Source organism: Streptomyces sp. NPDC014727 (assembly GCF_043083485.1).
Taxonomy (GTDB): domain Bacteria; phylum Actinomycetota; class Actinomycetes; order Streptomycetales; family Streptomycetaceae; genus Streptomyces.
The window spans coordinates 1-82,376 of the sequence record NZ_JBIBYR010000030.1 but is presented as its reverse complement, the minus strand read 5'-3'; the positions used below and the strand labels follow the sequence as shown (position 1 = coordinate 82,376).

Annotated in this window: 69 protein-coding genes and 15 pseudogenes; 50 read left to right on the top strand and 34 right to left on the bottom strand. The window is 68.8% G+C overall.

What is annotated here, in order from left to right:
- Positions 1–214 (top strand): annotated as a pseudogene (locus ACF1B9_RS32110) (IS630 family transposase); the annotation flags it as partial.
- A gap of 608 nt (positions 215–822) precedes the next feature.
- Entirely contained in the window at positions 823–1,872 is a 1,050-nt protein-coding gene (locus ACF1B9_RS32105) for an RNA ligase family protein (protein WP_391746363.1), read from the top strand.
- 344 nt (positions 1,873–2,216) lie between these two features.
- On the opposite strand, the gene ACF1B9_RS32100 is transcribed toward ACF1B9_RS32105, so the two are convergent.
- The 4 genes from ACF1B9_RS32100 to ACF1B9_RS32085 form a co-directional block, all read right to left on the bottom strand.
- Positions 2,217–3,518 (bottom strand): BNR-4 repeat-containing protein, encoded by a 1,302-nt coding sequence (locus tag ACF1B9_RS32100; protein ID WP_391746364.1) that lies wholly within the window; start codon positions 3,516–3,518, stop codon positions 2,217–2,219.
- Between the two features lie 223 nt (positions 3,519–3,741).
- Entirely contained in the window at positions 3,742–5,043 is a 1,302-nt protein-coding gene (locus ACF1B9_RS32095; RefSeq protein ID WP_391746365.1) for an extracellular solute-binding protein, read from the bottom strand.
- Between the two features lie 70 nt (positions 5,044–5,113).
- Positions 5,114–6,034 (bottom strand): carbohydrate ABC transporter permease, encoded by a 921-nt coding sequence (locus ACF1B9_RS32090; protein ID WP_391746366.1) that lies wholly within the window; start codon positions 6,032–6,034, stop codon positions 5,114–5,116.
- Positions 6,031–6,960, bottom strand: coding sequence for a carbohydrate ABC transporter permease (locus ACF1B9_RS32085; RefSeq protein ID WP_391746367.1), 930 nt, complete (start codon positions 6,958–6,960; stop codon positions 6,031–6,033). Before ACF1B9_RS32085 ends, ACF1B9_RS32090 begins: the two co-directional genes overlap by 4 nt.
- Positions 6,961–7,394: 434 nt before the next feature.
- Here ACF1B9_RS32085 and ACF1B9_RS32080 point away from each other — a divergent pair, with 434 nt between their 5' ends.
- Positions 7,395–9,695, top strand: a complete 2,301-nt coding sequence (locus ACF1B9_RS32080) for an FAD-dependent oxidoreductase (protein WP_391746368.1) — start codon at positions 7,395–7,397, stop codon at positions 9,693–9,695.
- Between the two features lie 62 nt (positions 9,696–9,757).
- On the opposite strand, the gene ACF1B9_RS32075 is transcribed toward ACF1B9_RS32080, so the two are convergent.
- A complete protein-coding gene (locus ACF1B9_RS32075) occupies positions 9,758–10,546 on the bottom strand; it encodes an IclR family transcriptional regulator (RefSeq protein WP_391746369.1) in 789 nt (262 codons plus the stop codon).
- Positions 10,547–11,131: 585 nt separating this feature from the next.
- Here ACF1B9_RS32075 and ACF1B9_RS32070 point away from each other — a divergent pair.
- On the top strand, positions 11,132–11,608 hold the full coding sequence (locus ACF1B9_RS32070) for a nuclear transport factor 2 family protein (protein WP_391746370.1): 477 nt from the start codon (positions 11,132–11,134) through the stop codon (positions 11,606–11,608).
- 490 nt (positions 11,609–12,098) lie between these two features.
- Here the strand turns inward: ACF1B9_RS32070 and ACF1B9_RS32065 are convergent, their stop codons facing one another.
- Positions 12,099–12,935: an aminoglycoside phosphotransferase family protein gene (locus ACF1B9_RS32065; protein WP_391795957.1), complete on the bottom strand. Its 837-nt coding sequence runs from the start codon at positions 12,933–12,935 to the stop codon at positions 12,099–12,101.
- Between the two features lie 398 nt (positions 12,936–13,333).
- Between ACF1B9_RS32065 and map the strand changes: the two genes are divergently transcribed.
- Positions 13,334–14,116 carry a type I methionyl aminopeptidase gene (map, locus tag ACF1B9_RS32060; RefSeq protein WP_391746372.1) on the top strand — a complete coding sequence of 261 codons (783 nt, stop codon included), beginning with the start codon at positions 13,334–13,336 and terminating at the stop codon, positions 14,114–14,116.
- Between the two features lie 159 nt (positions 14,117–14,275).
- Positions 14,276–14,518, top strand: coding sequence for a hypothetical protein (locus tag ACF1B9_RS32055; RefSeq protein WP_391746373.1), 243 nt, complete (start codon positions 14,276–14,278; stop codon positions 14,516–14,518).
- A gap of 558 nt (positions 14,519–15,076) precedes the next feature.
- Here the strand turns inward: ACF1B9_RS32055 and ACF1B9_RS32050 are convergent.
- Complete coding sequence (locus tag ACF1B9_RS32050; RefSeq protein WP_391746374.1) at positions 15,077–15,316, bottom strand: hypothetical protein; 240 nt, start codon at positions 15,314–15,316, stop codon at positions 15,077–15,079.
- Positions 15,317–15,469: 153 nt separating this feature from the next.
- Here ACF1B9_RS32050 and ACF1B9_RS32045 point away from each other — a divergent pair.
- The 6 genes and pseudogenes from ACF1B9_RS32045 to ACF1B9_RS32020 all read left to right on the top strand — a co-directional run.
- A pseudogene (locus ACF1B9_RS32045) lies at positions 15,470–15,952 on the top strand (SpoIIE family protein phosphatase); the annotation flags it as partial.
- A 425-nt stretch (positions 15,953–16,377) separates the two neighbouring features.
- Positions 16,378–16,920: a hypothetical protein gene (locus ACF1B9_RS32040; protein WP_391746375.1), complete on the top strand. Its 543-nt coding sequence runs from the start codon at positions 16,378–16,380 to the stop codon at positions 16,918–16,920.
- 99 nt (positions 16,921–17,019) lie between these two features.
- On the top strand, positions 17,020–17,223 hold the full coding sequence (locus ACF1B9_RS32035; protein WP_391746422.1) for a hypothetical protein: 204 nt from the start codon (positions 17,020–17,022) through the stop codon (positions 17,221–17,223).
- Positions 17,224–17,875: 652 nt separating this feature from the next.
- Complete coding sequence (amcB, locus tag ACF1B9_RS32030) at positions 17,876–19,030, top strand: cyclophane-forming radical SAM peptide maturase AmcB (protein ID WP_391746376.1); 1,155 nt, start codon at positions 17,876–17,878, stop codon at positions 19,028–19,030.
- Positions 19,021–19,623: a transposase gene (locus tag ACF1B9_RS32025; RefSeq protein WP_391746377.1), complete on the top strand. Its 603-nt coding sequence runs from the start codon at positions 19,021–19,023 to the stop codon at positions 19,621–19,623. Before amcB ends, ACF1B9_RS32025 begins: the two co-directional genes overlap by 10 nt.
- Before the next feature lie 126 nt (positions 19,624–19,749).
- The gene (locus ACF1B9_RS32020) at positions 19,750–20,097 is read left to right on the top strand and encodes a VOC family protein (protein WP_391746378.1); all 348 of its coding nucleotides are present in this window, start codon (positions 19,750–19,752) and stop codon (positions 20,095–20,097) included.
- Positions 20,098–20,558: 461 nt separating this feature from the next.
- Here the strand turns inward: ACF1B9_RS32020 and ACF1B9_RS32015 are convergent, their stop codons facing one another.
- The 3 genes from ACF1B9_RS32015 to ACF1B9_RS32005 all read right to left on the bottom strand — a co-directional run bounded on the left by ACF1B9_RS32015 (position 20,559) and on the right by ACF1B9_RS32005 (position 22,430).
- Positions 20,559–21,215: an HAD family hydrolase gene (locus tag ACF1B9_RS32015; RefSeq protein WP_391746379.1), complete on the bottom strand. Its 657-nt coding sequence runs from the start codon at positions 21,213–21,215 to the stop codon at positions 20,559–20,561.
- The gene (locus ACF1B9_RS32010; RefSeq protein ID WP_391746380.1) at positions 21,212–21,442 is read right to left on the bottom strand and encodes a hypothetical protein; all 231 of its coding nucleotides are present in this window, start codon (positions 21,440–21,442) and stop codon (positions 21,212–21,214) included. The genes ACF1B9_RS32015 and ACF1B9_RS32010 overlap by 4 nt, the downstream gene beginning before the upstream one ends.
- 226 nt (positions 21,443–21,668) lie before the next feature.
- Positions 21,669–22,430: a DeoR/GlpR family DNA-binding transcription regulator gene (locus tag ACF1B9_RS32005; RefSeq protein ID WP_391746381.1), complete on the bottom strand. Its 762-nt coding sequence runs from the start codon at positions 22,428–22,430 to the stop codon at positions 21,669–21,671.
- A gap of 409 nt (positions 22,431–22,839) precedes the next feature.
- Between ACF1B9_RS32005 and ACF1B9_RS32000 the strand changes: the two genes are divergently transcribed.
- The 4 genes from ACF1B9_RS32000 to ACF1B9_RS31985 are packed head-to-tail and all read left to right on the top strand — an operon-like array spanning position 22,840 to position 28,482.
- Complete coding sequence (locus ACF1B9_RS32000) at positions 22,840–24,372, top strand: APC family permease (RefSeq protein ID WP_391746382.1); 1,533 nt, start codon at positions 22,840–22,842, stop codon at positions 24,370–24,372.
- Complete coding sequence (locus ACF1B9_RS31995) at positions 24,369–25,802, top strand: FGGY family carbohydrate kinase (protein WP_391746383.1); 1,434 nt, start codon at positions 24,369–24,371, stop codon at positions 25,800–25,802. The genes ACF1B9_RS32000 and ACF1B9_RS31995 overlap by 4 nt, the downstream gene beginning before the upstream one ends.
- On the top strand, positions 25,799–27,235 hold the full coding sequence (locus ACF1B9_RS31990; RefSeq protein ID WP_391746384.1) for an NAD(P)/FAD-dependent oxidoreductase: 1,437 nt from the start codon (positions 25,799–25,801) through the stop codon (positions 27,233–27,235). The genes ACF1B9_RS31995 and ACF1B9_RS31990 overlap by 4 nt, the downstream gene beginning before the upstream one ends.
- On the top strand, positions 27,232–28,482 hold the full coding sequence (locus ACF1B9_RS31985; protein ID WP_391746385.1) for an NAD(P)/FAD-dependent oxidoreductase: 1,251 nt from the start codon (positions 27,232–27,234) through the stop codon (positions 28,480–28,482). The genes ACF1B9_RS31990 and ACF1B9_RS31985 overlap by 4 nt, the downstream gene beginning before the upstream one ends.
- Before the next feature lie 399 nt (positions 28,483–28,881).
- Here ACF1B9_RS31985 and ACF1B9_RS31980 read toward each other — a convergent pair whose 3' ends face one another.
- Both ACF1B9_RS31980 and ACF1B9_RS31975 read right to left on the bottom strand, forming a co-directional pair.
- Positions 28,882–29,655 carry a hypothetical protein gene (locus ACF1B9_RS31980; protein ID WP_391746386.1) on the bottom strand — a complete coding sequence of 258 codons (774 nt, stop codon included), beginning with the start codon at positions 29,653–29,655 and terminating at the stop codon, positions 28,882–28,884.
- Between the two features lie 146 nt (positions 29,656–29,801).
- Positions 29,802–30,047: a hypothetical protein gene (locus ACF1B9_RS31975; protein ID WP_391746387.1), complete on the bottom strand. Its 246-nt coding sequence runs from the start codon at positions 30,045–30,047 to the stop codon at positions 29,802–29,804.
- Between the two features lie 67 nt (positions 30,048–30,114).
- On the opposite strand from ACF1B9_RS31975, the gene ACF1B9_RS31970 reads away from it, so the two are divergent.
- The 3 genes from ACF1B9_RS31970 (at position 30,115) to ACF1B9_RS31960 (ending at position 33,600) form a co-directional block, all read left to right on the top strand.
- Positions 30,115–31,875, top strand: coding sequence for a hypothetical protein (locus ACF1B9_RS31970; RefSeq protein ID WP_391746388.1), 1,761 nt, complete (start codon positions 30,115–30,117; stop codon positions 31,873–31,875).
- A 100-nt stretch (positions 31,876–31,975) separates the two neighbouring features.
- Entirely contained in the window at positions 31,976–32,944 is a 969-nt protein-coding gene (locus ACF1B9_RS31965) for a CHAT domain-containing protein (protein WP_391746389.1), read from the top strand.
- Between the two features lie 446 nt (positions 32,945–33,390).
- A complete protein-coding gene (locus ACF1B9_RS31960; protein ID WP_391746390.1) occupies positions 33,391–33,600 on the top strand; it encodes a hypothetical protein in 210 nt (69 codons plus the stop codon).
- Positions 33,601–33,604: 4 nt separating this feature from the next.
- On the opposite strand, the gene ACF1B9_RS31955 is transcribed toward ACF1B9_RS31960, so the two are convergent.
- Positions 33,605–33,850: a hypothetical protein gene (locus ACF1B9_RS31955; RefSeq protein ID WP_391746391.1), complete on the bottom strand. Its 246-nt coding sequence runs from the start codon at positions 33,848–33,850 to the stop codon at positions 33,605–33,607.
- A 296-nt stretch (positions 33,851–34,146) separates the two neighbouring features.
- Entirely contained in the window at positions 34,147–34,809 is a 663-nt protein-coding gene (locus ACF1B9_RS31950; RefSeq protein ID WP_391746392.1) for a hypothetical protein, read from the bottom strand.
- A 1,009-nt stretch (positions 34,810–35,818) separates the two neighbouring features.
- On the opposite strand from ACF1B9_RS31950, the gene ACF1B9_RS31945 reads away from it, so the two are divergent.
- The 4 genes from ACF1B9_RS31945 (at position 35,819) to ACF1B9_RS31930 (ending at position 39,782) form a co-directional block, all read left to right on the top strand.
- On the top strand, positions 35,819–36,568 hold the full coding sequence (locus ACF1B9_RS31945) for a carbohydrate ABC transporter permease (RefSeq protein ID WP_391746420.1): 750 nt from the start codon (positions 35,819–35,821) through the stop codon (positions 36,566–36,568).
- Between the two features lie 144 nt (positions 36,569–36,712).
- The gene (locus tag ACF1B9_RS31940) at positions 36,713–37,816 is read left to right on the top strand and encodes a hypothetical protein (protein WP_391746393.1); all 1,104 of its coding nucleotides are present in this window, start codon (positions 36,713–36,715) and stop codon (positions 37,814–37,816) included.
- A 55-nt stretch (positions 37,817–37,871) separates the two neighbouring features.
- The gene (locus tag ACF1B9_RS31935; protein ID WP_391746394.1) at positions 37,872–38,732 is read left to right on the top strand and encodes a DUF3592 domain-containing protein; all 861 of its coding nucleotides are present in this window, start codon (positions 37,872–37,874) and stop codon (positions 38,730–38,732) included.
- Positions 38,733–39,005: 273 nt separating this feature from the next.
- The gene (locus ACF1B9_RS31930; RefSeq protein ID WP_391746395.1) at positions 39,006–39,782 is read left to right on the top strand and encodes a class I SAM-dependent methyltransferase; all 777 of its coding nucleotides are present in this window, start codon (positions 39,006–39,008) and stop codon (positions 39,780–39,782) included.
- Between the two features lie 36 nt (positions 39,783–39,818).
- Here ACF1B9_RS31930 and ACF1B9_RS31925 read toward each other — a convergent pair.
- Positions 39,819–39,929 (bottom strand): annotated as a pseudogene (locus ACF1B9_RS31925) (AAA family ATPase); the annotation flags it as partial.
- Between the two features lie 38 nt (positions 39,930–39,967).
- Here ACF1B9_RS31925 and ACF1B9_RS31920 point away from each other — a divergent pair.
- Positions 39,968–40,099 (top strand): annotated as a pseudogene (locus ACF1B9_RS31920) (hypothetical protein); the annotation flags it as partial.
- A gap of 104 nt (positions 40,100–40,203) precedes the next feature.
- Here ACF1B9_RS31920 and ACF1B9_RS31915 read toward each other — a convergent pair.
- Entirely contained in the window at positions 40,204–40,743 is a 540-nt protein-coding gene (locus tag ACF1B9_RS31915; protein ID WP_391746396.1) for a hypothetical protein, read from the bottom strand.
- 255 nt (positions 40,744–40,998) lie between these two features.
- Between ACF1B9_RS31915 and ACF1B9_RS31910 the strand changes: the two genes are divergently transcribed.
- Entirely contained in the window at positions 40,999–41,388 is a 390-nt protein-coding gene (locus tag ACF1B9_RS31910) for an FAD-binding protein (protein ID WP_391795956.1), read from the top strand.
- 37 nt (positions 41,389–41,425) lie between these two features.
- A complete protein-coding gene (locus tag ACF1B9_RS31905; RefSeq protein ID WP_391746398.1) occupies positions 41,426–41,791 on the top strand; it encodes a class I SAM-dependent methyltransferase in 366 nt (121 codons plus the stop codon).
- Positions 41,792–41,894: 103 nt separating this feature from the next.
- On the opposite strand, the pseudogene ACF1B9_RS31900 reads toward ACF1B9_RS31905, so the two are convergent.
- The 6 genes and pseudogenes from ACF1B9_RS31900 to ACF1B9_RS31875 form a co-directional block, all read right to left on the bottom strand.
- Positions 41,895–42,143 (bottom strand): annotated as a pseudogene (locus ACF1B9_RS31900) (hypothetical protein); the annotation flags it as partial.
- A gap of 125 nt (positions 42,144–42,268) precedes the next feature.
- Positions 42,269–44,206: a glycoside hydrolase family 5 protein gene (locus ACF1B9_RS31895; RefSeq protein WP_391746399.1), complete on the bottom strand. Its 1,938-nt coding sequence runs from the start codon at positions 44,204–44,206 to the stop codon at positions 42,269–42,271.
- Between the two features lie 72 nt (positions 44,207–44,278).
- Positions 44,279–44,770 (bottom strand): ABC transporter permease subunit, encoded by a 492-nt coding sequence (locus ACF1B9_RS31890; protein ID WP_391746400.1) that lies wholly within the window; start codon positions 44,768–44,770, stop codon positions 44,279–44,281.
- 13 nt (positions 44,771–44,783) lie between these two features.
- Positions 44,784–45,008 carry a hypothetical protein gene (locus ACF1B9_RS31885; protein ID WP_391746401.1) on the bottom strand — a complete coding sequence of 75 codons (225 nt, stop codon included), beginning with the start codon at positions 45,006–45,008 and terminating at the stop codon, positions 44,784–44,786.
- 144 nt (positions 45,009–45,152) lie between these two features.
- Entirely contained in the window at positions 45,153–45,383 is a 231-nt protein-coding gene (locus ACF1B9_RS31880; protein ID WP_391746402.1) for a hypothetical protein, read from the bottom strand.
- Positions 45,384–45,463: 80 nt separating this feature from the next.
- Positions 45,464–47,521, bottom strand: a complete 2,058-nt coding sequence (locus ACF1B9_RS31875) for a phosphocholine-specific phospholipase C (RefSeq protein WP_391746403.1) — start codon at positions 47,519–47,521, stop codon at positions 45,464–45,466.
- A gap of 322 nt (positions 47,522–47,843) precedes the next feature.
- On the opposite strand from ACF1B9_RS31875, the pseudogene ACF1B9_RS31870 reads away from it, so the two are divergent.
- Positions 47,844–48,488 (top strand): annotated as a pseudogene (locus ACF1B9_RS31870) (helix-turn-helix transcriptional regulator); the annotation flags it as partial.
- Between the two features lie 163 nt (positions 48,489–48,651).
- Here ACF1B9_RS31870 and ACF1B9_RS31865 read toward each other — a convergent pair.
- Positions 48,652–49,156 (bottom strand): annotated as a pseudogene (locus tag ACF1B9_RS31865) (IS5/IS1182 family transposase); the annotation flags it as partial.
- Positions 49,157–49,754: 598 nt separating this feature from the next.
- Between ACF1B9_RS31865 and ACF1B9_RS31860 the strand changes: the two are divergent.
- Positions 49,755–50,357 (top strand): type II CAAX prenyl endopeptidase Rce1 family protein, encoded by a 603-nt coding sequence (locus ACF1B9_RS31860; RefSeq protein ID WP_391746404.1) that lies wholly within the window; start codon positions 49,755–49,757, stop codon positions 50,355–50,357.
- Between the two features lie 383 nt (positions 50,358–50,740).
- Here ACF1B9_RS31860 and ACF1B9_RS31855 read toward each other — a convergent pair whose 3' ends face one another.
- On the bottom strand, positions 50,741–51,715 hold the full coding sequence (locus ACF1B9_RS31855; protein WP_391746405.1) for a zinc-binding alcohol dehydrogenase family protein: 975 nt from the start codon (positions 51,713–51,715) through the stop codon (positions 50,741–50,743).
- A gap of 113 nt (positions 51,716–51,828) precedes the next feature.
- Between ACF1B9_RS31855 and ACF1B9_RS31850 the strand changes: the two genes are divergently transcribed.
- The 4 genes and pseudogenes from ACF1B9_RS31850 to ACF1B9_RS31835 all read left to right on the top strand — a co-directional run bounded on the left by ACF1B9_RS31850 (position 51,829) and on the right by ACF1B9_RS31835 (position 54,524).
- A complete protein-coding gene (locus ACF1B9_RS31850; RefSeq protein WP_391746406.1) occupies positions 51,829–52,419 on the top strand; it encodes a TetR/AcrR family transcriptional regulator in 591 nt (196 codons plus the stop codon).
- Positions 52,420–52,543: 124 nt separating this feature from the next.
- Positions 52,544–53,389: pseudogene (gene mobF / locus ACF1B9_RS31845) on the top strand (MobF family relaxase); the annotation flags it as partial.
- Positions 53,390–53,456: 67 nt separating this feature from the next.
- On the top strand, positions 53,457–54,185 hold the full coding sequence (locus ACF1B9_RS31840; protein ID WP_391746423.1) for a hypothetical protein: 729 nt from the start codon (positions 53,457–53,459) through the stop codon (positions 54,183–54,185).
- A pseudogene (locus ACF1B9_RS31835) lies at positions 54,182–54,524 on the top strand (hypothetical protein). Before ACF1B9_RS31840 ends, ACF1B9_RS31835 begins: the two are co-directional and overlap by 4 nt.
- Positions 54,525–54,912: 388 nt before the next feature.
- Here ACF1B9_RS31835 and ACF1B9_RS31830 read toward each other — a convergent pair.
- Positions 54,913–55,296 (bottom strand): annotated as a pseudogene (locus ACF1B9_RS31830) (AAA family ATPase); the annotation flags it as partial.
- Positions 55,297–55,424: 128 nt separating this feature from the next.
- On the opposite strand from ACF1B9_RS31830, the gene ACF1B9_RS31825 reads away from it, so the two are divergent.
- The 4 genes from ACF1B9_RS31825 (at position 55,425) to ACF1B9_RS31810 (ending at position 62,771) form a co-directional block, all read left to right on the top strand.
- A complete protein-coding gene (locus ACF1B9_RS31825) occupies positions 55,425–56,312 on the top strand; it encodes a hypothetical protein (protein WP_391746407.1) in 888 nt (295 codons plus the stop codon).
- Positions 56,313–57,302: 990 nt separating this feature from the next.
- Positions 57,303–58,793, top strand: coding sequence for a Dyp-type peroxidase (locus tag ACF1B9_RS31820; protein ID WP_391746408.1), 1,491 nt, complete (start codon positions 57,303–57,305; stop codon positions 58,791–58,793).
- 16 nt (positions 58,794–58,809) lie between these two features.
- A complete protein-coding gene (locus ACF1B9_RS31815) occupies positions 58,810–60,930 on the top strand; it encodes a flavin monoamine oxidase family protein (RefSeq protein WP_391746409.1) in 2,121 nt (706 codons plus the stop codon).
- The gene (locus ACF1B9_RS31810) at positions 60,927–62,771 is read left to right on the top strand and encodes an alpha-keto acid decarboxylase family protein (RefSeq protein ID WP_391746410.1); all 1,845 of its coding nucleotides are present in this window, start codon (positions 60,927–60,929) and stop codon (positions 62,769–62,771) included. Before ACF1B9_RS31815 ends, ACF1B9_RS31810 begins: the two co-directional genes overlap by 4 nt.
- A 430-nt stretch (positions 62,772–63,201) precedes the next feature.
- Here the strand turns inward: ACF1B9_RS31810 and ACF1B9_RS31805 are convergent, their stop codons facing one another.
- Entirely contained in the window at positions 63,202–63,501 is a 300-nt protein-coding gene (locus tag ACF1B9_RS31805) for a hypothetical protein (protein WP_391746411.1), read from the bottom strand.
- Here ACF1B9_RS31805 and tpg point away from each other — a divergent pair.
- From tpg to ACF1B9_RS31775, 6 genes and pseudogenes are all read left to right on the top strand, one after another.
- A pseudogene (gene tpg, locus ACF1B9_RS31800) lies at positions 63,461–63,766 on the top strand (telomere-protecting terminal protein Tpg); the annotation flags it as partial. The gene ACF1B9_RS31805 and the pseudogene tpg sit on opposite strands and share 41 nt — an antisense overlap.
- Positions 63,767–64,224: 458 nt before the next feature.
- On the top strand, positions 64,225–64,545 hold the full coding sequence (locus tag ACF1B9_RS31795; RefSeq protein ID WP_391746412.1) for a hypothetical protein: 321 nt from the start codon (positions 64,225–64,227) through the stop codon (positions 64,543–64,545).
- 266 nt (positions 64,546–64,811) lie between these two features.
- Positions 64,812–65,075: a hypothetical protein gene (locus ACF1B9_RS31790; protein ID WP_391746413.1), complete on the top strand. Its 264-nt coding sequence runs from the start codon at positions 64,812–64,814 to the stop codon at positions 65,073–65,075.
- A gap of 243 nt (positions 65,076–65,318) precedes the next feature.
- On the top strand, positions 65,319–65,954 hold the full coding sequence (locus tag ACF1B9_RS31785; protein ID WP_391746414.1) for an RNA polymerase sigma factor: 636 nt from the start codon (positions 65,319–65,321) through the stop codon (positions 65,952–65,954).
- On the top strand, positions 65,951–67,006 hold the full coding sequence (locus ACF1B9_RS31780; protein ID WP_391746415.1) for a CU044_5270 family protein: 1,056 nt from the start codon (positions 65,951–65,953) through the stop codon (positions 67,004–67,006). The genes ACF1B9_RS31785 and ACF1B9_RS31780 overlap by 4 nt, the downstream gene beginning before the upstream one ends.
- Before the next feature lie 240 nt (positions 67,007–67,246).
- On the top strand, positions 67,247–67,372 hold the full coding sequence (locus tag ACF1B9_RS31775; RefSeq protein WP_391746416.1) for a hypothetical protein: 126 nt from the start codon (positions 67,247–67,249) through the stop codon (positions 67,370–67,372).
- A gap of 106 nt (positions 67,373–67,478) precedes the next feature.
- Here the strand turns inward: ACF1B9_RS31775 and ACF1B9_RS31770 are convergent, their stop codons facing one another.
- A complete protein-coding gene (locus ACF1B9_RS31770) occupies positions 67,479–68,546 on the bottom strand; it encodes a hypothetical protein (protein WP_391746421.1) in 1,068 nt (355 codons plus the stop codon).
- A 394-nt stretch (positions 68,547–68,940) separates the two neighbouring features.
- On the opposite strand from ACF1B9_RS31770, the gene ACF1B9_RS31765 reads away from it, so the two are divergent.
- Positions 68,941–69,516, top strand: coding sequence for a hypothetical protein (locus ACF1B9_RS31765; RefSeq protein WP_391746417.1), 576 nt, complete (start codon positions 68,941–68,943; stop codon positions 69,514–69,516).
- 533 nt (positions 69,517–70,049) lie between these two features.
- On the opposite strand, the gene ACF1B9_RS31760 is transcribed toward ACF1B9_RS31765, so the two are convergent.
- Positions 70,050–70,616 carry a DUF4277 domain-containing protein gene (locus tag ACF1B9_RS31760; protein ID WP_391746418.1) on the bottom strand — a complete coding sequence of 189 codons (567 nt, stop codon included), beginning with the start codon at positions 70,614–70,616 and terminating at the stop codon, positions 70,050–70,052.
- Positions 70,617–70,971: 355 nt separating this feature from the next.
- Between ACF1B9_RS31760 and ACF1B9_RS31755 the strand changes: the two genes are divergently transcribed.
- Positions 70,972–75,378 (top strand): S8 family serine peptidase, encoded by a 4,407-nt coding sequence (locus ACF1B9_RS31755; RefSeq protein ID WP_391795955.1) that lies wholly within the window; start codon positions 70,972–70,974, stop codon positions 75,376–75,378.
- Positions 75,379–75,697: 319 nt separating this feature from the next.
- Here the strand turns inward: ACF1B9_RS31755 and ACF1B9_RS31750 are convergent, their stop codons facing one another.
- Entirely contained in the window at positions 75,698–75,916 is a 219-nt protein-coding gene (locus tag ACF1B9_RS31750; RefSeq protein ID WP_391746935.1) for a hypothetical protein, read from the bottom strand.
- Positions 75,917–76,164: 248 nt separating this feature from the next.
- On the opposite strand from ACF1B9_RS31750, the pseudogene ACF1B9_RS31745 reads away from it, so the two are divergent.
- A pseudogene (locus ACF1B9_RS31745) lies at positions 76,165–76,574 on the top strand (LuxR C-terminal-related transcriptional regulator); the annotation flags it as partial.
- A gap of 156 nt (positions 76,575–76,730) precedes the next feature.
- On the opposite strand, the pseudogene ACF1B9_RS31740 reads toward ACF1B9_RS31745, so the two are convergent.
- Positions 76,731–76,996, bottom strand: a pseudogene (locus ACF1B9_RS31740) (IS481 family transposase); the annotation flags it as partial.
- Positions 76,997–77,123: 127 nt separating this feature from the next.
- Between ACF1B9_RS31740 and ACF1B9_RS31735 the strand changes: the two are divergent.
- The 5 genes from ACF1B9_RS31735 (at position 77,124) to ACF1B9_RS31715 (ending at position 80,504) form a co-directional block, all read left to right on the top strand.
- Positions 77,124–77,333: a hypothetical protein gene (locus ACF1B9_RS31735; protein ID WP_391746938.1), complete on the top strand. Its 210-nt coding sequence runs from the start codon at positions 77,124–77,126 to the stop codon at positions 77,331–77,333.
- A 650-nt stretch (positions 77,334–77,983) separates the two neighbouring features.
- Positions 77,984–78,985: an alpha/beta hydrolase family protein gene (locus ACF1B9_RS31730; protein WP_391746934.1), complete on the top strand. Its 1,002-nt coding sequence runs from the start codon at positions 77,984–77,986 to the stop codon at positions 78,983–78,985.
- Positions 78,986–79,030: 45 nt separating this feature from the next.
- Positions 79,031–79,321 (top strand): transporter suffix domain-containing protein, encoded by a 291-nt coding sequence (locus ACF1B9_RS31725; RefSeq protein WP_391746933.1) that lies wholly within the window; start codon positions 79,031–79,033, stop codon positions 79,319–79,321.
- Positions 79,322–79,329: 8 nt separating this feature from the next.
- Entirely contained in the window at positions 79,330–79,608 is a 279-nt protein-coding gene (locus tag ACF1B9_RS31720) for a hypothetical protein (protein ID WP_391746932.1), read from the top strand.
- Positions 79,609–80,126: 518 nt separating this feature from the next.
- Complete coding sequence (locus tag ACF1B9_RS31715; protein WP_391795954.1) at positions 80,127–80,504, top strand: ASCH domain-containing protein; 378 nt, start codon at positions 80,127–80,129, stop codon at positions 80,502–80,504.
- 441 nt (positions 80,505–80,945) lie between these two features.
- Here ACF1B9_RS31715 and ACF1B9_RS31710 read toward each other — a convergent pair whose 3' ends face one another.
- From ACF1B9_RS31710 to ACF1B9_RS31695, 4 genes and pseudogenes are all read right to left on the bottom strand, one after another.
- Positions 80,946–81,515: an ATP/GTP-binding protein gene (locus tag ACF1B9_RS31710; protein WP_391746930.1), complete on the bottom strand. Its 570-nt coding sequence runs from the start codon at positions 81,513–81,515 to the stop codon at positions 80,946–80,948.
- Between the two features lie 142 nt (positions 81,516–81,657).
- Positions 81,658–81,927 (bottom strand): annotated as a pseudogene (locus ACF1B9_RS31705) (response regulator transcription factor); the annotation flags it as partial.
- Positions 81,924–82,070, bottom strand: coding sequence for a hypothetical protein (locus tag ACF1B9_RS31700; protein WP_391746929.1), 147 nt, complete (start codon positions 82,068–82,070; stop codon positions 81,924–81,926). The gene ACF1B9_RS31700 and the pseudogene ACF1B9_RS31705, both read right to left, overlap by 4 nt.
- Before the next feature lie 53 nt (positions 82,071–82,123).
- A pseudogene (locus tag ACF1B9_RS31695) lies at positions 82,124–82,376 on the bottom strand (IS3 family transposase); the annotation flags it as partial.

Here is an 82,376-nt window from a genome sequence, read left to right as displayed (position 1 = left end):
CGAGATCTGGTTCGGGATCATCACCCGCCAGTCCATCCGCCGCGGCACGTTCGCAAGCGTCAACGTCCTGGTCAAACAGATCCGCGACTACATCAACTCCTGGAACGAGAACGCGAAACCATTCACCTGGACCGCCACCGCCGACGAGATCCTCGTCAAGGTCCGACTCGTCCAGACCAGCGTGAAGAAACTCGTCAATAACAACGCGAAGTAACGCAATCAGGATCACGAGACAGTAGAGGCGGGCCTTTGCGACCGGGATCCCGGATTCCGCGTTGAGCTGTTCTGACCGGACCACCGTCCATGGGTTCGGGTTCCGGGCTTCTGCGCGCCGGTCGAGACCCGGGTGTTTCCGGTCTTGGTCCCGGTACGGGCGAGCGGCTCGGCGACGAGGAGGCGCGGTCCGTCGGCCGGGCGAGGTGGTGAACGTCGGCGGCAGGTACCGTCAGGCGCAACCACTGGTCAGCACGTACACCACCGCCGTGTACACGTTCCGATCCGCCACCCTGCTGTCTGGACCGGAACGGGGGCGTCAGCGGCGCGGCTGTCCTCAACAGCCCATCGGGGACCGGGCCCCGCTTCCTCTCCTCGCGGGTCGAGGACTTCCGGGGCTGGGAAGAAGCGCGTGTTTGCGCTCTCTGGAACGCGACCTGACGATCTCGGCAGGACACCGTCCGGACGGCTACGTCCCCCTGACGTGGGGCTTTCACGACCGGCCTCCGTCCGAGGAGTGGCACTTCTGTCTTGCGCGTGTTGGCCCTCCGGAGTTGCCACGGTGAATCCTGGTTGCCCGGGGCGCGACAGACAGCGATGATCCTCCTCATGTCTGACGCTGCGTCTGCGGGTTCCTCGCTACGGCCGTATCCCAAGATCCCTGCCAGGGGGCGGCTCGGCGTGTCCGGGGTCCGGGAGTGGGTCGCGGTGGAAAAGGTGCACGGAGCGCACTTCGCGGTGGTGTGCGACGACGCGGGGGTTCATCCGGCAAAGCGGCGTGAGTTGTTGGGCGACGATGCGCTGGATGGTTTCTTCGGCGTGAGCAGGGTCTGGCCGGTGCTGTCGGTGGCGGCGGCCCGATTTGCCTCGGCACTGCGCAGTGTGCGGGGTGGCGCTGGGGTGGTGACGATCTACGGTGAGCTGGCCGGCGGCTGCTACCCGCACCCGGATGTTCCTGCTGTTGCCGGGGTCGAGCCGGTGCAGACGGGCGTGTGGTACGCGCCGGGCCTGCACTGGCTGCCGTTCGACGCATCGGTCGAGAAGGCTGAGGGACGCTGTTGGATCTCTGACCGCGCTCTGCGTGGAGCCGCGGCGGCTGCGGGGCTCCTGTGCCCTCCCGCTGTCGGGTACGGCGCGCTGAACAAGCTCCAGGAGCTGCCGTGCGCCTTCTCCACAGGAGTCCCAGCTCTTTTCGGGCTGCCTGAACTGGCGGGCAATCTCGCCGAAGGCTATGTCCTCAAGCCGGCCGGCGAATGGACGGAGGCGGATTCCGCGGGCGCGGGCATGCGTCCTGTGGTCAAGGTGAAGCAGAAGGCTTTCGCCGAGGACGAGCGGTTCGACGGCGCACGTCCCTATCTGCCACCGCCGCAGGGGGCGGCCGGAGTTCCCGCCTGGCTTCTGTCCCAGGCGTCGGCACTTCTCACGCCCGCTCGCGCGGCCGCCGTGGTCAGTAAGCTGGGCCCCCGCACTCCGGTGGACGCTGTGGCGGAGGAGATCACCCGGGACGTTTCGGAAGAGCTTGCCGAAGCGCTGGGAGGCCTGGAGGACACACTCCTACGCCCTTTGGAACGAGCGCTTCTGCCTGGAGCACGCTCTCTGGCGGTGTTCGATGCAAAGGACCGTCAACCCGCCCGGAGAGGCAGAGAGGGCACACGGTGACGACAGCGCTCAGTCGCCTCGGTGAAAGACGCGGCGGGCAAACGACATCAGTCAGGTGTGGCTGGTCGGCGCCGGCTGGATGACGCGCCTGTTTGTCGGCGCCGTCGGGGGCATCCGGGTCACGCAGCAGTCGCAGGCCCGCGTTGGGGCCGTCGGCCTGCGCCGACGAGGGTGTCTCCTCCTTTGTCGATGTCATGGCCCGTCGGCGACTCGGCGACATGGCCGGGCGCTGTGTTGTGTTTCGGGATTGTCGGTTTCGGGGTCGTGTGCCACCGGTCACCGCCGGCACCGAGTGTGCCCGTTGCCCGTTGCCCCGTTGCCGGGAGTGCTGGTGGTGCGGGGGGTCAGCGGCGTGCGTAGTAGAGCGAGTTGTGCGCGGTGTCCGGCAGGTACAGCACGTCGTCCCCGTCCGAGTCCCGCCGCACCGCGAGCCGGTCCGCGCTCACGCCTGGCGCGGCGGACTCCGAGGTCCAGGTGCCGCCCGACTCGGTTGCGGCGAACACGCGGTCGGTGCCGGAGCCGGTCACGTAGTAGACCCGCTTGGCGTCCGTCTCGTCCCAGGTGATGCCGAGGGCCGCGGCGGTCTGGCCGCCGGCGTACACGGTCTGGCGGGCCCAGTCGCCGCCGCTCGGATACGCGTAGTACACGCGGAAGTTGCCGCCGCTGTCGGCCGAGCGGTAGCGGTAGGCGACCTTCGGGGTGGAGCCGTCGAGGGTGAGCTTGGCGCTCTGCACCGCCGGACCCGTGTAGGCGTTGTCGATGCTCCACTCCTCACCCGTAGTGAGTTCCTGTATCACGTCGGACGTGCCGGGCGTGACCGGCGTGGTGACGGCCGCGCCTGCGCTGTCCGTGAAGGCGCCGGTCGCCGGGTCGTAGCACAGGTAGGACAGTTGGTGCCGAAACGCGGTCGCCGGGGCCTTGGCCCACTCGTACAGAAGGTGCACGCGCCCGGCGGCGTCCACCGTCAGGTCATCGGGGTACACGGAGCGGTTCAGCGCGCCGGCGAAGGTGGCGACCACGCTCCAGCGTGCGGCGGCGTTGTCCCAGCGGTACAGCTTGCCGGGACGCTGGTCGGAGCCGGCGCCGGTGCGGGCGGCCAGGTACAGATCGCCGTTGGGCGCGGTGGTCACGACCGGGTAGGTGATGGCCTCGCCCTGGTCGGGCAGTTCGGCCGCGTGGTCCGTGACGTTCCCGCCGGGAGCTTCGGTGCGGAAGTAGCGCCAGGCGTTGGCGTGCATGGAAGTGAACACGTGCAGGCGGCCGCTGCCGTCGCGTGCGACGGACGGCTGGCTGTGACCGTTGTCGTCGGGGAACTCGGCCTGCTGTCCGCTCTTGTCGAGCAGCGGCAGGCGGCTCCAGACTCCGTCCGGGTCGCGCCGCGCGATGGCCGGGCGGTGCGTGGCGGCCGTCGAGCCGGGCTCGTTGAAGGCGAAGTACGTGTACTGGCCGCGGCCCTTGTACGTGGCGACGGGCGTCCACCAGGCGGCCTGGTTCGACGAGTCCATCGCGTAGGGGACCTTCTCGATCACCGTCGTCGCGGCTGCCGTGAGGTCCGTGCTGTCGGCCTGGGCGGCCGGGACGAGCGTGAGCAGGGCGGCCAGGGCCGCGGCCGAGGCGGCGTACGCGCGTGCCGTGGGACGTCGCAAGGTGAACTCCTTCGCGGGCGTGATGGTGAGGCGAACGGGAGCGGCTCCGTGGGTCGGTCCACCCCTGCGCTGCGCCGGAAACTTACAGCAGATCCCGGATCATGAATAGAGATTGCGCAATATGGATTCGAGATACGTCTTGGGGAAGACATGTGCGGCATGGCGAAGGGTCCGGTGAAGGCCGTTCGGTCTTCACCGGACCCTTGAGCTGCCGCGTGCGGGCTCAGCGCTTGATGAGGGCGGTGATGTCCTCGCCGGCCTTCTTCATCGCGTCCTTCGGCTTCGACTTGCCGACCAGGACGGCCTGGACCTGCTTGGCCACGGCCTCCTCGATCTGGGCGTTCTGTGCGAACTGCCAGAACGGGCTGCCGGTCGCCGTCTTGGTGATCTTGTCGGTCCACTCGGTGGTGAAGGTGTCCTTCGCGACCTTCGGGTCGGCCAGTCCCGCTGTGGTGGACGGTGGCAGGGAGCGGGAGGCGAAGTACTCGGTGACGGTGGCGCGGTCGGAGGTGGCGTGCAGCGCGAACTGTGTCGCGGCGTCCTGTCCCTTGCCCTTGACGATTGCGATCACGCCGCCCCACAGCAGCGCCTGCGGCGTGTCGCCGGAGCGCAGCACCGGGCGCTGCATCGGCTGCATCGCGTCGGCCAGTGTCTTGTCCTTGGACTGGGCCGCGGTCACGCCCTTGCCGATGATGGCGTCGTCGTAGAACGCGGCCTTGCCCTGCCCGAACAGGGCCCGTGCGTCGAAGCGGTCCACGTCCGCGGCGATCAGTTTCGCGTCGTGCAGTTTCTTGTACCAGGTGACCGCGTCGACGGAGGCGTCATCGCCGACGGTCACCTTGTCGTCCTCCAGGAGCGTGCAGCCGAAGGTCTGCATCCACGGGAAGATGTCCTTGAGCTGCGCGACCTTGGTGGCCGCGGCGTAGGGCACGATGCCGCCGCCGAGCCCCCTCAGCTCCCGCAGCGCGTCCTCGAACTCCTCGACGGTGGTGGGGTGCTTCTTGATGCCGGCCTTGTCCAGGAGCTTGGAGTTGGCGATCACGCCGATCGAGCCGGTGTTCCACGGCAGGCCGTACTGCTTGCCGTCGTACATGCCGCTGTCCAGCGCCACGTTCGTGTAGCCGCCCTTCAGGGCCACGGAACCGAGGTCGGCGAGCTTGCCCATCTGCGCGACCGCGGCGAGCCAGGCAATGTCGAGGTGCACCGCGCCGGTCGTCTCCCCGCCGCCGAGCTTGAGGGTGAGCTGGCTCAGGTACTCGTTGTACGGGTACGAGACCGCGCGGATCTTGGAGTTCTCGGCCTTCTCCCACGCCGTGATGATCTTCTCGATCGCGGGCTTGGCGGCCTCCTCGTTGAGCGACCAGGAGGTGAAGTCGAAGTTCTTGGACTTCGTGTCGCCTCCGTTGGAGGAGGTGCCGGCGCCCGACGGTGCGCAGGCGCCCAGCACGCCGGCGCCGGCCGCGCCGAGCGCGCCGATGCCGAACATGCGCAGCGCGCCGCGCCGACTGATGCCAGAGGTGGTCATGGTGTCTCCATGGGGGAGTGGGCGGAAAGGGGGAAGTGCGTGGGCGAGGGTGCGGGCGGAGCCCGCGGGCTCAGCTCTTGACCGAGCCGGCGGTCATGCCGCCGACGAGGTAGCGCTGCAGGAACATGAAGGCGACGACCACCGGGACGGACACCACCAGCGAGGCGGCCATCAAGTCGGGCCAGGCGGTCTGGAACTCGCCGATGTACGTGGAGACGAGGCCGGGCGGCAGGGTCTGCTTCTCCTTGTCGGCCAGCGTCACCGCGAAGATGAAGTCGTTCCAGCCGCGGACGAAGGCGAACAGGCCGGCGGCGATCATTCCGGGCGCGGCCAGCGGCGCCACGATGGAGTGCAGCGTCCGCCATCGGGACGCGCCGTCGATGGAAGCCGCCTCCAGCAGGGCGTCCGGGATGGTGTCGAAGATGCCCTTCAGCATCCAGACGCACAGCGGCATCGTGAACGTGGTGAAGGACAGCACCAGGGCGGTGTACGTGTTCAGCAAGCCGAAGCTGGAGAACACGGCGTACAGCGTCACCAGCAGGAGCGCCTGCGGGAACATCTGGGATGCCAGCACCAGGTGCATCAGAGAGCGCCGCCCGCGATAGCGGAACTTGGAGAACGAGTAGCCCATGTACGTGGCGACGACCACGCTCAGCACTGCGGTGATCGAGGCGACGATGAGGGAGTTGACCAGGTACGTGATCAGCTGGTCGTTCTCGGCCAGGGCCGTGAAGTTGCTGAAGGTGATGTCGGTGGGTATGAGCTTCGGCGGGAACTGGAAGGTCTGCTCGGGGCTGCTCAGGGCGGTGGCCAGCAGCCAGTAGACCGGCAGCATGCCGAAGGCGCCGATCACCAGGACCGCCGTCCAGGCGGCGATCCGTGAGCGCAGCAGGTCCTTGCGCATTCTGCGCCGCGAGGTGTGTCCGGCGGATGTGGCGGACGGTGCCGGCCGGGCGGTGCCGGTCAGCGGGGTGGAGGTTGTGGAGGTCATCGGGCGTCGCCCTTCCGCTCGGTGATCCTGAGGTAGACGGCGACCAGGATGAGCAGGAGCAGCATCCACAGCCCGCCCAGCGCGGTCGCTCGGCCGATGTCGAAGCCCTTGAAGGCGGTCTGGTACACGGCGGTCGCGAAGGTCTCGGTGGTGCCGGCCGGGCCGCCGCCGGTGAGCACGTAGATGGTGTCGAAATGCTGGAAGTTCCAGATGAACTCCAGGAGCAGCACGATCGAGGCGACACCGCGGACCTGCGGCCAGGTGACGGCGAAGAAGCGCCGGATCGAGCCCGCCCCGTCCATCGAGGCCGCCTCGTGCAGTTCCTTGGGCACGGTCTGCAGGCCGGCCAGGAGCATCACCATCATCCAGGGGAAGCTCGCCCAGCTCTTGGTGACGATGACGGCGAGCATGGCGGTGCCGGGCTGACCGAGCCAGGAGACGGACTCCTCGATGATTCCGGCTTTCATGAGGATGCCGTTCAGCACACCGTAGTTCGCGTTGAAGATCCACATCCACAGGAAGGAGACCACCACGCCGGGGATCACCCACGGGAACAGGAACAGGCCGCGCAGGAAGCCGCTGCCCTTCAGGCCCGAGTTCAGCGCGAGCGCGAGCGCGAAGCCGACCACGAACGGGACGAGCGTCGCACCGACGGTGAAGACGACCGTCTGCTTGAGGATCGTGAGGAATTCGCCGTCCAGCCAGTAGGTGAAGTTGTCCAGGCCGACGAACTCCCGGCCCGGAAGCCGCAGATCCTGCTTGAAGAAGCCGGTGAACAGCGCCGACACCAGCGGGTAGATGATGATCGTCGCGAACAGGGCGAGCCCCGGTGCGGTCAGCAGCAGTGCGAACGCGCCGTTGGAGAGCCGTCCGCCGGACCGCTCACGGCGTGGAGCGGCCTTGTGTGGAGGTGCGGCCGTACTCATGGGTGTGTCCTCTCGAACGGGGCGGGAGCGTTGGTGCGGGGCATGGCACGGGGCGCCGTGCGCCCGCAGACGGATGCGACGCGGCCGGGCGTGAGCGGTGAGCCGTTCCGTCCCCTGCTTCGACCGAGGCCCTGTGTGAATGCCATGCATGCTCCATTGAACGCAAGTTGCAGCATGCGGGATCGTTCTCCATATCGTGCGACGGCGTCAACCCTTTTGGTCGGTGAATCGCCGGTTCTGTGCAGGGTCGGTGACATCGCCGAGCAGGCCGGACTCGGCCGCCGGCCCAGGATGGCGGTGTCATCGGCTGCGCCGGAAATTTACAACACATCCCACTGGATGAACAGTGGTTGCACAATGTGGATGTGATGTACGTTCATGGCGGCTCCGCTGCGGCGGAGAGTATCCGAGCTTCACACCAAGGAGGCCGCACCGTGCGGGAAGAAGAGGTCCATTACGACATCGCCGTCATCGGCGGTGGCCTGGCGGGGACCTGTGCGGCCATTGCCGCGGCCCGGCTCGGCCGACGCGTCGCCCTGGTCAACAACCGGCCCGTCCTGGGCGGGAACGCCAGCAGCGAGATCCGCGTCTGGGTCTGCGGCGCCACCGCCCACGGCGTGCACCGCTGGGCCCGGGAGACCGGCATCATGGGCGAGCTGTACACCGAGAACCAGTACCGCAACCCCGAGGGCAACCCGTACTACTGGGACCAGGTGGTCCTCGACGCCGTCCGGGCCGAGCCGGGCATCGACCTGTACCTCAACACCGACGTACGGGAGGTCGACGCGAGCGGCCCGGACGACGCACGCGAGGTGCATTCCTGCACCGGCTGGATGATGGGCTCCGAGCGGCGCATCACCTTCCACGCGGAACAGTTCCTCGACTGCACCGGCGACGGCCTGCTCGGCCACCTCGCCGGCGCCCGCTACCGCATCGGCCGCGAGTCCCACTCGGAGTTCGGCGAACCCTGGGCGCCCGAGGAACAGGACGAGGCGCTGCTCGGATCGACGATCCTGTTCCACACCAAGGACACGGGCCGACCGGTGAAGTTCGTACCACCCGCCTCCGCCCTGGACCTCACCACCACGCCCATCCTGCGCAACCGCGTGCTGCGCACCGGCGACAACGGCTGCGACTACTGGTGGATCGAGTGGGGCGGTGAGCTCGACACCGTCCACGACAACGAGCGCATCCGCGACGAACTCCAGGCCGTGATCATGGGCATCTGGGACCACATCAAGAACTCCGGCGAGTTCCCGGACGCCGAGAACCTGACGCTGGAGTGGGTCGGCAGCCTCCCCGGGAAGCGGGAGTACCGCCGCTTCCTCGGCGACCACATGCTGACCCAGCAGGACATCCTGGAGCAGCGGCAGTTCGACGACCGCGTCGCATTCGGCGGCTGGTCCGTCGACCTCCACCCGGTGCAGGGCATGTACGCCGACGAGCCCGGCGCCCGCCAGCGCTACGCGGACGGCATCTTCCACATCCCGCTGCGCTCCCTGTACTCGGCGAACGTCACGAACCTCCTGTTCGCCGGGCGCAACATCTCCGCCACCCACATCGCCTTCGGCGCCACCCGGGTCATGGCCACCTGCGCAACGCTCGGCGAGGCCGCGGGCACGGCCGCCGCGCTGTGCGTCGCCGAGGGCATCGGCCCGCGCGAACTCGCCGCCAAGCGTCCCGAGCTGGTGCGCCGCACCCTGCTGCGCCAGGACGCCTCGGTGATCGGCCTCGCCGACGACGACCCCGAAAACCTGGCGCGCACGGCCCGCGTCAGTGCCTCCTCACACCTGAGCCGCCTGGCCGCCGAGCCGACGGAGGCCGCGCCCGGCGAGCCGTACCCGCTCACCCGCGACCTCGCACTGCTACTGCCGGTGGACCCCGCACTCGACACGGTCGACCTGCTCGTCCACGGCGCCCCGGGCGAGCGGCCGAGCGAACTCACCGTGGAACTGTGGAGCACCGGCCGCCCCGAGAACGCCGTTCCCGTCGACCACCTGCTCACCACCACGGTGACCGTTCCGGCCGCCGGCCCCCACTGGGTCACGGCCCGCCTCGACCACCACCCGGACACCCCTCAGAACGTCGTCCTGATCGTGCGCGCCTGCCCGGGCGCCGCGCTCGTCCTCGTCCCCGAGCGCACCGACGGCGTCCTCGCCCTGCGCAGCAGGGCCGAGGGAGACGCGGCGGTCGACCACGACATCCCGGAGGAGGACGGCCAGCTGGTCCTGGAATGGCAGGCCCGGGGCCTGCGCCGCCGGACCTTCGGTTTCCGCGCGACCCCGGACACCGCCGCGTTCCTGCCCGAACGGGCCGTCGGAGGATTCCAACGCGCCTACGGGGGTCCGCAGATGTGGTCGTCCGAGCTGCTGCCCGACCCGGACCGGGCCACGCAGTGGCTGCGCCTCGACTGGGACGAGGGGCAGCAGCTCAGCGAAACGCGTGTGGTGTTCGACGACGACGTCGACGAGTACCTCAACAACCTGCACCGCCACCGCACCCCGTTCGAGGTCATGCCGGAACTGGTCCGCGACTACCGCATCCAGAGCCGCGAACCCGACGGCACCTGGCGCACGCTGCTGACGGTGACGGGCAACCGCCGCCGCCACCGTGTGCACGCGCTCAACGGTGCGGACGGCGGACCCGTGCGCACCGACGCGCTGCGGCTCGTGGTGGACGCGACGCACGGCGCGCGGCACGCGCACGTGATCGCGTTCAAGGCGTACGGCGCATAGCCACGCAGCGATGGGGCCGGGGAAAGACCGAACGGCCTTCCCCGGCCCCATCGCTGCGTGATTCAGAGGGCGCCGAGTGCTTGGCTGACGACGTCGGCGGCTTCGATGACCTCGCGGATGAGGGTGAGGCGCTGCCCTTCGGCTTCGGTGCGGTTGCCGAGGAGGGAGGCGGGGCCCCACAGAGAGATGGCGGCGACGACGTCACCCGACGCGTCGCGGACGGGCGCGGCGAGGGAAGCGCGGCCCAGGGCGCGTTCTTCGGCTTCGATGGCGTAACCGGTGCGGCGGACGGTGTCGATCTCGGTGTCGAGGAGGTCGTGACTGGTGGTCGTGTAGTCGGTGTGTGCCGCGAGCGGCTCGGGAAGCAGCTTGCGGCGCTCTTTGGGCGTGAGGCCGGTGAGGAGGCACTTGCCGATGCTCGTGGCGTGCAGCGGGGCGGTGTGTCCGGCCTGCGTGTAGGACTTCGGGGTGCGGGTTCCCTCGAAATTGCACAGGAACATCAGCTCGGCCCCGCGGCGGATGGCGACGTTGGCTCCCAGCCCGGTGCGGGTGGCGAGGTCCTGGAGGACCATGCGGGCGGCGCGGTGGACGGGGTGGCGATTGGTGGCGGTGGCGGCGAGCGGGAGGATGCCGAGGCTGAGCCGGTAGAGGTTGCTGACGGGGTCGCGTTCGACCATGTCGAGGCGCTCGAGGGTGGACAGGAGGCGGGAGGTGGTGGAGGAGCCCAGCCCGGTGAGCTCGGCGACGTCGGATACGCGCAGTTCGGCGCGGCCGGAGTCGAGTGCGCGCAGCACCGAGACCGCTCGTTCGACGCTCTGGTTCGTCCCGGCGTCGCTCGCCCGAGTAGCCATGACCCTCCTCATTTTGCAAACCGCTTGCACAATCTGCATCAGCATATCGCGTCGGCCCGAGGGCTGTTCCTGAAATCCGCCGGCTCGCGGCCGGAACGGAACGGATACGGGTCGTTCACCGTATGAACGACAGCGGGCTGGAACGGCACTCACAAGACACGCCGCTCGCTGGAGGACGTGTGGACTGCCTTTCGCGGAGTGAGCCCCGGTCCCTGTCACGGCAGTTGGGCGACCTGAAAGAACCACGGCGTCACGGTACGGCGGTCCGGCGCGCCGAGGGCACCGAGCCGCCGCTCGGTCCGTCAGCGCCTTCCCGGCCGGCAGCAGCAGGACCGCAGGCTCCGTCTCCCCCTTGCCGTGGATAGCAGGGTCGCTACACGCAGCGTGTGGAAGACGTCCCCGCAGTGGCGCTCAGTATGCTGGTAGGGGAGATATTCGACAGAGATGAGCAGGTGCGCGTCTGTCAGAACATGACACGAACGGGCAACGCGCCGGCGCGTCCGTAGGGGAGAGTCGGTGATCATGCGGTCGCGTGGCGTCGAAAAGCGGTCGTGATGTCTTCTGCGGCGCTGGTAAGAAGTCGCAATGGTTACTGAAACTCTTGATCCCACAGACCGCCTGATTGCTGAGCGAGCCTGCGAGCGCTTGATCATGGAGTTCGTCCACAAGCTTGATCTCGGTGACCCGGGTGAGGTGGCTGAGCTCTTCACAGAGGACGGGGTCTGGGAGTGGGCTGCTGACGACCGCAGGTTCCAGGGCCGTGAGGCACTTCGGGCCTACTTCGATGCTCGACCCGCAGACCGACTCTCGCGCCGATTGTGCACGAACATTCTGGTGACCCTGACATCTGTCTCGACAGCGACTGCGATCACCTACTTCACGACGTACCGCGTCGATGGATATGCCGGCGGTGGCTACATGCCCCCTCAGATCCCTACGCAAGTGGGGCACTACGAGGACACGTTCCGCAAAGTCGATGGACGTTGGCTACTCAGCTGCCGTTCCCTGTTTCTTGCCTTCGCCGGTCCGACTGAGCGTCTTGGACCAGCTGACAAGTCGTAAGAGGAACGCCCCAATGCCCCGGTCAGAGATCGTCAGCGCCTGGTGGCCGACGTAGTGACACGTGGGCGAGGCAGTCGGTTCCGGCGCGCTCGGCATAGTGCATCGCTGCCTCGGGGCTGGTGCCGAGTGCTCGGCGAGGACGGGGGGAGGGGCCTGGCGAATCAGCTGAATCCCTGCTCGGGAGCGTGTGGCCATCGCGGGATGCCGCTTTCGCGGAGGATCGTCGCGACGGAGTAGACGTGCATCGTTCGGCCGGGCATCCGGCCGGGGAACGCCAAGGGGGAGTCCGGATTTGCCACCATGCTGAGGCAGGGACGCGAGGCGAGATGGAATCGGATCAACCAGAACTCACCCTAGCTCTTCCCCGGCCGCCGCGCGAGCCAGCCCATGAATCCCGGCACCCTGCGCGGCGCACTGCGGGTTCTCGGCATCCCTGCCGAGAAAGGCCGCACCTCGGCCTGAGCGGATCCGGCCACAGCCACCGGGCGGATCAGCCGCCGGCCAGGGCCATGAGGAACTGAGTCTCCGCGTCGTCCCGCCCCGCACACATTCTGGGAACCGCGATGAGGGCGACCAGGGCCCGGCACCAACCCAGCACGCGATGAGGAGACAGGCCAGGAACCAGCGCCGCCAGCTCCTCGACCCTCTGCTCCAGCATGGCTGGATCTGTAACTCCTTCAAGCACCCAGTCCACAGCGTCGAAGTCCGGGTCGCCCCACGTCGGCCTCGGATCGATCGCCACCATGCGGGCGCCCGGCCCAGACAGCACGTTGGCCGGATGGAGATCACCATGCACGAGTCCCACAGGCCCACTGGCTGCAAGTTCCAGGGCCGCCGCTCGGGCCTGACCCAGCACCTTCGCGGCAACCAGGCCGTTCACGCGGGCCGCCGCCAGCCTGCGGTCAGTCAAGTCGAACAGGAAGTCGATCCGGTGTGAGAGAGGATGCAGTACCGAGTGCTCCCCTGGCACGGGAGGCGAGACCCGCAGGTCTCGCAGCAGGGCCGCGACCTCGGGCAAACTCCAAGCGAGCTGCCGCACCGGCACTCCCGGTTCCACGTTCTCCAGTAGCAGGGCCCCGGCGGCGAGGTCCACTGCCAGCAGAGGGACAACCGACGGCGCATCTGCCCAGGCTTGCAGGGCTTCGGCCTCTTCGCGGGCGATCAAGGGCTCCGGCGTGAGCTTCAGCCACATCGAGGCACCAGTGTCACGCTGCAAACAGCGGAACACCCGCGAGGTGCCTCCGCCACCCGCCGCAACAAGATCCAGATTCCAACGAGCAGCGAGTTCGTGGACGAGAGCCGGCAACTCGTCACACCAACCGAGCACCTCAGCGCCGAACCGAACGACGAGACGATCCCGGACCTCGGGAGCAACGCAGGCCAACTCTCCCAACACGTCCCCCGCAGGTGGTCGATGCAGTTCCTGCGCATCCTATGAGCACAGTCCGTGCACACCCCACCACATTTCACCTCACGGAACGTGAAGAGCAATCGCATCGAACTGCCCAATACAGTGCTCAGGATCATCGACGCTTACCAATCCCCAGGCCGGCTACCGCCGCTGGTCCGATGGCGGTGGCGGTTTCAGCCTCGGGCTCGTTTCGGGGCCGGGCGCCGGGACGGCAGTTGGTACGCCGACCCGGGCTTCGTCCGGTCGACGGCGCCAATTCTAATACCGGTATAGTAAGGCCGGTATAGTTATTGTTTGCGCGAGAAGGGCGTCGCATGATCGAGATCCTTAACCCCACCCTGCTGGTCCGGGCTAAAACCACCGGCGCGGTGGTCGGTGACATCCTGCAGACGCTGAAGAGCCGTACCACGATCGGCACGAACCTTCTGGACATCGACCGGTGGGCCGAGAAAATGATCGTGGGGTCGGGAGCGTCGTCCTGCTATGTCGACTATGAGCCCTCCTTCGGACGCGGCCCGTTCGGCCACTACATCTGCACGGCCGTCAACGACGCCGTGCTCCACGGACGGCCGTACGACTACACGCTTGCCGACGGCGATCTGCTGACACTCGACCTCGCTGTCTCCAAAGGCGGAGTCGCTGCAGACGCCGCCATCAGCTTCATCGTGGGCGACGCACAGCCCCCGGAGAGCGTCGCGATGATCAGTGCAACCGAACGCGCGCTGGCCGCTGGGATCGCCGCTGCCGGGCCCGGGGCCCGCATCGGCGACATCTCCCATGCCATCGGCACGATCCTCAGCGAGGCGGGGTACCCGATCAACACCGAGTTCGGAGGGCATGGCATCGGATCAACGATGCACCAGGACCCACATGTTGCGAACACCGGACGGCCTGGCCGTGGATACAAACTGCGCCCTGGGCTGCTGCTGGCGCTGGAGCCGTGGGTCATGGCGGACACCGCTGAACTGGTCACTGATGCCGACGGGTGGACGCTCCGAAGTGCGACAGGCTGCCGGACAGCGCACAGCGAGCACACGATCGCTATCACCGACGGCGGAGCGGAAATCCTCACCTTGCCGGAGCAGGCGCAGCGATGAGAATCGATCCCACAGGCCCGCAGGCACCCGGCGAGGTTCTTGCACACATTCCGTGAAAGATCTTGCTGGCTCTCGTCGGCAGCAGGCGCGCGTCGTGTGAGCTGCGCGGGCCACGGGTCACCGGGATCCGGTCAGGCCGGACTCGAGGTCGCTCACGGAATGTGTGACAGAACCGACTCGCAGCAGCGGTTGTTCACGAGGTCGGGAGGCGCCCCGGTATCCGACTGGGTGCTGTTCGCGAGTCTTGACCGCCACCGGCTGTGCCACCGCTGCATCGGCATGCTCTTCTTCAAAGAGGCTGGTCATCCCGCGCTCATGCGGAGTTGCTTCAGTTCCTCGTGTTCGGCGGTGGTCATCCGGTCGGTCGACCTGGTCGACCGACTGATCGAGTATCTGCGTTGACGAACGGCGGGCGCTTTCCGTCCGACCACGTCACAGTGCCATCATCGATATACGCTGTTGCTGAAAGTGAACGAAGCCAACAGGCGAAGGCCAGCACGAAGGTTTGGGAGAGCGTGCGTGCGCCGCGGCGCACGGCGAGGAGGAGCGGCTACGCCAACGACTCGACACTGATCGCTCCGAGGAGCCGTTGAAGCCGGTACGAGCCGCGACGACGGCGGCGGCCCGGGTACCACCTGCCGATGTGGTCGTCGGCAGGACTCAGGCACCGACCGGTTCGTACGTCGGCAGTGGTCGGGTGGCCCGTCCGTCCCGGGGGTCCTGCGACGAGCGGAGCGAGGGGCAACTCCGGTCCTTCGCGGATCTGTTGGCCACCTCGGTGAATGGAAGTGAGCGCGCGTGAACGCCCTTGTGGACGCGGGGACCGAGGTGTAGCCGACCGCGCGTGCCGCCGTCTCGGCCGAGTCGCCGGTCCCGTGGGGCCGCTGCGAGGTGAGGTCCATGCGCACTGGTGGAGGTAGCCGGTGCGCGCCATGCCGACGACGTCGGAGAAGCGGCGGATCAGGTCGCCCGCGACACCGCGACGGAGCTGACGAGCGATTGCGCGGTCCAGGCCCGGGGCGGTTCGGTGAGGGCCATGGTGTCTTGGACCACGGGGTCGGTCAGGGCGCCGAGCAGGGAGTCGGGCTCACGGCCGGGATCGTCGATCCACACGTGCAGGAAGTGCGAGAGCATCACCTCGATGAGCCGGTTGAGCACGAAGCCGGCCCCCAACGGTGATTCGTTGGACTCCCGGGCCATCAGCCGAAGCGTCTCGCCGCACCACGCCGTCCCCCGAGCCGCTGTGGAGGGGGACCGACCCCCCGCAGCATCGACACCACTTGTGCCGTGACGTCCGCGTCGCAGCTGTAGCGGGCCGCCATCACCGTTGTCGTACGATGTTCGGTGCCCGGGCGCTCCACCGCCGCAACGATGCAGCGCCACATCCTGCGCCTTCTCCCGCTGCTCACCGACGACGTCCTGGTCGACGGCGTGTACGAGCCCGTGCAGGAGGACCAGCTCGTCGGCGGCGACATCTACGACGTCGTCGTCTCTCCATGGGGGTCCCGGGTTCTGATCGGCGATGTCCAGGGCAAGGCCCGCGCCGCGTTCGCCGTCATCGGCGCCTTCCGTGAGGCGGCCCAGCGGGGCCCACCCTGACTGCGCTCGTCGATGCTCTCGATGCCTCTGTCGTACGGCACAACTCCTACGCCGCACAGTTGGGCGACGACGAACGGGCACAGCGCTCATCGTCAACGTCGACGTGCACGACGAGGTACAAGTCATCAACTGCGGGCACATTCACCGCTGCAGAACGCCACCGTCATCACACCGGCTCTCGACTCCGACGTCCCCCTCGGTCTCTGCGCGATTGTCTGCCACCCACATCCCACCGGGCCGCGGCACGAGTATCTGCCTCGCCGTTTGCTTCACACCGTTGGAAAGGCCTCACTCGATTGGAGCGTTTGAGTCGCCACCTTGAATGATGTGGGCTTTTCATTGAGCTGCACCGCAACGGCGTTCGTGGGAGGTGGCGGGTGTACAACATGTGCGCCGAACACGTAGCGACGGAGAACGGCACCGGATCGCGTGGCATGGCGTCGACCGCGAGGGCAACGACCAGTGTGCTCGGGTCTTCAGCGACAAAACAGCGTCGACACCAGACGGCGTGTGCGACCGTGATGACTACTGCCGCAGCTGCATGAACTTCGTTGCCCAGGCAGTTCGGCCTTTTCCCGTCACGGCGGATTCATCCACTCCGGTCGGCGATGCCACGTAGCAGAACGCGGACCTCGTTGCGCCGAACCCGGGAGGTCACCCTCATGGTCACTGACACGTCCCAAGAGCTGAACCGGTCCCGGCCAGCGCTCATCGCACGCTGGCGCGAGTCGGCAAGCCAGCACCTCACCCCCACGAAAAGATCACTGATCGTGACGTGGATCGCCTTCGGCGTCACGTGGGGAACCGTGCGGACCATTACCCACGGTATTCGCGGCGGATGGCTGCCCTGGGGGAACATCTCCGCCGGCGGTCAGCACCTGCACCACTACAACTTTGGCATCGGCATCCTTGCTGGCATAGGCCTCATCGCCGTACGCGGCGACGAACGCGCCGTCGGCCACCCGGCCGTTGCCGCTGCCTACGGCGCAGGAACCGCCCTCATCGCCGACGAATTCGCCCTGCTCCTCGATCTGCAAGACGTCTACTGGGCCAAGCAAGGACGCCTCAGTGTGGATGTCTCCCTCGGCATCCTTTCCGCACTCGGCGCGTACCTGACCGCCAAACCGTTCTGGCACGAGTGCGCTCGGGCCACCCATCACCATGTCGTCTCCGCCGCCAAGCATCACCTGACCCCCGCCAGGTAGGCCGCCCTGGGAATCCACCGCCGTGCCATGGGTGGGCGTCGGCGAGGCTGCCACGGGGCGGGATGTGGTCGTGCGTAACTCAGGGGAGGCCGAGTAGGGGTGGGCAAGCGGCCGACCTGGCGCCCCGACATCCGGGCCGCCGTCATCAGCAAGGCCGGGGTCAACATGCACCGCAAGCTCAACACCATGGCGAAGATCACGGGCCCGTACCCGCTGGCCGTGCTGTCCGACTGCGTCGTCTGTCCCTCGCCGGAGGGCTCAAGCCCCTCATCAGCGGTCCGTCGATGCCTCCGGACCCGGTGACACCCCCCTGATCATCAACAATCGTCAACAACAAGGGGGAAGTCATGCCGAGCCCGAAGGCCGGAGGCCTCATTGCGGAGCCACGAAAAAGGTAACGAGGGGGGCGCGGTCGGTGATCTTGCCGTTGGCGACGACCTTCGCTGTCGGGCTTGATTCGGGGCGGGCCCGGCTCACTCTTCGGAACGCGGATCTTCTCCAGCACGAGCTTGAACTGTGTGCAGTCCGCCCGCTGCCCTGGTGTGACGATCAGAGAGAGCGGGCGGCAGCGGCCGTCTGAGCTCAGGTGGATCTTGCTGGTGAACCCGCCCCGCGAGCGGCCGAGGCCCCCACCTCCTGCACCACCTCGACCAGACGGGCGTGGAGTCCAGGCGCTGGCGCTGTCTGTCCAACGGCCCGGCCCACACGGGGCGCTGACGCTGCTTCTGAAGCCACTGGCCGATGTCCATGCCGTGGACCATCACGCCGGGCAGGATCTCGGCATCGTCCTCGTCACGCACCGGCTCGCGCACAGTGTGCCCTGGATCACCACCCGCGCTGTCGCCGGGGCCGTGTGGGTCGTGCGTGGCGCGCGCTGCCCGAGTGCGCTCGCTCGAACGAGTGGATCGAAGGGAGATCGGGCCTGGTATCGGGGACCCGGACCTACGCTCAACGAGTGAGTGCTGCCCAAGCCGGATCCGCTGACGGGAAATCCCTACGAACGGGCGCTGCGCAGCTGGCCGAAGCGCCCTCGGTGATGCTGATGCAGCCGACGACGCTGTGCAATCTCGATTGCACTTATTGCTATCTGCCGGACCGGAAGGTCTCGCGGCGCATGAGTCTTGAGGTCGCGCAGGCAGTGGCGGCAGGCGTCCGGGAGTGGTCCAGGCAACGCCCGGTGGCGGTGGTGTGGCACGGCGGCGAACCCCTCGTGGTCGGCCCGGCCTGCTTCCGGTCCCTCATGGAACCGTTCGGGCCAGGTGAGGCACATCCGGTGGTTCAGGCCGTACAGACCAACGCCACACTCATCGACGAAGCGTGGTGCGAGGTGTTCGCCACCGTTCCCGTCCGCGTCACCGTCAGTCTCGACGGCCCAGGCGAAGCGAACGCCTCCCGGGTGGACTGGGTGGGAGGCCCAAGCACTCAGCGGGCCCTGAGCGGCATCGATGCCCTGCGCCAGGCCGGCATCCGCTTCGGCCTGATCGCGGTGGTGGCCGACGCGTCCCCGGGAGCCGCCACCGGCCTGTACCGGTTCGCCTGTGAGCTGGGCTGCGACAATCTCGGAGTAAACCTTGCCGAGAAGAAGGGGGTGTATGCAGGCGGACAGGAGCCCAGGCACTCAGTCGTGGCGTTCTGGGAGGAACTGGCGGCCTGCTGGCAGGCTGATCCGCGCATCCAGGTCAGAGAGCTCGACCACGCGTACACCTACATCCGCGAGGAACTGTCCGGTGCAGCGGCACTACGTGCCGACCGCCCCGTCATGCCGCTGCCCCTGGTGACCTGGGACGGTGACTTCCTTCCGATCGGGGCTGAGCTGGCGGGCTTCCGCTCCGCACAGCATGGCCCCTTCACCGCGGGAAACGTCCTCGACACCCCTCTGACTGTTCTGGCGGCCCGCGCCGCAGAGGTGCCCTGGGTCGCTGAGGCCCTGGCAGGTGTGACCAACTGCCGCAAGTACTGCGATTACTTCACTTACTGCCGTGGCGGCCAGGTAGCCAACAAGTACTTCGAAACCGGCCGTCTGGACAGCACCGAGACCACTTATTGCCAAACCAGCAAGATCAGTCTCATGGAAGGAATCCTGCGCCATGCCGAACGTGCATGTCCCTGAAGAGTCCACACCGGCCACGACCCCGCTCGCCCACCGGATCACGGCCTGCCGGGACCAGCTCACGCGGCCAGTCACACAGGCCGACGAACTCCACGACACCGCCAGCATCTTCGGATGGGCCTATCTGTCGCGGCGATCCTGACCTCGTCGCCCCCGAGACACGGATTACGAGCTTCAGCACCGATTCCACCCACGTCCTTGCCGCGGTGCGGGACCTGACCCGGCTCACCAGTTCCCGCGAGGGTGCCTGGAACGTGGGCTTTCCCCCACGAGAGCTCCGCGACCTTCAAGTCTGTGTCCGCACAGAGCAGCAGACGCCCGACTGGAAGGCCCGCTACGCCGTCCGCTCAGGAGTGGAGGGCACCATCAACGAGTTCGCCCACCGACACGGCATGCGCCACTGCCGCTACCGAGGACAGCCGAAAGCCCACCTGCAACACGTACTCACGGCCATCGCCGTGAACATCGAGCGACTCCGCGGCCGGTCAGATACCGAGCAAACCCCTTCACAGAGGCCGCCGACCGCCTTCCAGACCTTCCTGGACCAGCACGACATCCCCCGGTCGAAGTCCTGGCGAACCCTCGGAAGCTGACCTCGACCGTCACGATCCCCGACAGAGCCAAGCTAGGGCCTGTTGCGAAAGTGTGTGCGGCGGTGGGCGTGACGTAGTACTTGTGGAGGGTCTCGGAGGCATGTCTGTTCTCATCTGGAGTCGTCGATGGCAGTTCGCCGTGTCGTGCCCAACATTCAGTCAGAGGCTGCGCAGGAGAGCCGGGAGTTCTACGGCCTGCTGGGCTTCGAGGAAGTCATGAACCACGGCTGGATCATGACGCTCGCCTCCCCGTCCAGTCCGGCGGCGCAGGTCAGCTTCATGACCAGCGACAAGGCTGCCTCGGTCACCCCCGACTTGAGTGTCGAAGTGGACGACGTGGACGCGGCCTATGCGGCCATGCAGAGCAGGGGCGCGGAGATCGTCCACCCCTTGCAGGACGAGGAGTGGGGCGTGCGGCGGTTCTTCGTCCGAGACCCCAACGGCCGTGTGGTCAACGTGCTGGGCCACCGCTGACGCCGCTCCGGTACGAGTGGGAAGACGCTGGTCACGGCCACTCGTTGATGGCTGCGACCAGCGCGGTCGCTTCGTAGAGGACCGCGAGCTTGTCGTACCGCGTGGCCACAGCCCTGCGGCGCTTGAGGCGACCCCCTGTCACCACAGACGTTTCGACCCGTGGGCCGTCGACCTGTGCCGTGTGGCCGCCCTGCCCGACACTGCCTGCAAGCCCACCGGCCTGGTCACCGAGGCCGCCCTGGGGACCTGGCGAACCGGCCACCTCCGCTCCTACGCGGACACCGCTCTGGAAGCCTTGGGCCCGCAGAGACTGCCTGAATCGGGGCACGTGCCGGTGCCGGTCCGACGGTGTTCCCTGCAGCCACCGGCCTGTACGACGGCGGACATCGGCTCGGCGTCTCACTGCGTGATGCGGCAGTGATGGTCATGGAAAGGGACACCTGGGACAGTTTGTGCCCGCCTCAGCGCCAGCGCTCGTGACGGATGTCTGCCGAGGCGTCGGTGAGCTTCGCGATCGAGCGGCGGGCGGCGTTGACAGTGACGGTCCGGCGGGCGATACGGGCGAGCGGGAGGTCGCTGGCCGAGTCGGTGTACAGGAGTGCGTCCTCCGGGGCGAACCCCAGCGCCCGGACGGCGTCGACCTTTGCTTCGCCCACGTTGTGGGCGATGAGTCGGGGCCCTCGCGGGGTGAAGTCGAGCCGGGAAGCGGCCAGAGGGATGCCGAGCAATCCGACGCCGTCCAGAAATGCACGCGCGAGATTCTCCTCCGAGGCTGTCGCCACGACGGTCGGACCACGACCGCGGGCGCATCGGCACCGTGCCACGGCCTGTCTGACCGCTGTCCGGCCTGCCATGATCCGGCCCGTCACGGCTGCCAGTTCCTCGTACTGGCTGCGGGTCATTCCGCGCAGCGCCAAGGCCACGATCGCCCGGTTCATCGCGGGCTTCAGCGCGCTGTCGGGCGGTGCTGCCGAGGCGAGCAAGAACGGTGGGATTGCAGCGGCGAACCGGAGAGGACGGGCTGCCAGACGAGCTCTGACCAGTGAGGACATCGTGTCCTCGCTGGTCAGGACGCCATCGAGGTCGAAGATCGAGGTGATTTCGTTGGCCGGGTTCACTGTGGGACGGCGTCGGCTTTCGTCTCGACGAGAAGGTCTGCGGCAGCGAGCGCGCTCACCTCGACGACCATCGTGACAGGGGAACTCTCGCCGTGGACCGCGCTCACCGAGGCGAGGCCGACGTCGATACGGCCGAAGACCTCGCGCGCCTGCGCTGCTGCACCGGCGCCTCCGGCTGCGGAAGGCCGGTTGGGCGGCGTCTCGATCCTGCCATGATGCGCTGCCACTCCGATTGCCCGAACATGTGGAAAGTTGACCGTTTCAGTCTGTGATTGTGGACGTGGTGGCCGGAGGGAGTCAAGAGGGTTCCATGCGGGGCGCGGACGGATCGTCTGCATGACCGCGGCAAAACGGCCGGATTCCTCGCGACGCTCCTCGGAGGGGCAGGACCCCTGCCGTGCCGGAGGCGAGGAGGACTGCCGGCGCCGAAGGAGGCGGTTGGCCGTACCGCCTTCAGGCCACGACGATGTTGTCGCCCGCGGCGTCGAGGGCGTCTCTCAGGCCGTCCGGGCAAGGAATGTCGGTGATGAGGGTGTCGAAGCCGTCGAGTTCGCAGACGCGGTGGGCGGCCGTGCGTCCGAACTTGCTGGAATCAGCGAGCACGTAGCGGTGGGACGCGTTGGCGAGCATGGTGCGCTTCGTCGCGACTTCGTCGAGGTGGAAATCGGTCAGTCCGTAGGAGGCGATACCTCCGGAGCCCAGGAAGACCGCGTCCGCGCGCAGATTGTCGAAGAACTCGACGGCCTGGGCGTTGGAGCAGGCCAGGTCGCCACCGCGCAGCCTCCCGCCGCTGACCAGGACCTCGACCTGCGGACGGGAGCTGACTTCGGCGGCCACGAGCAGGGAAGGGGTGGCGATGACGCCGGCGTGATCGGCGGGCAGAGCACGGGCCACCTCCAGGGCCGTGGTACCGACATCGATGACGACCGTCTGGTTGGGTTCGATCAGGGCTGCTGCGGCTCGGCCGATGGCCTGCTTCTCGGCGAGGAAAGCGCCCCTGCGTTCGTTGAAGGACGCCTCCTCCCCGACGGGTGACCGGACGGCGGTGGCCCCTCCGTGGACACGCGCCAGCTCGCCGCGGCGTTCGAGGAGGGCGAGGTCTCTGCGGATCGTCTCGTGCGAGACGCCCAGCAGGCTGGTCAGGTCGTCCGTCGTGATGAATTTGAGCCGAGCGATCTCGGCGACGATCCTGCGGTGACGCTCGGCTGCTAGCACGTGCGGCCCTCTCTGATTGACTGTTTCTGTGGAGCCCTGACTGCATTCTAGGGCTCATGTGGCGTCCGGAACGCATCGCCGACGGCCTCAAAACTCTGTTCTTCTCCGCAGCTCAAAGCGCTTTCCGCCAGGTGATCAGCGATCGTTCACCAGGTCGGGAGTGCGAAGCCTTGACGGCAAACGGGCAAGGGTCCACACTCTCAGCAGTCAATAGTCCACACAAACGGTCACGAGTGGGCTGTCGACCGGCGTCGAGGCGGCGCGGACTGCGCGTCCTCGCGGCCAACCCCACGGACAGGCTCCAGCGCATCCCTGTGAGGCGGGCCTTGATGCCGACCGCATTCGGTTCTTCGATCACCCACTGGCTTCCGCGGCGACGGCGGGGCACTCTGAAGCAGGGAACGAGGTCATGGCCAAATCAGAAGCAGATGCTCAGGCGCCAAGAACGGCTGAGGGACAGCAGGGCGGGGCGAACCAGGTGATGGCGCGGGAGCTGGGCTGGTACGCCTCGTTCTCCGTGGCGTTCGGGTTCGTCTCGATCGCGACAGGGATCTTCACGGCCTACGGCTCGGTGCTCGCCACCTCGGGCCCGCGCGGCATCTGGGCCTGGCCGATCTCCGTGATCGGCCAGCTCTGCGTCGCCCTCGTCTTCGGAGCGCTGGCCGCGCGCATCCCGATCAGCGGCTACTCCTACCAGTGGGTGTCGCGGATCGTCGGGCCCGTGTGGGGCTGGATCATGGGCTGGATCTCGTTCGCCTTCCTCGGGGTCGTCGTGGTCGCAGTGGACTACACGATCGCCTCCACGATTCTCCCCGAGCTGTTCCAGTACGTTGGCACGACACAGAACGCCTGGGTCATCACGGCCGGCGTGGTGTTGCTGCAGGCCCTGCTGGTCGCCGCGTCCACGCGTATCACGCACAAGGTCAACAGCGCGGCGGTGACAGCGCAGCTCATCGGCATGATCACGCTGACGGTGCTGCTGTTCGCGGTGGGCTACTTCACCGGCAAGCTCGACTTCGCCCACTTGTTCGACACCGCGACGATCCCGGAGAGCGGCTACTACGGTCTGGGCGGCGGAACCCACGCCGGCCCCTTCGCCCTGGCGTTCCTGCTCGGCGCGTTCACGATCGTCGGATTCGAGTCGGCGGCAAACCTGGCGGAGGAGACCAAGAACCCCGCCCGCGTCATCCCCAAGGCGATGGTCCAGGCCGTCCTCTCCCTGGGTGTTCTCGGCTTTCTCTTCCTGGTCGCCGTGACCGCCGCCGTCGGCCGGGTCGACGGCGCCGCCGAGTCGGCCACCCCGGTGGCCACCGTGATCACCGCCGTGCTCGGGTCCGTGGTGGGGAAGATCCTCCTGGTCCTCGTCGTGGTCTCGATCTTCTCCTGCGGGCTGGTGATCACCCTCAGCGGAACCCGCCTGGTCTACGCGATGTCCAGGGACGAGCGCTTCCCCGGATGGCGCCTGCTCAAGCGCATCCACCCCCGGACGGCGACGCCGCTGAACGCCACGGTGTTCATGATGCTCATCGCGCAGATCGTCCTCGCGGTCTTCTCCCGTTCCACCGACGCACTGTTCCAGCTGTTCTCCGCCGCCACTCTGCTGCCCGCCGTCATCTACGCCGGTACGGTCGCCATGTACGCGGCCAAGCGCTCCTCCCTGCCGCCGTCGCAAGGCTTCTCCCTGGGGCGGTGGGAGGTCCCGGTCCTGCTTCTGGCCGCGGTCTGGCTGGTGTACGAGCTGCTCATCTTCCGGGACGCTTCCTTCCGCGGCCCCTGGGCCTACGTCCTGGTGTTGTGCGGGCTCGGCGCCGTCTACCTGGCGGCGCTCCTCGTCCGGCGCGGCCGCGCCGCCCTGACCATGCCGGACATGGCCGACGTCGACCGCGCCCTGGACAACGGCACCGCACCCTCCGCGGCCGACATGGAAGGGGCCCCGCGATGACCACGATCCTCGCCATCGACCAGGGCACCTCGGGCACCAAAGCCATCGTTGTCGACGCCGAGGACGGAACGATCGCCATAGCCGAGGAGACCATCCGCCCCACCTACCTGCCCGGGGGAGGTGTCGAACAGAATCCCCACGAACTGCTCGATTCCGTCCTCGCCGCCGGCCGCCGGGCCGTGAGCATGGCCGGCCGGCCCATTGACGGCGTGGCCCTGGCCAACCAGGGAGAGACCGTCCTGGCCTGGGACGAAGCCACGGGAACGCCGCTGTCCCCGGCGATCGTCTGGCAGGACAGCCGTGCGGAGAGCATCTGTGCCGAGCTGGCCGAGCACCGCGAGGCGATCGCGCAGCGTACCGGTCTCGTTCTCGACCCCTACTTCTCCGCGCCCAAGATGGCGTGGCTGCGCCGCAACCTCACCCGTGACGGGGTGGTGACCACTACCGACACCTGGCTCGTGCACCACCTGACAGGCGAGTTCGTCACCGACGCCTCCACCGCCAGTCGTTCTCTGATCTTCGACCTGGACGGTGCTGCGTGGGACGGGCGTCTCGCTGATCTGTTCTCCCTCGGCGACGAGCGGCTGCCCCGCATCGTCGGCAGCGACGAGGTGGTCGGCACCACGCGCGCCTTCGGGCAGGAGACGCCCGTGGCCGGCCTGATCGTCGACCAGCAGGCCGCTCTGGTCGCCGAGGCATGCCTGGAGCAGGGTACGGCCAAGTGCACCTATGGCACAGGCGCGTTCCTGCTGGCGAACACAGGATCGGACCCCGTGCGCTCCAGCGCGGGCCTGACGACGTCGGTGGCCTGGCAGGCCGCGGGGCAGACCCTGTATTGCGTGGACGGCCAGGTCTACACCGTGGCCTCGGCCGTGCGCTGGCTGCAGGACCTCGGTCTTCTTCGGTCCGCCACCGAAATCGACGCGGTGGTCGCGGAGGACAGCGACGGCGTCATGTGCGTCCCGGCATTCGCCGGACTCGCCGCTCCGTGGTGGGCTTCCGAGGCCACGGCCTCCCTCACCGGCATCACGCTGGCCACCCGCCGCGAGCACCTCGTCCTGGCCGTGCTCCAGGGCATAGCCGCCCAGGTCACCGAGCTGACGGCCCTTGTCGGCCGAGACCTCGGCCGGCCCCTGAACCGGCTGCGCGTCGACGGCGGATTGACCAACTCCGCCGCCCTCATGCAGGCCCAGGCCGACATCGCCCAGCTCCCCGTCGACATCTACCCCAACGCGCACGCCACCCCCCTCGGCGCTGCCGCGCTCGCCCGCTGCGCCCTCGACCCCGCCATCAGCCTCGAAGAGGCCGTCGGCGACTGGCAGCCGGCGACCGTCTACGAACCCCGCTGGTCCGAAGACCGGGCCCAGGAGTTCCGCACCACATGGGCACAGGCCGCCGAGGCGTGTGCCACCAAGGGAGACCACTCATGACCCCCACCCCCCACCGTCCTCACCCCGAGGTCTTCGACATCGTGGTGATCGGAGGAGGCATTGTCGGCTCGGCCATCGCACGCGAACTGTCCGGCTACGACGTCTCCGTGGCGCTGCTCGAAGCCCGCGACGACGTCGGAGACGGAACCAGCAAGGCCAACACCGCCATCCTGCACACGGGCTTCGACGCGAAACCGGGCACCCTGGAGTCCCGGCTCGTGGCTCGCGGCTACCACCTGCTGAGCGACTACGCCAAAGCCACCGGCATCCCTGTCGAGCACACCGGCGCCGTGCTGGTGGCCTGGAACCAGGAAGAGCTCGACGCCCTGCCTGGCCTGAAGGAAAAGGCCGAGGCCAACGGGTACGAGCACTGCCGCATCGTGGACGCGGACGAGGTGTACCGGGTCCTGCCCGATCTGGGCGAGGGCGTGCTCGGCGGCCTGACCGTTCCCGACGAGTCCATCATCTGCACATGGACCACCAACCTCGCCCTGGCCACGGACGCCAGGCAACGCGGGACGACGATCCTGCTCGAACATGCCGTGACCGGCATCGACGTGGGCGACGACGCGACGACGTTGCACACCGCCCAGGGCGACGTGCGAGCCCGCTGGGTCGTCAACGCGGCAGGCCTCGGCGCCGACACGATCGACCGGCTCTTCGGCCACGACCGCTTCACGGTCACCCCCCGCCGCGGCGAGCTGTTCGTGTTCGACAAGCTGGCACGGCCCAAGGCCGACAAGATCGTCCTGCCGGTGCCCTCCTCCCGCGGCAAGGGCGTGCTCATCTCCCCGACGATCTACGGCAACGTCATGCTCGGCCCCACCGCGGAGGACCTCACCGACCGCACCGACACCGCCACGTCCGAGGACGGCTACGACTTCCTCCTCAGCAAGGGCGCGCGGCTCATGCCGAGCCTGCTCACCGAGGAGGTCACCGCCAGCTACGCCGGACTGCGCGCCGCGATCGACCGCGACGACTACCTCATCGAAGCCGCCCCCGAGCAGCGGTACCTCCTCGTGGGCGGCATTCGCTCCACCGGACTGACAGCGGGCATCGCCATCGCCGAGCACGTCGCCGGGCTCCTGTCGGAAGCCGGTCCCGGGCTCCGCAGCCGCAGCAACCTGCCTGCTCCGCCACGGATGCCGAACATCGGCGAAGCCACCACACGCCCCTACCAGGACGTCGACCTCATTGCCGAGGACACCGCCTACGGCACCATCGTCTGCTTCTGCGAACGGGTCACCGAGGGCGAGATCCGCGACGCCTGCCACGCCCCGGTGCCCGCGCGCAGTCTGGAAGGGCTGCGCCGACGCACCCGGGCCATGAACGGCCGCTGCCAGGGCTTCTTCTGCGGCGCGGCCGTCGCGGCCCTGCGCACCCGGCACCAGACCAACGACGGCTGCTGCAGCCAGCACAAGGACAACCGATGACCCACCAGCTGCCCCTCATCGAGCCCGATGTCCTCATCATCGGAGGCGGCCCCGCAGGGCTCACCGCAGCCGCTGAACTCGCCGACCGCGGCGCCGGGCGGATCCTGGTCGTCGACCGGGAGAAGCAGGCCGGCGGCATTCCCCGGCACAGCGACCACACCGGATACGGCCTGCGAGACCTGCACCGTGTGATGACCGGCCCCGCCTACGCCCGCCACTTGGCAGACCGGGCCGCACGGTCCGGAGCGGAGATCCGCACCAGCACCATGGTCACCGACTGGTCCGACCAGCACACCGTTGACGTCACCAGCCCCGAGGGCCGCTATCAGATCCGTGCCCGGGCCATCGTCCTGGCGACCGGCGCCCGCGAAAGGCCCCGCACCGCACGCCGCATCCCCGGAGATCGCCCCCACGGGGTCTATACCACCGGACAACTCCAAAACCTTGTCCACCTTCACCATCAGCCCGTCGGCAAGCGGGCCGTCATCGTCGGTGGCGAACTGGTCAGTTGGTCCGCGGCCATGACCCTCCGCGAAGCCGGCTGCTCCACCGCGCTCATGATCAGCAAGTACCCGAAGGCAGAGTCCTACGGCGCCTTCAACGCCGCCGGCCGCACCATCCTCCGCGTTCCGGTCGCCACCCGCAGTCGTGTCACCCAGATCATGGGCAAGGGCCGCTGCGAGGCCGTCGAGATCGAGCACCTCGACACGGGCAAGCGCCGGACCGTCGCATGCGACACCGTCGTCTTCACCGGCGACTGGATCCCCGACCACGAACTCGTGCGCTCCGCGGGAATCACCCTCGACGAACGCACCCTCGGCCCCCTCACGGACACCGCGCTGCGGACCAGCCGACCCGGAGTCTTCGCCGTCGGCAACATGCTCCATCCCGTCGACACCGCCGACGTGGCAGCCCTCGACGGCAAGCACGTCGCCCAGCAGGTCATCAACCACCTGGACGGCAGGCGCAAGCCGACCGAGGGGGTCCGCCTGATCGCCGACGCCCCGTTCCGCTGGATCGCACCGCAGATCCTCCGCCCCGGCGATCCGGCTCCGGCCCGCGACCGACTCCTGCTCTGGACGGACGAGTTCGTCCGCTTCCCCAAGGTGACGGTCCGCCAGGACGGCCGTGTCGTCGCCCGCCGGACCCTCGCCTGGCCTGCGGCCCCCGGCCGGGTCTTCCGTATCCCGTCCTCGGTCCTCGACGGGATCTCCCACACCGGAGGCCCCGTCCACATCACCACTTAGTCCATCGCGCTACGCGTCCGCGGTGGCGGCCAGTGGATGCCGGCCGCCACCCCCGCAGCCGCGTAGCGCCTTCAGGAGTGTGCAACCTTTCCTGCGTTCTGCAGGAACATTCCCCCGGTCGGTCAGGGAGAGTTGCCGAGTCGGCTGGTCAGACGTCCGGCGGCCTGAAAGCGGTGGTCAGGCATGGGCCGAACGGGACAGACCGTCTCGGCGGCCGGCGGCCCGGCGTTGGCTGTCAGCCGTGTCGAAAGTCGGCGCGGCGTTTGCGGAGTTCTCGGTACAGCGTGGGGCGGCCGATGCCGAGTTCGGCGGCGACCTGCTCGGTGAGTACCGGGATGAAAAAGACGCCGAGAAGCCGTGCACATGGGCGGCGTCGCTGTCGGACCGCCACTGTCCAGATCATGGCTGCGCGCTCGGCTGCTCCGTCTCGCGCAGCGTGAACGCCGCCTCCGTCGTACGGCACAGCGTCTGCACCGCATGACGCAGCGAGCGCCAGGAGGCCAGGCCGAGGAGGATGCCGAAGGGGGCCGCGGGCCACCACCAGGCGCCGAGAACCGTGAACGCCGCGCTCCAGGCGAGGGCCTCGCAGGCCGCGTCATAGGCGTCGCGGGTCTCGGCCAGCGCGGCGCGGGGCCGGTCGGCCGCACCGAGCAGGAGGGTGGTCCAGCCGCTGACGACGTTGCCGCCGGTCTCCCGTCCGACGTTCTCCTCGGTGAGGCGGAGCCGGTCGCGGGACCAGGTCGGTGACTGCGGCCGCCCGCTCGTTCTGGCCCGGGCGGCCCGCGCGTCGAGCCGGTCGGCGCGCAGCGCGTGGCCGTCGGCGCGGGCCCGCACGGACCGCCGGGCCAGCACGTCCGGTTCGACCCAGCGCCGTACCCGCCACCTGGTCAGCCGTCGGCCCACCGGCATCAGCCGCCACGGCCAGGCCCCGGACGCAAGAGAGCCGATCGCGGCCGCGGCGTAGGGGACCGCGAACGCGGCCCCACCACCGGCACCGCGACGAGCACGAGCGAGGCGACGGCGTTCGCGCGCGAGGGAGATGTCGTTCCAGTGGGCATGGCCCAACTCCCCACCGCCGACGACCGCGACGACGACGAACAGCGTGGCGGGCAGCAGCCGCCGCAGGAACCAGCCCTCGGGGATGCGCTTCTGCAGCTCGATGAGCAGGCCCACCGCGGTCAGCCGTCCACCAAGCGCATCGGCCCTCCGGCCAGCTCACAGGCCGGTGCGGCGGTCGCCGCCCCCTCGCGCAGTTCGACCCGGGCGCAGCGGCTCGTGGGGCAGACCCAGCCCACCGACTGCGGGGTGGGGGAGCTGGGTCAGTCGCCGACGCCCATGGTGGCGGGCAGACCGAGCCCGTTCGGAACGCCGGCCGACTCGACCGCGTTGTGCAGCGCGCGCATGGCGTCCCGCCACTCGGCACCTGCCGGATCGGCATCCCGTACGACCGGGAAGGCCGACTCCCAGACGGCGGAGGAGACGAGCGGGCGCAGCTCCTCGATGTTGCGGCACAGGTATTCCACGGCGTCCTCGTACACACCGCGCGCCTTCGCCCCGTCTCCCACCTCGGCCTCCCTCGAAGTCCTGATATCCACTGTTTCCTGACAGCCGATCAGCCTGCTGTAGGCGGCGATGTCCGAGCTTCGGGAACGAGGGGTCGAACGCCTGACCGCGGCGCACCGCTCCGGCGATGCAGCGCCTCTGCGCGATCAGGAGGCGGTGGCCGACGCGCCGGCTTTGTCGGGTGAGGTGGCACCGTCGCCCGAGGGTTCGATCGATCTCGAAGCGGTGGCCGCCGTGTTCTGGACGTTCCGGGGCCGTCACCAGGGCGCCGAGGACCCGGAGGCCGCACAGAACGCGGGGGTCGGGGTCGCCGCCTTCGGCTTCCTGTGTCCGCGCCTCCCCGAGGAGGCCGGACTCCCCGAATCCTTGAAGGAGAACTTCGACCCCGCCGACCCGTCCCACGAGGCCCGGTTCGCGCACCTGGTGTGCTCGGTGCATGCCGACGTCGCCGTGAACGGAGCACCTCAGGAGCGGGCGGCGGCGCTCGACCGCGCGCTCGCCTGGTCGGACGCCGCTCTCGATTCCGTACACGCCGACGACCACGTGGGTTTCGTCGAACTGGCCATCTACGCACATGACTTGTGGATGAGTCGATTCCAGACGAAGGCCGACCCGGACGGGCTGGTCGCCGCCGCCCGCTACGGACGGGAGGTGTGCACGCGGCTGGCCGTCGAGCCGCGCGGGCGTCGCCGAGCAGGACGCGGGCCGTGTCGCGTGCGGCGTACGTCGGCTGCGGGCGGCCCTCTGCTCGCCTCGGCGCCCGGCCCCGCCCCGCTGACTCCCGAAGAGGCGGCCCTCCACGACGGCGCGGCGGTGACCCGGACCGACCGGGAGGTGCTGGCAGCACGCATGGAGTTCCACAACGCCCTGCAGAACTACCTGTTCGGCCATGAGCCCGCGCAGTTGGAGCGGGCCCGGCGGATCGCCCACCGGTTACGGGAGATCACTCGTGCCGGGGCGACCGACGGGGAGGACCCGCCCTGGTACGACCTGATGGGCGACGCCTACGTCGACCTCGTCGAAACCGTGGGGCCGGGCGGCCCGCGGCCCGACCTCGACGACACGGTCGTCGAACAATGTCGTAGGACGTTCGAGACATGCCCCGCCGGACATCCGATGCGGTCCATGGTGACGATGACGCTCGCCAGGGTCCTGATGCAGCGCGCCGCCACCCTACGCACCAGCGAGCCGGAGCGGTCGCAGGCGCTGCTCGCCGAGGCGCAGGGCCTGGAGGGCGTCCTGAGAGAGGCAAGGCCGGACGGCTCGCCGATCGACATGGCCGGCATGATCAGCCCGGTCGTCGACCTCATCGGCCGGGATCGGCTCCCGGAAGTGTCCACCACGGACGCCCCCGCTCCCGCACGCCGCCCGGAGGTCTCCGGGACGGACGGCGCCCCCGAACCGGCACCGGCGGACAGCGGCCCGTTCGGTCCGTTCTCAGCCGTCTTCGACCACCTCCGTTCCCGCCTCGCCGGCCACGCGGCCCCCGAGGGCTGGGACAACCCCGCCCTTCCCGTGTGGATGCGCGCCCACGGCGAGATCGCCGCGGCGGCCGACGCGCTCGGCCGTAGGGAGCCGCGGACCGATCTGGCACTGGCGCATCTCGAAGCGGCCGTCGAGGCGATGGCCGGGATCACCGACCGCGGCAGCGACCAGACGTCCGCCGAGCATCCGCACGCAGCCGGGCTTCGAGGGCTTCCTGCGGCCGCTGACCGCAGAGGAGTCCAAGGCGCTCGCGGCCGAAGGCCCCGTCGTCGTCCTCAACCACGGCAAGCGCTACTGCCACGCCCTCGTCATCACCCAGCGGTCGGTCACCGCCCTGCGCCTTGATCCCGAGGCCGACGAGATCACCGACGCGGCGCGCCGACTGCGTGACGCCGTCGACGCCATCAACGCGCAGGGCACGTCCCGCCCCTCCCCGCTGCAACTCGTGGCCGCGGGCAAGGAGGTCCGAGAGACGCTGGCGTGGACCTGGCACAGGATCGTGCGCCCGGTCCTGGAGTCCGTCGGGGCGGTGGAACCCGTCCCGCGCCACGAGGCGCGGCCCTGCATCTGGTGGGTGCCGACCGGCTCATTCAGCGCCCTGCCGCTGCATGCGGCCGAGTGCACGGCGCTCGACTGTGTCGAGGACGGCTGCGGTGCCGCCCTCGACGCTGTGGTGTCGTCGTACGCCCCCGGCCTGCAGACCCTTGCGTACGCGCCAGCACGCGCCCGGCAGCGCGACACGGCCGACCACGGCAGTACCCTGCTGGTCGCCGCGTCCGAGGACGATCTCCCCGGTATGGCGGCAGCAGCGGCCCACGCGGCCGAACTCCTCGGCGCACAGGCGCCGTTGATCGGCCCGGCCGCCACTCGCGAGGCCGTGCTCGCCGCCCTGCATGACGCCTCGTGGGCCCATTTCGGCTGCCACGCGGCGACGAACCCGGCGGAGCCCTCCGGCGCCCTGCTGTATCTGCCCAGCGGCGAGCCGGTCTCGGTCCTGGAGATCTGCCGGGTCCGCCCGCGTTCGGCACGGCTCGCCTTTCTCGCAGCCTGCGGCACCGCACGCACCGCACGCACCGCACGCACCGCCGAACGCCTCGTGGACGAGGCCATTCACATCACGAGTTCGTTCCTGCTGGCGGGCTTCCCGACGGCGGTCGGCACGCTGTGGAAGATCGACAGCACGCACGCGGACCACATGACGCGGGACTTCTATCGCCGTACGACTGCTCCCGACAGCCCCGGTGTCGCGCGCACCCTGCACGACACCGTCCGCCAGTTGCGGCGCCGTATCCCGGAGAGGCCGCACATCTGCGGCGTACGTCCACGCGGGGGCGTAGGCACGCCTGGCAGGAACACGGTCAGGGCAGGGGAGTGCGGTGCGGGTTCACCAGCAGGCGCCAAACCCGCAGCGTGACCTCGTCGGGAGTGGGCTTGATCAGGCCCAGCCCAGGTACTGTGCGACATCCCGCGAGTTCCCCTGAGCCCTGCTGGGTCCTTGCCCACCGTGGCCAGGGTGTTCTGTCTCCTTGGGGGTGTTCTTCGAGCTGGTGACGTAACTTCAGGATTCTTGGGGCGTTCGGACTTGGTCCGGTCGATCTGCGATCCGAGTGAAGGCGAGGAGGCTCGGGACGGCGCTGGCAGCCGTGCTTGTGTGGCCGTTACTACGGCGACGCATGCCTGCCTGCGTGCGGTGGTGGCCGTGCTCGGCCCGGATGCCGGATCTACGAGCGGGTTCACCTGGCCGGACCGGTACGTGACCGACCCGGAAGTGGCGCTCTGCATCGGCCTGAGCAGCACACACGTGCTCTTCTGGAACCCGTTCGCCGGAGGGTGGTTCTGCGACCGGGCCGACTGGACCGCATGGTCAACCAGGCCCACCAGCTCATCGAAGGGGCGGTAGTTCCCTGGCCCGACGGCGTGATGGCCGCGGCCCGGCTCCAGTACCTGGGACGGGTCGACGAGCTGCCGCTGCGCGCGGCGGAGACCGTGGTGCCGGGGCCCGGCTCACGCCTGCCCAGCAGGTCGCGGTCGGCCGCGGGGCCCTTACCGAGGACGTCGCGCTATGCCTGACCGTCTACGCGGCGGAGGCAGCGACGCTCGCCCGTACGTGACCGGCACGGGCTGGTACTGCGATACGGCCGTTGGCACTGAGAACGCTCGCTCCCCGGCTGGGGTGAGGGCCGCGGTCGAGGGCGGCGCGCTCCGCGGGCTCCAGCTCGGCGGTGCGGAGGAAGTCGGCGGCCTTGCCCGGCACGTCGAGGGTGGCCGGCAGCTCCGGGGCCGGGGCATCCTCGCGGTCGGCGGCGGTGTGCTCGGGCATGAGGTCGGCGACGGCGGTACGAATGGCGCCCCGGCTGACCTCGTGCTCACGGGTCAGGGCGGCGATGGACCGGCCCTCGTTCGTCGGAGCCCCTGCTATCAGGTGCTGACGTTGTCGAGGATGGTGGGTTTGGGTTTGTTGGGGTGTTGTCTGTGGCTTGGTTATGGGTTGTGTGCGTTTCTGTGATCCTGGGCTGGATGTTCGGGGAGGGGATATTGTTGGGTGGTCAGGCGGGAATCCCGGCCCGATTACGGCGGGCCGGGATTCTGCCGGTGTGTGTGGGGTGGTTGGTGGTTTTAGTAGTCGCCGCCCTCGCCGAATTCGCCGCCTTCGCCGAATTCGCCGCCCTCGCCGTGGTGGCGCTTGATGACGCGGAAGCTGGCGACGACTCCGTGCTTGACCTTGACGCCGTCGTCCATCTTCTCGTGGTGCTTCTTGTCGTGGTGCTTGTTGTCGTGGTGCTCGCCCTTGTCGAAGTCCTCGTCCTCGTCCTTGCCGGGGCGGATGTTGTTGGCGGAGCTGAAGCGGCCGACGGTGGCGATGGGGGCGCCGTTGTCGCACACGGCTCCGCGGAAGACCTCGACTTCGTTGCGGCTGTCGTTGCGGATGTTGAAGCTCTTGGCGCCCAGGCCGCTGATGACGGTGATGCAGCCGTCGGGGCGGCCGGAGTATTCGCGCTCGTTGATGTGGATGCGGCCCTCCTCGTGGTGGCGCTTGCCGCCGCGCTCGTTGCCGCGGCGCTCGTTGCCGCGGCGCTCGTTGCCTTCGTTGCCCTTGCCCTCGTTGCCCTTGCCGGTGTTGCCGCCTTCCCCGCCCATGAGGGCCTGGGCGGGGACGGCGGCCGGGGCCGGCTGGGCCTGGGGGGCGGGGACGGCGGAGGCGTAGGTGATGCCGGTCGCGGTCAGTGCCGCGGCGGCCGCGACGGCCGTGGCGATCGCGTGGGAACGGGTCATGATCATGTCGCTTGTTCTCCTTCTCGGACTCAGAGACAGTCCCGCTGTGAGAGCCGGTGCGTGATTGAACGTACTAACAGCCCCTATTGCTGTCATATCGAGCAAATCGGGACCCCTGGTTTTGGTGGGCCGATCGAGTGTGCAGGGCTCCTTCACGACGTTCCGGCAGTAGTTGGGTGCCCGTCAAAGCAACTGTGATTCTGGGGAGTTGAAAGGCAGTTAGTCCTTGCAGGTGAACTTCTGACGTCTACTCACCCGCGGTGGTGGTGGGGTGCCGGAAAGTGTCGGCAAGTCGCTGCTTGACATGTGGTCCGTCGTGGGTTCCGAGGGGGCCGGGTGAGCGGTGGCCGTCCGTGCCGGAACGTGGCCTCCAGCGATGGGGTGTGGTCAGGTCTTGTTGGTGAACAGCCGGCCGAGGTGCTGGTCGACGGCGGTCAGGGCCTCAGGCCACAGCTACGCGGCACGCCGCTCAGGCGGCCTGAGGCCCAGCGACAATGTGACCGCCCGGTTCTCAACCGCGTGCCTCACCGTCGGGCCGGTCGTTGGGCTGGTGAGGAAGCCGGTTCATCTGTCCCGCGAGGCATGCGTCCATGGATGAGAGCCCCACCGTGTCCTCGTGCCTATGGTGCTGCGGTCCACTGAGCGAGTACGACGGCGATCCTGGTGCCCGCTCCCGCGTTGCCCTCGACCCTGACGTCCGGATCTGGCGTTGACGAGGCGGTGCGGGACGCGGCAGGGCTGGCACTGGTGCCGCCCGGAGAATGGCCGGTACTCGAAGAACACCTGACATGGAACGACGTGATGAGAACCGGCAGACGAGGGCAGCCCGGTGGGTGGAGATCGCCGTGCTGTCGGACGGCGTCTCGGTGTGGCCCTTGCCGCCGGCGTTGGTCAGCGTCGGCACGCCCTGGGCGGCGGCGCGGGGAGGAGTAAGTCGCGTGCCGTCCTGCGGCGGGCGTCCCTGGTGACGGTGCTCGGCGTCCTGGCGGTCACGTTCGTGGTGCCGACCGTCTGGATGGTGGCGGCCTCGGTGAAGCCGCTGCCCGAGATCTTCAAGTCCCCGCCGTCACTGTGGACCGCCGACCCCACGCTGTCCGCGTACACCGAGGCGTTCAGCTTCCAGCCGTTCGCCCGGCAGTACGCGAACAGCGTCTATATCGCCGTCCTGGTCACCCTGATCACCCTGCTGGTCACCAGCATCGCCGGGTACGCGTTCGCCCGGATCCGCTTCCCTGGCTCGAACACCCTCTTCCTGGTGGTGCTGGTCGGACTCCTGGTGCCCAGCGAGGTGACGATCGTGCCGCTGTTCCAGATGTTCAAACAAGCCGGGGTGATCAACACACACTGGCCGCTGATCCTGGTCACCGCGCTGGCCGGACCGTGCGTCCTGGCCACCTTCATCATGCGGCAGTTCTTCATCGCCCTTCCGGCCGGGTTGGAGGAGGCGGGCCGGCTGGACGGCCTCGGCCGTCCAGCGATCTGGTGGCGGATCTTCCTGCCGCTGGCCAAACCGGCGTTGTCCGCAGTCGGGATCCTGACGTTCCTCACCTCGTGGAATCTGTACCTGGAACCCACCGTCTACCTCACCTCGCCGGAGCTGTTCACGCTGCCGCAGGCCCTCACCCGGTTCACTGACTCCTACGGGGCCGAGATGTGGAACACCCAACTGGCGGCCGCCACCATGATCGTCCTGCCGGTCCTGGTCGTTTTCGTCATCGCCCAGCGCCAGTTCGTCGAGGGCCTGGCTCACTCGGGCCTCAAATGAGGCCGGGCCGGCCCCTGCCGACGCGCCGGGCTCGGATACCGGCGCCGGGTCCGCCCACTCCCCGCGTGGGTCGTTCCCAGCAGCCCCGGAGGAAGACACTTGGAGATCTACCGGCCGTCACCCGAGCCCGACACAATCACCCATATGACGATCACCACGGGCTCTGCGCCCCTCGCACGGAACACGCCCCTCGCCCTCGCCCGGGGACTCCTGACAGGTGGTGTGATCGGGGCGTCGCTGGCCGCTCTCGTCGTCGGCGGCATCATCGAGAGCGTGCCGCTGTTCGTCACCGGGCTGGGTCTTCCCGCGGTCTACGGCCTGGTCTTCTACCTTGCCGGTGTGCCGAGGCGTGCCCGGGAGGCGGCGATCGCGCCCTGCATGGCGCTCGCGGTGGTCGAGAGTGTGGAGGCCGTCGGGGGCGAGGCGACCAGCGACGTGGCGGTGCGGTTCGATCTGACAATCGCGCCGGACGATGGTCCGGCGTACCGCGTCGCGTTCACGCAGGACATCAATCTCGCGGACCTGCCCGACTACCGGCCGGGCGCCGTCGTGGTGGTCGAGTACCCGCCTGAACGACCGTGGCGGGTGAGGATCGTGAAGCGGCCGACGCCTCAGTGGGAGGAGCGAGTGGCCGGCGCCCGCCTCGACTCGGCGCCGGGACCGGTCCTGGTGAGCGAGCCGGCCGAGGGCTGTGCCGTCGGCTTCGCCACGCTGCTGGCCCTGCTGCTTGCCGCGGCCGGTGTGGTCCTGCTGTTCCGCGCCGACCTGTTCGACGAGGGCGCCTCCGCACGGCCGCCGTCCTCCGCGCAGCCGTCGGCCTCCGTCTCTTCCTCCTCGTCGACCACGGTGGTGTCGTCGGCCTCCGGCACGGTCACCCTCGGCCCGAACCAGTCGTTCCTCGACAAGGGCGAGCTGCGCAAGGCCGTCGGCTCGCTCACCAAGGGCACGGACGCGCGCGCGGCACTCACCGTCGTCGTACAGGATCGGCTGCTGTCGGTGGTGTACGCGCCCACAGGCTCGCAGGCCCCGACGTTCGACCCGGACTCCCTGCCGTACGACCGCTTCCCCGCCCTCGTCGAGGAAGCGAAGAGCAGCCTGGGCGTCGGTTCCCCGCAGACCTGGCAGCTCACCGTCGAACGCCTCACCGGTTCCCTCACCATCCGGGTCGGTGCGACGGGAACCGAGGGAACGGCCTCGCTGGAGGCGGACGGGGACGGCAAGGTGGTTCGGCGCGCCCCGGCACGCTGACGGACGCCGCGCCGGCTGCATCTCACTGAGGAAAAGGAAGAAAAGGGGAAGCCGCATGGGTCTGCAGGGATATCTGGCGCTGTGGTGCGTGGTGTTCGGCACCGTCGCGCTGGTCGGGTACGTCCGGTCGCTGGCCGGGATGACCTCCGCGCAGCGGGCGGTCCGGGTCCTGGGGCGGATCGAGCAGGTCCGGGAGCCCAGGCACGGAAGCTCCCAGCGCGACGGGATACCCGTGGTCGTCTCCTTCCAGGACCCCTCCAGCGGTGAGGAGTTCACCGTGACGAACGACCGTGACCACGGGGAGAGGATCACGGCGGCCTGGACAGGCCGGGAAGTCGGTGTCCGCTACCCGCGCGGGAGACCGCACGCCTACAGGTTCCTCGGCGACCTCCAGGCAGGCCGACGCGGCCTCGGGTGGCCGAACTTCGCGCTCTTCCTGATCTACGTCGGACTGGTGGTCTTCGCTGCGATCGACCGGGGCTGGCCATGGGCCCTGATCGGCTTCGGCGTGCCCTGGACTCTGTCCGGCGCGTGGTACATGCCCCAGAACGCACGCGCGGTGAACCGCCGTACCGACGCGCTGACCTCGCAACCTCCTGTTCCCGGCCGCGTCATCGCCGTGCTCACGGACACCGGCACCGACAGCGAGGGCGGCACCTGGACCAGCCACACGCCGGTCATCGCCTTCACCACCCACGAGGGCACGACCGTCACCGCCTACTGCACCGACCAGCTGCCCGACCTCACGAACTCCTACGGCCGCAACGTCACGATCCACTACGACCCCGACGACCCCGCCGTCTTCACCCCGAACCTCGCGGCCGACGACCGTTCCGGCGCACTCGACATCACCTGCGGCATCGTGGCGCTGCTCCTCGGCGTGGCGGCGGTCGTCGTCGGGGCGGTGCTGCTGTGACGCCCGACGAGCGGTGTGCACTGGGGTACTGCCACGGCCAGCGGGCGTCGGCGGTGGGGTAGGGGCAGACGAGGTGGTGGGCGACAGGGCATACGGCCCCGTGGCTTCGTTCACGTTCAGCAGCGGCGTTTGTCGATGAGCTTCAACAGGAGTTGTCGATCTGCACGCTCGACGAGGTTCCCGGGAAATGACGGCGCTGTCGTCAACGAGAGCGTTCGCGCCGATCACAGGGATGACCGACCTCCGGAGAATCAGGCACGATAATCTCGGGCCATGCCCGAGACATCAGTGGCGCACTTCTACGACGAACTGGCCGACGACTACCACCTGATCTATTCAGACTGGGACGCGAGCATCCGTCGGCAGGGGGACGCCCTGGACGCCCTGATCGGCCAGGATCGTGCGGCGGTGCTCGACTGTTCCTGCGGCATTGGCACGCAGGCCATCGGCTTGGCGCTGCGCGGGCACCGCGTCACCGGGACCGACATCAGCCCCCGCGCCGCCGCCCGCGCTGCCCGTGAGGCCGCCCGCCGGAGCCTGAGCCTGCGCACGGCCGCCGCCGATATGCGACGCCTCCCGTTTCCCGATAGTCGGTTCGACACCGTCGTCTGCGCTGACAACTCGCTGCCTCATCTGTTGACTGAGCAGGATGTGCACGCCGCTCTGGCCGAGATGCGTCGCGTGCTGCGACCCGCCGGCCTCCTGCTGGTCAGCACGCGTCCCTACGACGACCTACTGCACGAGCGCCCGGGGTCGACGCCTCTACAAGTCCACCGGATCGCCGACTGCACCGACGGCGAGGAACGAACCGTCACCTTCCAGCTCTGGCACTGGCATGACGACGGCGAGCACTACGACTTGGAGCACTTCCAACTCCTTCCGGCAGGCGGAGAATGGCGCGTCCAGGTCCGCCGGACCACCTACTGGGCAATCGGCCGGGACCGGCTGGCCGGCCTCGCAGCCGAGGCCGGGCTTGTCGACCCCGGATGGCGGATGCCGCAGGAGACCGGCTTCTTCCAGCCGCTACTCGTGGCCCGCGCTGGTGAGTAGGTGATGGTTCCACCGCCCAGTGTGAGACGGCAGGTGTCAGCCCGCCTTGGCGGGTTCTTCAGCTCGGGCTCGGGTGCTGGCGAGGCGGTATGAGTCGGTGCCGGTCTCGATGATGGTGCCGTTGAAAGTGAGCCGGTCGACGATGGCCACCCGACTGCCCGGACTGTGAACTCTCACAGGAACGGTACCCCACCCTGCACGAGGGCCACTGGGTACTCCTCGAGCCCGATGAGGCGGGTCGTCCAGCCGATGGCGGCGTACCCGGCGAGCGTGCCGAGGCAGCCGGCGACGTGGGTAGACGTTGGCGCCAGTGGTGAGGGGCGGCGTACCTGGCCGCGCTGAACAGCTGAATGCGACCACCTGTGTTCGCGCCGCCCGCCCCGGACGCTTCGCCCTTGATCCGACGCAGGCATGAATGGTGTCACAGCCAGCCCGCCTTGCTGGTCACCTCGGCGGCGACCTGACCGACCGGGCGCGTGGCGGCATCGACGGTGAAGTCATCGACTGCCGCTTGTTCGAGGATCGCGGTCAATTCGCCGGCCCTGGCCAGGTGCCATCGCAACGCTTCGGGCTCGTTCTCGTGGCGCCGCATGAGTCGCTGATGGATGACGGGCAAATCGGCATGGAGTCGGCACACCGAAAGGTCGACACCGATCGCATCGCTGCACAGCTTCCGGTCCTCCGGGTCCTCGATCACACCGGCGAGGACCAGCCGAACTGCCCCCGCAGCGAGGTAGTTAACGGCGATGCTGCGCAGATTCCGCAGCATCATGCCGAAGTTGAAGCGGTCTCCTGATGGCGTTGGCCAAGACTGCCTCAGCCAGTCGAGGTCGATGACGGCGTTGGGTATCTCAGCGGCGGCGAGAAGGTCGCCCACGCCTTCGGCCACTGATGTCTTGCCAACGCCGACAGTGCCGTTGATCAGGAGGGCGCTGGGCTCGGGAGGACGTTCTGCATGCATGCGTGAGACTCTACGGTCCACTGGCCACGAACTCCTCCACGCGGTCTCGGCCAGGGCGGGCAAGGCAAAGCCACACGACGTCGCGTACGGATCCGGCGGCGTCGCGCGCCGGTCTGGGCGAGCGTGGCGGCGACGGGGGACTGCTCGTCCACGAGCCCCCTCTGATCCGGCCGTCCCGGAAATGGCAACTGAAGTTGCTCGTGGTGCGGCGCTGGACGTTGGGGGCCGGAGGTGATCGCAGTGATCAAGACGACGATGAATACACGCGACGGCGGCGCGGCGCCGACTGGCGACGAGGTCCATGACGTGGCGGTGGTCGGTGCCGGAGCATCCGGACTGAGTGCCGCGCTTCTGCTGGGGCGGGCCCGTCGCAGGGTGGTGGTGATCGATGCGGGCGAGCCGCGTAACGCGCCCGCCGCGTACATGCACGGGTTCCTGTCCCGTGACGGCCTGTCCCCGGCGACCCTGCTCGACCTGGGGCGGGCCGAGATCGACCGCTACGGAGTCGACGTCGTCCGGGGCCGGGTGGAACATGTCGAGCCCGGCTACGACGTGCGGCTGGAAGGCGGCCCCGTGATCAGGCCGACTTGCTGGGCGGCGTTGCCGCGAGGCGCGTACTCGACATCGGCAGCGCGCCGGGCGTGATGGCCGGTTTGCTGCCGATGCCTTCCCGGACGCCGAGGTGGTCGCCGTCGACCAGTCGCCTGCCCTGCTGGAACGCGCCCGTACGTGCTCGCCCGGCCGCATCACCGCCCAACTGGCCCACCTCTCTGACGAGTTCGGCGGGCTCGGCACAGCCGATCTGATCGGGTCCGCCAACGCCGTCCATCATCTCGGCGACCAACAGGCGGCATTGACCTCCCTCGTCGCCTCCCTGCGCCCCGGCGGGCTGCTCACCGTGGCCGAACGCGGCCTGCCCGTGCGCTTCCTTCCCCGTGACATCGGCCTGGGCCGCCCCGGACTCCAGGCCCGCCTGGACGCCGGTAGCGAGGACGGTCGCCGGCTTGTGCCGGGTCGGCGACCGGCATACAGATGTTGCGGGGGTTGAGCGCCTTGAGCACGGTTCCGTCGGGCCGGTGGATCAGGCCCTCGGTGGAGAAGTCGGCGCCGGTGACGTCGAAGCCGAGGTCGAGGACGGCTTCGACACGTTGGCCGGCCCATTCCTCGGGAACCCGGCCGGTGATTCTGAACCAGCTGGTCGACCAGGCCGGTCCCCAGCGGTGTCCGACCCGGACCGGCCGGTACGGTGCGGCCAGGCCGGTGGCGGCAGGTACTGGCTCGCCGGGGGAGTCCCAGATCCCGGCCCGGAGCGGGACGGTCCGGGCATGCACGGACGGCCGAATCCGCTCTTCGAGTACCCGTTTCAGGCGTTGTTCGGTCAGGCGTTGTCTGCTGTGCATGGGTTTCTCCGGGCGGGCGTCGGTCCTGGACGGGGCCGTCGAGACCTCCATCCCGCCGGAACTCACCGGGCCGGGTGGGGTTCCGGGGGACGGAGGTCTCGGGCTCCTGGGCGCGGATGGCAGGGTCAGGCGAGCGGGCGGCAGAGCAGGGCGTCGGGGACGCCTCCGTGGTTCCACTTCCAGGTGTCGGCGACGCCGGCGAGGTACTCGTTGTCGGCGCACTGGCCCTTGTAGTAGCCGGGTGCCCAGTCGCTGGCGGTCGAGCCTCCCGTGGCGGGCCGGTTGTCACCGTGATCGAACCAGAGCACGCGGCCCGTGGTGGGCAGGGCCGCGTTCGCGGGGGCGCACAGCAGTGCCGTCATGGCGTTACTGCGTACGCTGTAGCCGACCGCGAAGCCGTTGTCGGGGCACTGGAGTTTGTCGTAGCCGCTCGCCCAGTCGCCCCCGGTGACGTACCGGTCGTCGGTGACGACGGTCCAGGAGCTGTTCGCCTTCGCGGGCTGACCGGAGTCGGTGCACAGGCCGCGGCTGTCGCTGCGGCCGAGGCCGACGAGACGCTGGCTGTCCGGGCAGTTGCCCTTGCGGTTGCCCGGGGACCAGTCCGGCTTCGCCAGCATGGTGGCGGAGACGTTGTAGTCGGCATAGTCCAGGTTGAGCATGTTCCAGCGGGGTGCGGGGGCGATCCGGCCGGTCTTGCCGGGGGCGTTGACGAGCTTGTTCCAGTCGGTGGCGCGCCAGTCGCCGGCGTCCATGACACCGAGCCGTGCGCCGTCCGCGCTGTAGTTGACCATGGCCCAGTTGTCCTGCGGTGTGCCGTTCGTGTCGGCCCAGCCGACCAGGGGCCAGATGGCGAAGTCGGTGTCGTTCTTCACCAGGATGTCGGTGAAGTTGGCGAACCAGGCACGTTCCTTGGCGTAGATGCCGCCGCGGCCGGCGGCGCCGAACTCGCTGATCCACACGGGTGCGGTGAAGTGCTGGCCGGACCGGGTCACGAACAGGGCCTGGTCGTCGACGACCTGGGCGAGCTGTGCGGGGGTGAATTCCTCGTAGCGCGGGTCGTGCGTCTCGCCCGTTCCGGTGGCACCGGTGTGGTTCGGGCCGGTGTAGCCGTAGAAGTGGGCCGCGTAGACGAGTTTGTCGGAGCGGATCAAGGTATTGGACAGGGTGGCGACCGGGGCGAGTGTCGGGTGGCCGTGGGGGGTCAAGTCGGTCGGTATGCCCTGCCAGTTGATGCCCTCCATGATGACGAGCATGTCCGGGTTGGCTCGCAGGATTTTGTTGCCGGCTTCTTCCAGGGCCTTGTTGAGGTCGTGGTCGTTGCCCCAGCCCCAGTTGGGGTCGTTCCAGGTGTCGCGGCGGACCTCGTTGCGCAGATCGGCTCCGACGACCCGCTTGTTGCTCTGGTAGCGCTTCGCCAGGAACACCCAGTCGTCGATCCACTGTTGGGTCGACTGGCCGCTGTTCCACCGCTCGTTGCCGTCCAGGCCGCAGCAGAAGCGGTAGCTGGTGGTGTGGTTGTTGAGGATGACGGCGAAGCCGTCCGCGCTCAGGGCGCCGACGACGGCGTCGAGCACCTGCAACGGGGTCTTACCCTTGAGCTGCGGGTTGGCGGCGACAGCCGAGTCCGGGACGGCGCTCGTGTCGTGGATGAGTGCGTTGGCGAACGGCAGCCGGATGCTGTTCAGGCCCAGGGCGTGGAAGTCGGCCAGGATCTGGGCCATCGGCTTCCGGTCGAGGCCGAGCGGGATGTTGTGCGACATCTGCCGCGCCTGGTGGTTCGCCACGTCGTTGACGTCGCCGCTGCCCTGCCAGGTGCCCTGGGCGCCGGCCCAGTTGCCGGACTTGAGCTTGAACCGGTCGCCGTCGGCGTCGACGACGTAGCGGTCCCGGGTGGACAGTGGGCCGGTCCATGAGGCGGCGAGCCGTGCGCCGGTGAGGGCCGGGGGCGGCGGTGCCGTCCCCGTGTCCGCGGCGGCGGTGGGGACGAGGGTGCAGAGCAGGAGCGCGGACGACGTGGCGAGGGCCGCGGTCGCGCGTCGGAGCAGGGTGATGCGAGGTGTCACGGAGAGGCTCCTTGCGGGTGGGGGAGGTGTGCCTGCCTTGTGCGTGGTGTGGGACGGTGAGGTGCAGTGGGTTCAGCCCTTGAGGCCGCTGGTGGGGATGCCTTCGACGATGTGGCGCTGGGCGACGAGGAACATGACGATCAGGGGGGTGATGGTGACGACGGCGCCGGCGAAGAGTCCGGGCAGGTTGATGGTCTGGGAGGTCAGGAAGGTGGACAGGGCGATCTGCGCGGTCCAGGCGGAGGGGTCCTGGCCGATGACCAGCGGCCACAGGAAGGAGTTCCAGCTCTCGATGAAGGACATCGCGCCGAGCGAGGCGAGCATCGCTCCGGAGCTCGGCAGCGCGACCCGGCGGTAGAGGCCGAGCCATCCGAAGCCGTCGAGTCGTCCGGCGTGACGCCGTAGAGCTTGCCGCCGACGGTGACGGACTCGATGGCGGGGGTGTTGAAGTCGCTCCTGGTGCTGTCGTACACGTCGTCCAGCGCGGCGATCTGGCCTCGGTGGGCGAGGCTCTCGCTCAGCAGGGTCGCGTTCAGCTTGCCCGCGTAGTCGCCGGGAACCCATGTCACCTTGACGGCTATGTCCGGGTTGGCTTGGTGAGCGCCTTGGCGTAGCGGAGCGCGGCCTGCTGGGTGCCGGCCTCGCCGTAGGCGTGGCACCAGACGTTGAGGGTGGTCTTCGCGCCGGAGGCGGAGTCGCCGGTCGGGTCGGTGCTGCAGGCCGTCGTCAGGACGGCTCCGGCGGCCACGAGCAAGTATCCGGTGAGGAAGCCCCGTCTAAGCTCGGCTCTGCGTGCGCTCATGTCGCATTTCCTTAAATGAGGGTGCGTGTGGAGCGGATGTGCTCCCTGGTCGGCGCCTTCGTCAGTGCTTGCCAGCAGAAGAGGGCGGCGGCCAGGGAGCCGTACACGGTGGTTGTGTGCGGGTACGGCGATATGCCCGGCCGGTCAGCCGGTGCTAGTCGCGGTGGTGCCCGCGGGTTGCGGGAAGAGGGCCTGGATGGCTACTGAGGCGCCACCGCGGGCCCACTCCTCCCAGGGCAGTGGGCGCAGCGAGAGCGGGCAACGGGCTGCCGCTCCGAAGGCGTGTGCGGCGTAGGCGTCCTGGATGTGGCTGCTGAGCAGGTCGTATATGGAACCGGCCGCCCGGATCCAGTTCCGCAGCATCTCCGCATTCATCCCCGGGTCCGCGGCAACCTGACGGTCCGGCCGGGCAGTCTCCCACAACGGGTGGCCCGCCCGGCTGGTGGGGGCGGATCTCACACGGTCGCGATGCCCGGGTCGCTCACGCCGGTCCGGCCGTTCTCGACGTGTCCGGCCAGGCGCCGCAGGTATCCGGCGCTACCCTCGACGACGATCGTCAGGTCGTACCAGCGCTTGGTGGCGCGCAGGTCGATACTCTGCTCCACCGTGGCACCGGCACGGACTGTGTAGGTTTGGGGCCCGCCGCCGTAGGCGTTGATCACGGTGAGATGTGCGTCGGCGGCCGACGGGTTGGCCAGGGTGAGCTTCAGGTTGCCGGTGCCGGCGTCGTGGCGAGCCATCACCTCCGGCTCGGCAACCTTGTTGTTGCCCTTGAAGGTACGCAGGAAGCCGTTCGGGCCATGGACCGTGAGGTCGTAACTGCCACCGGAGTAAATCGAGTTCCAGCTGTCGGAGACCGGCTGTCCGGCTGCCGCCGTGTATGTCCACGGGCCGTCGGTGCGCTTCTGTGAGCGTACCTGGAAGGCGGCACCAGTCCGGTCTCCTGCGCTGAACGTCAGCTTGTACTTGCCGGTTGTGAGGTCCGCGGCCCCGTCGACGTAGGGCACGTACGCGAGCGGGCGACTCGGCCGCGCCCCGGCCTCTTGCCGGGGCAGGGCGCCCTGCACGGGCGGCTTCGGCACGTAACTGCTGTGGCGGTCACGGTCCGGTGGGACGTAGCCTGCGGTGTCCGGCAGGCCCGCCGGGTCCGTGACCTTGAGGGAGAAGTCGAAGGCGGACGTCAGGTCGCCGCAGATAGCACGCCGCCACGGCGAGATATTGGTCTCCTTCACCCCGAACCGCCGCTCCATGAACCGCAGGATCGAGGTGTGATCGAAGGTCTCCGAGCAGACGTACCCGCCGGTGGACCACGGCGAGACGACAATCATCGGGACGCGCTGCCCGAGTCCGTAGGGGCCTGCGGCATATCCGATGCTGCCCTTGTAGTGGTCCAGCGTGGTGTCGACGGTGGACAGGCCCTGGCTCGCGGAGGCCGGCGGATAGGGCGGCACGATGTGGTCGAAGTAGCCGTCGTTCTCGTCATATGTGATGAACAGAGCGGTCTTGCTCCATACATCGGGGTTCGACGTGAGCGCTTCGAGAACTTGCGAGATATACCAAGCACCGTAGTTGGCAGGCCAGTTGGGGTGTTCGGAGAATGCTTCGGGGGCGGCGATCCAGGAGATCTGCGGCAGCTGTCCGGCCTTGACATCGGCTCTGAGAATGTCGAAGTATCCTTCTCCTGCCTTGGCGTTGGTGCCGGTGCGGGCTTTTTCGTACAGGGGGTCGCCGGGCTTGGCGCTGCGGTAGTTGTTGAAGTACAGCAGGGAGTTGTCGCCGTAGTTGCCACGGTACGCATCGTTGATCCAGCCCCATCCGCCGGCCGCGTCGAGGCCGTCGCCGATGTCCTGGTACACCTTCCAGGAGACGCCCGCCTTCTCCAGGCGCTCGGCATACGTCGTCCAGCCGTAGCCCGCCTCCTGGTTGCCAAGGACCGGGCCGCCGCCGGTGCCGTCGTTGCCGACGTGGCCGGAGAGCATGTAGTAACGGTTCGGGTCGGTCGCGCCCATGAATGAGCAGTGGTAGTCGTCGCAGATCGTGAATCTGTCGGCGAGAGCGTAGTGGAACGGGATGTCGTCCCGCGTCAGATACGCCATGGTGCCGGTGCCTTTGGCTGGGATCCAGTTGTCGTACCTGCCGTTGTTGAACGCGCTGTGGCCGCCGGCCCAGTCGTGGTCGAGACCCGCGATGAATTGCATGCCCAGGTTGTCGGCGTCCGGGTGGTAGGGCAGCGTCTCCTTGCCGCCGCTCGCCTGGTGCCATACCGGTTTGCCGTTGGGGAGTGTCACCGGGCGGGGGTCTCCGAAGCCCCGGATCCCCTTCATCGACCCGAAGTAATGGTCGAAGGAACGGTTTTCCTGCATGAGGACGACGATGTGCTCGATGTCCTGGACGGTTCCGCTGCGGCGCGCCGCGGGGATAGCGGCGGCGTGGTCGATGGAGCCGGAGAGGGCGGCGAACCCCGCGGTAGCCCCGGCGATTTGGAGGAATCGGCGCCGATTGATTTCGGTCATGGGTGTGGGGTCCTCCTGTTGCTTCGGTGATGTCCGTCCACGTAGAGGGGCAACGGGAGTATTCAAGAGGACCCGGGCTAAAGGAAAGTGGGCTGAGGTGACGGTCGCGCAAAATATCGGCGACTGGTACGCGAGTCGTCAGCGTGTCACCGAGCGGGGTGCGCCGACGGATCGACGCTCTTGGAGCGGGCCATCGCCTCCAGGAACTCCTGGCCGTCGAGGTCGGTGGTGACCCCGAGGTCGGCCATCCGCGATGTAGGCGTCGCGCAGCCGCTTGTACCAGCCGTCCAGGTAGCGGCCGTTCTCGTAGCGGACGTGCCTGTTGCGCATCACAGCCGTCGAACCGCCCGCGGCCCGCGGCACCCCTCAGGTCGACACTCAGGTCCTGGTGGACCTGAGCCGTGCCATCCACGCCCGCGAGGAACTGCGCTTCGACTACACCCCGGACCCGGGCCCGGGCACCTCAGCCGATACGCTCCGCCGCGTACAACCCCACCATCTGGTCACCTGGCGTCATTGCTGGTACCTCGTGTCCTGGGACCTCAACCGCGAGGACTGGCGCACCTTCCGCGTCGACCGCATCCGGCCCCGCACACCCACCCGCCCCCGCTTCGCCCCACGCGAACTCCCCGGCGGCAACGTCTCCACCTTCATCACCAGCCGATTCCGCAGCAACGACGGCACCACCACCGACTGGCCCTGCCAAGGCGAAGTCGTCCTCCACCTCCCAACCGCCAACGTTGCAACCTTCGCCCAGGACGGAATCGTCGAGGAAATCAGCCCCCACCACTGCCGACTCACCCTCGGCTCCTGGTCATGGACCGGACTCGCCGCCACCATCGGCCGCTTCGACACCGATATCGAAGTCATCGGCCCACCCCAACTGGCCGCCGCATTCGCAGACCTCGCCGCCCGCTATGCTCGGGCCGCAGGTACCACAGGACCAGAGATCGGTCCGGCGCCGTGAGAACAGAACGCGCCGCGCCGCTCAAGCCCTCTGAACCTCCCAGACCGCCCCAGCGCTCAGCCAGACGTGACCCGAGAACGGGGAAGAGGCTCGCATAAACGATCCTTTGCCGAAGCAAGATCGACAACAGGCCACCAGCCTCCTGCCGATCCTGGATTGGCTCTCAGAGGGCGGTTCGTGAGTTGATGTCGGTTTCCAGGTGAGGTGGTCGTGCCGTGAGTCGGCGGGTCATGGTGTGGGTCATCGCCCAGTAGACGCGGGAGACGGAGGGGGCCGGGTGGTGTCCGTAGTCGCGGACCAGGCACCGGTGGCGACCTGTTCCAGCAGGGCGATGCCCGCGGCGTTGTCGTGCGTGCTGGCGACGAGGCCGATGACGGCGATGACCGGACCCAGAACGTCCACGGCCAGTGCCCGATTCCGGCCGGGCACCCGATTCACCGGGTCCCGGCCGGTCGTGGAGGCGGGGACCCCGGCAGCCGCGTGGACACTCTGGGTGTCCAGGACCGCCAGGGTCGGTCCTCTGATCGGCGGGCCTTCTCACGGACCTGGCAGCGCAGGAGTTCATGGATGATCTGGTCGGTCCCGTCGTCGCGCCACGCGGCGTAGTAGTACGTAGCGCTCTTCGGCGGCAGGTCGTGCGGGAGGTAGGCCCACTGGCAGCCGTCACGCTCCCCGCCCTCACGTACGAGTTGCCGGTTCCGTGGTTGAAGAGCGTGCACCATCCTCCGAGCCGCATTGCCCCGTCGATCGCCCAGGCGGTGAAGCGGCAGTCGTACGAACGCGGGCGCTCAGCCTCTGGGTGACCCGGAGCCGGAGCCGGTGGCCAACAACCAGTCGACCCCTATCGTCCACTGCGCCGAAGGATGTATAGGGGGTCGTCCGTGCGCACGACGCCCCTGACTGGTGGTCGGGCGAGCCTGGAAAGCACACGGGGTTGTCGACAGGAGTCGGCCCTACCGTCACCAGGAGCGCTATGACCGAGCTACACATACGACAACCCGCACCCTCACCCGCGCCCACGGCCGCCGGGGCCATGGGCCGCGCGTTGGCTGGCGGCCTGATCATGGCGGTGGCGCTCGGTGTTGGCAACGGCCTCGGACCGGTACTGGCGGACGCCACCGGAGCCAGTGGCTTGGCCGCCCGGCTGATCGCTGCTGCACTCGTCACCGTTGTGGCCGTGCCGTTCGTTCTGCGCCTGTCACAACCCGGACGGTCGGCTTCGGCAGTCCGGGCGCGAGCCTGCAGGCGCTCCTCACCGGGGTTGGGGTGACGGCCGCGGCAGCGGCGCTGGTCCTGTGCGCGGGCACGGCCGCGGGGCTACTCGTCTGGCAGCACCTGGACTTCGTCACCCTGGTCGGCTTTCTCGTCAGCAACGCCGTCGTTGCGTTCCTGCTTGAAGCCCTGCCCGAGGAGACGACGCTGCGCGGCTACACGTGGACATCGCTGCGCAGACGGTTCGGGCCCGCACCGGCGGCGCTCGGCACCACGGCGGTCTTCCTGCTCGTACCGGGCACCTCGACGCTGGTGACGGTTGGCATCGCCCGGCTGGCCGGTGACGAGCCGGGCCACATGGGCATCGCCCCGGAGGGGCAGCACCCGGTCGACTACCTCATCCTCCTGACGGTCTTCAGCCTGACTCTGATCGCCGCCCGTGCGACCGTGGGTCACGCCCCGCTGTGGGCGGCGATCGGCACGCACCTGACCGTCCTGACCGTGAACCGCATCATGTTGCAGGGCGAGGACCGCGACGCGGGCGTGACGGTGGAGCAGGCGTCCGGTGACGCAGTGCTGCTCGGATGGACGTGTGTCTGGTCTTGCTCGTCGGTTTCTGCGTCACTGCCGGGGGATCACCGCCCGTGGCTTCGTTGATCTACAGGACAGCGTTTATCGACAGGTTTCGGAGCCACTTGATACTCGATGAGCCCGTGAATGTCGCTGAGACATGACGGCGCTGACTTGGCCGCGAACGCGGGAACGTCCAGCCGCCCGTCAGGGCGGCTGGACGTCGGTGGCAGGTAGCAGGCAGGGGTCAGAGCCTGGGTCTGAACCCCTGGTCCGTCACTTGCTGTGGCCGATAGGCCGGTTCCTGCGCGAGCGGGTCTGCGTGGGGCGTGTTCGAGCGCCGGGGAATTTGGTTCCGACGGTACGCGGGAGCACTCGGACTCCACTGATACACGTCGGCGTATAGCCGAGGTTGGCTCTACGCCGGCGGGTCAGCCGTAACAACGAGCGTTCGGACCGGCCCTGCCGCCCTACGGGACGACCAGTATGCGGCCCAGCTGTGCACGGCTCTCCAACAGCCGGTGCACCGCGCTGGTCTCGGTCAGCGGCAACCGGGCGTGGACCGCTGTGCGTAGCAACCCCTGGGCCGCGTACTCGGTAAGTTCAGCCAGCTCCTTCACGGCACGCTCGGCGTCGGCCGCATGCGCGGCTATGAGGGAAAACCCCGTGACGGACCTCAGGGCGAAAAGGCCGGTGACGGGGATGCTGCCTAGCTCGCCGCTCGCGGCTCCGTACGTCACCAGACGTCCGTACGGGGCCAGTACGTCCAGGCTGCGGCGCAGGACCTCGCCGCCGGCCGCGTCGAGGACGACGTCCACGCCGCCGGGCGCGGCCGTGCGGACCTGCTCCGGCCAGTCCTCGTCGGTGTAGTCGATGCCGAGGTCGGCGCCCTGGGCGCGGGCGAAGTCCAGCTTGACAGCCGTACTGGCCGTGGCGATGACCGTACCGGCGCCGAGAATCTTCGCGAGCTGCACGGCGAGGTGGCCGATGGCGCCCGCAGCGGAGTGCACCAGTACGGTCTCGCCCTGCGCCAGCCGCCCGGCGCGCAGCACGCCCAGGGCTACCGGTGCCGCCATGGGGAGCGCGCTGGCGGTACCCGCGTCGAGCCCCTCGGGTACCGGGACGAGGTACTGCGCGTCTGCGAGGACGAGGTCGCAGAACGCGTCCTCGGAGGCCGTCGCGATCCGCTGCCCGATCAGGGCCGGATCCGTGTCCGGCCCGACCGCCTCGACCGTGCCCACCACGTCGCCGGTGAGGGACCTGGGTAAGGGCCGCGAGTAGAGCTTCGTCTGGGCCATGCCGCGCCGGAGCTGGGTATCCACGAAGTTTGCGCCGATCGCCTCGGCCCGGATGAGCACCTGCCCCGCCTCCGGGACGGGAACGGGAGCTTCCTCCAGGGTGAGGACCTCGGGGCCTCCGTAGGAGTGGTAGCGGATTCGTCGCATGGCAGATCTCCTTGCACAGGATGGTGTTCTAAACTGGACTGGCGGTCCAATTCAACCGTACTGGACCGCTGGTCCAGTTGGCTACGGGTCATGGCCCTGGACAAGGAGAGCTGATGGCGGAAGGCCGCCGCGAACGCGCCGACGCGAAACGCAACCGGCGCGCGATCCTGAAGGCCACCGAGAGCCTCCTCGCAGAACACCCGCCGGAGCAGGTCTCGATGGAGCGCATCGCCGCCGCGGCCGGGGTCGGGAAGGGCACGGTGTTCCACCGTTTCGGCAGCCGCGCGGGCCTGATGCGAGAGCTGATGTTGGAACGCGCCCACGCCCTGCGCGAATCGATCACGGACGGCCCACCGCCGCTGGGCCCGGGCGCCCCTCCCGGGCAGCGGCTACTGGCCTTCCTCGACGCGGTCGTGGACGTGGTCGGCCGCAACAAGGGTCTGCTGGCCGCTCTCGGCCAGGCTGCGACAGCCCCCCGCGAAGCCCAGGAGGACGGCGAACAGCACTCCGTCTACGGGTACTGGCACAGCCACATCAGTGCGCTGATCACCGAGGAACGCCCCGATCTGGATGCCGAGTTGCTGGCCCATGTCCTGCTCGGCTCGCTGCAGAACGGACCGATCGTGCACCTGCTGGGGCAGGGGGAGACTCGACGGCTGGCAATGTCGCTGCGGCTGCTGGTCACCGGCATGCTGAAGGAATGACGGCCCGCCAGGAGCTCCCCGCCTGACGGACTCTGCGCTAAAGACGTGGTGATGGCCTCCCGCCCGGAGGGAAGTACCCCGGATCGCGCTTTTCGACAGGTCAAAGGCGGGGTTCCACGGCCCGATGCTCAGCAAAGCAGAGGTCCGCCCGGGAGGCGGATGGCGGTACTGCTTCCGCAGCGTGATGGTCGGCGACGGCCACCGCCCTGCGGGCAAGCCGCTGCGCGCCGCCCAGGACGAAGCGGGAGTCCCGCCCGGGTTCTGGACAGGCGGGGGCCTGGCCGCGGTCGGCCTCACGGCTCGGGACGTGGTGACCGAGCGACAGGCCGAACTCCTTCTGGGGGAAGGCCGGCACCCCGACGCCGACCGGATCGAGCGCGAGCTCCTGGAGGAGGGCAGGACCCCGACTCAGGCACGGCGGGCGACCGTGCTGGGCAGGCCCATCGAGCACAACAAGTCACCCAAGACTGAGAAGGCCAAGGAGCGGACGCCCTGGCTGGCGATGGACCTGACGTTCCGGGCGCCGTCCACGGCGCAGATCGCGTGGGCGCTGGGTGATGACGACCACCGCCTGGTGCTGGAGCTGCGCCAGGACATCGCCCGGGACAAGGCTCTGGGGTGGCTGGAGGAGTCGGTCGCACAGATCCGGTGGGGGAGCGGCGGCAAGTACCGCAAGCCGATCCGGGACGGGCTGATCGTCGCGGTGTTCCGGCACTGCGAGTCGAGAGCTGTCGAGTCGAAGCCGCCCTTCCACGATCACGCGGTGGTGTCGATCCGCGCCCGGCGGCCTGATGCGAAGGGGACGTGGGGGAACCTGTCGGCGGACTCGATGCTGGAGCACATCGTCGCGGCCGGCACCCTCTACACCCCGTACTTCATGGAGGAGGTGTCCGCCCGGCTCGGGTGGGCGTGGGAGCCGCGTGAGGTGACGTCCGGCAGAAGGCCCGTCATGGAAATCGCGGGCATCGACCAGCGCCTCATCGGCTGGCAGTCCACCCGCCGTCAGCAGATCACCGACGCGATGGCTCCCCCGGCGAGTGCCCCTGCCGTTGGCGGAGCGGGCGCGGGCGGCGGCAGCGGCGGTGTGGGCGCGGGTCCGGCCAGCCGTCGACGTCGCCCTGTCGGCCGTCGACGTCGTCGCCGTGGTGTACGTGATGCGCGGCGCGTTCAAGCGCCGGCACCTGCTCGCCGAAGCCCGACGTCGCCTCTCCTACGTCCTGCGCGGCAGACCTCACCAGCCCGGCCTGGACGAACAGATCGTGCAGAGCGTCGTCGACGACTACACCCGCCCGGCCGGACACCGGATGATGACCGCCGACCTGCGGGCCCTGTACCCGCGCGACACCGAGGACCAGGCCGTGCTGCGCCCGCTGCCCCGCAACCGGACCGCCTCCCCCTACGAGCGGGCCCGTCTTGCCGCCGACGCGCTGACCGCCCGGGTCCGTGCGGTGCGCCGCGCGGATCACGTGGGCTCGCCGCACCCGGCCGCACACCGTCGCCGTGCCCGCCGCCCCGAGGTCCCGCTCGCAGCCGTTCCGCCCGGACCGGCTGGCTGCGTTCCGGAGCAGAGGACCGACGTCGCCACGGTGGAGCAGACCCGCCGGACGCTCGAGGCCGCCGTCGCCAAGCTCCAGGACGGCACGCGGGAGCGCGGCGTCGCCCACGGCCCCCGACCTCAGCCCGCCCCGGCGACGGCCCCGCCGCCACACACCCAGCAGCGTGGCACTCAGCACACACCGGACCGGACCACAGGAGGAGTCGCGTGAGCACCCCGGAAGAACAACCCAGCCTTGAGGCCGCTCTCGCCCGCGCCCGCACAGCCTCCAAGAAGATGGCCGCCGCGCTCGGTGAGGGCCCGGCGCTCGATGAGCCCCTGGCGTGGGAGCCGATCTGGAAGCGGCCCCGGAAGCCAAAGAGCGACCGGGATAAGAGGGGCGGAGCTGCGCAAGCAGCGGCGGCGGCTCCAGGACGCCGGACGACGCCGGTTCGCCGCCGGGCAGTCGCGCCGGCCTCGGTCCCGGCGGAACCGGATCGGCAACGCGGCCGCGCGCCGTGATGCCCGCGCCCTGTCCCGGGTGCGGCACTCCAATGCGTGGCTGTGGTGACGATGCCGGGCATAGTCACCCAGTGGAGCGCACGATGTTCTGCATCCGGTGGCGATGCACGACATCGGGTGGAGCCCATCGAGTGGAGTCCACCCGATGGGCTCCACCGAGGTGGACTCCACCCTGGTGCGCACCGGATGACGATGGACGCCACTCTGGTGCGCACCGCGATGTCCGGCACCGCACCCGGTGCGCCCCACCCGACGATGTCCAGCACTCTCGCGTGTACCCGGGACGCCGCACGCGATGTTCCGCGCAGCCCCGGTGGGCGCGCTGCCCGCCGCCCTCTTGACCAGGTTCGGCCGGCGCACGCTTCCCCTTGATCCGGTGCGCACCCGTCGCTTTTCTCCTGCGGGTCGGTGAGGCGGGCGCACGCGTCGATCAGGTGCTCGCAGTTGTCCAGAACCAACAGGGCGCGGCGCTCGCGCAGCCGGGCGGCGAGGGCGGCCGTCGCATCGGCGCCGGGGCGCCCCGGGTTCGCCACGTCGAGGGTGCCGAGGACGCTCGGTGCGAGCAACTCGGGGTCCCGCAGGCCGGCGAGTTCGGTGATGTACACGCTGTTGGGGAAGGCGGAGCGCGCCGCGTCCGCCGCCACGCGCAGCGCCAGCCAGGTCTTGCCCACGCCGCCGACCCCGCTGAGCGTGACCAGACGCGCGCCGGAGAGCAGCCGTGCGATCCGGTCCGTCTCCGCCCGCCGCCCGATCAGCGACGTCAGTTCGCCGCCGAGGCCGACGAACGCCCCGCGGCTACCCCCGTTTCCATGAGCGGCCATCTTACGGACGCACGGCGACGGCACCGGCACCGCAGCCGCACAGGAATTGAGTAGTTCTCCCGTTTCCCCGCGCGCGCACCTGCCCGAGACTCGACGACGTGGTATCGGGCGATCATGCGAGGTGTGCGTTGGCGGCAGGCGCGGCGGCGGGGCACGAGCGGCCCGGGCGGCTGGGGGAGTGGGTGTGGACCTACCAGGGGGCCCTGCCGCGGCGGCCCCTCACCGCGTTCGTTTCGCTCGTCATCGTGTTCATCGTGATGTGCACCATCGCCGGTGACTACTACGACACGGAGTCCTCGTTCCGCCTCGCCTTCTGGACGATCCCCGGGGCGGCCGTGTGCGTTGCACTCAGCGCCCGGCACACCCGGATCCGGATCCACGAGTACGAGCACGGCTTCGAACTGCGCCGTCCCGTGCGCCGCACGCTGCGCTACGCCTGGTACGAGATCGCCTCCGTCGAGGCCACCGAGGTGTCCGTCCACATCAACCCGGGCCACTCGCACGACGTGCTCAAGATCGTCATCCGTCCGTACACGGGCGGCGCGATCCGCCTCAGGGGCCTGGACTACATCAAGGTCCGCCAGGCGACCGGCTTCTGGCGCCTGGCCGCGGCGGCGCCCCTCGGCACCGCCCAAGCGTTCTACACGCGCGCCTCGCAGGGCGTCGCCGAGGCCCTCGCACGGCGGCACCTGGACGAGCTGGACGCGGGCGGCGAACTGCGCTGGGGCGCCTTGACGTTCACCCGCGAAGGGCTGACGCTCGCGCCCTTCCCCGGGCTGCTGGACTGGTCCCGGATCACCTACGTGTCCGGGAACCCGAGCCGCGGCATCCGCCTCGACGTACGGGGACTGTCCGCGCACGTCGGCAGCCCGGCCCTGTCGGCGCGCGCCACCAAGGCGGGCTACCGCACTGAAGGCGACCGGCTGGACGTGTTCATGCCCGTCTGCCGCCCCGGATGGGACTACGCGGCGCTGAGCATCCTGCTCGCCCGCGGCCCCGCCCTGTGCGGCGAGTGACACGCAGGACGCGAGCGATGACGAAACGTAGGACGCGACGGCAGGCCGGGCAGGCCAGGGGTCGAACTGCCTAACTCCGAGACGGCCGAAAGGGAGGAGCGGCAGCCGGGAAGGTCGTGGACCTGATGGCCCGTCCAGGTCGGTGGCCTTGAGAGTGAGGGATCCGGGGCTTCGGACCTCGTCCGGCCACCGCATCGGGTGGAGCACGATCGCCCCGCTACCTGATGTTCCCGTCGAGGAGGTCCAGAGCTGAGCAGAGGGAGATGGAAAGGGTCATCCATACCACGAACGCCCCACCGCCGTAGAGCACTGCGCGTGGCACGCTTCCGTCTGCTGCCCAAGACAGCACGCCAGCGACGACGGCCACCAGCAGCGAGAGGCTGGTTGCCAGGGCAAGGAGCAAGATCCGCGTCGAAAGTCCGGAGCGCAAAGCCGACATCCTTCTGCGAAGGGTGGCCGCTCCAAGACACGCGTCTCAGCCCGACCACCGAAAACGGTAGTTGGCTGAGACGGTGTGTCCCCGGGATGTGGTCCGGACCGTGAAAGGGCCGGGCCCCCCCGGGGAGACGCCCTCAATCAGTCCTCTGATGGTAGAAGGCCCCGACAGATCACACCAGACAGAGCCCGCCACACATCGAGACAATCTCAGCGGTGAGCACTACGGGTGACTGGGGCGCCCCCTCCGGATCGGCCTACGCGACACATGAGCATGCGATCTCACCAGTCCCAGGCCGCAGCAGCGGCGGCTCGCGACGGCCCCGCAGGCCGCGGCCTCGGCCCGAATGCCGGTCCCCGTCCGCGCCTGTGCGGGGACGCTCCGCCCGGCGACGCCATGTGACGCGGCGAGGGGCCGACCTCCGTTTGACAGAGCTCACGGCGACGGCATAGTTACTTAAAGTGTCTGATTCGTCACTTTTTGTGATCGATGGTGATCGTGCCATCGCTATACGAATCTGCCGCCGCCCTCCACTCCACGCGAGGAGCCCCACCGTGACCACGACCCCCACCCGTCCCACCGCCGTCCCGTCCATCGAGCAGCTGCCCCAGCCGGAGCTGCGTGGGTCCACCGACATCCAGGGCAACATCCTGGCCGCGTTCAACAAGGACTTCATGGACTTCCGCTACCTGCGCTTCCCGGACGCCGCCAAGGGCCGCGGCTGGCTCTCCGCGATCCTCAACACCGTCGCGACAACCAACGAGACGGAAGACTTCAATGAGCAGTTCTCGCTGGCCCGCCGGGCCTTCGGCCGCGACCCGTCGATCACCACCGTCCGCTGCGGGGTCTCCCTCACCTTCGAGGGCCTCGTGACGATCGCCAACAAGCCCGATCAGATCAAGAAGGACCTCAGCGCCTTCACGTCGTTCTGCGCGGGCGCGGCCGCACGGGCCAAGGACCTCGGGGACACCGGCGAGAGCGACCCCAAGAGCTGGTTGTTCGGGACCGGTACCGGCGACAAGGTTGTGCACGCGGTCCTCATCGTCGCCGCAGACACCGAGGCGCTGCTGAAGGAGAAGCTGAAGAACCTCGACACGGTCGAGCAGACCCACCAGATCACGCGCGTCCACGTGGACGAGGGCCGCACCCTGAAGGGCGATCTGAAGGGTCACGAGCACTTCGGCTACAAGGACGGCATCTCCCAGCCCGGCGTCAAGGACTTCCACCGCGAGGACGCCGACCGCAAGGGCTTCCGCGACAACCACGCCGGGACCGAGCTGATCGAACCCGGCGAGTTCGTCTTCGGCTACAAGAGCGAACAGGGCGACCGGAAGGCGCCGGTGTGGATGAAGAACGGCTCCCTCCAAGTGGTGCGCCGCCTTCGCCAGGACGTCGCCGGCTGGAACAAGGCCGTGGTGGACGGCATCGAGAACTTCACCGGGAACATGGACGCCAACCGGCTCGGTGCCTGTCTGGTCGGCCGGGCCAAGGACGGCACACCGCTTGCCCCGCCGTGCAGCGCCGTGACCGGCCTCGGCTCGGACCGGAACGATTTCGACTACGCGAACGACCCCATCGGCCAGGACACCCCCTGGGCCGCGCACATCCGCCGCACCCATCCGCGCGTCTTCGCCGGCATCGTCGACAAGAAGCCGAAGAGCCACCGTCTGATGCGCCGCGGCATCCCGTACGGTCCTGAGTTCAAGGGCGGCCCGGACGACGGCAAGGACCGCGGGCTGATGTTCGTCTGTTACGGCACCTCGCTGGAAGAGCAGTTCGAACTGGTCCAGCAGCACTGGTCCAACGACGACACGTTCCCCCCTGGGGAAAGCCGGCCCGATCAGGTGGTCGCCAACGGCTTCGACAAGGTCACCGGCCTCGCCGGCAAGGCCTCGATCGAGCTCGCGGACGGGACCTCCGGCACGGTCGACATGAAGCGCTTCGTCCGCACCACGGGCGCGCTCTACACCTTCACCCCCTCGATCAGCACGCTGCGGCTGCTCGCCGAGGGCAAGGACCTCTCCAACAAGTCGGTCGGCTCCTGAGCGGCGAGGAGAAGCCATGAACGAGAGCCCCACCGTCGAGGGCGCGGCCAACGACCGAGCCCGCCGGCAGACCTGCTGGCAGCTGGCCCGCGAACTGCTGCTGGTCGGTCCGGACGACAAAGACCTGAAGCTGCGCTACCTCGACCTCCTGATCAAGGAGGGCATCCCGGAGACCGACGAGCCCAAGGACGTGCTGATCGTCGGCGCCGGGATCGCCGGTCTGGTTGCCGGGAAGCTGCTCAAGGACGCCGGGCACAACGTCACCATCCTGGAGGCCAACGCCAACCGGGTCGGCGGGCGGATCAAGACCTTCCGCCCCACCGACGACGAGCAGGACGGACCGTTCTACGACCCGGAGCAGTACGGGGAGGCCGGAGCGATGCGGCTGCCCAGCTTCCACCCGCTCACCCTGGCCCTGGTCGACAGCCTCGGCCTGAAACGGCAGCTGTTCTACAACGTCGACGTCGATCCCGACACCGGCAACCAGAACACGCCCGTCCCGCCGGTGGTCTACGAGTCCTTCGAGGACGGCAAGGTCTGGAAGTACGGCGAGGACAGCCCGGACTTCCGCGAGCCGGTCAAGCGCTTCCACAGCTGGATCCGCACCAACCGGATCCAGGCCCGCCGCAGCGAGTACGCCGCCGACCCGAGCAGCGTCAACGAGGGCTTCCACCTCACCGGCGACGAGGTGCGGATCACCGCCGGCGAGATGGTCAACCAGGCGCTGGAGCCGGTCCGCGACTACTACTCGTACATCGAGAACGGCAAGCGGGTGCGCAAGCCGTTCGCCGAGTGGCTGGACGGCTGGGCCCGGGTGATCCGCGACTTCGACGGCTACTCGATGGGCCGCTTCCTGCGCGAGTACGCGGGCTTCAGCGACGAGGCCATCGAGGCGATCGGCACGATCGAGAACATGACCTCGCGGCTGCACCTGTCCTTCTTCCACACCTTCCTGGGCCGCAGCGACATCAACCCGGACGCCACTTACTGGGAGATCCAGGGCGGCAGTTGGCAGCTGCCCTATGCCCTCGCCGAGGAGCTCCGGGACGAGCTCGAAATGGGCGAGCGGATGATCCGGATGGAGTACTGGGACCCGCGCCGCGACGGCGGGGCCGGCCAGGACGTCGGACCGAACGGGCCCCAGGTCGCCGTCCACACCGTGCCCGAGGGCGACCCAGAGGCCGAACCCACGGTCTGGAGGGGTGACTTCGCGATCGTCACCGTGCCGTTCTCCGCGCTGCGGTTCGTCCAGGTCTCGCCCCCGTACTCGTACAAGAAGCGCCGGGCGATCACCGAGACACACTACGACCAGGCCACCAAAGTGCTGCTGGAGTTCTCCCGCCGGTGGTGGGAGTTCACCGAGGCGGACTGGAAGGACGAGCTCGACTCCATCGAACCCGGCCTGTACGAGTACTACCAGCAGGCCGGCGAGGAGGACGCCGAGGCGGCCGCGGCGGTTGCTTCGGCCGAGCACAACGGGCACCGGCCGCCGCCCAATCTACCGAGGGTGCTGCTCGGCGCCCACCGGAGCGTGGACTCCAGCCGGATCAGCCAGGAGCAGTTCGAGATCTTCCGGCACACCCCGCTGCGCCGGGCGAGCGTGCGCCCCGCCACCAACTGCTTCGGCGGCGGTTCGACCACCGACAACCCGAACCGCTTCATGTACTACCCCTCGCACCCGGTGCCCGACAGCGACGGCGGCGGCGTGGTGCTGGCCAGCTACAGCTGGTCGGATGACGCGGTGCGCTGGGACTCGATGGCCGACGCCGAGCGGTACGTGTACGCGCTGCGCAACCTCCAGTCGGTGCACGGCCGAAGGATCGAGGTGTTCTACACCGGCTACGGCCAGACCCAGAGCTGGCTGCGCGACCCGTACGCCTTCGGCGAGGCGGCGGTGTACACCCCGCACCAGATGACCAGCTTCCACCTCGACGTGGTCAAGCCGGAGGGCCCGGTGCACTTCGCCGGCGAGCACGTCTCGCTCAAGCACGCCTGGATCGAGGGCGCGGTGGAGACCGCCGTCCGCGCGGCGATCGCCGTGCACGAGGCACCCACGCCACCGCCCCGAGCCAAACCGGAGATCCGGCCCGAGGCATGGGCCGGCCGCGCACGCAGAACGGAGATGATGAGCAGATGAACGGCAACGACGAATGGACGGTGGGCCGTTACCTGGCCACCAGACTGGAACAACTGGGGATCCGGTACCTGTTCGGGGTGCCGGGAGACCACCTCGGCCCGTTCCTGACGATCATGCACGCCACCACCGGGGTCCGCTGGGTCGGCACCCCGACCGAGATCGGCGGCGGCTACGCCGCCGACGCCTACGCCCGGGTGCGGGCCGCCGACGCCGACCTCGCCAAGGGCGAGCAGGGCGTCGCCGCCGTCGCGGTCACCTACGGCGTGGGCGCGTTCAGCCTGCTCAACCCGATCGGCGGCGCGTACGTCGAGTACGTGCCGGTGATCGCGATCAACGCGGCGCCGTCGTACGAGCAGTGGCTCAACTACCAGGCGGTCGGTCTGCTCACCTCGCACATGAGCCAGCGCCGGGAGAGCAATCTGGAGGTCTACCGGCAGGTCACGGTGGACGCGCAGGTGATCTCCAACCCCGGGCTCGCGCCCTCGCAGATCGACAGCGCGATCACTGCCGGCCTGACCGAGCGCAGGCCGGTCTACCTGGAGGTGATGGACGACCTCTGGAACGCCCCGTGCGCCCCGCCCCAGGGCGAACTCCGTGGCCAGGAAAGGCCGTTCACCAAGAAGAACGAGGAGATGCTCGCCAAGGCGGTGGAAGCCTCGGTGAAGCTGGTCGAACGGCTCGGCACGCCGGTGCTGTGGGCGGGCGAGGAGATCGAGCGCAACCGGCTGGAGCGGGAGCTGGTCTCGCTGGTGCAGCTGACCGGCATCCCGTTCTGCACCACCGTCGGCGCGAAGTCCGTGGTCTCCGAGAACACCCCGGGCTTCACGGGCGTCTACAACGGCAAGGCGAGCCTGCCGGAGGTGCGCGAGGCCTTCAAGGCCGCCGGGTGCCGGATCGGCCTGGGCACCTGGTCGACGTCGAAGAACCTCGGCGGCGAGAAGTCGATCGGCGACGACTGGATCGTGGCCGCCCACGAGGGCGTCAGCGTCGGCACACAGTACTTCCCGGACGTCCAGCTGGCGCGGTTCGTCCCGGCACTGCGGGACGCGCTGGGTGCCGCTTTCGGCAAGCGGGCGTTCGAGACCGACCTCTTCGCGCTGGCACATGCCAAGGACCGGCAGGTCCCGGCGAGCACGATCGCCTTCCTGACCGGCCTGAGCAGCACGGACTACCCCGAGGAGCTCACGTACGACGGGTTCTTCCAGCACATGAACGCCTTCCTGCTGAGCCAGGCGCAGGGCGACGGCCCGGAGGCCACCTCGCCGTTCACGGTGGTCTCGGATGCAGCGTACGCACTTCTGGGCTCGATGAATCTACGGATGGCGGAGCGGGCGAGCTTCGTGGCGCAGAACAGCTGGCTGTCCATCGGCTACTCGGTCGGCGCGGCCACCGGGGTGGCGCTGGCCCGCCAGCAGCCGCTCAAGCGGCCCCTGGTGTTCGTCGGGGACGGCTCGTTCCAGGAGATCTGCCAGGAGCTGTCCACGCACGTGCGCCACCACCTGCGGCCGGTGGTCTTCGTCCTGGACAACGAGGGCTTCTACGGCATCGAGCAGATGCTGATCAGCCCCTGCTACTACAAGCAGAAGCCGTCCGACGGGGCCGACTTCTACAACGTGCTGCACCCGTGGCAGTACGAGAAGCTGGCGGAAGTCTTCGGCTCGGAGAAGGACCGGATGCACGGGCGGGAGCTCACCACCCACACCGAGCTGGAGTCACTGCTGCTCGACATCGCCGATCCGGGCAACGACATCAACCACGCCCCGATCCTGGCCCGTGTCCGGCTCAGCCGGCACGACTACCCGCGGGCACTCCAGTACAAGATCGACGAGAAGTGCAAGTAACCGCCGTGCGGCGCACCGGCCCCGGTCCAAGGACCGGGGCCGGTGCGCGCTGCGCCGTGCTCAGCGAACTGATGGTCCGCACCCCTGGCGCAAGACCGGCACCGCCCGTCGGCTCCACGACGAACTGCTCGCGGCCCGGCCCTCCACGGGAAGCGGCGGGCCTGGGCCAGGCGCAGATCGCAACAGCGCTGGCCGCACGCCGGGAAGCAGTGGGGAACCGGGAGGCCGGGCGGACCGAGCCCCGGCAGCCGAAGCACGCCGCATACGCCCGGCTACTGGAAGGCCTCGCCGCGCGCTTCCCCGCACCGGACGCCGACGCGTCGTTCGGGCAGTGGATCCGTGGGCAGCCACCCGTTCCGTCAGCGCAGCCGTGAAAGCACCCAGCCGTCCCCACCGGCCTCCGCGGCGGAAGGGGCCGGTGAGGTCGTGGTCATTGCTCCGCCCTGGCGAGGGTGCCCGCGATGAGGGTCGCCAGCATCTCCTCCAAGGTGATGGTGAAGTCCATGCGCAGGGCGGCGAGTGAGGGTTCGGCTGCATAGGCGGCGAGCATGGCGGCGGACGGCCGGGCATGGGTCCATACCGCGCCGCTCACCATGACGGCCTGAGCGCAGAGCTGGTCGGCGCGGCCGCCGAGTTCGGGGAGGTGCCGGCGGGCGAGTGCGGCCAGAGCGGCGACGTTGTCGAGGGCCAAGCGCCGGCAGAGGCAGGCCGCCGCCTCGGGCGGGATCACGGTGGAGAGAGACCCGGGCCCGGTTCGGCTACACCGCACCGGTCGGCACGACCGACGACGGACGGTTCCGGCGACTCACCGTGCACCTCCGCCCGGAGTACGCACAGCGCCTGTTCGACGCCCGCGACGCGGCAGCGACCAGCAGATGCGTGGAATCATCGCCGAAGGGTTTAAAGAAGTGTATTTCCAGGACGGCGGCGGTCGCGCTATGGGGCTGTCGGACGTGGAAATCAACGACATTGATTACCTCGATCTGGATTACTAACTAAGGGCTGTCCCGTAATCCCTGGCGGGCGCGCGACGACAGCTACGGCACCTCGCCGCGTTGTCGGAACGTCCGCATACATCCAGTATGCGGACGTCCCTCCGCCTTGCGATGCACCGCATCTGACGCCGCGCGCTGATCCACCACGGATTACGGGACAGCCCTTAGGAGCGAAAAGCGTGACCACCGAATTTCCGCTGAGCCGAAGCACGGTAGCTGTCACCAAGGCAGGCTGTCTGTCACCAGGACTTCCGGGCAGGGCGGGCGGGACTGGAAGCTGTGCCCGAACCCGTGATCTGTAACGTTCTGCAGCAGTGGACCGGTCGGTAGAGCGCTGTCCCGTAGTGCGGCTCCTCGGCAGTCACTTGAGACTCATCAGATGCTCGCTTCCGCAACCCACTTCGTTGACCCGGCGTCCAACTCCATGACGGACGGCTGCCGATCACTCGGGAGAGCACGTGACGAAGAAGGATCAGAGGACGGATGCGGCGAGGGAGAAGGACCGCGAAAAGTGGATGGCGCGTTTCCAGGTGCGGCTGGCCATGCAGCCGGGCGTGGACCGGGCAGTCGTGCTCCAGGCGGTCAAGGATGTCACGGCCCACTGCGCGGATACGGGAGAGCACCCGCGGACTGCCTTCGGCGACCCGGACGCCTACGCCGTGCAGGCCGCCGCGCGGCTGGTGCCGGCAGACCGGGCGGCGCGCGCGAGGCAGCACAACGCCGTGGTGGACGCGCTCGACTCCGTGCTCAAGAGGGCCGGGGACGTCGCCGGGCTGTGACCGGTTGAAGCGCCCGTCATGGCCTGGCGCACGGGTTCTGACACAGCCTCTGTCCGCCGGGCTGCTGGGCAGCTCAGGCGATTGGCGGAGCGCCGGAGCCGGTGAGATCTTGCGTTGCGCGCTGCTGGTGACAGACAGCGCGCCGCCTCGCTGACAACCATCGTGCTTCGCCCGGTCGAAGCCGCAGGTCAGCCGGTGCCGCAGGTGACACCTATCGTGCTTCGGCTCATTCGCCCATCGACCCCGACAAGAGCCCGCTGACCGCCGTGGACGAAGAGGCCGTGCGCCTGGCCGACGTTCTGGAGGACCACCCGGGCACCAGCGACGTCAGCGACTCCGGCGCCCAGGGCGACATCGTCTTCGCCGCGGCCGGGGGCACCTGGGTGCTTGACTTCGGCGCCGCCGCGCCCGCACTGAGTGCGCCGCCGGGACCGTCGACACTCCCGAGCGGTCCGGCCCGGGTCCCCGAGCCCTGCCACCAACTTCGCTCAGCCACCTTGGAAGAACTTTCGACGTTTCTTGAATCCTGAGCTCACAGCGGATCCAGGTGACGCTGGCGATTGCCGCGTTGGCCTACGGCGATGCCGACCTGTCGGCGTTCGAGCTGGACTTCGTCGAGGTCGGTGAGCCTCTTTAGCGGGTGTCTCCTGCGGTGAGGGAGTGTCGGTCTGTGGGATCCGGGCTTTTGAGTCGAGCCTCACACGCACCCTCACCGGCCTCGTCCGGTGACTTGTGTCACGGGAACCGGTGTTCCTGCTCGGACAAGGCATGACGTGAACCATCCACACTCCCGGCTGCGGGCCGGGAATCCCGAAGCGTTCCGCGACCTGTTCCGGGACCACTCCTCCCTGGTGTACCGCCACGCCGTGCGCGTGACCGGGAACTGGGCCCTGGCCGAGGACGTGGTCTCGCTGACCTTCTTGGAGGCCTGGCGCCTGCGCGGGAAGCTCCGCGACGAGGGCGACAGCCCGCGCCCCTGGCTGATGGGCATCGCCGTGAACGTGCTGCGCAATACGACGCGCGCCGCCCGCCGCCACAGCGCGGCCATGTCCCGTGTGCCCGCCGCCGATGTGGTCCCCGACTTCGCGGACGAACTCGTCGGCCGCATGGTCGACTCCGAGGAACTCGCGGCCGCTCGCAAGGCCCTGGCGCGCCTGCGGCGCTCGGAACGCGAGGTCTTCGCGTTGTGCGTCTGGTCCGGGCTCGCCTACGCCGAAGCGGCAACCACCCTCGGCGTGCCCGTCGGCACCGTGCGCTCGCGCCTGTCCCGCGCACGCACCCGACTGCGCAAACTCGCGGACGAGGAACTGCGCGCCGCGAAGAAGAACACGGAACCCCTCCCGATCCCCGGACAAACACAGGGCAGCCGCGACACCGCGGCCCGGCCACACAAGGAGACGCACCGATGATCCGCAACCCGCGGCGGCGCAACGAACCGCTCGACCACGCGGAACTGGCCCGCCTCCTGCCCGCGCCGGCCGACCCCCGCCTGGCTGCCGACCGCCAGCACCTGCTCGAGGACCACCTGATGAACGAGATCCACCAGCCCGACCACACCCCCGCGCCCTCCCCGACACGGCGCCCGCTGCGCCGCGCCGCCCTGATCGCGACGCCGGTCGCCGCGGCCGCGGCCCTTGCCCTGGTCGTCTCATTGGGCGGCTCGCCCGACACCACGACGGTGGCGGCTCCGCGGCTGGTCAAGGCGCCCGTCGTGCAGATCGAGGAGGGGAGCACCGTCCAGCTCGCCTCGACAGTTCACGAGATCGCCGCCGCCGCGACGGCGAACGCCACGCCCCAGCCCGGACCGGGCCAGTACATCTACATCAAGAGCCGGGTCTCCTTCATGGCCTCCAGTCTCAACGCGGACACCAAGGAGTCCGCCACCTGGGTCCAGCCGCTGCACGACCGCGAGGTATGGAAGTCCCCCGACGGCACCAAGGGCTGGCTGGACGAGCCGGGCTACCAGGACAAGGGCGGCATCACACTGGACAACGACGATCCCCGCAAGCAGCAGACCTACAAGTGGCTCGCGGCCCAACCTGCCGACCCCGACGCGCTGCTGAAGTTCGCCTACTCGACGGTGAACGGCACCCGGGACCGTGACCAGCAGGCGTTCAACGAGATCGGCTCCGTCATCCGCGAGCAGCTCGTGCCCTCCGGCCTCGCCGCCGCGCTCTACGAGGCGGCCGGCAAGATCCCGGGCGTCGTGGTGGTCGAGCACGCGCAGGACGCCTCCGGCCGCGACGGGATTGCGCTGGCGCGTCTGGACCCGCAGACCGGCGAGCGGTCGGAGTGGATCTTCGACCGGGAGAGCCACCAGTACCTCGGCAGCCGCGGCGTGCAGATCCGGGAGGTCAACGGCGTCAAGCCCGGCACCGTCGTGGAGCGCACGACCATCGTCACCCGCGCGGTCGTCGACGCCAAGAACCAGCGCCCCGGGGCCGGGCAGGCCACGGCTTGACAACCCCGCACCGGCCGGGGCTGCGGCCCCGGCCGGTGCCGCTGGTGATTCATAGAGCGCGCCGTTGACGCTGGCTGATCCGGTCTGCGGACGAGGACAGGTGCCGTACCCACTCCGCCCGGCGGCCGGGCCATGTACGACCTGCGCCCCGGCGACCGGCCCGCTTCGACTGGACCGGCGACACTGCCTGACCGCCCCGGCCGACTCGCCCCTCGAGCGGCCCGGGGCACGCTGGGAGGCGTGACCAGGGCGCCGATCGTCGTGCATGGGCCCTCCCGCACGGGCGGCTGGAGAGTCACCGTGCACAGCCACGGCCGGGACGAGATCGTCGGCACCTTCTCCGATAAGAGCCTGCCGGGTGGCTGATCATGCGTGATGCGTGACGGTCGTGATCTGCCCTCCGGGCATGGCGACGGCCCCGTAATGATCACGTGGTGTGTGCCAGTGCGACAACGAATTCCCGGGACAGCCCTTAGGAGCGGGTGGCGGTCGCGCAGCTGTTGCCCGTGGCCGTCGTGCCGTTGCTCGTGTCGATCGGCTTGCTGCGGTCGTACGGATCGAGCTGGTGGGGCTCGTCGGCGGGCTGCTCGTCGGCCGTGCCGAAGGGTGGCACGAAGTAGCCGGTCGGGGCGGAGCAACCGCCGTTGGTCATGTCGAGCGCGAACGAGACGAGGGACATCGTGCCCGGTTCGGTGATGACCTCGGCCGGGTCGTCCCAGCTCATCACCACCTCGCGTCGCACGATCGTACGGACGACCTCGGCGTCCCGCCCGCCGTCGCCCGTCGGCGTGACCGGGTACACGAAGGTGACGTCCGCCGTCACCTCGACCGCCCCGCGTTTCCCCTCCCGGTACGTGAGCCGACCGCGCGTCTTGACCACGTCACCGACCAGCCGGGACTGCTCCGGCCGGAAGCGGCTGAACAACAGCAGCGGGTCGGTCTTGTCAGTGGGCGCCGTCGACGACAGAGCGCTACGGAGATACTCCTGGATGTCCTTCTGGTGCGGGTTCAGCAGCGCGATCGCCTTCGTGGGCCGCTCACCGCTCAGCACACGGGAGTTGAGCCCTGCGGCCACCAGGAAGTCCCGGCTCTGCCGCAGCGCCCGCTCGACCTCGGCAGCGGCCGCTCCGTCGGCCCAGCGGGCGGCAGGCGAACCCCGGAACGGTTCGGCGAGGGTGGGGTGCAGATCCGGCTCGGCGCCGAGAGCCTCCCGCGGGCTTTCCGACTCAGCGGCCAGCGGCGCCCCGTCGTGCTCGCCGTCGCTGCCACCGAACCAGCCGACGACCTGCTGCGGGAAGACCCCCACGACCAGGAGGGCCACGACCGCCATCAGCCCGGTCACATACCAGCCCGTCCTGCGCCGGGGCCGGGCCGGTGAGTACGTACGCCAGCCTTCCGGCTGCCCGGAGCGCCCCTGTAACCGCCGTTCCACCTCACGGGCGCGCGCCGACGGCTCCACGGGGGCCCCGGCCGCACCCGTCACCGATTCACGGAGGAACCGCTCCCCCAGCCGACAAGGTGGAAGGCACGTCGACGACATCCTCGCCCGCGGCGGCCAACTGCTGAGCAAGAGACCGACCGAGACCGCCGGCGCCTTCGACTGCGAACCGGCGCCCCGGCCACTGCGCGCACCAGTGCAGAAGCTGACCGAAGGTGAGTTCACGACGAACCGCCGCTGACCGATCTTGTGGTCTGCTGCATCGACAGCGACCGCGGTGTGCGAGGACTTGTGGGGATCGATCCCGATGAGGATCATGCACATCCTTACCTGGCGGCTGACGGGCAGAAATGTGCGGTGGGCACTCTGACTTGAAGTAGCAGTCACACACATTCACGCCTCTGTCGAGCCACACCGCGTGGGTGCCGGACGGCGGCGGCACGCTGATCATGAGCCAGCCCGCAGGGCGGCAAGACACTGGACCCGTACTTCGCAGGTGACCGTTTCAGGTTTGTGGCCAGCGGGTTTGTCCGATGTCGGTGTCGAGGAGATCGAGGAGGTGGAGTTGGACGCCGCGGTTGATCTGGACGGTTGGCGGGTTGATGACGTTGCCGATTCGCAGGGTGAGTTCGCCGAGGTGGTGGAGGATCATCCGGCCGGTGGGGCGGACGCGGCGGTTGTCCGGATAGAGGCCGGGCATGGTCTCGTCGGGGCCGAGTGCTCGTCTGACCTGCCGCTCGATGAGGCAGAAGACGAGCAAGGCCGGGCAGATGACCTGGATCGGCGCGGCGACGCGCCGGTTGTGCTGCACGAAGACCGGTGTGACCGCCAGGGGGCCTTTGAAGTCGTGGTATCGGCGTTCGACGGCGCCCTGGCCCTTGTAGTGGATCAGTACTTGGTCCGGGCCGGCCTTCTCGGGCGGGAGGCTGGTGATGAGCGCGTGCCAGCCGTCGACGGCTGCTTCGGCCTTGAGTATCTCCTGGTCGAAGTGCCAGGCCAGGCTGGGGGCGCCGTGCTCGTCGGCGGTGATCTTCCAGCGCAGGCAGGAGGTGACGCGGCGGTTTGGCCGTGATGATGCCGATCCGGGCGGTGATCGTCTCCCTCGTCCTGTAGTGCTGCCCGCCCGCCGCCGTGGTGAGTCGGTCGAGGTCTGCGGCGGCCTTGGCCAGTCGTTTGGCGCGGGCCACCTGTTGGCCGGCCGCGACGGCGGTGGAATGGATCAGGATTCGGCGCATGGTCAGCGGCGGGTCGCTCTTGCGGCGGCCGGTCAGCGTGTGGGTGTCCTCCAGGACCCGGTAGGTCTCCCGTTCCGTCTCCGGTTTCCTCTCGTCCCGCTCCGGAACCCAGTGGACGGGCGCGGCCCGCTCACGGTTCAGGGCCGCGTAGAACTCGTCCTTGATCTGCGCGGCCGGGACGGGCGCGATGAACTTCACCCCGGCCTCGAGCAGGGCGGTGATGTTGGAATAGGAGACCAGCTTGGAGTCGGCGACCATCAGGAAATCAGGGGTGCCTGCCATCGCTTTGAGGTCGTTCATCGCTCCGACGACCTGGCTGACCTCGGCGGCGGCACCGTCGAAGACCCGGGCGTGCACGGGAATCCCGCCGTCAGCCGTCACCGCGAGCCCGGTCTGGATCCGTTTCAGATCCAGACGGCGGTCCTTGGGATGCCCGTTGCAGGCGATGAGCGGATACCGCTCGTCCTGGTCCTCGACGGGGAAGGCACCGTGGACGGACATGCTGGTCATGTCCCGGTGCAGCCGGGAGACATCGATCCCGAACTCGGTGATCGCCCGGGCCCCGATGGTGCCCCGCGATGGCCTCCAGCTTCGGGGCGATCGCGTCCAGCGCGCGGGCCAGACGGTCGTCGTTGAGGAGGTCCGGTGTGATGCCGAAGACCTCTTCCACCGCCCAGGTGCGGGCCCAGTCCCCGACGCGCACCAGCGGTGCGGGCGAGGTCAGCCGGTTGGCCACCAGAGCCTCGATGACCTGCCCGTGCGTCAGATGCGCGCTCGCGCCGCCTGGACACACCTCGTCGACGATCCCGGCCACGTCCAGCCGGCGCAGAAACTCGGCAGCGACAGGCAGAGCGCCCAGACGCTTTTCCACCACGGACGTCACCACCACTTCAAGGCGCTGACGCTCAGATCGTGGCCGCGGGGACCGGGAAGTCATCGACACATCCGGACCAACGTCATACGACCGGCCCAGGACACTCCCGGACCGGTCACACCATACGAATCAACGACCCGCGAAGTACGGGACTAGACGAGCCCGTGCCGACCGGCACCCTGAACGCTACGGCTGCAGACCGAGTGCCTGCGATCGATTCAACAAGTCAGACACTCCCTCACGGGGGAAGGCTCGGTCCGCGCCGAGCGTGGCGGCATTCCGCCATGGCCGACATCCGCCCCACTCGGTCCGTTGATCCTGCCCGGACCCAACTGCGAGATTGGCCAGGCGGCTCAGGTGTTCTCGTGCCTGCGGGCTTGGCCGCACGGTGATGTTTCATCCCTTGGTTAGGAGCACGATGAAACGACGTAGACGAACAGGTGTGATTGCCGCGGCGTCGGCCGTGTTGATCGCCGCGGCGCTGATTGCGCCTGCGGCCGCAGCCGCCGACCCGACCAGCCCGACTGGCTCCGAGAGTGCTGGCGCGAGCAAGGTCGAACCCGCTGATCCCGACGGGCCACAGGGGCCGGGTCGGTCGCCCGTTGCTGGGCTCGACGACCGGGCCGGGCGCGACAACCCGGATTCGATCTACAGGGCGGGGAAGACCGACGGGTTCCAGTCGCTGACCGACGATTCGCTGTCGGATGCTGCGGCCGAGAAGCTGGGCCACGCCGACACCAGGCTGCTGCAGCAGGCGCAGGCGTCGAAGAAGAAGTCTGTCACGGTGTTGATGCTGGCCCGGAAGGGCGCGACCGAGGACGTCGTCGCCGCGGTGGAGAAGGCCGGCGGGACCGTCGGGTCGGTGACCGGAAAGGTCGGCTACGTCCGGGCGACCGTCCCGACCGACAGCGTGACCACCTTGGCCGGCCTTCGGTCGGTCGTGGCGATCGACCTGAACCGGACGTACAAGATCCCGGGCCCGGATCTGGGCGCCGCGGGTGCGAGGACGGCGGCAACGAAGGCCGCGGGGCCGACCGCGCCCGGCGCGAACACGCCCGCCGACAACCCGTACCTACCGATCAACGAGACCGGCGCCGAGGCCTTCGTCAAGGACAACCCGGCCTGGGACGGGCGCGGCACGGTCGTCGGCGTGCTAGACACCGGCGTCGACGTCGAGCATCCAGCGCTGCAGACGACCAGCGACGGCAAGCCCAAGATTGTCGATTGGGTAACCGAGACCGATCCGGTCACCGACCGCGACGGCAGCTGGGTACGGATGTCCACCACCAAGACGGGTCCGACGTTCAGCTACCTGGGCAAGACCTGGACGATCCCGGAGGGAACGTTCCAATTCGGCGTGTTCTACGAGAGCGCGACGGCCGGGAGCGACTTCGAGGGCGACCTCAACCGGGACGGCGACACCCTGGACTTCTACGGGGTTCTGTACGACCCGACCACACACAGGATCTGGGTCGACGGCAACAACAACCAGGACCTCACCGACGAGACACCGATGGCCCCGTTCGCGGTCGACCGCCAGGTCGGCCACTTCGGGAGCGACGACCCCGCAACACCGCAGAACGAGCGCATCCCGTTCGTCGTCGAGTACCGCGACAACGTCGATCTCTCCCCGCTCGGCGGCAGCAACGCCGGCAAGACCGCAAACTACGTGTCTATCGGGTTGCCGGTCGCCTCGCACGGCACCCATGTGGCAGGGATCACCGCCGGCACGTCGATGTTCGGCGGCCAGATGCACGGCGCCGCGCCGGGCGCGCAGATCGTGTCCGCCCGCGCCTGCACTTGGGGCGGTGGCTGCACCCAGGCGGCACTGACCGAGGGCATGATCGACCTGGTCACCAATCGCCATGTCGACGTCGTCAACCTGTCCATCGGTGGGCTTCCCGCGTTGAACGACGGCTCCGACGTGATCGCCGCGCTCTACGACAAGCTGATCGACCGCTACGGCGTGCAGATCATCATCGCTGCCGGCAACGACGGCCTCGGCACCAACACGGTCAGCTCGCCGTCCGTGGCGGGCAAGGCCATCTCGGTCGCCGCGTCCGTCAGCTCCGACACCTGGTGGGCCGGCTACGGGTCGAAGGTCGCCACCAAGCAGGGCATCTTCGGCTTCTCCTCCCGCGGCCCCGCTGAGAACGGGGCGCTGGCGCCGCAGGTGTCCGCGCCCGGCGCCGCCATCTCCTCGATCCCGATGTGGCTGTCCGGTGAAGCCGTCCCCGAGGCCGGGTATTCGCTGCCGGCCGGCTACGGCATGGCCAACGGCACCTCCATGGCGGCCCCGCAGGTCGCCGGAGCGGCGGCGCTGCTGCTATCGGCCGCCAAGGCCCATTCGCTGACGGTCAGCCCGGCGACGCTGAAGACCGCCCTGACAGGCACCGCCGACCCGATCCCAGGCGTCCCGACCGTCGCGCAGGGCGCCGGCATCATCGACACCGTCGCGGCCTGGAAGCAGCTCAGCGCTGGCATCAACTCCAATGAGCTCACTGTGTCGGCTCCCGTTTGTAGTTCGCTGTCCGGCCTGCTCGCGACTCCGAACACCGGCATCGGCATCTACAACCGTTGTCTGACAACGGAAGGCGGCCAGGTGACCGGTGCGCAGAAGACCTACAAGGTCAGCGTCACCCGGATCAGCGGTGCCGCCGGGAACGTTGTGCACCGGATCGGTTGGATCGGCAACGACGGCACGTTCAGCGCCCGCGCGGCAATGCCCCTGCAGCTCGGAAAGGCGGCCGATATCACGGTCACCGCGACCGCGACGACCTCCGGCGTGCATAGCGCGATCCTGACCATTGATGACCCGGCGACGGTCGGCATCGACCAGTTCGTCGCCGTCACCGTGCTGGCGACCAAGCCGCTGGCCAAACCCGACTACGCGGTCACCAGTTCCGGCACCCTCGGCCGAACCGGAACCACCTCGCTGCTGGTGCCCGTTCCCGAGGGCGTCGAAGCACTGCAGCTGACCCTGGGCGGGCTCGCCGACGGCAGCCAGGTCCGCGCATTGCCCATCGACCCCGACGGCATGCCCGCGGACTCCAACGCCAGTTACCACTGCTACACCAACTACACCGACCCGGCGAACTGCAACGCCACCGCACGACCGGTGTACCGACCCAAACCCGGCATCTGGGAGTTCGTGATCGAGTCTCGCCGGACGTCTCCGGTCGAACAGAACCCGTACACAGCGACGGTTTCGCTGCAGGGCATGTCGTTCGATCCGGGGACCGTAACAGTCGACAAGGTGACGATGAACTCGCCGACGAATGTCGGCTCGACGGGGACGAACACCTTTGGCCCCGCGATCGCCCACGTCGCAACTGGCGAGATCGGCGATGTCCGCAATTTGTTCTCGACGGTCTCGCAAGGCGAAATCACGTCCAACATGCTCTATGTTCCGCGTCAGACGACCCGGCTCGACGTGACGCTGACGCCCAGAGACGCTGCCGATCTGGACTTCTATGTGTATTTCAACGGCAGGCCGATAGGCCAGAGCACCACGACCGGGGACTCGCCCGAGCACATCGTCATCGGTGATCCACAGCCGGGTACGTACTTCATCGTGGTCGCGGGAGTCGCCGTGCCCGGAGCCAACGTCACGTTCGACTACCACCAAGAGATGTACTCGAAGGGCCTCGGCACGATCACGCCGAAATCCGACGCGAAGTACACGGTTGCCACGGGCCAGTCGATGCCGGTCGACGGGGCAATGATCGTCAGCGCGCGGCAGTTGACCAAGGATCCCATGGTCGGCCGGGTCCGAGTGGCCAACGAGTACGGCACGATCATCGGGGCGGCGGACGTCACGATCGCCACTGTCGATGTCCCCAAACTCGATCTGGTCGCGTGGGCCCCGCCATTCGTCGGTGCGGCTCTCAATGAGAGCGGCGTAGTCGCGGGGGATCGCCAGTACAACTCCAGGATGACGCCGACCATCTGGACGGCCGCCGACGGGTTCACCAACCTGGATCTTGCTGGGGGCAGGTACGGATCGGCTCTGGACCTGAATGACGGCCAGATCGCCGTCGGTATCGCGACGGACAGTGCATTGCGTACTCTTCCCGCCCAATGGGCCAAGGATGGATCGCTCACCGTGCTCGGCGTCCCGGATTGGCGGCCCTATTCCAGCGGCTACGCGACCGCCGTGAATAACAAGGGGGTGGTCACCGGATTCTCCGAAGCAATTGTCAAGGAGTCTGACGGCAAGAACCACAGCTACGTTGACGGGTTCGTGCGGACGCCGGGTGGGACGTTCAGCAAGCTGGCCCACCTGTCCTCGGATCTGACGGGAACCCAGCCGCGCGCCATCAACGACGCCGGAATGATCGTCGGTGCTTCGCGCACCGATGGCCATGTGCCGCACGCGGTCGCCTGGGATGCGACGCCAGGTGTTATTCAGGATCTCGGCACGCTTCCGGGACAGTATTCGGCCCAGGCGAACGATGTGAACGCCTCCGGGACTATCGTGGGGACCAGCGGTGACGACGCGTTCGTGTGGACCAAGGCCGGCGGAATGCAGCGCCTTGCCGACTACGGATACAACGCGACCGGCGAGAAAGTCACCGACGACGGGTGGATCCTCGGAACTGTCGAACTTTTCCCGGACGTCGCGGTGTCGGCGATGTGGGACCCGCAGGGACGGCTCTGGGATCTGTCCGGCATGGTGCCGCTCTCTGCCGGTGATCGATTCACGCCGACCTACAGCTTCGACATCAACGATCACCACCAGCTAATGGTCTACGGCGAGGGCGGCCCGAACGCCGCCTGGTCCAGCTCGGTGATGCTGAGGATCCCGGCAGGTCTGGGCAACTAGGCCCCGGCGTCGCCTCGTCCCGTCGAGCCACCGCAGTCGGTGGCTCGACGGGACGAAGGCGTTCAAAGCCAGCCCCGGTCCCGCGCGTGCCAGCCAAGCAACACCCGGGAATCGGTGCCGGCCAGATCCATCAGCCTGCGGACCCTGCGCTGCATGGTCCGCAGGCTGCTCCCCAGTCGGCAGCGGCCGCGGCATCGGTGTACCCAGCCAGCAACAGCGTCAGGACCTCCCGGTGCGCCGGGTCGGCGAGCTCCTTCGGCGATGCCAAGTTCGGATCGACCCTACGGTTGGGGGCTTCCCGCAGTTGCATGGCCGACCGTCACAGGCTCTCGAAGCTGAACACCAGACAGTCCAGCAGCCCCCGGGCGCGCACCACCGCGATCTCCGAGTGCGCGTGCCCACCCTCGTCGAGCTGCACGATCGCAGTCGAATCGTCGACGATCAGCAGCTTCGCCGGTAACGACTGCACCATGCGGATCTCCTGTCCCCGATCCAGGGAGGCGACCAGGTCCTTCTCCGCGGCGGGCTCATCCAGCACGGTCGTTCGATGATGATCCGCTCCCGCAGGCCACGGCCGGCGACCCGAAGGTCTCCCCGGCCGTCGACGCGCTCAACGAGATCCTCTACATGGGCCAGTCCGCGACCGCCCGCGCCCTCGGAGGCGCCGAGGTCCGCGAGCAGTTCGCCACCCGCATCCTGGCCCGCTACAGCGTCAACGCATGGCGGATGCTCGCCCCGGAGATCCACCCGGCGCCGAAGTCCACCAAGCATCAAGGGCGCGCCGCGGCCGCCGCGCTGCGGACCGAGCTGCCCGCCTGCCGGACGGTGATCGTCACCAGTCACGGGTGGCCCGGCCATCTCAAGCGGGCCCTGGCCGCAGGGGTGCGCGGGTTTGTCCCGAAGACGGTGTCGGCGCAGCGGCTGGCCGAGATCATCCGCAGCGTGCACGCCGGTGATAGATATCTGGACCCGGAGCTGGCCGCCGACGCCATCAGTGCCGGGGATTGCCGCTGACCGCGCGTGAGGCGGAGATGCTGAAGCTGGCGGCGGACGGCGCGCCGATCGCCGAGGTCGCCCGGCGCGCTTCGCTCTCGCCGGGAACCGTGCGCAACTACCTGTCCTCCGCCACGGCGAAGCTCTCTGCGGACAACCGCCACACGGCGGTGCGTATCGCCCGTGAACGGGGCTGGGTCTAGCGCGCCGGTCCCGGACTCGCTGTGGTGCCGGACCAGAGACCATGCCTGTGATCTCCAGCCCGCTCTTCCTTGCGAAGGAGTGCAGGGTGCTGCTTCCACGTTCAGCAGCGGGGATCGTTGGAGCCTCCGGCGTCCGCGGTTATCAGCAGCCGCGTGGCCGCCGTCGTCGGGGATGCGACCGACCTTCTTCACGTCGAGGTGAACCATGTGCCCAGGGTGACGGGCGTGGATCCATTGAGCAGTGAGGTTGACGTCGCCGGTGGGGTCGAGAGATCGCCGCCGATTCAGCCCGACCGCAGCGAGGTGCGTGTTCACGGTTCTGCGGCTGATCGGGATGCCGGCCTGATTGAGCTCGAAGGCGATCCTCTGGCTGCGGACCATTTGTGAGTGTGTCGGAGTTCCTTGATACGGGCGAGGGATTCGGGAGCCGACTCTCGCAGCCCGCGGCCAGCGCGCGCATCCAGCGGCTGGAGAAGAACGGGGTCATCACCGGCGAACATTCAGGCGGCCATCCGGCTGCGCACCGCGCACGCCCAGCTCTCACGCGCCCTGGACTTCGCCTCCCGGACTCCCGAGATCGCCTCCACCCTCAGAGTCACCGGGGAAGACTGCCTCATCTTCGACGTCTACTGCCCGCAGGCTGGACGACTCGAAGAAGTTGCAGACGCACTTGCCCGTTACGGCCCTGTCACCACATCTCTCGTGCTCCGCTCCTACCCTCAGAAGCCCGCTGACCACGCCACGCCAACAACGTCATGATCCGCAACAACTAGAGCCGATCAACGGGCCGGAACACAGAAGAACCTCACCCGCAGGGAGTCACGGACAGCACCGGCTTCGAGGGCTTCGCGTCCGCCGGGATGTCGGTCTCCGAGCTCTGGCCGGCGCCTGCGACCCGGACGCGTAGGGCTTGGCGTGCTTTCGGTTGGAAGTGGATGCCACCGAAGAGGTGGGTCCTATTGGTAGGCCGGCGCGATGAAGCAGACCGAGGTGACATTTGTCAGTCACAGTGGTGACAGGCGTCATCGGTGAATGGGCGAGTCGACTTCGATACTCGGATCATGACCACTCAGCATCGGTGCCATGAGACGCACACAACGAATGTGCCGTCGCGCCAGTCCGACGGTACGGCAGCCCAGACAGCGGTAACCCGGCGACCTTGGACGCGGCGGAAGCTGATGACCGTCGGTGGTACCTTGGTGGCTGCCCTCACCGCGGCCGGCACGTCCCCGGCCACTGCGTCTCCCACGCGGCGCTCGGCCACGCCCACCCCCGGGGAACAGGCCCCGCCTCTACGCCTAGTACTGCCCATGCCGACAGGCAGACACGCGATCGGCACACGCTCCCTGCGCCTCGTGGACCGTTCCCGGCGAGACCCATGGGTACGGACCAAGCCGGAGCGGGAATTCATGATCCAAATCTGGTATCCCGCCACACGGGCGACGGGTCGGCCTCGTGCCCCCTGGATGACACCGGCGGCGGCCCGACACTTCCAGAGTTCGGGTCTCCTGCCCACCGGGTACGTCACGCTCCCCGACTCCCACGCCGGACCGGACGCGCCCGCGCAGACGGCCGGCGGGCGCAGACCGGTGATCCTTTACTCACACGGCCATGGGCAGCACCGCACCTCCAGCCTGTCCCTCGTCGAGGATCTCGCCAGCCACGGCTATGTGGTCGTCACCATCGATCACACCTACGACGCCGGGCAGGTCGAGTTTCCCGGCGGCCGCGTCGAGACGTACGGAATGCCTGAACTATCCCCGACCCTGCCGCCCGCCGAGGAGGCGCGCATTGTCGGCAAGGCAGTCCGTGTGCGGGTCGACGACGTCCGGTACACCCTGAAGGAGCTGGACCGCGCGGTCCAGCACGGATCACCGGGCCTCCCTGTTGGGTTGCGGGACATCATAGACCTCTCGCGTACGGCGATGTTCGGTCACTCGCTGGGCGGCGCCACCACGGCCGAGGCCATGAGCGCAGGACTGCCGATCACCGCAGGAGTGAACCTCGACGGGGCCCTGTTCGGCGAGGTCGTCACGCGTGGCGTGGGCCGGCCTCTGCTGCTGGTAGGGGCGGATCAGCCCGACGACACAACATGGCTGGACACCTGGCCTCATCTGCGGGGCTGGCGCCGCTTCGTGCGACTGACCGGGTCCGAGCACTTCTCCTTCACCGACTACGAGGCGCTGCTCCCTCAGGCCGCGGCGCGGCTCGGCGCGACCCCGGAACAACTCGCCTCCTTCATCGGCCCGTTGCAGTGGAGCCGCTCGCTATCCGTGCAGCGGGAAGTCCTCGCGGCCTTCTTCGGCCTGCATCTACGCGGCCACAGAGCACCGGTCCTTGACGGGCCTACCGCGCACTACCCGGAACTCGTCTTCCGGAAGAACCCCCGCTCAGGCGCCGTACCGCAGTGAAACGTGCACATCACCCCATATGATTTAGGGATCTGAACTACTTTCATGGCAGCGAAAACTTCTCCCCAGAAGAGGCCGCTCAGGTTCAAGATCGGCGTTGCCTTCCTCGTCCTCTGCGCCCTGATCTACCTGGGCGTCCTTGTCGTCCTCTTCCTGCCCCTGGCCGCCGCCGGCAAGGCCGCCACCATCGGCGGAATGGTCGTGGCTGCCGAGACATGTGCCCTCCTCGGCGTTGCGGGCGTCGGAAAGGAAACCGTCCAGGCGATCAAGGCCCGCATAGGAGTCAAGAAGTGCAAGCGCGATCGCGTCAACGGGCAGGCCCCGGCGCCGAAATGATGCGCTCGATGGCTACCGACGAGACGACGGACATGCGCGCCCTGGCCGCGCGGACCAACCAGCTCTACGTGGACCTATGGGTCCAGTCAGAGCGGAGCTGGCCGCGCCACGACGACTTCGGCATGCTGATCCTCGAAGTCGCCCCCGCCTACCTCTCCGACCACCAGGCCACCGACACCCTCACCCTGCCCTGCGATGAGTTCAACCTCGACCTCGACCACGGCCTCGCTGGCCGCCGCTACGCCCTCACCTCAGACCGCCGCGCGCTCCACGGCACTGTCCTCTGACAGGGGCAGGCGCCCACATACCCACCCCCTGATGCTCCTCTGCCGCGCTCGATCTACCAGCGCATGCCGAGGGCATCGAAGTCCGCACGGCGTTGTTCGGGGAGTTTGGCGGCGCGTTTGGGGGCGTTGCCGAGCCATGTGCCGAGCTTGGCCACCGCACCCCCGTCAGTGCCGTTCTGACGAGCCGACAGCGGGTCTGCCGAGTTTCAGGTCCTGCTCGGACCACACCATCCCGAGCTCCTCCAGCTCGGCCACCCGCCCGGCCGTCAGTGTCCCGGACCCGGCTCAGCTGGTGCGGCGCTGCTTCCACAGGTACAGGTTGTCGCCGATGGCCGATGGGCGTGATGTCCTAGGCCAGATCAGCGAGCCCGCTGTCCGGTGGCATCGGGCGCTGGGCCAGCTCGATCCGGTCGAGCCGCTCGACGGTGAGCTGCGCATATGATCACGTGTATGCCGCCTGTGGACCGAAGGGCTGCACCGAGTGAGATGAGGGGACGATGTGGCCGCGAGTCAACGGTATGCGTGCGCTGGAACTGGGCTTTCCCGGTGACATGCGGGACATGCTCAATTCTCTCGTTCTGACAGGCGCCAAGACCGCCACGACCTGTCTGCTCGTCGAGTACGCCGAAGAGGCCGAAGGCCTGGAGTACGTCGGTGAGCGGCAGGCTCTCCTGGACAACGAGGGCCAGTGCGTCGCCACCCTGGAGTTCATCAGCGTAGAGGTGAAGCCCTTCGGCGATGTCACCTGGGAACATGCCAAGGCCGAGGGCGAGGGTGACGTATCTCTTGAAGCCTGGTGCGATGTGCACCGGCGCTTCTGGGACCGTGCAGGCACTCCGGTCGATGATCACACCGCCGTTGTCTGTCTGGCCTTCCGGGTGGCGGAAGACAGCTGATTGCCCCGCCCCGACCACACAGGTCAGCAATGGGCCGCCACCACATCTCCTCGATCCGTCTACCACCGCATTGAGCTGAACCGGATTTTGTAGCGGCTCTGAAGCCAGGCATGATCGCCTCGGCGGATGGGAGAAAACAGGTCCGATGCCTGCACCACGGAAGTACCCCGATGAACTGCGTGAGCGAGCGATGAGGTCTCTGACGCCGAGGCGGTAGCGGTCGGCCAGCCGGTCCAGGTACGACAGGTTCGTCTCGCCTTCCAGCAGCGCGAGCCGCACCGGCCCCTGGGCGGCCGCAGCCGTACGCGGCGGCTGCGACTGTGGTGGAAGAAAGTCGTGCATCAGGCAGCAGAGGTCGTTCCTGGCGGGCTCGGATGTACCGGCATCCGAGCAGTGGCCAGACGAGGGATCGGGATGGACGGTTGAGGCGGACGACGCTGCTCAGGGCTGGCGTTGCGAGGGCATCCGGTGGCGATGTGGTGCCCGGGCCCGTTGTTCGGCGGCGGTGTCGAGCTCGATCTGTTCGAGCAGCTTCTTGGTGATCTTCTCGGTGCCGTCCAGCAGGGACACCAGGGCGGCTTCCCGGATGAGGTGGGAAAGGCTGCCCATGCGGCCGCCGGTGCGGGCGTGCAAGTAGGCGGCGTCCGTGACCAGCGTGCCCGGCCGGTGCCGGCGCAGCCGCAGCGCGCTGTCCATACTGCGCACCAAGTCGTGCCAGATCTGTTTGTCCGCGCCGCTGCCGTAGCGCAGCGGCTGGTTGCGCACGATTTTGAAGCGGCCGGCGAGCTGGGAGCCGCGCCCACCGGTCAGCAGGGACGAGGTCTCGACGTCGATGCCGGAGTAGACGAAGGTCGCCGGGATCCGCTCGCCGAGGTACTTCAGCTGGTCGGAGGTCTCGGCGCCGGCCCGGCTACGGGTGTCCATCAGGTGTACGTCGTCGACCAGGACCAGCTGGGTGCCCAGCTCGCACAGCAGCTCGCACACGGCGTTGGTGATCTGGATCTGGTTCATCCGCTGCGAGCGCCTCCGCGTCCCGGCGGCCGGGCGTGCGGTCGGCGGGTGGGCAGTGGTGGCCGAGTGCCGGTCTTCGCCGTAGGCGCCGTCGCCAAGCGGCGTGCGGCGGGCGGAGACCACGTCCTCGCGCGCGCTCACGGTCGAGGTCGAAGGTGGTGACGACGATGACGCGCAACGGGGCCGGGACGCCGGGGCCGGCGAGTCGGCGGGTGACGTCGAGTCCGGTGATGCCGGGCATCCGGATGTCCAGCAGGCAGACGTCGGGGCGGTGGTGCTCGGCGAGGCGCAGGGCCTCGATGCCGTCGTCGGCCTCGGCGACGACCTCGATGTCGGGTTCGGCGTCGAGGATGTAGCGGAAGCCGGTGCGGACCATGCGCTGGTCGTCGGCGAGCAGGACGCGGATGGTCATCGGAGTACCCCGCCGGTTGCCGGAGCCAGCCGCCCGGGCCGGTCCGCCGTGCCGGGCAGGTGGGCGGTGACGTGCCAGCCGGAGCCGGATGCGGCCGGTCCGGCGTGGAAGGTACCGCCGAGCAGCTTGGCGCGCTCGGCCATGCCGATCAGCCCGTAGCCGTCCCCGGCGGGGGTGCGGACGGGGCCGCGGCCGTCCCGCGGACGGCACCGGTGACGCCGAGCTCGCGCATAAGGCGTTCGACAGTGCACCGGGCCACGATGTGGCCCTGGCGGTGCAGCTCACGCCAGACCTTCCTGGCCCCGTAGACACGGTAGTTGACCTCGAAGATCTGCTGGATGAGCGGCTTCAGCTCGGCGTCGCGGACAGTGCGGGCAGACGGGGCCTGGAGCCGCTTGCGGTGGGCGTAATAGGTGGAGGGGGCGATCTTGCAATCGTGCTCGGTGAGC

What these genes read in the sequence shown, in the direction of transcription:
- ACF1B9_RS32105 (WP_391746363.1), top strand. Translation starts at nt 823, where the DNA reads ATGTCTGACGCTGCGTCTGCGGGTTCCTCGCTACGGCCGTATCCCAAG.
- ACF1B9_RS32095 (WP_391746365.1), bottom strand. Translation starts at nt 5,043, where the DNA reads ATGACCACCTCTGGCATCAGTCGGCGCGGCGCGCTGCGCATGTTCGGC.
- ACF1B9_RS32090 (WP_391746366.1), bottom strand. Translation starts at nt 6,034, where the DNA reads ATGACCTCCACAACCTCCACCCCGCTGACCGGCACCGCCCGGCCGGCA.
- ACF1B9_RS32085 (WP_391746367.1), bottom strand. Translation starts at nt 6,960, where the DNA reads ATGAGTACGGCCGCACCTCCACACAAGGCCGCTCCACGCCGTGAGCGG.
- ACF1B9_RS32075 (WP_391746369.1), bottom strand. Translation starts at nt 10,546, where the DNA reads ATGGCTACTCGGGCGAGCGACGCCGGGACGAACCAGAGCGTCGAACGA.
- ACF1B9_RS32070 (WP_391746370.1), top strand. Translation starts at nt 11,132, where the DNA reads ATGGTTACTGAAACTCTTGATCCCACAGACCGCCTGATTGCTGAGCGA.
- map (WP_391746372.1), top strand. Translation starts at nt 13,334, where the DNA reads ATGATCGAGATCCTTAACCCCACCCTGCTGGTCCGGGCTAAAACCACC.
- ACF1B9_RS32055 (WP_391746373.1), top strand. Translation starts at nt 14,276, where the DNA reads ATGTGTGACAGAACCGACTCGCAGCAGCGGTTGTTCACGAGGTCGGGA.
- ACF1B9_RS32050 (WP_391746374.1), bottom strand. Translation starts at nt 15,316, where the DNA reads ATGGCCCGGGAGTCCAACGAATCACCGTTGGGGGCCGGCTTCGTGCTC.
- ACF1B9_RS32040 (WP_391746375.1), top strand. Translation starts at nt 16,378, where the DNA reads ATGGTCACTGACACGTCCCAAGAGCTGAACCGGTCCCGGCCAGCGCTC.
- ACF1B9_RS32025 (WP_391746377.1), top strand. Translation starts at nt 19,021, where the DNA reads ATGTCCCTGAAGAGTCCACACCGGCCACGACCCCGCTCGCCCACCGGA.
- ACF1B9_RS32020 (WP_391746378.1), top strand. Translation starts at nt 19,750, where the DNA reads ATGGCAGTTCGCCGTGTCGTGCCCAACATTCAGTCAGAGGCTGCGCAG.
- ACF1B9_RS32000 (WP_391746382.1), top strand. Translation starts at nt 22,840, where the DNA reads ATGGCCAAATCAGAAGCAGATGCTCAGGCGCCAAGAACGGCTGAGGGA.
- ACF1B9_RS31995 (WP_391746383.1), top strand. Translation starts at nt 24,369, where the DNA reads ATGACCACGATCCTCGCCATCGACCAGGGCACCTCGGGCACCAAAGCC.
- ACF1B9_RS31990 (WP_391746384.1), top strand. Translation starts at nt 25,799, where the DNA reads ATGACCCCCACCCCCCACCGTCCTCACCCCGAGGTCTTCGACATCGTG.
- ACF1B9_RS31985 (WP_391746385.1), top strand. Translation starts at nt 27,232, where the DNA reads ATGACCCACCAGCTGCCCCTCATCGAGCCCGATGTCCTCATCATCGGA.
- ACF1B9_RS31970 (WP_391746388.1), top strand. Translation starts at nt 30,115, where the DNA reads ATGTCCGAGCTTCGGGAACGAGGGGTCGAACGCCTGACCGCGGCGCAC.
- ACF1B9_RS31960 (WP_391746390.1), top strand. Translation starts at nt 33,391, where the DNA reads ATGGTCAACCAGGCCCACCAGCTCATCGAAGGGGCGGTAGTTCCCTGG.
- ACF1B9_RS31955 (WP_391746391.1), bottom strand. Translation starts at nt 33,850, where the DNA reads ATGCCCGAGCACACCGCCGCCGACCGCGAGGATGCCCCGGCCCCGGAG.
- ACF1B9_RS31950 (WP_391746392.1), bottom strand. Translation starts at nt 34,809, where the DNA reads ATGATCATGACCCGTTCCCACGCGATCGCCACGGCCGTCGCGGCCGCC.
- ACF1B9_RS31945 (WP_391746420.1), top strand. Translation starts at nt 35,819, where the DNA reads ATGGTGGCGGCCTCGGTGAAGCCGCTGCCCGAGATCTTCAAGTCCCCG.
- ACF1B9_RS31940 (WP_391746393.1), top strand. Translation starts at nt 36,713, where the DNA reads ATGACGATCACCACGGGCTCTGCGCCCCTCGCACGGAACACGCCCCTC.
- ACF1B9_RS31935 (WP_391746394.1), top strand. Translation starts at nt 37,872, where the DNA reads ATGGGTCTGCAGGGATATCTGGCGCTGTGGTGCGTGGTGTTCGGCACC.
- ACF1B9_RS31930 (WP_391746395.1), top strand. Translation starts at nt 39,006, where the DNA reads ATGCCCGAGACATCAGTGGCGCACTTCTACGACGAACTGGCCGACGAC.
- ACF1B9_RS31915 (WP_391746396.1), bottom strand. Translation starts at nt 40,743, where the DNA reads ATGCATGCAGAACGTCCTCCCGAGCCCAGCGCCCTCCTGATCAACGGC.
- ACF1B9_RS31910 (WP_391795956.1), top strand. Translation starts at nt 40,999, where the DNA reads ATGAATACACGCGACGGCGGCGCGGCGCCGACTGGCGACGAGGTCCAT.
- ACF1B9_RS31890 (WP_391746400.1), bottom strand. Translation starts at nt 44,770, where the DNA reads ATGGGTTCCCGGCGACTACGCGGGCAAGCTGAACGCGACCCTGCTGAG.
- ACF1B9_RS31885 (WP_391746401.1), bottom strand. Translation starts at nt 45,008, where the DNA reads ATGAGCGCACGCAGAGCCGAGCTTAGACGGGGCTTCCTCACCGGATAC.
- ACF1B9_RS31880 (WP_391746402.1), bottom strand. Translation starts at nt 45,383, where the DNA reads ATGAATGCGGAGATGCTGCGGAACTGGATCCGGGCGGCCGGTTCCATA.
- ACF1B9_RS31875 (WP_391746403.1), bottom strand. Translation starts at nt 47,521, where the DNA reads ATGACCGAAATCAATCGGCGCCGATTCCTCCAAATCGCCGGGGCTACC.
- ACF1B9_RS31855 (WP_391746405.1), bottom strand. Translation starts at nt 51,715, where the DNA reads ATGCGACGAATCCGCTACCACTCCTACGGAGGCCCCGAGGTCCTCACC.
- ACF1B9_RS31850 (WP_391746406.1), top strand. Translation starts at nt 51,829, where the DNA reads ATGGCGGAAGGCCGCCGCGAACGCGCCGACGCGAAACGCAACCGGCGC.
- ACF1B9_RS31815 (WP_391746409.1), top strand. Translation starts at nt 58,810, where the DNA reads ATGAACGAGAGCCCCACCGTCGAGGGCGCGGCCAACGACCGAGCCCGC.
- ACF1B9_RS31810 (WP_391746410.1), top strand. Translation starts at nt 60,927, where the DNA reads ATGAACGGCAACGACGAATGGACGGTGGGCCGTTACCTGGCCACCAGA.
- ACF1B9_RS31780 (WP_391746415.1), top strand. Translation starts at nt 65,951, where the DNA reads ATGATCCGCAACCCGCGGCGGCGCAACGAACCGCTCGACCACGCGGAA.
- ACF1B9_RS31770 (WP_391746421.1), bottom strand. Translation starts at nt 68,546, where the DNA reads ATGTCGTCGACGTGCCTTCCACCTTGTCGGCTGGGGGAGCGGTTCCTC.
- ACF1B9_RS31760 (WP_391746418.1), bottom strand. Translation starts at nt 70,616, where the DNA reads ATGACTTCCCGGTCCCCGCGGCCACGATCTGAGCGTCAGCGCCTTGAA.
- ACF1B9_RS31755 (WP_391795955.1), top strand. Translation starts at nt 70,972, where the DNA reads ATGAAACGACGTAGACGAACAGGTGTGATTGCCGCGGCGTCGGCCGTG.
- ACF1B9_RS31730 (WP_391746934.1), top strand. Translation starts at nt 77,984, where the DNA reads ATGATCCAAATCTGGTATCCCGCCACACGGGCGACGGGTCGGCCTCGT.
- ACF1B9_RS31725 (WP_391746933.1), top strand. Translation starts at nt 79,031, where the DNA reads ATGGCAGCGAAAACTTCTCCCCAGAAGAGGCCGCTCAGGTTCAAGATC.
- ACF1B9_RS31720 (WP_391746932.1), top strand. Translation starts at nt 79,330, where the DNA reads ATGGCTACCGACGAGACGACGGACATGCGCGCCCTGGCCGCGCGGACC.
- ACF1B9_RS31715 (WP_391795954.1), top strand. Translation starts at nt 80,127, where the DNA reads ATGCGTGCGCTGGAACTGGGCTTTCCCGGTGACATGCGGGACATGCTC.
- ACF1B9_RS31710 (WP_391746930.1), bottom strand. Translation starts at nt 81,515, where the DNA reads ATGAACCAGATCCAGATCACCAACGCCGTGTGCGAGCTGCTGTGCGAG.
- ACF1B9_RS31700 (WP_391746929.1), bottom strand. Translation starts at nt 82,070, where the DNA reads ATGGCCGAGCGCGCCAAGCTGCTCGGCGGTACCTTCCACGCCGGACCG.